This is a genomic window from Corynebacterium sp. Z-1 (assembly GCF_031844665.1).
Lineage (GTDB): Bacteria > Actinomycetota > Actinomycetes > Mycobacteriales > Mycobacteriaceae > Corynebacterium > Corynebacterium sanguinis.
Map to the genome: position 1 here is coordinate 1,531,143 of NZ_CP134621.1, position 115,343 is coordinate 1,646,485.

The window sequence follows — 115,343 nt, forward strand, 5'->3', positions numbered from 1 at the left end:
GCTCCGGCAACATCGACGCCTCGCGCACCAACCCGTCCATGTTCGAGCCGGTCCACGGTTCCGCCCCGGATATCGCGGGCAAGGGCATCGCCGACCCGACGGCGATGATTCTGTCGGTCGCGATGATGCTGCGCTGGCTAGACGACGCGCTTACCGCCGAGCGCATCGAGGCCGCGGTCGCCGCCGACGTCGCAGCGCGCGAGGCCGGCCCCGTGAGCACCACGGAGGTTGGTGACCGCATCGCTGCGGCCCTGAAGTAGGGTAGTGCGCGTTACCGCTCAAAGTTTAAGGACGCTTCTATATGACCACCTCTTTCGCGCGCCCGCGCTTTGCCTTCGCCGCCGTTTTAACCACGTCCGCTCTGCTCGCGGGTGCGTGCAGCAGCGATGGATCCCCCGGTATCGGGGCGCCGAAGGAGCCGCCGCGGTTGGAGACCACCGGGCCCGAGGTGCTTAGCGACGCCGACGGGACCGGCATCGACGTGTCCAAGCGGCTGTTCGAGAGCTCCGATGCGGTGGTGGTGGCGTCGACAAGCCGCGATGATCAGCTCCACGGCGCGGCGGTGGCCGCCCAGCTCGGTGCCCCGCTGCTGGTACGCGCCCTGGGTTCCGAGGCCGCGATCGACGCCGAGATCCAGCGCCTCGGCGCCGAGCGCGTCATCGACGTCCCCGGCCAGGATGAGGCGTTGGCCCAGACCGCGCCGGTGGCCTCCGACGCGGCCGAAGGCGACGTCGCCGCAATCGCCGCGCTTGAGCCCGCGAACCCGGTCAAACTCGTGCTGCCTGACATGCTGGCCACCCCGGAGACCTCCCTGGGTGCGGCCGCGACCGCGCGGGCAGCGGGCGCCAACCTCGACGTGCTCGGGGTCGCTGACCCGCGCTTGACCAGCGAGTCGATGCAAACCGTGACCGCGCAGGACACGCTGGCGCTGGGTCGGCAGTGGGGCACGACCGAGGATTACGCGCACCGCGTCGAGCTCGCCCACAATGGCGAGCTGCCCGGCGGCGGTGGGCTTGTCTTCCCCGGACGGCGCATGATTGCGCTCTACGGCCATAGCTTCGCCCCGGAGCTGGGCGTGATGGGCGAGCAGGACCCGCTGGCCGCCGCCGAGCTTGCCACGCAGTACGCGCAGCAGTACCAGCCGATGGAGGAGCAGCCGGTCATCCCGGCGTTCGAGATCATTGTCACCGTCGCCTCGGAGTTCCCGGGCGAGGACGGCGACTACTCCAACGAGGCGCCGATTGAGACGGTTACGCCGTGGATCGACGCGATCACCGAGGCCGGCGGCTACGCCGTGCTGGACCTGCAGCCGGGCCAGGGCGACTTCCTGCACCAGGCGAAGCTCTACGAGGAGCTGCTCAAGCGCCCGAACGTCGGCCTCGCGCTGGATTCGGAGTGGAAGCTCAACCCGGGCGAGCAGCCCTTGTCGCGCGTCGGTTCCGCCAGCGCCGAGGAGATCAACGTCGTGGCGGACTGGCTCGCCCAGCTCACCCGCGAGAATAACCTGCCGCAAAAGGCTTTCGTGCTGCACCAGTTCCAGCTCGCTATGTTCCCGGACCGCGAGAACATCCAGACCGCCCACCCGGAGCTCGCCTACGTGCTGCACGCCGACGGCCACGGCAGCCCCGGGCAGAAATACGACACCTGGAACGTGCTGCGCGAGGGCCTGGATCCGAACTTCTTCATGGCGTGGAAGAACTTCATCGACGAGGACCAGCCGACGTTTACCCCCGAGCAGACCTACATGGAGGTCGAACCGCGCCCGTGGTTTGTCAGCTACCAGTAAAATAGGGGCATGACAGTCGAACTCGACGAGGTCCGCGCTTTCCTCGCCGACCACGAGCCGCTCGCCCACCTGCCAGCGGAGACGCTGGACGGCTTGCCGCGGCATATGGGCATCACTTACGTGCGCCGCGGCCAGACGGTCATCAACTACGGCGATGTCAACGACACCCTCTACATCATCCGCTCCGGTGCCATCGACGTTGTTGGTCCGGACAACGCGCTGCTCGACCGCAGGGACGCGGGCCGCACCTTCGGCTACTCCACGCTTGTCGACGACCCCCGCTCGCGCTACATGATGGCCGCGGTGGAAGACAGCGTCCTCTACATGCTGCCGCGCACGCCCTTCCGCGCACTCGTCGATGCCTTCCCCGACACGCTGCGCTACTTCGACACCGCCTCCCGCCGCATCAAGGCGGCCGCCGATGAGCTGAAGCAGGACTCCGCGGCGTCCGACGTGCTGCGCACCCCGGTCGGGGAGCTCGTCGCGGGGGCGCGGCTGATCACCGTCGACGGGGCGGCCACCATCGCCGAGGGGGCCCGGCTGATGGACGAGCATGCTATCTCCAGCCTGATTGTCACGGGTGGGTCGGAGCCGGGGATTGTCACGGACCGCGATTTCCGCTCCCGGGTCGTGGCGCGGGGCGTCGATACGCGAGCGGCTCTGCGCGAGGTGATGACGTCGCCGGTGACCACCATCGCGCGCGAGGCGCTGGTGTTCGAGGCGATGCTGGTGATGGGCGAGCTGGGCACCCACCACCTACCGGTGACCGACGGCGGGGAAATTATCGGCGTGGCCACGAGCAGCGACATCATGCGCCAGCTCAAGTCCGATCCGATCTACGTGGCGGCGGACGTGAAGAAGAGCAGCCGCGACGAGCTCGCCGGCGCCTACCAGCGCGGCGCGGTGGTCGCGGCGCGGTTCTTCGAGCGCGGCGCCTCCGCGTTCGAATCCCAGCGCCTGCTGACCGGAGTCGCCGATTCGATCGCGCGCCGGCTGTACGCGCTGGCGGTTGCCGAGCTCGGCGAGCCGCCCGCCCCGTTCGCGTTCGTCGCCGTCGGCTCCCAGGCCCGCGGCGAGATGGGCCCTGCCTCCGACCAGGACAACGCGCTGGTTCTCGACGACTCCTTTGACGCGGCGCTCCACGGCGACTACTTCGCGCGGCTCGGCGAGTACATATGCCACGGCCTCGCCGAGGCCGGCCAAGCGCTGTGCCCCGGGGAGATCATGGCGCTCAACCCCGACTGGCGGATGACGGAGGCGCAGTGGAACGACACCTTCCACGGCTGGGTCACCGCGCCTGAGCCCGACGCCCTGCTGCATGCGCAGGTGTTCTTCGACTTCCGTTGCCTGTTTGCGGCTGGCGGGGGCGAGGAGATGGCGCAGCGCGTGCACGATAACGCGGTGGTCGCCGCGCGCGGGTCAAAGCGCCTGCACACCCACCTCGCCGCCCTGGCCACGTGGCGCGAGCCGCCGATCGGGTTCTTCCGAGGGTTCGTCGTCGAGCGCAGCGGCGAGTACGCCGACACGCTCGACGTGAAAAAGGGCGGCACCGCCGCGGTGGCGCAGATGGCGCGCCTCTACGCCATCACCGCCGGGGTGGGGGAGGTAGACACCCTGGCCCGCATCAAGGCCGCGGCCGGGGCGAGCGTGTCCGCGAAGGGTGCGGACGACCTCATCGGCGCCTACGAGTACCTCACGGATCTGGCGCTGAAACAGCAGGCGAGGCAGCTGCGCCGCGGCGAGCGGCCGACCTACCACATTGACCCGAAGGCGCTGCCGAGCCGCGAGCGCGACGCGCTGCGCGATGCGTTCGGCGTGATCAAGAACCTGCAGTCGGCGCTCGGCAACAAGTACCCGGTCAGGTCGGTGTAGCGTGTTCGGCTTTTCACCCCCTCGCCGCGAGCTTATCGACGCCCACCTGCTCGCCGTCGACGTCGAAACCACGGGCCTTAAGCCCGAGCGCGACCAACTCGTTTCCATCGGCTGGGTCCCCGTCAACGACCGCGTGATCGACCTATCGGGCGCGGCCTACTTCGTCGTCGCCGGGGCGTCGGTAGGCAACTCGGCAACGCTACACGGGGTCACCGACGACGATGTGTTAGCGAGCGGGACGGATATCGCCGAAATTGTGGAGCACTTTGAGCGCGCCATCGCGGGCCGCAAGCTGCTGGCCCACTTCGCCCAGATGGAGTTGGGGTTTATCGGCCACGCATTCAAGCAGGTGAGGGGCACGCGCTGGCGGCTGCGGGAGGACGAGGTGGTGGACACGTTCGCGCTCGAGCGCCGTCACATGGAGCGCATGGCAACCTACCCTCGCGGCGAAGACCTGCGCCTGGCGCGGGTGCGGCAACGCTACGGGCTGCCGGCCTACCGCAACCACAACGCGCTGACCGACGCCGTTGCGTGCGCGGAGCTCTACCTAGCGCTGACGGCTTCGTAGCGTTGCTGTAATCTCGCCAGCATGCGCTTTGGACGAATTGCAACCCCTGAAGGAATGACATTCGCTGTCATCGATGACGAAGGTACCACCGCGAAAGCTATCGCCGGAACCCCCTTCACAGAACCCGAGTACACGGGCAAAGAGTGGCCGCTAGCCGACGTCCGCCTGCTCGCCCCGATGCTGCCTTCCAAGGTGGTTGCGATCGGCCGCAACTACGCCGACCACGTCGCCGAGGTGTTCAAGCAGTCCGCCGAGCATCTTCCGCCGACTCTGTTTCTCAAGCCCCCGACCGCAGTCATCGGCCCCGAGGCCCCGATTAAGATCCCCGAGTTCGCCACCAGGGTGGAGTTCGAGGGGGAGATGGCGCTAGTCATCGGCGCCCCGTGCAAGAGCGTCAAGGCGGAGGACTGGAAGTCGGTGGTGCGCGGTGTCACCATCGTCAACGATGTCTCCTCGCGCGATTTGCAGTTCGCTGACGGCCAGTGGGCGCGGGCGAAGGGTATCGACACCTTCTGCCCGCTCGGGCCGTGGATCGAGACGGACCTGGAGAAGTTCGACTTCACCAACACCCCGATCAAGGCGCACCTGACGCGCGACGGCGTGACCGAGACGAAGCAGGATTCCAACTCGAACCAGATGATCATGAACCTCGGCGAGATCATCGAGTTCATCACCGCGTCCATGACCCTTTTGCCCGGCGACGTGATCTGCACCGGTTCCCCGGCCGGCACCGCCGAGATGTTCCCGGGCGATCGCATCGAGGTGGAAATCCCCGGCATCGGCAGCCTGGCCAACCCGGTCGAGCGCGCCTAGTTAGCTAAAGGGACAGTCCGAGCGCGCGCATGATGGTGCGCAGCTTGGCTGTCGTCTCATCCAGCTCCGCCTGCGGGTCGGAGTCCGCCACCAGCCCGCCGCCGGCCCAGGCGCGGGCCGTGGTGCCGTCGCCGCTGACCTCGGCGCAGCGAATCGCGACCATGTACTCGCCATCGCCGTTCGCCTCGGTGTAACCCACCGCGCCGGCGTAGAAACTGCGGTCCGTCTCGGCCGTGCAGATCAAGGCCTTCGCCGCCTCCGTCGGTGTGCCGCACACAGCCGGGGTGGGGTAGAGGCGCTCGGCGAGGTCGAGGGCGCTCGGGGCGGGGTCTTTCAGCACTCCCGTGATCGGTGTTGCCAGGTGCCACATCTCGTTCGTCTTGTCCACGATCGGGCGCTCGGGCACCGTGAGCGAGCTGCACAGGGGGCCAAGCACGCTGCGGATGTGGTCGACCACGAAGGCGTGCTCCACAAGGTCTTTTGTCGATTCAAAGAGGTTTCTAGCGGCCGCGCGGTCAGCGGAGGCGTCGTCTAGCACGCGCGGCGCAGAGCCGGCCAGCGGGTAGGAACTGACGCGGTTGCCGCGGCGGCGCACGAGCACCTCCGGGGAGGAACCGACGAGCATGTGGCCATGGAAGCCGGCGGGGGTCAGATCCGCGATGAAACCGTCGCGGGTATAGGACAAATCAATCAGCCGCGCGGCCACCAGGCGCGGATCCACGGGCGGATCGAAGGCGATGTCGACGGCGCGGGCGAGCACGACCTTGTCCAGGGCGGAGTTCTGGATCGTCGCTACCGCCGCCTCAATGCGGCGCAGGTGCTCGACGGGCGAGGGATCGAACCCGCACACCCGCGCGCTCAGTTTGGAGCCCTGACCGACGCGGTAGAAGGGGTGCGGCTCGAGCGTGCCAGGCTCGCACACGATGGTGTCCGGCACCGTCAGCGCAGCCTCGGCGTCCTGATCGAACGGCAGTGCACCGACGATCATCTCCACGGCACCGCGGTCGATGGCGTCGATCGCCTCGTCGATGTCGGTAAACGTCCCAGCGCAGCCCTGCGTGCGCACCGAACCGTGGCTACGGGACAGCAGGAAGTCGGGCGCTGTGGCGGGGCGTGCGGATTGCATGAGCGACAAGTGTACTGTGCCGCCCGCGGGCAGCGGAGAGGGGGCTGAGAACGCACGCTACGATTGAACCCATGACTGATTCCTCCACGACGACAGGTGCAAACCCCGACTTGCGCGTCCGTTTCTGCCCCTCGCCGACAGGAACCCCGCACGTGGGCATGGTCCGCACCGCCCTGTTCAACTGGGCGCAGGCCCGCCACAGCGGAGGCACCATGATCTTCCGCATCGAGGACACCGACGCCGCGCGCGACTCGGAGGAGTCGTACCAGGCGATCGTCGATTCGCTCACGTGGCTCGGCCTCGACTGGGACGAGGGCGTGGGCAAGGGAGGCCCGCACGAGCCCTACCGCCAGTCGCAGCGCATGGACATATACAAGGACGTGCTGCGCAAGCTTATCGACGCCGGCGAGGTCTACCCGGCCTACTCCACCAACGAGGAGGTTCAGGAGCGCCACAAGGCGGCCGGGCGCGACCCGCAGCTCGGCTACGACAACTACGACCGGGACCTCACCGAGGAGCAGATCGCGGCGTTTGAGGCCGAGGGCCGCGAGCCGGTGTGGCGCCTGCGCATGCCGGAGAAGGACTGGACGTGGACCGACCTGGTGCGCGGCGAGATGACGTTCAAGGCACACACCCAGCCGGATTACGTCGTCGCCCGCTCCAACGGCGCGCCGCTGTACACGCTGGTCAACCCGCTTGACGACGCCCTGATGGGCGTCACCCACGTCCTGCGCGGCGAGGACCTGCTCTCCTCCACCCCGCGCCAGATCGCCCTGTACGAGGCCCTCATCCGCCTCGGCATCGCCCAGCAGGTGCCGGCGTTCGGCCACCTGCCGTTCGTGATGGGCCAGGGCAACAAGAAGCTGTCCAAGCGCGACCCCGAGTCGAACCTGTTCAACCACCGCGACAACGGCATCATCCCCGAGGGAATGCTCAACTACCTCGCCCTCCTGGGGTGGTCCATGTCCGCCGACCGGGACATCTTCACCGTCGACGAGATGGTCGCCGCCTTCACAGTCGACGACGTCCTGGGCAACCCCGCGCGCTTCGACGAGAAGAAGCTCGAAGCGATCAACGCCGACCACATCCGTCTGCTCGAGCCCGCGGACTTCGCCGCGCGCCTGCGCGACTACCTCACCGAGTACACCGACTTCCCGGCCGATTACCCGGCGGAGAAGTTTGCGATTGCCGCGGACCTCGTGCAGACGCGCATCAAGGTGCTTAGCGACGCCTACGGTCTCCTCAAATTCCTCGTCACCGACGACGCCGACCTCGTGCTGGAGGAAAAGGCCGCGAAGAAAAACCTGAAGGACGACGCCATCGCACCCCTCGACGCGGGCATCGCCGCGCTCGAATCCATCGACGAGTGGACCACCCCAGCTATCGAGGCGGCACTGAACAAGGCGCTCATTGAGGACCTTGAGCTCAAGCCGCGCAAGGCGTTCGGCGCGCTGCGCGTCGGCATCTCGGGCGAGGCGGTGTCGCCGCCGCTGTTCGAATCGATGGAGCTGCTTGGCCGCGTGTCCACCCTGGCGCGCCTGCGCGCCGCCCGCGCCCAGACCCCGTTCGAGGCTTCCGAATAGAACTACATCGGTGTCATTGAGGCGCCGTGAGCTGGCGATTTGTTCGCCACGGAGCCTTCTGGCTATAGTAATCAACGTTGTTCAGAGCGCGCCAGCGCGGTCTGGGAAACGATGGCCTATGGTGTAATTGGCAACACAACGGTTTCTGGTACCGTCATTCTTGGTTCGAGTCCAGGTAGGCCAGCAGCGGATACTATTCCGCGAGTTCTATGCCCCGTTCGTCTAGCGGCCTAGGACGTCGCCCTCTCACGGCGGTAACACGGGTTCAAATCCCGTACGGGGTACCATCGTGTGCTTACACATACGAGTACGAAAGTTATTAGAGAAAGCCAGGTCTTCGGACCTGGCTTTTTCTGTTTCTCGGGATATTTCCACCCCTATAGCCAGGTTCTCGTCCGGTTCGAGTTCTGGTACTGGCTCGGGTTGGTGCTCTAAGCCAATTGCCTGGTTTTCGGCGATGTTGGTGGTGCGGAAGACCAGTGTCCAAGGGACGAGGTGGGCGTGGACGTGGTGGTCTTTGTCCTCAAGGGAGCAGACCAGCACCTTCTCGAAGAAGACCTGGTTCAGAAGGCGCTTCTGAGCCGGGGAGGCTTTGGTGTAGGCGGAGTAGCAGTTCGAGGCGAGACGAAGGGCAGTGTCGAGGAGAGAGTCTTGCTCCACGTCGTCACCCTCGAAGGATTTGAGGCGACGCTCTACCTGAGCCAGGCTCTGCTCCAGTTGTTTCTGTTCTCTGGCCATCAGCTCCATGGGTAGAGCTTGGTCGTAGAAGGCTTCGAGGAGCTTCTCCTGCTTGCGGCGGATAGCTTGCGCCTGAGCCTTGAGCTGTTCGCGCTCTTCGTCTCTGGAAGTGTTATGGAGCTGGAGCTGTTCCTTGAGGCGAGGACGCATCAGGTCGAGGATCTCTGGCGGCACCTGGATGCGACGGTAGAGTTCTTCCATCTGTCCTTCGAGCCATTCCACTGGTACGGCTGGTAGGTGGCAGTTGGTGCGCTTGGAGAGCCTGCCGTTGCAGACGAAGTACTCATACTGCAGACCTTGATGGTTAGTGGGTTTCTGGAGGATCATGCGGGACCCACAGTCGCCACACCAGGCGGTGGATTTGAGGAAGTGGTCGTGCTTGCGCCGGCGTTCGCCTTGGCGGCGGCTATTGAGTGTCTGTTGGACGCGGTCGAAGAGGCCTTGGGATATCAGGGGCTCATGATTTCCGGGGTACTCCACACCGCAGTAGGTCAAGATCCCGAGATAGTACTTGTTCGACAGCATGGCGTGGATGTAGCGCTTGCTGACGGGCTTTGAGGGGTAGAGGCGGGTCGGGACAGTGGTAAGCCCTCTGGCGGCCAGCTCGTCGGTGAGATCGGCGACGGAGATGTTGCCCTCGGCGTAGCGTTCGAAGGCCCATTGGACAAGCGGGGATCGCTCGGGGTCGACCTCGACCGTGCGTGTCTCTACGCCCGTCTCGTAGATCCGGGTGTTGAGGTAGCCCAAGGGAGCTTTGCCGGCGGTGCCGCCGGAGCGTACTTTCTGGTTCATGCCCTTGGTTACTTCGTTGGCCAGGTTCTTGGAGTAGAACTCAGCGATGGAGCTCATGATGCCGTGCATCAGGAGTCCACCGGGTGTCTGGTCGATATTTTCACTAGTGGAAACCAGCCGGACGCCAAACTCATCGAACTTGGCGTTGATGGCGACGTCGTCGGCGCGGTTGCGAGCTAGGCGGTCGATCTTGTGGACGATGATGTAGTCGATATTGCCCTGCTCCTCTTCGAGGTAGCGCAGCATCGCCTTGAGGGCTGGGCGGTTGGTTGAGGTGCCAGACACCCCGCGTTCGACGAACTCTTTGGCCACGACTGCGCCCAGACTCTGGGCCTTCTTCTTGTTGGCGTCGCGCTGAGCTGGGATGGAGAAGCCCTCGGATTGGCCGCCTTTGTTCGCCTGCTCGCTGGTGGAGACGCGAAGGTAGGTCACGGCCCGCTTCGGGGTCAGGCTTTCGGTGAAGGCCGACATCGGGTTGAGGTCGTTCATGATTCTTCCTTTCGTTCTATCTTGGTTGGGCGTTTAAGTTGTCTACACCCATTGACGCTTAATGGCCCCGACAAGTCCAGGGAGGTGTTTACCTCCCTGAACTGCCAGAATGTGATGGATACGTCTTCTCTAGGGGTGGAAGATATGGACCTGATCTCTGCCAGCCGAGATCTCAAAGCCCATACTGTTTTGAGCCCAGTCCAGAAACGCGTCGGTGTCGAGGTGCAGGATGCCCTCGGGAATCGCGGCGGCGTGCTGGACCTGCTCCAGGGCTTCAGACCAGCCCAGAATCTGGAAGGACTCTGCCGCCCAGTCTTCTGGGGTGTCGTAGCTGCCTACGTAGACTGAGTCGAAGTCCTGCTCCAAGTCATCTGGAAGTTCCTCGAAGTAGTAGCGGGCAAGAAACGTCAGGAAGGCATTCGGCTCGCGTGCGAAGATTTGCCCTGCCGCCTCCAGATGCTCAGGGGAAATGACATCCTGCCATTCCTCCCATTCCCTGAGGAGGGCTTTCTCCTTTTCGTGCTGTTGGCTGGTTGCCGTCACCTCAATCTCCGAGGTTGACCCAGCTACGGTTTCGCAGGAGTCCTGGATAACGACGATTTCGGTTGGCCGCGTGACGTCCCAGTCGGGGAGTATCTCGTCCATCGTGCGGTCTGACGAGATGGTGGCTTTTTGCTCCGGTCGAGGGGTCGGAGCCTGGTTGCGGTTATGGTTGGAAGACATGGATCTGCCTGCCTTTCTCGTGGACTTCAAAGAGCTCGAATCGATTGCCGGCGGAGATGAAGTGGTCAAGGTCCCACTCGAGAGCTCCCTCAGGGATGCCCTGTTCGGCAATCACTTCTTCGACGGCGTCTAACCAGCCGAACTCGCGGTACGAATCCAGCATCCAGTCGCGGAGGCTGTCGTAGGAGCCGACGTAGGTTTCGTAGAAATCTTCTTCGATGTCTCCCACGCCATGCTGGAAGTAGTACTTCTCCAGGTAGACGAGGAATCCTGCGCCATGCTTCCTCCTTAGGCGCTTGGCGGCCTTGAGGTGTTCGCCCGGCAACCCCTCCGACCAGCCTTTTGGGGTGAGCGGGCCAGATGAAGTTTCGCGGTTATCTGGGGAGGTGGGCATGTGGTCGCGCTCCATGTCATCAATGTCGCGAGGTAGTGGTCGTTCACTCATGGCTATCTCTCCTCCTCGGGCGGACGGCTGAAGACTGTTACCTGGCCGTCTTGGAAGATGAACTCCATGTCGTTTTTCAGCCGGTCGACCAGGGCCATCTCAGCCAGCGACATATGTTCCTCAAGGTGGCCGAGGGCGTTGAGTAGCGTCTCGATCGCCTCCATCGGTTCCATGTGATAGGCCCAGTTGTCGGTGAACTCGTCGACCGAGTTGTAGGTACCCCAGTAGTCTCCGCCAAAGCGCTCAACCGTCTCCTCGTTGTCGGCCTCGATCTCGCGGCGCTCCCGGTAGAGCCGGTAAGCCGCCAGCTCATCGAAGTCCAGTTCCTCAAGGTGCTTGTTGCGCAGCTTGTCGTAGGTGGCCCTCGCGAGCGGATCTTGGTTGGCCCGCTCGGACAGCTCCGTTAGGGTGTAGCGCTCGAGGTCGCCTTGGTCAGGGTTGTGGTCGTTGTGGTTCGGGCGGGGGCCGAACCGTTCAGGATTCTTGTTCATTGGGAATCCTCCTTTCGTTATTGCATTTACCTATATTTATTGAGTTATATCCACTCATATGTTCGAAATGAGGGAAGTTTTTGGGTGGTGCCGAGCCTCCCGCCTGCCTGGCGGGCAGCAGGGCTACTCGGCACCGGTTCCAGGTACTTAGTCCTACTTCCGGGTGAGAGATTCGCGGCGGAAGACGAACCAGTTATTTAGGCCTTCCACGAAGTAGAAGTCCTTTGGCAACTTCTCCCAGAGCGCAACCACATCGACGGCGGGAGGTTGATCATGAGGGTCTTCCGGATCCAGCCAGATCGGCGCGATCTCGCCTCGGTCGCTCAGCAGCTTCAGCAAGTATTCGATGGCGCGATCCTTGGTCGCCGCCTTAACCAGGTAGGTCTCCAGAAAATCCTTCTCGAGGTTGACTGGGTCCCACATCGGTTGCTGGCGGCAGCTTAGGTACGCCACAAAAGCCTCGCTGTATGTCTGCCGGTAGAGTCGTTCGGCGATCTCATACCAGGCTGGGTCCTGGAAGATCCGCTCTAATAGCAGCCCTACCCGCCGTGTCGAGACGGTTGCCTCGAAGTCGGCGTTTAGTGGATGGTTATTGTTTGTCATGATGTCCTCCTTTCGTTTAGTTGATGGGTCATGACTCCGGCGGGAATTCCTCTTGGTCCCACTGGAGGTGGGGCAAGGCGGGATTCCAGTACCGGGCTTGTGCGAGGTATCCCAGGTGCGCCATCTCTCGAGGGGGAGAGGGGCTGCAGCGACTGGGGCCTCAGGTCTAGTTGGAGACGTCAGCCGGCGGGTGGCTGGTCGTCTTCGGGTGCGCCGAAGAACCGTTCGGGGCCATCGCGCACCAGACTGGGTAGCTCATCGAGCTGGAGCGTGAGCCAGAAGTCGCTCGGCAGGTCGGGCTCTCGGGAGAGGTAGCGGCGGATCTGGGCTTGGCGTTTGGCTGATGGGACGAGCCAGACAAGGGCTGGGAAGGAACCGCTGGCCTTCTGTTCTTCCCCGCTGGCCTGGTAGGCCCCGTAGTTTTTGGTCGTGTTCAGTACTCGGGCTGGATTCTCAGTGGCTCGGTCCACTTCGATGACATAGCGGTCGGTGAACTCCGGGCTGTGGATGGTGACTTCGATGTCTGGGCGAAGGGTTTCCATGATCCCCTGACGGCCTAGGTAGTTTCTCCAGCACCGAGGTTCGCGGAGGATGACAGCGTCGAACCCGGAGTCCTCAGCGGCCTCTGTTTTGAGCTCACGGACAGTTTCTTCGATCCGAAGACAGGTCTCGGTGATGGCGAGGGTGTGGCCGAGGAAGGTGGTGGACACCTCGCGCGGTCTTAACCGCCTATGGCCTCGCTTGAGGTGACGTAGCCCGCTGGTGGTTAGCGCCCAGATCGTCAGCTCCGAGCCTCCTTGCCAGCCACCGACCCGGCGCTCGAGTTCGGTGATGAGCCCGGCCTCAAGGAGCTGGCTGAGGTGACGCTGGGTCTGGCGGATGGCGGATCTGTCCGACCCGTAGCCGACTCGGGTGAAGCGTGCGAGCTGGTCGGTGGTGGCAAACCGGTGGGTGTGGAGCAGCTCGAGAAGCTCGATCTGACGCGGGCTTCTGGCTGGCGTGGGGTCGAAGATGTTCATGAGGATCCTCCTGGCGGGATGTGGTTAACGGGTGTTGCTGGGGGCTGGTCGAAGCCCGTGGGCGTCGAGCGGGCGACCCCCGCCGGGTGACCCTCAAGACTGGGGTCAGTCGCCGGCTGGCGGGCGGGGTTTGGGCGAACGTCCGGCAAGGATGCTGGGTAGTTGGTCGAGGTGAAGCGTCTACCGAAGCGTCTAGGGTTCTGGCCGGTATTCAAGGGGTGGATGGGCGGGTTCATGGCCGTGGCTCCTGGTTCTCGGGTGCTGGGTTGGAGCCGGTTCGAGGGGTTCGCCCGACCTTGACCTGTGGCTCTTCCTCTGGGGTTAGGGCTCTTGGGGTGCGCCCTACAGGGGCTGAAGCCTCCGGGGCCGGTGCTCGCAGTAAGTCGAGGAGCTCGGCCTCTGTCTCGGAGGCGCAGACTCCGTAGCTGGCGTGAGATGAGGCGTAGAGGTCACTGCCGTCTTGGATGGGTCGGGCTGGTGGGAGTGTGGTGGCGGAGAACCAGTCGGTGGCTTTCCCGCTTTGCATGAGGTTGGCGTAGATCTGGTACTTGCCGAGAAGCTGGAAGTCTGCTGGCTCGAGGGGACTCGCGCGCTTGGCAACTGCGGCGGCGTCGTGGCCGCCGAGGCCGAACACAATTTTTGATCGGGTGTTGGCGTCGATGGCGGTTTGCATGGCTGGCGTGAGTTGATCCCGGTACTGGTTGGCGAGGATGAACCCCACCCCGAGCGACCGAGCCTGGGCCAGCGCGTCGGCGAGGTCGTCTGGGATGCCGGCGAGGAAGTCGTGAACCTCGTCGATGTAGACGGTGACCGGCGTCCGCTTTGAGGCTGGCAGACTCTGGCGCTCCAGGATCTTCGTCCACAGGTGGCTGACCACCAGTGCGCCGAGGAGCTTGGCGGCCTCTGATCCCACTCGGCCCTTGTTGAGGCTGAGCAGGACGATCTTGCCTCCAGACAGCAGTTCATCGATCGAGAAGCGGGGTGAGCTCTGACCAAGCATGGCCCGAAGCCCTGGGCGCAGGATGATCTGGCGCAGTTTGTTGAGGACTGGGGCGATCTCCTGGAATTGGCGCTCGGGCTTGAGGGCTTCGTAGCGCTGCCAGAAGTTGTCGACGCCGAGCGGATCGTCACTGTCCTTGAGTACCTTCTTCCTGAACTGCGGATTGGTCAGGAGCGGTTCCAGCCACAGCAGATTGGCGTCCGGGTGCCTAGCCAGAGTCAGCAGCGAGGCGCTGAGCACGTCGGCGGTGCGAATACCCCAGTTCTCCTTGAACAGAGCCTCGAAGGTCGACAGCAGACTGTCCGCAGCCACATGCGCTGTCTCAGGGGTAGTCGCCAGTGGGTTGAAACCCACCGGTGTCGGGCTGGTGGGATCCAGGATGACGACATCAGCGTGCCGATGAGCCGGGATACGCTCCAGGAGGTCGGAGACGAGATCACCCTTCGGGTCGATCACCAGCGTCCCGAGGCCGGCGTTGATATCGGCTAGGATGAGGTTTTCTAGCACTGTGGACTTTCCTGACCCGGTCGGCCCGAGAAGGTGCGTATGGAAGAGCGCGTCCTTGATGGGAATACCCACTCGGTCGTCTCTGCCTGGAGCGTTGGCGACGGCAAAGTTTCGAGGCGTTGAGGCCAGCTTCGGTGGCGGCAGGAGTTTAGGGTGGAGGTTGCCGATCAGGGGGAGTGGTGGCTCGCCGATTGGCCAGCCAGATAGCCCTGGCAGGTCGCAGCTGCGAAACCTCAGCGTCCACCGCCAAGGTAACCCGACCTTGTTCAGCCGAGCCGGGGAATCTTCGCGTAGCGTGATCCGACTACCCGAGGCCTCCATGACCCGAAACAGCCCCAGCATCTGATTGATCAGCTGGTACGAGCGCTTAATCGACGCGGTACCGCTGACCCCAACCCGGAGATGACCCTGCGCGCCGTGCAGATCATCAAGACCGGTCTTCGCGCTGCGGGGCGTACTCTGGCGCGAACTCTTCGGAGGCGGCGCTCCGACAGCGTGCTTGGCAGCCTGGGAGAGAAGCTCGATCCACCCCGCATCAGTGGCTCGGGGATGGACTGGCGGCAGAATCCGGCGACCGATTAAGAGCTGGAGACAGATCTCCTCGCCATCTGCCAGCTGACCCGCCGCGGAGAACATGGAGCGGATAACCGCATGAGTCCGTGCTGGGTCGGTGGAAGGTGGACTACCTCTGAGCTGGAAGCGGCTGGCCATCTCGACTGGGCGGCGAGGGGCTTTCGGTGCTGCCAGGTGGACATCGAGCTGGGATCTCAGGATCTGCTTGGTCTCGGCGATCTTGCCCTGTCGAGCGCCAATGAGCCATCGCACACCGGTGTTAGTGGCTCTCGCCTCAAACACGATGGTGCCGAGCATCCCGTTGGCGCAGAGCTGCTCGAAGACGCCACTGGCCGCAGCGAGGTCGGTCATGTTGTTGAAGTAGATCTCCCGCCAGCGAACCGCTGAGGTCTTCTTCCGAGTACTCACCGGCGGCTCGTGGCCTTGAGTGCTGGTGGTGATATCTGGGAGGTTCATGGCTGTTCTCCTTTCTTGCCTGTGGGCTGAGATTTCTTGGGTGTCTTCTTGCGCCTGCGTCGGCGCTTGGCCGATTGCTGAGCTTCGAGGGCGATAAGTACCAATGCCTTGGCGAGCTGATCGAGGTCGATGCCCTCCTGGACGATGGGGTCAATCCGGTGTGGCGACGGGTGGGGATCGTGGCTCATGGCTCGCCCCTCCTCACCAGTCGGCTCGACGCCTGAGCCACCAGATGGCTAGCCAGAGACCTGCGCCCAGGACCGCCAGTCCCAGAAGCCACGGCCAGATGCAGCGCAGCAGATCGACGGCAAGGTTGAGGAGCAGAGCACTGGCGAAGAGCAACAGACAGAAACGGAAGACTTGCTCGATGAACGACTTCGGACTGGACGTGGGCAGCATGGCAAGCTCCTAGGATTCGGGTGGTCATGACGGCTCTCCCGCCCGGTTTGGAGCGAAGCCCTGCGGGTTGGTGTCACTGGGAACCTCATACCCCCACGGGGCAAGCGAGATGGTCGAGGCGACTTCGTTGCCCCACACGTCCCAGTGGCTGGCAGTCGGGGAAGGGCGCCTGGCGAAGAGCTCCAGGTAGTGGCCGGGACCTGCCACCCGCTCGATCATCTGGTGGATCTCCTCGGGCTTACGGGAGTGCTCCTGGAGCGGATACATCCCCCAGTTGGGCTGAGAGCGGAACTGGAACTTCGTACCCTTACCCTTGACCCCGAGAAGCAGCAGCTCAGCCGCGTTACGGAAATAACCGCCGAGGGTGAACCGGGGCTTGATCCAGGAGTAGAAGGACTTGTAGGCAAAGCCCCAGTCATCCAGGATCTGAGCTCCGTAGGGCAAGGTGGCGGTGGTGACCCACATGAAGCAGAAGCTCTGCTCAGCGGCCAAAAATTTGATCGCCTCGCCCATCTCGCTGATGCGCCCGCGGGTCATAAGTTCGTAGTGCTCACCCGCCCCATGCTTGGACTTCTGGAAGACGTCCCAGGGCGGGTCAGCCAGCACGACCTTGTACCGGCCTCGCTTCGGTGGCGGGACCAGCATGGAACCGGGGGCTGCCGGCACGACGAGACCGTCGCTGGTGGTAGTCCATCGGGGCTGGAATGCCTGCTCAATGGCCGGTCGGCCAGGCTGGTGCGGGGTGTGGTCAGTGAGGTGAGACATGGTGAACTCTCCTTGAAATAGCGTCGATTAAGACGCGGGGTTAGTGGTTGGTGTGGGGTGAAACGTGGTGGGAGCGGAGGTGGTCTCGACGCTTCGGTGGGGCGTTTCTTGGAGGCCATTACGGGGCAAGATCCCCGAAATGTAAAGACCTCAAAACGCACTGCTTAGTTTCGGCGCGACAGGGGTTGACAGATGTAGCGGATTGTTTTGTGGCTACCGAAAGTGATCGCCGTATTTTTCACTACACCCCGGAAGGAACGGGTCTTTCGAGGATGAGTGAGGTCAGGTCCGCAGTAGTTGAGAGTCGCCTGGTTACCGGTGTCGAGCACGCCAAGCAGCGTTGTCGAGGTCGTATCGAGCTTGGAGGTAGTCGAGGGTTAGATCGAGGCTGGGATCTCGGGCCGGCTCACTGGGGTGGTCGAGCTGGTAGTCACTAGTCAGCGCCAGGGTGATCATGGAAATGATGATGGCGAGAGCAAGAGTCACAAGTACCCAGGGAGTCGTCGAGAAGAGCAGAAGCAGCAGGGTGACTGTCATGAGGCCGATCGAGACAAGGCCGAGAAACTGGATCACTGGAACCGCCTCCCGGCGACTCGGTTGGCTGCGTTGGCGGCATAGTTCCTGATGATGGGTTCCAGGTAGGAGGCTGCTTCGGGGCAGTCCTGGAGGTGCTGCTTGGCTCGGTTGACTAGTGCTGTCGTGTGCTCCATGGCCTGGTCTGCCAGGCGGGCTTCGGTGAGGTCCCGGAAGTGCTGGAGATCGGCATCGGCCTTGATCTGGGCGGCCTCGAAGCGGGTGTGGCGGTCGAGGGAATCGAACTCGTCGGTTCGGGCGACCTGGCGGCGGTTGCCGCCGAATGGCATGAGGTTAGACATGGTCTTATGTCCTTTCCTGAAGACCCCGTTACGAAGGGACCGGTCACAGCGGTTGCGACTGGATTCAGGTTAAAACGACCATCTAGCTGCAAGAAAGCATAAGCATGATAACAACCTCTAGGCTCTAGGTCATGGAGGAGCAGTTGCCTTACCCCGACCACGAGATGATGTTCGCGGAGCCGCTTCCGGAAGAGTGGCAAGAATTCGTCGATCTACGCGAAGACCTGCTTTTGAACTACCGCTACAACACTGCTCGCGCCTACTGGAACGACCTGACGGAATGGTTCTTCTGGGCGATCGAACGAGACAAGGACGTCTTGGAGCTGAGCGACAAGGATAAAAAGCAGTACGTCGCCCTCCTCAGACGACGGAAATATAGCGAGAATACGATCCGACGCAGATTAGTAACTTTGGGCTTGCTCTATAGGCTGAGGGAAGAGCGGCGCGCCGATAAGGGGAATGAATGAGGCATTGGAATTCCAGTCTCGGTCGAAGACGATCCAGTCAACGTAGCCGTCCAGGCTTGGGTTGCGGCTCTCGGAGGCGCTCATGAGCACGACGCTACGAAGCATTACCCGGCAGGGTCGCCCCCTGGAGTGGACGAAGTTCCACCGCTTGCGTGTTCGAACATGGCGACCTCTCCGAGAGGTGTGTGGACTCGTGGACATAGTTAACAAAACCCCAGTTCGGAGGTATAATCAAAACATTGACGACCAACCCAGGGGTGAAGCTACAGTCCGCCACTTCACACCTGACGAGGGCAGTTCCCGGCAACCATGTCGGTGGCGATCAGTAGAGTCAACTAGCTAACAAGATTTAGACCACCCAGCGTGGAGGAGAAAACCGCAAGATGAGCCTGAGAGTCCAACAAGCATCAATTAACGCCGAGTCGTCGAAGGTGGTGACGTGGTAGTGGCTCTCAAGAAGTCTGATCTTTACAGCTCCCTCTGGAAGAGTGCCGATGAGCTGCGCGGCGGCATGGATGCCAGCCAGTACAAGGACTACGTCCTGACGCTCCTGTTCGTGAAGTATGTCTCGGATAAGGCCAAAAGCGACCCCTACAGTCTGATCGAGGTTCCCGAAGGTGGATCTTTCGATGACCTGGTAGCACTCAAGGGTGCTCCCGATATCGGCGAGAAGATGAACATCGCCATCCGTCGCTTGGCTGAGGAAAACGACCTGCAGGGTGTGATCAACAACGCCGACTTCGATGACCCGAACAAATTGGGCGAAGGCAAGGCGATGCAGGATCGCCTGACCAACCTGGTTAGCATCTTCCAGGACATCGATTTCACCGGTTCCCGCGCTGAAGGTGACGACCTGCTCGGGGATGCGTATGAGTACCTGATGCGGCATTTTGCGACGGAGTCCGGCAAGAGCAAGGGGCAGTTCTACACCCCGGCTGAGGTTTCCAGGATTATGGCCCAAGTGCTGGAGATCCCGAAGGATGCTCCCCGCTCTACCACCGTTTATGACCCGACTTGTGGGTCTGGATCACTCTTGATCAAGGTGGCTGACTCTGCTCCCAACGGCTTGTCGATCTATGGCCAGGAGAAGGACAACGCCACCTGGGCACTATCTCGGATGAATATGATCCTGCACGGCAACGAGACGCACGACATTCGCCAGGGAGATACGCTCTCTGATCCGAAGTTTCTCAAGGGCGAGCAGTTGCAGACCTTTGACTACTTCGTGGCCAACCCACCGTTCTCCGTGAAGACTTGGAAGAACGGCTTCGACAAGGAATACGACCGGTTCGAGGGTTTCGCTGAGCCGCCGGAGAAGAACGGCGATTATGCCTTCCTGCTTCACATGGTGAAGTCGCTCAAGTCTGATGGTCGGGGAGCGGTGATTCTTCCCCACGGAGTGCTCTTCCGTGGCAACACTGAAGCCGCGATCCGTGAAGAGCTGATCCGGCGCGGCCTGATCAAGGCGATCATCGGACTGCCAGCCAACCTCTTCTACGGTACGGGAATTCCGGCCTGCATCATCGTCATCGACAAGAAGGACGCGGCAAACAGGACGGGCATCTTCATGATCGATGCCTCCAAAGGCTTTGAGAAGGACGGGCCGAAGAACCGTCTGCGTCCTCGGGATATGCGCAAGGTAATCGACACCTACCTCGCTGGCGAGGAAATTGAGCGCTACGCCCGAATGGTGCCGCTCTCTGAGATCTCTGATGCGAAGAACAACTACAACCTCAACATCCCGCGCTATATCGACACCTCTGAACCTGAAGACATCCAGGATCTGGAAGCCCACCTTAAGGGTGGTATTCCGAACCGAGATCTCGATGCCTTAGACGAATACTGGGATGCTTTCCCGAACCTGCGTAATGAGCTGTTCCGGCCTCTCCGCGAGGGATATTCAGAGCTCACAGTGGAGCCCGAGCAGGTAGCCAAGGTGATTGAGGAATCGGAGGACGTCGAAGCTTTTACCTCGACTGTCTCCAAGGCTGTTGAGGAATGGTGGAACTCTCACCGAGGCCAACTGGAGGCGATTGACTCCCAGACCAGGCCTCAGCAGTTGATTGAGGATCTTGGCGATGACCTGCTGGAGAAATTCCGGGGTCGCCCGTTGATCAGTGAGTACAGCGTGTACGAGCAGCTGATGAGCTACTGGAATGACACCATGCACGATGACGTCACACTCATCGTCGGGTCCGGCTGGGTTGATGCTGCTCAACCGCGTGAAGCTCGGATCACTGGCTATGACAATAAAAAGAAGCCGAAGTACGAGAGCGCAGATCTGGTCTTTGGAACTGGAGTCAAGGCACAGCGCTGGGTAACTGACCTAATCCCGCCGGCGCTGATCATCGACCGGTACTTCGCCGACGAGAAGGCCGAGCTTGATCGCCTCACTGCGGAGCAAGAACGCATCAGCCAGGAGCTTCAAGAGTATATCGAGGAGCACGCCGTAGAGGAAGGGCTGCTGTGGGAGGCCGTCAACGACGATGGCGGAGTCAAGGTTGGTGATGCGAGCAAGCGGCTGAAGGAAGCCAAATCTGAGGGCGCAGAGGCTGAGGAGATCGAGACGCTCAACCATGTCATAAGCCTTTTTAAAACCGAAACAACTGCGAAAAAGGCTGTGAAGGATGCCAATCTAGACCTCAACTTGAAGACTTTGGCAACCTACTCGAAGTTGAAAAAGTCAACTATTTGCGATCTGATTATCGAGAGAAAGTGGGAAGTCACCGTACATACGAAGATCCGACTGGTTGGATTCCTTGCCACTCAACAGCTGACTAATCGACTGGAGACACTGGGGCAGCGATACAGCTCGACACTGGACGAACTTCAGGAAGAATCACAGCGACTTCAGTCAAGAGTCAATGAGAGTCTCGCGAAGATGGGATTCTGGAAATGACCGGAGACTGGGTAGATACCACGATCGGCGAACTGGCAGTTGTCACACGAGGCGCATCTCCTCGTCCGATCTCTTCGGACCGCTGGTTTGATGACGCTGGAAAAGTCGGGTGGATTCGAATTGCAGACGTAAACAGGTCAAACGGTCGGGAGCTCAAGGTGACTTCTCAACGACTTTCCGAAGATGGGATACTGCGAAGCCGTTTTCTAGACTCGGGAACTCTGATTTTGAGCATTGCTGCATCTGTCGGAATCCCAGTTATAACACAAATTCCAGCGTGTATTCATGACGGTTTTGTTGCGTTGACTTCAGTTAAAGCCGATCAGAAATTTATGCTCTATCTTCTTAAGGCCGCTGAGGGTCGTTTGAGGGAAGCTGGACAGTCGGGTTCCCAAATGAACATTAACTCAGACATTGTGAGGGGATTGCCTGTCAAAATACCGGCAGATTTCGCCGAGCAAAAGGCGATCTCAAGTGCCCTTTGGGAGAAAGACGATCTCATCTCCTCCCTCGAGCGCCTCATCTCAAAGAAGCGGGCAATCAAGCAGGGCATGATGCAGGAGTTGCTGACCGGGCGGACGAGACTGCCAGGATTTCAGGAGTCTTGGGTACAAACGAAGATTGGCAAGTTGGCCTCCGTTTTCGGAGGAGGCACTCCATCTACAAAGACACCTTCCTACTGGAATGGGGACATTCCCTGGTTTACTCCGGGGGAAATATCGAAGAATGGTTCGGGTTTAATTAAGAGCTCGGAACGCTCAATAACTAGTGAAGGGCTGCAAAGATCGGGAGCTAAGTTACTACCCGCCGACTCAATTCTAGTTACGTCCAGAGCGTCCCTGGGACACTGTGCAGTGGCCGAAGTTCCAGTTGCAACCAATCAGGGGTTTACTTCGCTAGTTCCAAAGGATTCCCGGTCTTCTTGGTTTCTCTACTACTGGATGCAGCATAACCGGCATGAACTGCAGACTCGAGCTGCGGGTAGTACCTTCCTGGAGATCAGTTCTTCGAAAGTTGAATCAATACCCATCACCATTCCAACTATCCGAGAACAAGAAGCTGTCGCCGGGGTCTTGCGAGATGCAGATAACGAAATTGATGCCCTCGATCGTCGTCTCGAATCCACTCGCAGCATCAAGCAGGGCATGATGCAGGAGCTTCTAACCGGACGCACGAGGTTGGCTTCGGAGGGAGTCCGATGAATATTGAGTGGGCTATTGAGCAGTTGGACAAGTTCATCACCATGACTGTGATGACGAACGATAGCCATAGCGGCCGCGGGTATGTTTCTATCTCTACGCACTCCAGTACTTCCGCTTCGGACGTTGAGGTCACTAAGCAAGCCCAGGTGGTTGAGAAGATATTAGACCGAGTTATCCCCCGATGGCGCACAGAGATCGAGCTATCCAAGACCAATCGATGGACCCGCCATCGTGAGGCAGCAATCCGTAGTCGTGAAGAACTGGTGCGTCAGCAGGAGGTCGAGCAGAACCTAGGGGAGAATGCTCCGGAACTTTCTGCTGCGGAGCTGCACACTTGGATCTGGGATGGAGCACAATCTCTCTGGCAGTCAGGTCATTACCGTGAAGCCATCGGTGGTGCGATTCGAAAGCTCAATGCTGAGGCTCAAAACAAGGTTGGACGTCGAGATCTTAGCGAAACTAAGCTCTTTCAAGAATCGTTTTCGGATAAGCCTGCTACAGCTGGAAAAGCACGCCTCCGACGTATGAATCCAGACGATAGTGATACATACAAGTCGGTTCAGAGAGGTGCGATGGCTTTCGCTGAAGGTATCTTCGCCGGTATTCGAAACCCTCTTAGTCATGAAGCTGGTCAAGAGCTTACAGAGCTAGAAGCTCTTGAATATCTCGCTGCCCTCAGCGTTTTGGCACGCTGGGTGGACGAATCCACGGTGGAGGTCTCGTCATGAGTTCTGTTGGGCAGCGTGAGCGCCTCACGCAAGATCGGGTCGTAGATGTACTTTCAAGCCAGCTGGGCTATGAGTATGCCGGAGACTGGAAAGATCGCGGCAATTCCAACGTGGAGGAGGAGCTGCTTCGCCAGAACCTTCTTGCTCGTGGCTATGAAGAGGACCTGGTTCGACGTGCGGTCCAGCAGTTCGTTACCACTGCGTCCCTCCCTGCGGGCGGATCACTCTACGATGCCAACCGCCGGGTGTATGGCTTGCTCCGTTACGGGGTGAAGGTCAAGCGCAGTGTCTCGGAGAACTTCGAAACGGTGTGGCTTGTCGACTGGAAGAACCCGGAAGCTAACCATTTTGTGGTGGCCGAAGAGGTCTCAATCAAGGGTAAGAACACCAAACGTCCTGACGTCGTGCTCTACGTCAACGGCATCGCTCTCGGGGTCATTGAGCTCAAGCGCTCTAAGGTCAGCGTGGGCGACGGTATCCGTCAGCATCTCGGCAACCAGAAGGCGGACTTCGTTCGTCCTTTCTTCACCACGGTCCAGCTACTGTTCGTTGGTAATGACGTCGAGGGGCTTCGCTATGGCGTGATCGAGACGCCGGAGAAGTACTGGCTGGAGTGGAAAGAACCCAGCGAGGTTGAGAACCATCTCGACCGTGGCCTGCTTCAGATGGCGAACAAGCATCGCTTTCTCGAACTCATCCATGACTTCATCGTCTTCGATTCCGGGGTGAAGAAGACCGCTCGACACAATCAATACTTTGGGGTTAAGGCTGCTCAGGAGCGTATCGCTCGCCGCGAAGGCGGCATCATTTGGCACACCCAGGGGTCAGGTAAGAGCTTGACGATGGTGTGGTTGGCGAAGTGGATCCGGGAGAACCAGCGCGAGGCCCGTGTCTTAGTGATCACCGACCGCACCGAACTCGATGAACAGATCGAGAAGGTCTTCGCCGGCGTCGATGAGACCATCGAACGGTCGACGTCTGGAGCCGGCATGATCGGCATGCTCAACCGGAACCAGCCCTGGCTGATGTGCTCACTGGTGCATAAGTTCCGGGGTGATGACGAGAAGGATCAGGGCGAGACCGAAGACTTCGTTCGTCAGCTCAAGAAGCCCCTGCTTGAGGGGTTTAGCCCGAAGGGTAATCTCTTTGTCTTTGTCGATGAGGCTCACCGCACCCAGAGCGGCAAGCTTCACAGTGCGATGAAGGAACTGCTGCCGAACGCGATGTTCATCGGCTTCACCGGCACACCTCTTCTCAAGAAGGACAAGGCCTCCAGTATTGAGACTTTCGGCTCCTACATCCACACCTACAAATTCGATGAAGCTGTTGAAGATGGCGTGGTTCTGGACCTTCGCTACGAGGCTCGAGACATCGAGCAGAAACTCACGAGCCCAGAGCGGGTCGATGAGTGGTTCCAAATCCACACCCAGGGCATGACCGATCTGACAAAGCACCAACTGAAGAAGCGCTGGGCAACGATCAAGGAAGTCGAGTCCGCTGAGCCGCGTGCCCGGCAGATCGCGGCAGACATCCTGATGGATATGGCCAGGATGCCTCGCCTAATGGATGGCCGAGGCAACGCCATGCTGGTGTGTTCGAGTGTCTACCAAGCCTGCAAGTTCTACGACATCTTCAGCCGCAGCGAACTCGCCGGCAAGATCGCCATCGTCACGAGCTATGAGCCGAACGCATCCAAGATCTCCAAGGAAGACTCCGGGGCCGGTAAGAACGAGGAGATCGTCAAGTACGACATCTACCGTCGGATGCTCGCCGACTACTTCCAGACCAACCCCGATGATGCTGTCAAGCGGATTGACGAGTTTGAAAAGAGTGTCAAGGAGACGTTCATCAAGCATCCCGGCCAGATGCGGCTACTTATCGTGGTCGATAAACTCCTGACCGGCTTTGATGCACCGAGTGCGACCTATCTTTACATCGATAAAAACATGCAGGATCACGGCCTCTTCCAGGCAATTTGTCGCGTGAACCGGCTCGATGGTGACGATAAAGAGTACGGCTATATCGTCGACTACCGAGATCTGTTCAAGTCCCTGGAGGATGCGGTTTCTGACTACACCTCTGAAGCCTTCGCAGACTACGACGAAGAAGATGTAGAAGGCCTGCTCAAGGATCGTATTGAGCAGGAGCGCCAAGACCTGGATGAAGCTCTGGAGATGGTGCGAGCACTGTGCGAGCCAGTGTCTCCGCCGAAGGGCACGCTGCAGTACCAGCACTATTTCTGTGCGATGGAGAGCGGCAACGCTGAGCAGCTCAAGGCCAACGAACCTAAGCGTGTCGACCTATACAAGGGTGTGGCGAGCCTGGTTCGCGCCTACGCCAACTTGGCCAACCGAATGACTGATGCCGGGTACTCGCCGAGCGAAGCGGAATCTATCAAGCAGCAGGTCAAGCACTTCGTCGATGTCCGCGACGAGGTGAAGCTCGGCGCTGGCGAGAACGTTGACCTCAAGCAGTTCGAAGCCGGCATGCGCGCGTTGCTCGATACCTACATCCAGGCGGACGCCTCACGAAACCTCGCGACCTTTGACCAGGGCCTCGTCCACCTCATCGTCGAGCACGGGGTCGGAGCCATCGAGAAACTCCCCGAGAGCATCCGCAAGGATCCAGAAGCGGCTGCCGAGACCATTGTCAACAACGTCCGTAAGACGATTGTTGATGAGCAGGCGATGAATCCGAAGTACTACGAGTCAATGTCGACGCTCCTGGACGCCTTGATCGAGCAGCGCCGTGAGGCCGTCATCGACTACCAGGAGTACCTCCTTAAATTGGTCGAGTTTACTCAGCGACTGGCCAAGGGAGAGTCGGAGCAGAAGTACCCGAAGTGGGCAGATAGTTCTGCCCGCCGCGCCCTGATCGACTTCGCGTGGCCGGAGGGCATCGAAGTCGATGTCGAGCGGGTCTACCGCACGATCCAGCGCAACAAAGAACATGGTTGGGCTGGAGATAAGACCAAGCATAAGTCTTTGATGCGTACTCTCGCGCTCAACTTCCCTGGGCTACTGCAACCCAACGAAATGAAGAAGCTGCTCGAGCTATTGGCGATGCATGATGAATTCCGCTAGTGCCTACCTCACCGTTTCCGGGCTTGATGTAGAGCTGGTCTACAAGGACATCAAGAACATGCACTTGTCGGTGTATCCGCCGATGGGTCGAGTACGGGTGGCAGCGCCGGCTCGCCTAGACGAGGACACGATTCGTCGGGCGATCATCCAGCGACTGCCGTGGATCCGGCGGGAGCGGGAGCGGTTGCAGAATGCGAACCGTCAGTCGGAGCGGCAGATGGTTTCCGGAGAGAGTCACTACGTGTGGGGCAAGCGCTACCGCCTCGATGTCTCAAAGCACAGCGGCAACCCGAAGGTACTCGTGGCCGGAGACACCCTCTGGCTTTACTCGCCGGAGGGATCGACCCGTGATGATCGGTTCGGCATCCTTGACCGTTGGTACCGGCGAGAACTCAAGGCAGCACTTCCGCCTCTGGTTGAGAAGTGGGAGACAGCCATGGGAGTAAAAGCTAACCAGGTCACGGTCAAGCGGATGAAGACTAAGTGGGGTTCATGCAACCCTGATAGCCGTAATATCTGGTTTAACCCGGAGCTGGCGAAGAAGAATCCTCGGAGTCTGGAGTACCTAGTGGTTCATGAGCTGGCGCACTTGCTCGAGCGGAGTCATAACGAGAAGTTCGTAGCCATCATGGATCGGTACCTACCGGACTGGACTGCTCGGCGAGATGAACTGAATGAAGCGCCATTAGCGGCGGAAGACTGGAATGAAACTAGCTGTGATTAAGGAACGAAAATAATGACCAATTTGGAATTGAAATTGGCGGAGTGGACCGGTCCATCCAGTCCGACTGAACAAGAAAAGCAAGATCGCACCGAGAGGATGATTCGGGAGGCCATTGAAGCTCATCCAGCCTTTGATGGAATGTCCTGTAAGATTTATGCGAAGGGATCTTATGCAAATAATACAAATGTAAAAGCCGACAGCGACGTTGATATCGCGGTCGAATGCCAAGATCTCTTCTACTGGGATGAACACACTTCGGGGGCTCATCCAGCAAGTAACGGTATCTACGAAGGAATTTGGACGCCCGAAAAGCTCCGTCACGAACTGACAATTGCGTTGAGAGCTAGGTTCAGCACCTCAGTGGATACAAGCGGATCAACCGCCATTCAAATTAATTCCAATTCTGCCCGCGTTGAGGCGGACGTCGTGCCTTGTTTTTCTTATCGATATTATTTTTCGCCGACTTCCTACCGCGAGGGCGCCAAAATATTTAAAACTGATGGTAATTCAATTGTAAACTACTCAGCTTTGCAGCTGGAAAACGGACGAAATAAAAACAACAGGACCAATTACAGATTCAAAAAATCAGTCCGCATTATCAAGCGTCTAGAAAACGCAATGGCCGAGGAAGGGTATCATCAGGAGGTTCCGTCATTCTTTATCGAATGTCTTGTCTACAACTGTCCGGATACGGTGTTTCAGCGCCTAACCTGGATCGAGACTGTAAAAGGCATTCTCGCGCATATTTATACATCCCTCGAAGGTGCGGAACCCACCGATTCAGAGAATCGCTGGTTGGAGGTTAATGGTGCGAAGTATCTCTTTCATGGATCGCAAAAATGGAGTCGCGAGGATGGACGAAATTTTGCCTACGCGGGGTGGAACTACCTTGGTCTGGGAGGGGCTTAAATGGCGCGGCCAATTGGTTTAGTTCGAGCCGTCGTTATCATTGTCTCCAGTGCGTATGCCGTTCTGATTTTCGTCTTGGGATTCGACCTACCACCGTGGTGGAGGGTCTTGGTATCCATGTTTCCGATCTTGGCTGCGGGATTTGTAATGGCCTGGGATCTATGGATTTGGCGTTGGCCAGGGATAATAAGGCTCTTTCGACGACCTGATCTCCGTGGGTTATGGAGAGTTACGCTCACTCCTCATGAGGATTCTGCGATTCCAGAAGGCGGCAACTGGGGCCCAGTGGTGGCCTATTTAGAGGTCAGGCAAACTTTCTGGTCTATTCACCTTAAGCTGTATACATTGCAGAGCTCCAGTAGAAGTACTGCATTCAGCTGGATAAACACACCCGAGAATGAGGTCGATTGCCTGAGCTACATTTATGATGGCATGCCAAAAATCTCTGAGACGTCTTTCATTACGAGGAACATTGGCGTCGGTACGCTAGCGCCGACATCACTTAAGCCAACTCAAATTGAAGGGCGATACTTTACTGATAGGCCAACGAAGGGAGATCTGGTTATGGAATTTGTGGACCGTACGAGCGGCTATCCGTCCTTCAACGCAGCGGACCGTTACGCAGACTCAATCCGTGCCAGTCAGGGAGCCGTACAAGAATCAACGAGCAGTCATTGATTTCTCAAATCCAGATTGAGAATTGTCGTCGACGGCTCAATCTGACACTAAGTTTAAGCAGGATCTGAATGCTCTCGTTGGAGACGATGAGGCTGAAAAGGTACTCTACCAGGTAAGATTGCGCTGGCCATCACTTAGAGTGTATCGAGAGAGCTGGAGACTACTCCCGAAATTGCCGCGAGTAACAGGGAAAGTTTCGACACTAGCCAGAAACTCCGGATGAACTAACAGAGCCAATGGAGTACCCATTCGTAAGCGGATTTAGGCGATGGGTTGATCGGCAAACTCAGCTCATTAAACAAAGTACTATAAGTTATACTTATTTTAAGAGTAAAACTATTTAGGAGCCTAGATGGCAAAGAAAAAGCAGGAGCAACGATCGATCGTTAAAGTAGTCTATTTTGACCAGGATACAGCGTCTGACTACTTAGATATCGTTGCAGGAGGCAGTCTCGAATCAACCAAAGAGAACATTGGCACGAGGACTGTCGAAACCCATGCCAGCGTAGAAGCTAAACTCAGCGCAAAGCTTAGTTGGCTTCCCTTTATCGGCGGTGCAGGCGAACTGGGAGCCGGGGCTGAAGCCTCTCTAGCCGGCGGAAGTATTTTAAGCAAGACGCTGTCAAACACGATCTTGACTGACTACCTGGAATCTTCTAGTGGCGATCTAAGAATTTCAAAACTGAATGGGTTTCGGGTTTATGCCGCCGAGAATTCCATGGCTTTCATGAAGATGTTTACGCCATACATGATCGCAGCTCGCGCAGAAGACGCTGACTTCAATATGGCATTGATGGATGAAGCGCTGGAGAAGGCGAAGGGTTATTACGAGCTAATCGGCGAAGATGCGACTCAACGCAAGATTGTCTTACGCTTCAACATCCGCGCCTTCCGGAACAGTTACGGACTCTCGGATCTATCACGAATGAACTTAGTTTTTCATGGCATTGAAGTCGGTCATACTACGGAACTGAGTTTGAATATTGAGTCAGAACTAGCTCAAAACTCTTCCCAAGATCTTAAACTTGCTAGCTTCATCGAAGAATCTCACTCTGATTCATCCGGAGCCTCTGGCGATAACAAGCTGCCGGTTTACGACATCATCCTGGCCGGTGTAGAGAGCGGTGCGTAATGGCGACCCATGACATGAAGGCCTATATTTACTATGGACCTTCATCCTGGTTTAAAGCAGAGACAGCAGGGCTGGAGGCGGAATCGTTACTAGATATCGTTTACGAGCGCGACAACCTCAATAGACAGTTCAGCATCGTGGATAAACGCGCCTCCAGCCCTTCGGAGGCAGAGCCCGAAAATGTCGAGGAAGGCCCGGAGCATGTTTTGGCAGAATCTGGAGACTACGCCAGTCTGACAGAAGCAACGATCTCAAATTTTGCAGGGTTAGTGCGGTCAATTGGTCCGAAGAATATCTATTTGAATAATCCTCCTGAGCTCGTTAGATCGCACCTTGAACGAGTGGCCGAGGTTGAGGAAGTTTCTTACGAGCTAGGCAGTTTTGATGCGCAAGTGCTGCAAGAGTTCAACGCTGATTTCCAAGACCACCTCGTAGGCCAAGACTCGGTTAAGAGCGAACTTCTTGCGGCGATGTATCAGTTGACGCGTCAGAATGTGACGGGCGTTTCTTTTCGGTACCGGTAGGGCGGTATCGGGTACCGGGGTGTTGGTGGTTGCCGGTACCCGGTTTTTACCCCCGGTTACGACTTTCGGGGTTGACGTAGCCGTGTGGGTGTCGTAGGGGCCATCCTTTCTTGTTTGATGTCGTCGCGGGTTCGCATGTCTTCTCCTGTCAGGGTGAGTTTCGAGCCGTGGTTGGCGAGTCTGGACATGACTGCGTCTGCCAGTGCTGCTTCTGAGAAGACGTCGTACCAGTAATCGGGTTCGTGTTGGCTGGCGATCACGGTAGAGGCATGTTCACGCCCGACGAGCAGGTTGAATACCTGGTTCAACGCGTGCGCTGAGACATCGGTGGCGAGAAAATCATCGATGACGACAAGTGCCGGGGCTTGCAGGTCAGCGAGGAGTTGTTTGCGGGCCTGGGGATGCTCAGCCGCAGCGTCGAAATCGTTGGCCAGGTCGTTGAGCCGGAAGTAACGGGCGGTGAGCTTTTTGCGGCACGCCGCGACGGCCAGGGCTTGAGCGAGAAAACTTTTACCGGTGCCGGTAGCTCCCACGATGATGAGGTCTTTGCCGTAGTCGATCCATTCGCAGGTGGCGAGCCGGTCGATGCGGTCTTGGGTTACACCGCGGCCGGGATAGGCATCGAAGCGCTCGAGTGCGGCGGTTGAGCCAAGGAGTTTCGCTTCACGCAACCTTGTCTGGATGACCTTGTTGTCGCGGGCGGTGAGTTGGGCTTCGAGGGCTTCTTTGATCTTGTCTTCGAAGGAATCGTTATCGCGCGTGGGGTCGTTGACGATCTCTTGGATCGTCGCGGCGAACACGCGCATCCCGCGCAGCGAGCCGAGCTTGTCGAAATCTTCATCGGTTAACGCCATGATGCTTCTACGCCTCCTCACCGAATTCAAGCTCACCGAATTCAAGCTCACCGAATTCAAGCTCACTGAACTCGAACGCTGCTTTGCCCCGTACGTGCGACGCCTGGGCTGGTGGTGCGGGACGAGTCACCGGCCTAGTTGACGCGGCAGATGATGTAGGTGATTGCGCACCACCTGTGGCGGTGGCGGTGGTGCGGGTTGCGAGGTCTTTGATGGTGTCGTGGACTTTGCGCACCGACGGGACCATGTGGGAGTCGAGGACGTCTTGGCAGGCTTGTTCAAGCAGGCTGCGGGAGTACTTCTTCGACAGGCTCAGCACGCCAAGGGCGCTATTGTAGGCTTGGGCTTCAACTTGGTGGGCGTGAAACATCTGGCGGATGAGTTCGTAGGTTGCGGCCCCAATACTTTGAGCCCATGACTCAATCCGGCCCTGATCCCACTTCGTGGCCAAGTCCTGGTGCTTTGCCGGCACATGCTCTTTATCTGTGGAGTACTGCATGTTGCCAGGCTTTTTACGGTGGGAAGCGATATGCTCACCCGCGCTGAAGATGTCGACGACATCGTCGAAGATCTGCACGTCGACACTTTTGCCGGCGAAGCTCCACGGCACAGAGTAGAAATGCTTCTCCACTTGGACGTGGTAGTTCACCCCGGCCTTGGCTTTACGCCACGTGGAATACGACCAGCGCTGTTGAGGCAGCGGGCGCAATGCTTCTGCTTCGCTTTCAACAAACAACTGCCTGCGGCTTGCGTTGCGGCCCCGGAATCCTTCCCGGTCGTTGATCCAGTCGACCTGTGCTGCAATAGCGGCGTTGAGAGCGTCGAACGTGGAGAACTCTTGGCCCGATAACGCTTCTGCGACCCAGGTCTGGACGATATCGACCGCCTTTTCCACATGGGCCTTATCCCTGGGTTTACCCGGCCTAGCCGGGGTAATCCCGCAACCGTAGAACTCGGCGAACTGCTGGTAGCGCTCGTTGACTTCACGCACCGTCGCACCACGTGTGATCTGGTTGGTTGCTGTCGAGGCGTTATCGGGCACGATGCGCACCGGCACGCCACCGATATAGTCCAACGCGTCGCGGTGGGCACACAGCCACGACCGCATCCGCATATCCGGCCACGCACTGGCATGGATAAGCCCCGAATGCGGCAGCGACGCCACAAACACATACGCCTGCACAGACACCCCGGTCAACGGGTCAACAACTGCCATGGTTTCCCCGGACCAATCAACGCACAGCTCCTCACCAGGGGCATGGGTCAAAAGCGCAGTCAGGTCGTTGACATCGACGTAGTTTTCAAACAGCGCGCAGAACTGCCGGTAGGAATAATGCTGCTGGCCAGAAGTAGCCTGACGGCGGGTGTATTTATGGTGTTCCACCTTTAACGTCACCCGCTCACCGCGTCGGCGCCGGGCGGCGATGCCTGCGAAATCCGGTTCCACAAACGCATCTGAATCCCGCCGGCGATTATCCGGAAACAACTCCGAAAGCTCCTGCGGCGACAACGCGGTAATCGTGTCCTCGTCCATCCCAGTCGAGCGCAACACCCGACTGGCCTTATCAATACTGCTGCGCGAGCACCCCAAATCCGACGTGATCTGCGACCACGAGCGGCCTTGCACAAGCGCCAGCATGATCAACCTGTAATTGGTGACCACACCAAACTCCTTCCATGGTTACGCGGCCCGCGCGTACACACTGCGCAGGGCCGTCAACCACAGACTGCCAACCCAACTACCCCCGGTACCCGATACACGCACACCCAGTACCCGATACCCGCCCGACCGGTACTAAAAACCGAACCCGGTCAAGAATGTAGATGGACCCGTTGTCGTGATGTTTTATGGGCCATCAGGGGTAGGTAAAACCGAGACTGCGAAGTTTATCAGTCGCCTCACGGGAGGATGGGCCCGACCCCTGGAAAGTGGACACGGGGATTTAATCAAGATGCGATAGTAAGTGTAGCTGATTCGGCGGCTTCAAAGGCGTTCGGCGAGCGGTAGCCACACCACGAGTGCAACCGTTGGGTGTTGTACCGGATGCACCACTGGAACACGTCCCGGCGACACACCAGCTGACTGGCGAAAACAGGCTCGTCCTTCAGGACTTCCCGCTTCAACGAGGCGTTGAACGACTCCGCCAACGAGTTGTCCGCACTCGTCCCGATCGTACCCATCGACTGGGTGACACCGAACCGCTCACATAACCTCCGGTACTGCTCAGAGGTATAGACACTGCCGTGATCCGAGTGAAAAATCGCCCCGTCAAGGCTACCTCGGACCCCGTGAGCCATCGTGAGGGCTTCTTCGACCAACTCGGTGCGCATGTGGTCGGCGATCGCGAAACCGGTCAACTGCCGCGAATAGCAGTCGATGACCGTGGCCAGGTACATATTCGACCCGTCCGCGATCGGCAGGTACGTGATATCGCCGACGTAGACCTTGTTCGGTTTCTCCGCGGTGAACCGGCGTTTCAGAAGGTCAGGGAATTTAGGCGCACGTTTCGCGGACACGGTGGTCTTCACCCGGCGTTTCCTGGTGTAGCCGAAAAGGCCCATCTGCCGCATCAGCCGGGCGGTGCGCTTGTGATTGAGACGGCCGCCCTTGCCCCGGTCGTTGGCGGGATCGGCGTTGATCGCCGCAGTTACACGTTTCGCCCCGTAACAGCCGTTCTCGGCCTTGAACACGGCCTTGATCCTCGCTCCCAGCGCCGCGTCAGCGACGAGGCGTCGCCGGCGGGCAGGAGCAGCAGATTTCCATTTGTAATACGAGGACCGGTTGACCTTCAGGACCTCACATAACCGCTTGACCTCGTAGAAGTCTCGGTGGTCATCAACGAACTGAAAGCGGTTCACCAGTTCGTCTCTTCCGCGAAATATTTGGCCGCCTTGCGCAGGATCTCTCGTTCCTCCCGGAGCTTGACGTTCTCGCGTTCCAACACGCGGATCCGCTCGGCATCGGAGAGTCCTTCAACCGGGGAGCGTTCGCTGTTGGCTGCGGCGATCGGGCTGGCGACTTTTTCACCGTTGGCGTTAGTTTTGGTGCCGGTGCCGAAGGCGTCGAGCCAGGTGCGCAGGGAGTTGCGGTTGACCCCGAGATCGGAGGCGATCGCGTTGATCGTGGCTCCGGGGGTCGACTCGTACAACGACACTGCGTCACGCTTGAACTGCTCGGTGTAGGTCTTGCGTGGCATGGTGGAAAGGTACCTCACTTTCCCAGCGAGATGCTGGTTTCAGCGTGTCCACCGCCAAGGGGTCAGGTCCGATTGCTTTTCCGAAAGCAATTTTCAATGCTACACAGCGAAAAATTTGCCTCTTATGTTTTCGGAGGAAGTCACCAAGAACCCTCGCTCGCACTGGACCTGATGGAGAGAGAATCAAGTGTAATTCTCTTCGATGAGTTTGATAAAGCAAGTTCAGTTTTCCATAGCGCCTTCTATGAGCTGTTTGACGAGGGTGTGTTGGAAGACAAGAACTATAGAGTCGAGGTTGGCAGGCCGCTAATTATTTGTACGTCGAATTACGGTTCAGAGAGTGCAGTGAAAAAGGCGCTAGGCGAAGCGCTTTACTCAAGGTTCGATGCCTTTATCGAGTTCCATCCGTTAAGCGGTTTCGAGGTGGAGAAAATTATCGACCGGTTGGTCGATGTGAAGTTTAAAGAGCTGACTCATAAAGAGGCATCCATCCTCAATGCTGATGAACTCAAAATAAATCTTAAGAGCCACTCGAAGCAGCTCGGTAATATTCGAAAACTGAGTAGCGTGATTGATCAGATTATTGGTCATAAATTAGCAATGGCTCTTCTGGAGACAGCGGAAAGTATGGATCCTTAGTCGCCGTAGCTCTGGGCATTCTTGTTACGCCCATTTAACCTAGAACCGCCTCATTGCGTCCGCCAGTTGTGACTTAAAGGGCCCGGCGCTGGCCAATATTCAAGCATGACGGTATCAGGAACTTTACAGAGGTAGGCTGCCCTCCTGGAGCATCTCGCGTCCGCTTGACAACACCTCGTATATGTTGCGTGATGCTTGGCGTACACAGAAAAAGGTAGTCGGTTGCACCGGCTGCCTTTTTTAATTTCCGAACACGGTGTCGAACACGTAACGATCACTGTCGCGCACCGGCGCTAGCGTTCGGGGCATGACTGCTACTCCTGACACCTCCGGCCCACAAACCACGCTGGCCGACGTGAACTCCTTGCGCGCCCGGCGCGTGACGCTGCACTCCAACAGTGACTTGGACGATTTCTCCGCGTCAGCACGGCGCATCGCGGAGGACATTGCCGACCACCCGGGATCGCCCGGACGATCCATTATCGGCGCGGTGGCTCTGGCGGCGTTGGTCATCATCGCCGCAGGCGTTGTGGCGGGCCTGTTGTTTGATGCCGGGGCCGCGCTCATGGAAAGTCTTGGCAATGGATCGTAAGGGAGGCGGGTGCGCGCTTCTAGTCGGCGTCGCCTTCCTCATTGGGCTGGTGATGTGGGCTCTCGCGATTGCTCTCGTCATCCTCGCCGGGGTTGTCGCACTCGGCGGGATCATCGTGGGAGGGGGCATCGTCGCACATGCGGTCAGCGAGGTAAAAAGAACGCGCGAGGTCGATGGGATCGGGGAGACGGTAGCCCAGATGAGCGTTGAATCTGAACGCGACCTGCTGGCGACACTCGTTGACCTGGACGAGCTGATCCGCACCCGTGGTGTGGGCACGTCCTTGGAAGGCACGCTCTACACCAACCCCGCGGCTTTGCGAACCGAACGCAGGAGGCTAGAGACCATGCTCACGCGCCTGTCCGTCGCTCCGGACACACCCAGCAGGCTCGCCGCCGTTGTAAGTGCTGAGACCCTGCGCGTCAAGGTCAACGCGGTACTGGACGGGGACTCATAAACGCGATGCGGGATTCGGCCACTAGACTCGCACCCGTGCTGCGAACCATGCTGAAGTCCAAGATTCACCGAGCGACCGTTACACAGGCCGACCTCCACTACGTCGGCTCATGCACCATCGACGCTGACCTCATGGAGGCCGCGGACATCTACGAGGGCGAGCAGATCGACGTGGTGGACATCAACAACGGCAACCGACTGACCACCTACGCCATCACGGGCGACCGGGGGACGGGTGTCATCGGCATCAACGGCGCCGCCGCCCGGTTGATCAGCCCTGGCGACCTCGTCATCATCATCGGGTATGCGCATTACGAAGAGCAGGAGCTTAAGGACTACAGCCCGCGGGTCATCTTCGTCGATGAGAACAACAAGCAGGTTGAGCTCGGCGAGGACCCAGCCCACGCGCCGGCGGGTTCCGGCCTGATCAACCCGCGCCACCCGGATTAAGCTCGCGAACCCGGCAGCACGCCGCGAAATGTGAGACGCTATCTCACGATGTCTACACAGCAGGTTAAAGGTAACGTCGCCGAAGTCTTCTCCGTCTTCCTCCGCCTCGGGCTGACCTCCTTCGGAGGGCCGACGGCGCACCTCGGCTACTTCCGCGACGAGTTCGTGTCCAGGCGCAAGTGGATGAGCGAGAAGACCTACGCCGACTTGGTCGCCCTGTGCCAATTTCTGCCCGGGCCCGCCTCAAGCCAGGTAGGCATGGCGGTCGGGCTACAACGCGCCGGCTACCTCGGCATGTTCGCGGCGTGGTTCGCGTTCACCATGCCGTCGGTTATCGCGCTTGGACTCTTCGCCCTTGGGGTCGCGGTCATGGGGGACATCTCCGACGCCGGGTGGCTGGCGGGCCTGAAAGCCGCGGCGGTCGCCGTCGTTGCGCACGCGGTTCTCGGCATGACAAAGTCGCTGATCACCGACAAGATCCGCGCGGGTATCGCCCTGGCGGCATTCATCCTTGTGCTTTTAATCCCTAACCCGTTCGTCCAGGTCGGCGCGATCGTCGTTGGTATGGTCGCGGGGCTCGCAGCGCTCCGGGTGACTCCCGATGCAGACGATGGCGTTGGGTTTAGCTCGCGGGTGCCGAAGAGCGTGGCGTTCGCGTCGCTCGCGGTTTTCGCAGCCCTGCTCGTGCTTCTGCCTGTGCTCGCGGCCGCGGCCAGCAGCACAACAGCCTTTATCGCTGACACCTTCTACCGCGCCGGTGCGCTCGTCTTCGGCGGCGGCCACGTTGTCCTACCGCTGCTGGAGAGCGCGACCGTGCCCACCGGGCTGGTTGACCACGACACCTTCCTCGCCGGGTACGGCGCCGCGCAGGCGGTGCCGGGTCCGCTGTTCACCTTCGCCTCCTTCCTCGGCGCATCCGCCCAAGGGGTGCACTGGGCGATCGGGGCCGTGGTGGCGACGATCGCGATTTTCCTCCCCGCCGCCCTCCTCGTCCTCGGGGCGTTGCCGCTGTGGGAGGGCTTGCGCAAGCACGCGGCCGCGGCGCGCGCAATCGCTGGTGCGAACGCGGCCGTGGTGGGCATCCTCGCCGCCGCGCTGTACGACCCTGTCTTCATCGCCGGTGTGACCTCCGCAGCCACGATGGCTGTGGCTGCAGCATCGTTTACCGCGCTGCAGGCGTGGAAACTGCCGGCGTGGGCGGTCGTGATTGCCGCCGCCGTCATCGGTTTGATTGCGCTGTAGCTCAATAGAGCAACCTGGCACTTTCCCGTAATCGGTGAATTCTTGGACACGTGCAATGAACATTTTTAGTATAACAACGAAAGTGTCATGACTGACATTAAGAACGTTTCCGTCATCGGTGCAGGCGTCCTGGGCGCCCAGATCGCATTCGTCGTCGTCCAAGCCGGGTTTAAGGTCACCGCATGGGACATCAACGACGACGCGGTTGAGGCCGCCAAGGGACGTTTTAACTCCATTGGCAAGTCCATGATCGCCGACCTCGACACTGCTAGCGAGGAAAGCGTTGCCAAGGCTCACGAGAACCTCTCGCTGACCACGGACATGGAAGCAGCCGTCGCTGAGGCGGACATTATTATTGAGGCAGTTCCGGAGAAGCTCGACCTGAAGCGCTCCACCTGGGAGAAGCTGGGCAAGGCAGCACCGTCGCACACCATCTTATGCACCAACACCTCGTCGCTGCTCGGCAGCGAGATTGCGGACGCCTCCGGAGACCCGAAGCGCTTCATCAACACCCACTTCGCCAACCGCGTATGGGTCAAGAACATCGTTGAGATCATGCCGAACCCGGAAACGGACCTGAAGTACCGCGACATTGTCGAGGAGTTCGCCCACGAGGCTGACCTCGCACCCGTCGTGCTGAAGAAGGAGCAGCGCGCCTACCTCCTCAACACGATGATGGTTCCGTTCCTGCAGGCAGCGCAGTACCTCTACGTCAACGATGTCGCTGACGTCGACCAGATTGACAAGGACTGGCGCATCTCCATGAGCACCGATATGGGCCCGTTCGAGATCATGGACATGATCGGCATGCGCTCCATCGTTAACGTTGCTGAGGGTTCCGGCGAGGACCAGCCGGAGTGGAAGAAGAAGTTCATCGACTTCGCCAAGCAGATGATCGAGGAAGGTCGCTCCGGCCAGGGCGACGGCGAGGGCTTCTACAGGTACGACGACAACGGCAACAAGATCGAGAAGTAACCCGCCCGCGGTAGGGGTGCCGACATGCTGATTTGTCGGATAGCGGGGGCGTGTTCTATCTTTTAGGAGTCGCAAACGACAGAAAGAACGCGCCCCGTTCGTCTAGCGGCCTAGGACGTCGCCCTCTCACGGCGGTAACACGGGTTCAAATCCCGTACGGGGTACAGATTGTGCGAGGCAGGTGGTTTTTACCAGCTGCCTCGCTTTTTATCGACTGTGTTCGAGGGTTAAGGGTCAAAAAGTGTGTCTGGCTCGGCGTGTCGCATGGGGGTTAGATTTGGCCTTTCTGGATGCCGATTGAGTGGGTGTAGTCGGTGTCGATAGCGTTGTCGTAGAGGGCTGGTCGTCCTGTTTCGTGGTCGGCTTGGTTCTCGTTTCGGGTCAGGGTGGATACTTTGGCGAGTTGGCCCTGGCCCCAGTCGGACTGCCTGGCGATTCGTACTGGATCGTCAGGCAGTTCCGTTTTGAGGTAGAGCCACCAATCCAGCATGCGGCGTTGTCGTTCACCGGATCTGCCCCGGTGGGTTCTGGCGAGCAGTTTGAGCTGGGCGTTGATGCCGCCCTCCAGGCTGTTGGTGGTGGATTTAATGCGGTGTTTCTCCAGCACACCTTCTGGTGGGGTGAGGTAGACAAACAGCATCTCGGACCGGAAGAGGTGGTTGAGGCTGTTGTAGGCCTTGCGCACGTTGGGGTGGGTCCACACGCGGGTCCATGCACCGGTTTTGGGGTCTTTGATCAGGGTTTTCTCGTCCATCCATGACCGGTAGATCGTGGAGAATTCGTGCAGTTGCGCACCCCATTGCGCTGCCTCGTCCAGGGTGGTGATCCGGGTTAGCTTCAGCGCAAGTCGATAGATGGTGCGTCCGGCATCGGTGCGTGGGTTGGTGGTGGTGTAGCGGCGTACAACGCGTTGTTTGGGACGTGCTTCCAGTAGCAGCGTTCTGACGATCCGATAGCACCCGGATGAGCACCGGATAGCGGTGCTTGGTCCGGGTGCCGGCGGGGCTATTGCGCGTCGGCGAGGTGTCGGCGCATGTTCGGCCCGTCGAGTGGGAGGATCTCGGCGCCTGCCACAATCCGGTTGAGGATCGATTCGGCGATCACCGCGTCATGCAGGGATTTGTACCAGTCCTGCGGCTCGAACTGGGAGGTGACCAGGGTCGAGCCACGGCCGTCCCGGGCCGCGAGGATGTTGAGCAGCTCCGCGGCGGTGTGCTGGTTGATGGGCGTGGTCAGGAAGTCATCGATGACCAGCAGGTCGCAGTTGTGCAGGTCGGTGAGGAAGTCCAGCCGTTTCTGCGACGCGGGGTCCATGACCGCGAGCTGGTTGGCCAGATCATCGAGTCTGAAGAACCGGGCGGTGTAGAACTTCCGGCAGGCGGCGTTGAGCAGCGCCAACGCGAGGTAGGTCTTGCCGACACTGGATTTCCCCAGGATGACCAGGTTGTGGGTCTGATCGATCCATTGACAGCTGGACAGCCGTGCAATTAGCTCACGATTGAGGTTGCGGTCGGGAAGGTAGCGGATTTCTTCTACGCAGGCATCAGGGTTTGGCGATCTGGATGCCTTGAGTAGTTTCTGGGTCCGACGTTGCTCCCTGGCCGTGATCTCCTTATCCAGGGCGTGGAAGATCTTCTGCGAGAACGTCCACTCATCGCAGGCGGGGTCGTTGGCCAGGTCGATGACGGTTTTCCCGAAGGCGGTCATCCGCAGCTGGGTGAACAACGTCATGTCGGCGTCGGTGAGGTGTCGATCCATCACGCCTGACCTCCTTCATCGTGGGCAGGATCCGTCTTTCCCAGTAGAGCGTCGAGGCTGAAGTGCTCAGGGCCAGCCAGGTGCGCACCGCGGGTGTCCCGTGAGCCCGGGGCCGGGTCGATGCGTGGGGCCGGCGGCGGCGGAGCATCTGTGGTGGTGGGCCGGGCGTGGACCTGGGCCCGCAAGGCCGCCAGGCGTTGCTTGACCGCGGTGTAGCTGACCGCCCGCGGGGAATCAGCGTCAACCAGTTGCCGGCAGGCCTGTTCCAGCAGTGCCTTGTTGTCGCCCTTGCCCAGGGCGAGGATGTTCAGGCAGGTGCGATACCCCTGGGCTTCGATCGGGCGGGCATCGAGCACGCTGGTGATCGCGGCGACGGTGTGGGGACCGACCTTGTGGGCCTGACGCAGGAAATACGCCCTGGACCACAGGTCCGAGGACTGCTGATGCTGATCGGGGACATGATCGGGGTCGGTGACGTAGACATGCTGGCGCGGGGAGACGGTATGGGTGGCGATGATGTCCCCGTCGCACATGACCGTCAGACGGTCGCCGGTGATCTTCACATCAACGTGGCGTCCGGCGAAGGTGTGGGGCACCGAGTACTTCACCGTGGCGATTTCGATGTGGTAATCACGGTTGACCTTGGATTTCCGCCAGGTCACCGGCTGCCAGCGGGACTCCGGCAGCCCAAGCAGTTCCGGCCGCTCATACTCATCGAACAGATCCTTGCGGCTGATCTGCTGTCCGCGGAACGGTGTTCTGGTGTTGATCGCGGTGACCTGGTCGGCCACAGCAGTATTGAGGTCATCCAGGCTGGCGAATCGCTGGCCCGCGAGCCGGCCGATCACCCAGTTGGTCACGACCTTGACCCCGGCTTCGACATTGCCTTTGTCCTGTGGTTTTACGGGACGGGTCGGTACCGCAGCGGTGCGGTGGTGCTCGAGGAAATCCCGGTAGGCGCGGTTGACGTCCCGGGCCCGGTCCCCACGAGCGATCTGGTTGGATGCGGTGGAGGCGTTGTCCGGGATGACGACCTGCGGGATACCGCCGAAGAACTCGAAGGCCTGCTGGTGGGCGTCCAACCAGTTCGGGGACTTCTCATCGAGATAACCGCGGGCGAAGACCATCCCGGAGTACGGCAACGAGGCCACGAATACCGACACCTTGGTCTTGCGCCCGGTGATGGGGTCAAAGACGGCCATCTTCGTGCCCGCCCAGTCGACCTGCATCGTGTGACCGGGAACGTGGGTGATCCGCATGGTCAGGTCGTTGACATCGACGTACTCGCCGATGATCTGGCAGAACCGCTGATAGCTGTAGTGCCGCTGGCCAGGGACGCCGTCCGTGTCGAGGTAGCCGGCCCACAACACGCGCAGCGGGAGCTTCTTCTTGCCCGAGCGTTTGGTGACCATCGCGGCCACGTCGAAGGCGACGAACTCATCCGAGGGCGCCTTGCGCCCGTCGGTGAACAAGGCGTCGAGTTCTTCCGCGGTGAGGTCTTCCACCTGGGAGGTGGAGGTAAAGCCCTGGTCCCGGCAGATTCTCTTCGCTTTGGCGATGGTGGTGTGTGAGCATCCCGCCAGGGCTTCGATCTGTCGGTAGGACAGATTCTGGATCAATAGTGACATCACCAATCGGTAGTCAGTCACGGTGTCTCCTCTTCGAGGTCCACACGCAGCCGAATTACTGCGTGTAGACCTGAGATCACCACAGACCACCAGATGCTGCTATCCGAAGCTCATACCCGCGCTATCCGATCGTCAGAACCGCGCTACTAAAAGCACGTCCCTAACACGCGTTGGGCGTGGACGAGGCAGCGTTGAATTTTCGTAGTCGGCCAGCACTTCTTGATTGCGCTGTAGGCTCCCTGGCCGCCATCGATAACGGCGATAAGTGGGGCTTCGATGCGCTCGAGAAGTCGTTGGTAGTCGCGCGTGGTTTCGTGTTTACACCAGTGCCAGGCAATCACGTGGTCGATCGTCGCCGCGACGATCAGACAGCCGCCGGCGGTGTAGGTGCCGTCGAGGAAGATCTGGTCGTAGATCCTCTTGTCGTGGCCGGCGGTGGGGTCAGGCACATCAGCGAGCCAGCACCACTTGAAGCGCCGCTTCATTGTGGCGCGGCTGACGCCGTTTCGTTTGGCTAGGTCGTCCAGTGAGATTGCGGTGGTGCAATGCTCGATGAACTGGGTGAACACTGCCGCGTTGGTGATGTCGTTTCGACGTTTGACGCTGGAGGCGCCGCATTGTTTGCAGCGCCACCTGGTGGTGCCTTTGCTGGTGGTGCCGTTGCGTTTCATCACTGCGCCGCAGTGGCAGCGTGGTTGGTTCTTTGACATTGCGACACCACACCACGTCGCGCATAGCACATCACGGCTGCCACACCGTGGATGTCCCGGCCTGAGGCCGGATATATGCTTCCGGAGCATATACTTTCCTGAAACCTACAGGTCAACCACCGAAAATCGGCGATTCCGGACACACTTTTTGACCCTTAACCCGTGTTCGACGCGAAGCCAGCTCGGCGGCCATTTACGAGCCCGTGGTCGCGTTCCGGTCGAACACAGCCGATCGCATGCTCTCCGAAAAGCAGCCCACCATACGACGATTTGAAGGGGCGGCGAGCACGCGGGTGCCTAGGCCATCATCACCTTGGTCTGCGCGACCGCCTTGTCCATGCGGCTGATCGCGTGGCTCAGCCGGTGGCGCAGCCAGAGGCCGAGGGCAAGGAAGGGCAGCGAGAAAAGTACGAGGATGCCGAGGGCACGCCAGAAATCCCAGCCATAGGTGCCGAAGATGGCGGCGCGCATCGCTCGGATTGAGTAGGTCGCGGGAAGCCACGGGCTAATCCCCTGCACCCAGCCCGGCAGCAGCTGCAGCGGATAGGCGCCGCCCGCCGCCGACACCTGAAGCACGAGAATGAGCACACCGATGGCCTTGCCGGAATTGCTCAGAGAAACCACCAATGTATAGCAGATGAGGTGGAACACCAGGCTCGAGACCCATCCCGCCACCAAGAGGAGGAACGGGTGCGCGGGCTCGATCCCGACATACAGGATGAGCCCCGCCATCAGAAGGGTGGACTGGGCTAGCCCGGTGGTGACGAAGGTGAGGTAGCGGCCGAGGTACTTTTGGGCCGCTGTGAGTTGGCTGGGGGCGACCACGTTCTGCTCGATGGAGCTGTCGTCGGTGCGCACGGCCAACGACGTCAGCAGGGCGCCCACCCACAGGGCGAGCACAGTGTAGAGCGGGGCCATGCCGGCGCCGAAGCTGACGCGTGGGAAAACACTCTTACGCTCCACCTTGACAGGGTCGACAAGGGCGTCGGCCAGCTGCTCCGGGTGCCGGGAGACGAGGTCGGCCAACTGTGTCAGGTCGCCGTCGGAGCGCGCCTTGGCAATTGACTGCTGCGCCTCCTGCATCGTCGCCGCGTTGGAGCGCAACGAGTCGGCGGTGTCCCGCAGGTTGTCGCCTGAGGCCGCCAGGGTGTCGCGCAGCGAACCTGGTCGGTTGGCCAGGGCGGAGGAGACGTTGTCCATGTCCGAGCGGACCTTGTCGACGTCTGCGCGGACGTCGTCCAGCGAACTCGACAGCGCCTCGAGGCGGGGGCGGAGCCCCGTGTCGTAGGACGCCCGGGCCGAGTCCATCGCCTCGCGGGCCTGAGCGATGGAGTCCTTGATTGCCTGGCGCTCGGCATTGTCCCTGCCGCGTCCACCCTGCCCGGCGGCAAGGCGCGCGGCTGCGTCGTTGAGCCGGTCGCGCACGGCCGTCTGACGGGCGATGGCGTCGTCCAGGTCACTGATCACCGCGCGCGCCCCCGGCTGGGCGTGGGGGGGAAGCGCCGGGGCGACTTGGCCGTTGATGGTGTCGCGCAGGGCCGTGTACTGCTTCACCTGGACATCGACGCGCGCGGCGATGTCCGTCAGGCTCGCGGCGGTGGCCTGGGAGGTGGCGGAAGAGTCCGCCATCAGCTGGTCGACGCGGTCGCTTACGGCGGCAAAGCTTTCCGACGTCGCCGCCAGCGCCGCCGCAAGCGCCGCGCCGTCGCCGTTGAGGCCCGCCCCGGTGGCCCCGAGGTCGGCGGGGCGCACTTGGTCGAGGGAGTCGCCCAGCGCCGCGGAAATCCGCTCAGCGCTGTCGACGAGCGGCACGCTCGACTCGGTGAGGGAGGCGAGAGCATCGACGGTGTCGGCGATGGAGAGGAGCTGGTCGCGGGCGCTGGCGGTGCGCTTCTCGATGGAGTCGAGCGCCTGCTGGGTCTCCGCCTCGTTGAAGAAGTCCGAGGCTGTTTCGATTAGCCCGAAGGACACCTCGCTCAGCGCCCTGGTAAACGACGCGCTAATTTGGGCGCTGACGCCCTGCGCCCCGCTCGAGACGAGCAGCGGGGAAATGGGGTTCTTTTTCTCGTTGACGTAGAGGTCGATCCGGCTGGGCTCGGAGTTGCCGGCGTAGAAGGTGAACATGTCGTCGCTCAATGTGGGCGGAAGGACGATCGCGGCGTAGTACTCGCCTGACTTCGCACCCTCAATGGCGTCGTCGGCGTCGGTGATCACCCAGTCCATCGATTTATCGCGGTAAAGCTGGGAGAGCACCATGTCGCCAACGTTGACGGACAGCGGGGTGAGGTCGCTCGTGTGTCCTTCGTCGGTGTTGGCCACCGCCACCTGGAGGCGCTCCGTATCGTGGAAGGGGTCCCACGTAGCCAGCACGTTGAACCACGCGAAGAGACAGGGAATGGCGATGAGGCCGACCATGACGATGCCCGCCATGACGTTGGTGTAGAGACGGCGCAGGTCGTTGTAGGCGATGGAGAAGACGGTTCTCATTGGGTGGCCTCGCTTTCCCCGCCGGTGGGCCGGATGGTGACGCTCGTGCCGGCGGAGTCGTGGCGGTGGATCACGGCGTCGCGCAGCTCGGCCTCACCGAGAAGGGAGACCTGTTCGACGTCGACGAGGCTCTGGGTGAAGTACTCAACCGCGCCGAGGTACAGGATGACCAGCAGGGACCAGCCCACCACGATGGCGAGCATGATGGTCTTGTCGGTAGGAAGAAGCATTGTCAGCAGGGTGATGATCGCGATGCCGAGAACGCCCGCGCCGATTCCGCCGAAGATGAGGGTGCGGTAGTTTTCCCTGAGCATCCGCGCCCGCTTCTCGACACCCCCACGGAACTCTTCGCGATCAGACAGTGCGGCCATGATGTCGGACGCGCGGTAGGGCGAGCCCATGACCTCGACCTTCTCGTTGGTAATCAAATTGGTGCGCGCGAGCTGGCGGTTGAACAAGAGGTTTGCGTGTGAGGATGTGAGGCGGAACAACCATCCCAAGGCGAAGGCCACGGCGGACATGGCGAGAAGCGTCGCCATGAAACGGAAGTAGTGGTATCCGTAAAATCCGGCGATGGTTTCGCGCATTGCGTCGATGCCGTAGCGGAAGGGGAGGAACGGGTAGATTCGGCGGAAAAAGCCGGGCATCAGCTCGATGGGGTAGAGCCCGGATGCACCCGGAATCTGGATGACGACGAGGAACACGGCGATGCCGCGGCCGATGTGGCCGAGCGCGGAGACGATGGAGTAGATGATTCCTGTGTACGCCACGCCAGTAACGATCGCGGTGGCGAGGAAGGCGGTAAAAGACTGCATCTGCACTCCGAAGGCTGCGTTGCCGAGCGTCACCACGACGGCCTGGAGCACCGAGAGCGTAGCGAAGAGCAGAAATCGGCCGAGGTAGGCCTGGCCGACGGTGAGGCGGCGGAAGCCCTCGGTGTCGACCTCGACGCGGAAGATGATCGTCAGCATGAACGCGCCGATCCACAGGGCCAGGTTCGTGAAGAAGGACGCCATGGAGCTGCCGTAGTTCTCGGTGGGGAAGACGGCCTGCTGCTCGACGGTGACGGGCGAGGAGATGTACTCGCCGATCTTCGCCGAGTTGAGGCTGGTGACGGTGTCGAGGATTTCCGAGTCTGACGTGGCCAGAAGCGCGTTAATGTCGGTCTCGGCAGAGCGCGCGCCGTCGGCGAGCGTGCTGAGATTGCCCGAGACGTCGTCGAGGATGCCAAGGCTGGCCGCGAGCTGATTGTCCACCCCTGCAAGCAGCGATATCGTCTCATCACGCAAGGCGCGCTGGCTGTTCAGCGCGCCGCGCGCGGAGGCAACGCTGCCGGACGCCTGGGCGAGCGAAGCGTTGAGCGCGGGCACGGACTCCCCAATCTGCTGGCTCGCAGCGCGTGCAGCGGCGTTGGCCTCTGAGGTTGCGTCCTCAAGGGAGGTGCCGAGCTCGCTAATCGACGCCAGCACCGCACCCGTACTGCGGTCTACCTCGTTCAGGCCGTCGAGGACCGTACGGGAGGCGGTAGTGCGCTCTTCCAACGCGCTGGCCGCGGAATCGAGCTGGGCGCGGATCTCGGGTGACAGGGCCGCGCTGCCTGATAGGGCGCGCAGTTGAGCGGTGGCGGACTCGCCCTGTTCGACCACCCCGTCTACCTCGCTGATGGCCGAGCGGACGCGCCCCTGAGCGGTGCCGAGCTGATCCGTAGCGCCCGCGATGGTGGAGTTGGCGGAGGCGGCGCCGAGGCTGAGCGCGTTGGTGGATTCAACAAGCGCAGTGGAGGTGTCCGCGGTGAACCCGGCGGCGGAGCTCTGCAGCTCGGCGATGATCCCCTCGGCCTCGCCGAGGGACGAGTCGACCGACCCGAGGGTGTCGTCGACGGATTCGACGAGGGCGCTCAGCTCGCCAACGACTGGCCGAGCGCCTGAGACGCTCTGCTTCATCGTGCTGATTCGTAGCTGCGCGGCGTCGAGGGCGGCAGCGATGTCAGCGAAGCTTCCGGCGGCCCTTCCGCGTACCTCGTCTGCGTTGTCGCGCAGCGTGAGGCCCGTTTCGCGGAGCTCGGTCGCCGCGGCCTCTCCGACCTTCTGCTTGAACGCCGAGGACACCGCGGCGTCGACGGCCGAGGCGCCGGCGTCGGTGATGGAGGGGGCGACGCCGTTGCTCTTCTCGTTAACGTAATATTCCAGCACGGGCTGGGTGTAGGTCCCGCTGACCAGGCTCAGCAAGTCCTCGCTGAACTCGGGCGGGATGAGGAACATGGCGTAGTAGTCGCCCCGCATCAGACCGTCACGGGCCTCGTCCTCGGGGAGGAACACCCAACCTATTTTGTCGTTGTCGCGGAGTTGCTCGGCGATTTGTTCGCCGACGTCGACCTCGCCGACGAGATCAGTTGAGGCACCGCGGTCGTTGTTGACCACCGCGATGCGGATGTTCTGGGTGTGGTCGTAGGGCTCCCAGAAGGCGTTGATGTTGAACCACGCGTAAAGTGCGGGGGTGATGAGCACGCCGACGATGATGATGAAGGCTCGGGGAACGCGCAACAGGCGACGTAGGTCTCGTTCAAGGATCTGCCCGCTTTTTCTCACGGGGCGAGCATACTCCGGAGCGGGGAATTAGGGAAACGCACCGCACCGTCGCCTCCATGTGTGGGCGGCGCAAGCGTGCAGGGAGAAAGCGTGTGCTCGGATCGGTCCAAATCGTGGCCGAGTGAAGCTCTGGATACCTGGGCCGCGCCGGCAGGATCGAGCTTGACGATGACGGCGAGACGCTCTGGGTCGGCGGTGCCGTGCGCGTCAGGGTGCGCGGCGTGCTGGGCGTGGATTAACTCTTGGGACCGAGCTCGGCGTCGAGCACCTCCTGGGCCACTTTCATGGCGGACAGCGCGGCGGGCGCCCCGCAGTAGCCGCTGGCCTGGATGATCGCCTCGGTGATTTCTTCGCGGGTCAGGCCGTTGGTGAGAGCGCCGCGCACATGGCCGCTCAGCTCCTCGTTGGCGCGCAGGGCAACGAGCATCCCGATGTTGAGCAGGCTGCGGTCGCGGCGGCTGAGCCCCTCGCGCGTCCACACCGAGCCCCACACGGTGGCGGTGACGTGGTTCTGCAGCGCCTCACTGTCGGTGCCGGTCGTGCTGGCGATGGCGTTGTCGACGTACGCGTCGCTCATCACTGCGCGGCGCACCTCCATGCCGTTGTCGAATCGGTTGTCAGAAGTGTTTTCCATGCCTTAGAATTGTAGGCGTTAATCGCGGGGACAATAGGAAACGCATAAGATACTTCTCATGGAAAAGAGCGACAATCTAGGCCTGCTCTCCGCGGTCGGAAGCACACCCCTCATCCGTCTCCCCAATGCAGGCGCAACTGTGTGGGGCAAGCTGGAGTCCTTCAACCCCGGCGGCAGCGCGAAGGACCGCACCGCAAGGGCGCTTGTGAGCGACGCGATGGAGCGCGGGGTCATCGGTCCCGGCAGTGTGGTCGTGGAGTCGAGCTCGGGCAACCTCGGCGTGGCGCTTGCGCGCGAGGCCGTCATTGGGGGGTGGCGGTTCCACTGTGTCGTCGACACGCGCACGAACGCCGCGACCCTGGCACACATGCGCGCGCTCGGGGCCACAATCCATGAGGTCGAGCGGCCGGACCCCGAAACAGGGGACTGGCTCACGGCGCGCCGCGCGCGGGTGGCGGAGATTGTCACCGAGCTCGGCGCCGTCAACCTGGACCAGTACTCGAACCGGGCGGCGTTCACCGCCCACAGCGAGGGCACGATGCGTGAAATAGCGGAGCAGCTCGGGCACGCGCCGGACATCCTCGCGGTGGCGGTCAGCACGACCGGCACCGTTGGCGGGTGCCTGGCCCACATCCGGGAGCACAACCTGCCCACCCGCGTCGTGGCGGTCGACGCCGAGGGCTCCGTCCTGTTCAATGGCGCGCGTGGCGACCGCGTCCTGCCCGGCTACGGCGCCGGGATGGTCACCGAGCTATCCACCCAGGTCGTCCCCGACGAGGTGATCCGGGTGAGCGCGCGCGACGCGGTCGCGGCCGCGCGGGCAACGGCGCTGACCACCGGTTTCATGCCGGGGGCCTCCGGCGGCGCGGTGGCGTGGGGCGTCGATAAGCTGGTGGCAAAGAACCCGGGCGCGGAGATCGTGGCCGTCTTCCACGACGACGGCCGCGCGTACCTGGACACGGTCTACAACGACGAATGGGTCGAAAGGAACATCGGGTGAAGGTAGCAATCATCGGGGCCGGGCCGCGCGGCCTGTGGGCGGCGGAGGAACTCTTCGAGCGCGCCCGCCAGCGCGGGACACGCATCGACCTGACGGTGTTCAACGACGGGCCGCTGGGCAGCGCGAGCGCCACGGGCGCGTTCCAGCCCGCCGGGCCGGGGCAGTGGCTGCTCAACGTGCCCGCCACGGCGATCGAGTCCCGCCTCGGCTCCTTCAACGCGTGGCGCGGCGCGAACGACTCCTTCCCGCCGCGCCGCGAGGTCGGTGAGTTCCTGGCCGCGTCCTGGCGAGCGCTGGAAAACAACACACCGCGGGGCTGCGCGGTGACATTCCGCGAAGTCGAGGTGCGCGACCTAGACGCGCACGGGGCCGGTTTCGAGGTCGACGGCACGGTGTTCGACGAGGTGCTGGTGTGCACCGGGCACGCCCCCGCGGCCCCGGTCGACGGCGCGATCCCCGCCTACCCCCACCACAAGCTGGATGCGATCTCGCCCGCGGACACCGTGCTCGTGCGCGGCGCGGCGCTGACGTTCATCGACGTCACCCGCTACGCCCCGGCGAAGGCGTTCTACCCCGTCTCCCGCTCCGGGCGGTTCATGGAGGTCAAGGCGTACCCGGCCGACGAGAAGGCGCTCGAGCCCGCTTTACGAGGCGTCGCCGACGCCATCCTTTCCTCCGGCTCCTACGAGGAGTTCGTGGGGGCCGTCGCCGAGGCGTCGTTAAGCGTGCTCGAGGCCCAGGGCGGGGACGGCGGCCTCGAGGAGGTCAACGCAGTTCTCACAGGCACGGATTTCACCGGGCACGCGGTCGCGGAGCTGCACGCCTCCCTCGCGGCCGCTGAGGGGTCGCGGCCGTGGACGGCGGCGCTTGCGGTGGGCTACACGTTCCGCACCCTTTACCCGCAGGTGATCGAGCGCGCGTCCTTCGGCGGGCGGGAGAGCCTGGGCGGGGAGCGGTTCTACCGGCTCACCCGCATCCTCGAGCGGGTTGGGTTCGGCCCGCCGCCCGAGACGGCCCGCGACCTCGTCCGCGCGATCGACGAGGGCCGGGTGCGTACCGACCTGCTGGGCCGCGGCGGCGACAGTCTCAGTGACCTCGCCCGCGAGGTGGGGGCGGACGTGGTCGTCGACGCCGTCAACGCGCCCCCCGGCGTCGTCGACGGCACCCTAGTCGGTGCGCTCGTGCGCAAGGGCCTGGCGCAGACCGACGCGACGGGCGGCCCCGCGGCGGTGAAGGCCGAGCGCGACGGCACGCTCGTCGGGCAGTCGCACATCGCCGCGGCGGGGCGGATGAGCGAGGGTTGGATCCTCGGCCACGACACGCTGCGGCGCGGCTCCCACGAGGTGATCCCTGCGTGGGCGGCGCGCGTGAGCGCCGCCGCGATGGCGCACCCCGAGCGCGTCCACGGAGCGCCGCCGCTTACCGCGCGCACAGAGGCGTGGGCCGACGACCTGCTTGCCGATGCCGACGCCTGCCAGTCGCTGCTTGAGACCTATTCCAACCCCGTCAACGTGCTCAACGCCGCCCCGATGGAATCCCACATCGACGAGCTCGTCGCCGCCGGCGCGAGCCGAGGTGTGGACGTGCGCGTGTTTTTCGCCCGCAAGGCGAACAAGGGCCTGACTTTTGTGGACGCCGTGCGCGACGCCGGCCACGGCGTGGACGTGGCCAGCTTCAACGAGTTGCGGCAGGTCATCGACCGCGGCGTGCCGGGGGAGCGGATCATCGTCTCCGCAGCCATCAAGACCGATGAGCTGCTGCGGCTGGCCATTGACCACGGCGCGGTGATCTCCGCCGACAACGTCGACGAGTACGAGCGGATCGCGCGGCTCGCCGATCTCGCGGGAGGGCGGGCCGCGCGCGTCGCCCCCCGCCTCGCCCCGGACCCCGACACGATGCCGCCGACCCGCTTCGGCGAGCGGCTGCGCACGTGGGTTGAGCACCTGACCGCCCCGGGCCAGCCGGCGCGGGCCGTACACGTCGTCGGCGTGCACGCCCACCTCCACGGCTACGCCGCCGCGGACCGCTCGGCCGCGCTGCGCGAGTGCATGGAGCTCGCCGATACACTGACCGCCGCAGGCCACACCCCGGAGTTCATCGACATCGGCGGCGGGGTGCCCATGAGCTACCTCGACGACGCCGAGCAGTGGGCCGACTACCAGGCCGCCATCGCCGCCCAGCGGGCCGGTTACGCCGCCCCGTTCACGTGGAGATCCGACCCGCTTGCCACCACCTACCCGTACTACCAGCGGCCCACACGCGGGCCGTGGCTGGACGAGGTGCTCTCCGGCGGGGTCGCCGAAGCGCTCACCGCGCGCGGCTTGCGGCTCCACCTTGAGCCGGGCCGCTCGCTTCTCGACGGCTGCGGAGTGATCCTCGCCCAAGTCGCCTTCGTGAAGACGCGTAGCGACGGCCTCCCGCTCGTCTGCCTGCACATGAACCGGACCCAGTGCCGCACCACCTCGGACGACTACCTCGTCGACCCGATCCTGGTCAAGCGCACGCCGCCGTCCGCGGCTGTCGAGGCCTTCCTCGTCGGCGCCTACTGCATCGAGGACGAGGTGATTCTGCGCCGCAGGATCCGCTTCCCCCAGGGGGTCTCAGCCGGCGACATCATCGCCATCCCCAACACCGCCGGGTACTTCATGCACATCCTGGAGTCGGCCTCGCACCAGATCCCGCTGGCGAAGAACGTGGTGTGGCCGTCCGGCGAGCTTGACCCGATCGACCAGCCCGGCTAGTTCTCGTGGGCTACGACGATCACGGTGCGTTGCGGTTTCGGCCCGGGCAGCGGCGAGTTGAGCAGCATGTGCATTAGATCGGCTGAGTCGTCGGGGGTCAGGTGCGCTGTGGGTTCGTCGAGAAGCAGCACGTCGGCGTCGCTGCACAGCGCGCGGGCGAGCAGCAGGCGGCGGCGCTGCCCGGCCGAGAGCGAGTCGGCGCCGTTGTCGAGGACAAAGTCCAAGTCGAAGGGGAAGCCGACGGCGGAGAGGACGCGCGTGGCGAGGGTGTCGTCAAGCTCGGGCGTGCCCACGCGCAGGTTCTCGCGCACCGAGGTTGAAAACACCCACGCGTCCTCCGCGTAGAACCTGGTGCTTGCCGGGGCGGTCGCTTCGCCCGAGGCGGCGGGCACCAACCCCGCGAGCGTTTCCAGCATCGTGGTCTTGCCTGAGCCCGAGGGCCCGCGCACGAGCAGGCGCTCGCCGGGCTCCACGCGGAGATTCCACACCGTATCGCCGTAGATGGTGCGCAGGTCGCGCGCCTCGACGGTGTCGGACACCGCGGGTCCAGCGACATCGGCGCGTTGCGTGTTCAGCAGGTTGCTCAGGCGCGATGCGGCGCGCGCGGCGTCGTCGGCGTGGCGCGCGGCGGCAGGCAGGGGACCGTGGGACTCGAACGCCGCCAGCGACAGCATCAGCAACATGCCCAACCAGGTCGGATTCCCGCTGTAGGTAGCCACCGCGATCGCCGCCACGCCGAGCGCCGCAGCGCCCGTGGCCACGGTCTGGATCGCCTCGGCCGCAACGGTTGAGCGCTGCGCGGCGAGCTTCTCGCGCGTGACGCGTTGCGACGCTTCCGCGACCTCGCCGATCAAAGCCTCGGCCCGACCGGCCGCGGCGAACTCCACGCGGTGCTGCAGCACCTGATCGAGGCCGACGGCGAACTCGGTGGACTCCTCCACCTCGCGGGCGCGGCGATTCGAGCGTGCGGCGATGCGCGGCACCACGAAACCGGTCACGGCGAGAGCTGCCGCCATCACCAACGCGGCCGGCGGGCTCAGCCACGCCGCAAGCCCCAGCGCGGCGAGGGAGACCACCACCGCAACGAGGCGGGGGATGTGGCTGCGCACCAGAAAGTCCGTGACCCGCTCGGTGTCGTCGACCACATAGACGTGGCCCTGTCCGCGCGATGTCGCAGCGGACGAGGCCAGCGCGTCGTAGACTTTCGCGCGCAGCTCGCTCAGCGCACCGAGCGCCAGCTGGTGAGCGACGATCCGGTCGATGTAGCGAAACACTGCGCGAGAGATGCCCAAACCCCGCACCGCGGTGATCGCCACGGACAGGTGCAGCACTGGGGGCATCTGCCACGCCCGGGTGATCAGCCAACCGGACAGCACCGTCAGGCTCAGCGCGGACAGCAGCGTCACCGCTGCGGCGGCGACCGCCAGCGCAACGGCCCCGGGTTTGACCCCCGCGACCCGCAGCAAGGATATGGCGTTTCTCACAGGTCCACCACCTTGTCGGAGGCCTCGGCGACGCGCATGTCGTGGCTGGCGACCAGTACCGTGCGCCCGCGCTCGGCCGCGTCGCGGATCGCGTCGAGCACCTCGGCGACGCGCTCGGGGGACAGATGCGCGGTGGGTTCGTCGAGAAGCACAATCGGCGCGGGCGAGGCGAGGGTGCGGGTCAAGCCGATCAGTTGCAGCTCGCCCGCGGAGACGCCGCGCGAGGCAGGGTCGATGAAGCGCTCGGGTTCGACCGTCGGGGCCAGCGGGGTGGGAGTGACGGGCGCGCCGAAGAGCTCGAGGTTCTCGCGCACGGTGCCGGGCACCGTCGCGGGCCGCGCCGCGAGGAAGGCCACCTCGCCGCCCACGGCGATGCGCCCGCTGACGTCGGTATCGGGCAGCGCGCCAAGTATGGCGAGGAAGGTCGTGGACTTGCCCGTCCCGTTCGGCCCGCGCAGCACGGTGACCTCGCCGGGGTGGGCACGGAACGACAGGTTGTGGGGCAGCGTGCCGTCGCGCCCGGTAACGCTCAGGCTGTCCACCTCCACGCCGGACCGAGCAGGCGTGAGGTAGGAGCCAGCGGTGGCGGTGGGGGCGTCGATAAGCGATAGCACCTTATCCACCGCCTCGAGCCCGTCGGCGGCGGCGTGGTAGTTCGCGCCGACCTTGCGCACGGGGTTGAACACCTCGGGCACCACGATGAGCACGACTAGGCCGGCGAGCAGGCTGATGTCGCCGTAGACCAGGCGCAGGCCGATACTCACCGCGACCAGCGCGACGGAGAGCGTGGCCAGGAACTCGAGCGCGAACGACGACAGGAACGCCAGGCGCAAAACGCCCATCGTGGAGGCCGCGTGCCGCGCACCGGCGTCGCGGATGTGCTCGCCCGGGCGTGTCGACGCCTGCATCGCGCGCAGCGTCGGCGCTCCACGCAGCAAGTCCGCAATCTGGTGGCCGAGCGCGGTGGAAACACGCAGGCGCTGCTCCGTGCGCGCGGCGGTGAGCGTGCCGATGAGCACCATAAACGCCGGGATCAGCGGCAGGGTGACCAGCGCGAAGACGCCGGCGACGACGTCGAAGGAGAACACCGCGATCAGCGCGATCGGCGTCGCGATCACCACCGCGACGAGCGAGGGCAGAAAATCGGTGAGGTAGGGGCGAAAGTCGTCCAGGCCGCGGGTGAGCACGTGGCGCCACAGGGCGGAGTCGCGTTCGACGGCGCGTGGGTCCTGGCGCGCCAGCGCGGCCAGCGCCTTGCTGCGCAACACGTCGATGGTGGCGCCGGCGGCGTGGAGCGAGGCGCGCTGCGCCGCCGCGGCCGCGGCGCTGTGGGCGAGGATCACCGCGGTGAGCGCTGCGAACAGCAATACGTAGTTCACGTCGCGCCCCTCGATGGCGGACGCCGCGATCACGCCAATCAGAACACCTCGCGCGACGACTAACGCGGTGGTGACCCCCTGCGCGATTCCCGTGCGGAGGATGAACCGGCGCACGGGGGGCGCAAACCGCACGAGGCGGGGGTCGACAGGGGAGGCCACGGTGCTTCTTACACCTTCACCCTCTGCCTGAAGGACCAGAAGGACCACGCCTGGGCCACGATCACGGCCGGCAGGATGATGATCCCGGCCCAGCTCATAATCCGCAGCGTGTATGGGTTCGAGGCCGCGGAGTAGATGTCCCAGCCCGGGTGCGCGCTGGTCGAGGGGATAACGTCCGGGAACAGCGAGCCGAAGAGCACCACGCACACCGCGGCGATGGCGACGGTCGTGGCGGCGAAGGCGAACCCGTCGCGGTTGGCGACTGTCGCGGCGATCGCCACGGCGATGCTCACCGCCGCCACGGCCACGGCAGCCCAAGTCCACTGCGCCCCGGCGGAGGTCTGCAGCCAGATGACGTAGAGCAGGGAGACGATTACCGTCGGCGCGGCGAGCCAGCGCAGCGCCAGCGTGCGGGCGCGCCCGCGCAGCGGCTCGTGCGCCTTAAACGCGACGAAGTTCGCGCCGTGCAGCGCGAACAGCAGCACGAACGTGAGCCCGCCAACAAGCCCCAGCGGGTTGAACAGCCCGATGAAGCCGTCGGTAATGGAGCTGATGCGGCCGTTGTCGTTAAGCGGCACACCCGCAACGAGGTTCGTAAAAATCACTCCCCACAGAAACGCCGGGAGGTAGGAGCCAAAGGTGGTACCGATGTCGCAGCGGCGACGCCACTCGGCCGTCTTGCCCTTCACGCGCCACTCAAGCGAGACACCGCGGACGATCAGGCCGACGAGAATGAGCACGAAGAGGAAGAAGAACCCCGAAAACAGCGTGGCGTACCACTCGGGGAAGGCGGCGAAAATCGCCGCGGCGGCGGTGATCAGCCACACCTCGTTGCCGTCCCAGAGCGGCCCGATGGTGCTCACCTGCGCGGTGCGCCGGCGGTCGTTGTCCTCGGGCGTCTCGCCGCCCACGAACGGCAGGAGCATGCCCACGCCGAAGTCGAAGCCCTCCAGCACGAAGTAGCCCGCGAAGAGGAACGCGATTCCGAGAAACCAGATCGTATTGAGGTCCATCAGCTATTCTCCTTTTCCTTCGCGCATGCTTGTCGACGCCCCATCGCCGCGCCCCGGTGACGTCGTCACGCCAAAGCTCAGCGGCTCGAGCTCCGCGTCGTCGGCCGGGCCGTAAGAAGCCGCCGCCGGGTTGGCCGCGTCGCCGGCGGACATGCCCGGCTGGTCGAGGCCGTAGAGGGTGTAGCGGCGCATCAGCGCGAACCAGATCACGGCGAGGATGCCGTAGAGGGCGGTGAACACCCCGAGGCTTAACAACACCTGCCATGGTTGGTGGTCGGAGACGCCGAAGTCGACGATCATATGGATGTTCTGTTCCCCGTTGGGTCCGTTGACTCCCTGGAACGATGGGTTGGGGTGGACCACCCACGGCTGGCGGCCCATCTCGGTGAAGATCCAGCCGGAGAAGTTGGAAATCCACGGCGCGGGCAGCGCGGCCAGGCAGGCGATCTGGATCCAGTTCTCGGAGGGGACGCGCTTTTTACGGGTCTTCCACAGGGCAACGACCGCCATGATGGCGGGCACGGCCATGAAACCGATCATCAGGCGGAAGGACCAGTAGGTGACAAAGAGGTTCGGGATGTAGTTACCCGGCCCGTAAAGCTCCTGGTACTGCGTGTTGAGGTCCATCGCGCCCTGCAGGGTCACGCCGCTAAAGCGACCCTCGGCGAGGAACGGCAGCACGAACGGGACGTCGATTAAGTGAATCGCCGTTTCGCAGTTGTTCATGGTCGACACCGACAGAATCGAGAAGTACGGATCGGTCTCGGTGTGGCACAGCGCTTCCGCCGAGGCCATCTTCATCGGCTGCTGGACAAACATGAGCTTGGCCAGTGCGTCCCCGGTCAAGGCAACTCCGATTGAGGAGACGAGGATGATCCACGCCCCGAAGCGCGTGCAGGTGCGCCAGATCGTCGCCGCGGTGTTGTCGGGGTCGCCCTGGCGCGCCTCACGCACCATCCACCAGCCGGCGATGCCGCAGACGAAGGTGCCGGCGAGCATCCAGGCGGCGAAAATGGCGTGGGGCACGGCCTGAACTGCCGTGGGGTTGGTCAGCAGCGCCGCGAAGTCGATGAGCTCGGCGCGGTCAGTCTCGGGGTTGTAGCGCGCGCCGACGGGGTGCTGCATAAACGAGTTGGCCACGATGATGAAGTAGGCCGAGACGTTCACGGCCACGGCAACGATCCAGATTGAGACCAGGTGCGCCCAGCGGGGGACGCGTCCCCAGCCGAAGATCCACACGCCGAGGAAGACGGACTCGAAGAAGAACGCCGCGAGGCCCTCGAAGGCGAGGGGAGCGCCGAAGACGTCGCCGACGAAGCTGGCGTATTCGGACCAGTTCATACCGAATTGGAACTCTTGGACCAACCCGGTGACCACACCCATGGCGAAGTTGATCAGAAACAGGTTTCCGAAGAATCGCGTGGCGCGGTACCAGGGTTCTTTGCCCGTTACCTGCCAGAGCGTCTGCATGATGGCAACCACCGGGGCGAGCCCGATGGTGAGCGGAACGAAGATGTAGTGGTAGACGGTGGTGATGCCGAACTGCCACCGGGAGAGATCGACGAGATCAAGCTCCATGGTGCTGGCTCCTAGCTGGTTTAACTATCAGAGGCGGACAAGGTTGACTGATACACACAAAAGCCGCGGTTCGTAAAGAAGGCTTTATAGGTAGTCGGATGTGGCGGCGCGAAAGTTCCTAACGCTTCCGAGCAGTATCGCACTGGGGGGATGTATTTCCTACAGTGCGCTGCTCAGGCGCCCGGCCGCGGCGCTGACGACGCTGCCCCACGTCTCGCACGGCCGCGGGCCGAGGCGCTCGACCGGGCCCGATACCGAAAGCACCGCCAGCACGTGACCCGCGGAGTCCATGATGGGGGCGGACACGCTGGCCAGGCCGATCTCGCGCTCAGCGACGGACTCGGCCAGGTGCTCGCTGCGCACCCGGTCGAGCTCGGGCTCGGGAAACGGGTGGTCCGCAATCAGGTCGAAGGCGGCGAAGACGCGCGCCGCGGAGCCCGCGGTCAGAGGAAGCTGCGAGCCCACCGGCACGGTGTAGGTCAGTCCGCTGGGCGGCTCCTCGGCGGCGATGCAGGTGCGCGTGTTGCCGGTGAGTACGTAGAGCTGCACGGATTCTCCGGTCGTGGTGACCAGCTCGCGCATGATCGGCTCGGCCGCAGAGAGCAGGCGCGGTGACGCCTTGGCCGAAAAACCGGCGAGTGCGGGGCCGATGGTCCATTCGCCGGAGGGGGTGCGTGTGAGCACGCGGTGTACCTCGAGCGCGGTGGCGATGCGGTGTGTCGTGGCTCGGGGCAGGCAAGTATCCTCGCTTAGGTTCGCCAACGACTTGTCGCCCATGGCGACGGAGCGGACGATGGCGATGGCGCGGTCGAGCACTTTAATGCCGGAGTCTTCGCTATACTGTCTCACACGATGGATACTAGCATTCCGCATAATGGGAATGTTCGTGACTACCAGAGGAGGAAAGCGATGGCAGACAAGCCTTTGACACTCGCCGAGAAAGTGTGGCGGGACCACGTGGTGACAAAGGGGGCAGACGGCGACCCTGACCTGATCTACATCGACTTTCAACTCCTCCACGAAGTCACTAGCCCGCAAGCTTTTGACGGGCTGCGTATGTCGGGACGGACAATCCGACGCCCCGCCCAGCACCTGGCGACCGAGGACCACAACGTGCCCACCCTGGGTATCAAAACTGGCAACCTGCTCGAAATTCAGGAGCCAACCTCACGCATCCAGGTGGAAACACTGCGCAAGAACTGTGAGGAGTTCGGCGTGCGCCTGCACTCCATGGGCGACGTGAAGCAGGGCATCGTCCACACCGTCGGTCCGCAGCTCGGTATCACCCAGCCCGGCATGACCATCGTGTGCGGTGACTCGCACACCTCCACCCACGGCGCGTTCGGCTCCATCGCCATGGGCATCGGCACCTCCGAGGTCGAGCACGTCATGGCCACCCAGACGCTCTCTCTCAAGCCGTTTAAGACCATGGCCATCGAGGTCTCCGGCGAGCTCGCCGAGGGTGTGACCGCCAAGGACCTGATCCTGGCGATCATCGCCAAGATCGGCACCAACGGGGGCCAGGGCCACATCATCGAGTACCGCGGCGAGGCCGTGCGCAAGCTGTCCATGGAAGCGCGCATGACCATCTGCAACATGTCCATCGAGGCCGGTGCCCGCGCCGGCATGGTCGCCCCCGACGAGAAGACTTTCGAGTACGTCAAGGGCCGCGAGTACGCCCCCGCCGGCGCCGATTGGGACGCCGCGGTGGAGTACTGGAAGACCCTGCCTACCGACGACGGCGCCACCTTCGACACCGTCGTCGAGATCGACGGCTCCGCGCTCACCCCGTTTGTCACCTGGGGCACCAACCCGGGCCAAGGCCTGCCGCTGTCGGAGAACGTGCCCGATCCGGAGTCCTTCGACGATGACACCGCGAAGCGCGCCGCGGAAAAGGCTCTCAAGTACATGGACTTGACGCCGGGCACTCCGCTGCGCGACATCAAGATCGACACCGTGTTCTTGGGATCGTGCACCAACGCCCGCATCGAGGACCTGCGCGCCGCCGCGGAGATTCTCAAGGGCCGCCGCATCGCAGACGGCACCCGCATGATGGTCGTGCCCTCGTCCACCATGGTTAAACAGCAGGCCGAGGAGGAGGGCCTGGACAAGGTGTTTACCGAGTTCGGTGCAGAGTGGCGCACCGCCGGCTGCTCCATGTGCCTGGGCATGAACCCGGATCAGCTCAAGCCAGGGGAGCGCTCTGCCTCGACCTCGAACCGCAACTTCGAGGGCCGCCAGGGACCCGGCGGGCGCACGCACCTGGTGTCCCCGCTGGTCGCGGCGGCAACCGCTGTCACCGGCCACCTGTCCAGCCCCGCTGATCTGTAAGAAGGAGCACACGAGAATGGAAAAGTTCACCACTCACACCGGTGTTGGCGTCCCGCTGACGCGCTCGAACGTGGACACCGACCAGATCATTCCGGCGCGCTACCTCAAGCGCGTCACCCGCAGTGGGTTCGAGGACGGCCTGTTTTCCAACTGGCGCGACAATGAACCGGACTTCGTGCTGAACCAGGATGAGTACAAGGACGGCTCGGTGCTGTTCGCCGGAACGGATTTCGGCACGGGATCCTCGCGCGAGCACGCTGTCTGGGCCTTGGGCGACTACGGGTTCCGCGCCGTGTTCTCCCCGCGCTTTGCTGACATCTTCCGGGGTAACGCCGGCAAGGCCGGGCTCTTGGCGGGCGTGATGAGCGAGTCCGACATCGAGCTGATCTGGAAGCAGCTCGAGCAGAACCCGGGCATGGAGGTCACCGTCAGCCTCGCGGACCGCACCGTCACCGTCGGGGAGAACACCTACACCTTCGACATCGACGACTACACCCGCTGGCGGCTCATCGAGGGCCTCGACGACATTGGCCTGACGCTTCGCGACGAGCCCGCGATCGACGCCTTCGAGTCGCAGCGGCCGGCGTTCAAACCCAGCGTGTAGCGCCGCTAGCGCACCGGCAGGGCGGAGGGCATGTAGTCGGCACCGGTGAGGTCGTCACCGTTGAAGGACAGCACCCAGACCCCGCCCTTTTTCACGGAGATGGGGCCGTCAATGGGCAGCCTTCCGGTGTCGGAGAGCCAGGCGATGATGTCCGGCATGATCCCGCCTTGGGAGCAGATGACGCTCACCCCGCCGAGCGCGACGACGTCCGCGAAGGCCTGCTTGCAGGCCACCTGATTATCCACCCAGGCGCGCTCGCCGAAAAGCTCGTTGACTTCGACGTCGAGCGTGAGCTCGTCGGCAAGCGGGGCGACGGTGGTTCGGCAACGGTCGGGCTCGGCGGAGAAGATGCGCTGCGGGTTAAACGGGGCGAGCATCGGCACGAGCATCTCGGACTGGCGGCGGCCCTTCTTGTCTAGCGGGCGCAGGTTGTCGTCGCCGCTCCACTTCTCGCGCTCGTGGGCGCGGCCGTGGCGCACGTAGAGGATCCGCGAGGTGGCGGGCAGGCGGAAGCGCTTCTCCGCCTTGTGAAGTACCTGGCGGTCCAGGTCGTAGGTGAGCAGCTCCTTGGCCTCATCGAGGGGCAGCCAGCGGATCTCATCGACCTCGCTGTTGGGCGTGAACTCGCCGCCGGTGACCTGACCCGTCCAGTAATAGACCACCTTGGTGGTGTTTTTCACCGGGTAGATGGTCTTGCCCAAAAGCTTGCCCAGGCGGATGTCGTAGCCGGTCTCTTCTTTGATCTCGCGCACGGCGGTTGCGACGAGGGACTCGCCGGGGTCGACTTTTCCCTTGGCCAGGGACCAGTCGTCGTAGTGCGGGCGGTGGATGCAGGCGACCTCGATTTCTTCGACAGCCTCCAGGTCGCCGCGCCACAGCACGGCACCGGCCGCGAGCGTGGTCTTGTTGAATTCGCGCTCGGGGTGGCGCGGGATTTCCTGGTGGCGGCCCGTGAGGAACATCTCTCCGCGGTCGTCTTTGTCTTTTTCGTGCATTGTCGCCCTAGATGCCATGGAGACATTGTGGCGCACACTCCGCGGTAGTGCGAACTCACCCGCCCGCGTGTCGCGCACCGCATCCGGCTAATCTTGGACGGTACATGCCCCCGGGGGTGCTGTCGAAGACTTCAAGGAAAGCGAGCGTGCGATGGTCAACGTAGCGGTGATGGGTGCAGGGTCGTGGGGTACGGCGTTGGCGAAAGTGTTTGCAGACGCCGGCAACGCGGTCACCCTGTGGGCGAGGCGTGCGGAGCTTGCGCGGTCGATTACCGCCGAGCACGTCAACGCCGACTACCTGCCCGACATCACCCTCCCGCAGGCGTTGGTAGCCACCGCCGATCCCGGGGAAGCGCTGGATGGCGCGGATATCGTGATCTTTGCGGTCCCGAGCCAGACGATGCGCGAGAACCTTTCGGTCTGGCAACCGCTGCTGCCTGCCGACGCCACCCTAGTGTCCATCTCCAAGGGCATTGAGTACGGCACCCATTTGCGCATGTCCCAGATCATCGCGGAGATCACCGGGGCGAACGAGGAGCGTATCGCCGTGCTCACCGGGCCCAACCTGGCCCGCGAAGTGGCCGAGGAGCAGCCGGCGGCCACGGTGATCGCGTGCACGAACCTCAACCGCGCGAAGCTGGTCCAGGCGGCGTGTTCGACGCGCTACATGCGCCCGTACACGAACACCGACGTCGTCGGCGCGGAGTTCGGCGGGGCCTGCAAGAACGTCATCGCACTCGCCTGCGGCATGGCGGCGGGGTTGAACTTGGGAAGCAACACGCAGGCGACGCTGATTACGCGCGGATTGGCGGAAATTGCGCGCCTCGGCATTGAGCTCGGCGCCGATCCGCGCACCTTTTCCGGCCTAGCGGGAATGGGCGACCTGGTGGCCACGTGCACGTCCACGCTGTCGCGCAACCGCACCTTCGGCGCGGCGCTGAGCGCGGGGGCGAGCCTGGAGGAGGCCAAGGCGGCGACCAGGGGGCAGGTCGCTGAGGGTGTAATTTCTTCGCAGTCGATCTACCAGCTGGCCACGGAGGCGGGCGTGGACATGCCGATTACCACCGCGGTGCGCGCGGTGTGCCACGAGGGAGCAGGGGTCTCAGACGTCATCGTGGCGCTGATGGGTCGCTCGAAAAAGTCCGAGTAACGCCTTGTAGGCTTCGACACGTGATTCGTGTAGCAGTAATTTACGGTGGCCGCTCCACCGAGCACTCCATCTCCTGCATCTCCGCCGGGGCCATTATGGCGCAGCTGCCGAAGGAGACCTACGAGATCGTCCCCATCGGCATCACCCGTGAGGGCGCGTGGGTCACCGGCAGTATCGACCCTGTCGGCGGCGCGACGCTGCCCGAGGTCGCGCCTGGGCGCGAGGTGGCGCTGACGGCGACACCGCAGCGCCGCGGCACGATTTCGGACGTCGCAACCGGCGAGGTCCTCGAGGTCGTCGACGTCGCCTTCCCCGTGCTGCACGGCATGTACGGCGAAGACGGCACGATCCAAGGCTTCTTCGAGCTCTCGGGCCTGCCCTACGTCGGTCCGGGCGTGCTCGCCTCCGCGTGCGCGATGGACAAGGAATACACCAAGCGGCTCGTCTCCTCTGCGGGTATCGCGGTGACCGACGAGGTCATCGTGCGTCGCGGCGAGTCGCTTGACGATGCCACCAAGCAGCGCCTCGGCCTGCCCGTATTCGTCAAACCCGCCCGGGGTGGTTCCTCAATCGGTGTGTCCAAGGTCAGCGACTGGGCTGAGCTGGACGACGCGATCGCCGTCGCGCTGCAGTCTGACTCCAAGGCGATTGTCGAAGCGGAGCTTGTCGGCGACGAGGTGGAGGTCGGCGTGCTCGAGTACCCGGACGGCCGCGTCGAGGCTTCCGTGCCCGCCACGCTCAACGGCACCGAGGACGGCGAGGAAGGCTTCTACGGCTTTGAAACGAAGTACCTCGACGAGGGCGTGACAGCCACCATCCCCGCGCCCTACAGCGAGGAAGTCACGCAGCAGATTCGCTCGCTCGCCATCACAGCGTTTCGCGCCCTCGGCTGCCGCGGGCTGTCACGGGTGGACTTCTTTCTCACCGAGCGCGGGCCGGTTCTCAACGAGATCAACACCATGCCGGGTTTCACCGCGATCTCGATGTACCCGCAGGTGTGGAAGGCCTCGGGAGTGAGCTACCCCGAGCTGTTGCACACCCTTATTCAGACCGCGCTGGCACGGTCGCCTCGATAGCTTCCGACAGCGCGGTCACCGCGGCGTTGCCTTCGCCCTGGGGAAGGTGCACGGCTATCACGGCGTCGCGGCCGAGCGCGAACCAGGTCGACGCCCCGGGGTTGCCCGCGAGCTCGGTGTCTTCAAACCAGGTCACCCCGTTAATCTGGTAGAGCTGCAGGCCGGGTTCGTAGTTCTCCGGTGGAGCGACATTGCAGCGCAGAACAATCGGCTCCTTGCCCTCTGCCTGCCAGGCCACGGTGCGTTCCTGCTCGACGTCGAGGCGCGTGTACCCCTCGGCGGGAGACTGCGGCAGGGCGGATAGCAGTGCGTCGCAGGTACCCGCTTCGGTGGCGGGGCTATCGGTTAGCTGCGAAAGCGGGGCGGGGGCGGGAGGATGGGTCGCCTCCGGCAACGCAGCGGCGTTAACGTCGGCAAGCGCGCGTGCGGGGTCGCCGGTATCGCCGTTCGCCGTGACGGCGACGACGGGGGAGCGGTCGGTGGTGTACCACGTGGTCAGGTTTGAGCCGGCGATGGGATCGTCGATGCGCATCCACTGCGCCCCGCCGGCCTCGAACGTCGGGGTGTACTCGGTGTACTGCAGTGGCATGTCCACCCCGCAGCGCAGCGTGACACGTTCAGTGGATGACGACTGCCACGCGGCGGCACCCGCGGGTGCCGGCTCGGCGAGCTCGGCGCGCTTGTGGCCCATCAGCGTGTTGGGCAGGGCGTCGAGAAGCGAGGCGCACTCCGGCGAATCGGCCAGCGGCGAGGGCAGTTCGGGCATGGACACCGGCGTTAGCGCAACGCGGTTGAAGTAGACTTTGGCTCCGGCGAGGACTCCGACGATCAGCGCCACCGCGAGGACCAGGCTGATAACGATGAATGGCTTGGGAATCGGGGTAGCGGAATCCTTGCTCATGATTAGGCAGTCTAACGAAAGGCGCACGCACCCGTGATTGAGACAGGCTTTCCCACCACCGGCCCGACGCTGGGAGAGGTGGGCGAGCACGAGGTCATCCGCGCGATCCTCGGCGAGGCGCCGTCGCCCTTCAACGGTGACGACGCCGCCGTGCTGACCCCGCCGGTGCCGAACTCCCGCGTCGTGGTCACAACAGACATGCTGGTTCAGGGCCGCCACTTCGCGCCCGAGCTGACCACGCCGTTCGCGGTGGGGCGCAAGGCCGTGGTGCAGAACTTCGCCGACATCGAGGCGATGGGTGCGCGGCCGATCGCGGCGGTGCTGGCGTTTTCCGCCCCGCCCGAGCTGCCGCTTGAGGTGGTGCGTCAATTCGCCGCCGGGATCCAGTCGAAGGTGGGCGAGTACACCTCCGAGCTCGTCGGCGGGGACGTCACCAGCGGCGCCTCGCTCGTGCTGTCGATCAGTGCGGTGGGTTCTCTCGGCGGCAGCCTGCCTCCCCTTGAGCTGGGCCGGGCGCGTGCGGGCCAGCGCGTTGTCGCCCACGGCAAGATCGGCTACTCCGCCGCCGGGCTCGCCCTGCTGCAATCCGGTGCGGACATTCCCGAGCACCTGCACCCGCTGGTGCATGCCTACCAGGCGCCGGAGCTGACGCCAGGCCGCGGCATGATCGCGCGGGCCGCCGGGGCGACCGCGATGACGGATAACTCCGATGGGCTGGTGCGTGATGTCGGCGTGCTGGCGGAGCGCTCCAAGGTGCTCATCGACCTCGATTCCGCGGCACTCGCCCCGGATGAGCTGCAGGTCGCCGCGGGCGAGCTGCTCGGCATCGACCCGTGGCAGTGGGTCTTAAGCGGCGGCGAAGACCACACGCTGCTCGGGACGATCGACGGCTCCGCCCCGGTCGGCTTTCGCACCATCGGCGAGGTCCGCAAGGGTGCGGGCGTGCTTGTCGACGCCTCCACCCCGGCATACAGCCAAGGATGGGAGAGTTTTTCATGACGCACGCGTCACGGTTACCAGTCCACGACTCGTGGCAGGAGCCGCTCGCCCCGGTGGCCGATCAGATCCACGCGATGGGCGACTTTCTGCGCGCCGAGCGCGAGTACCTGCCGCGCGGAAACGACATCCTGCGCGCGTTCGCCGACCCCTTCGACGAGGTGCGCGTGCTCATCCTCGGGCAGGATCCGTACCCCACGCCCGGGCACCCGATGGGGTTGAGCTTTTCCACCCAGCCCGGGGTCGCCCCGCCGCGCTCGCTGGTCAACATCTACAAAGAGCTCCACGACGACCTCGGGATCGCCCCGCGCGCGGACGGCGACTTGAGCAGCTGGGCCTCCCAGGGCATCCTGCTGCTCAACAGGGTGCTCACCGTGCGCCCCGGTGCCCCGGCGTCGCACCGCGGCAAGGGGTGGGAGGCGGTGACTGAGGCGGCGATTCGGGCGCTGGGTGCGCGCCGCAGCCCGATGGTGGCCATCTTGTGGGGCCGCGACGCGCAAAGCGCCGCGCGTTTTTTGGGTGAGACCCCGAGGATCGAGTCGGCGCACCCCTCGCCGCTGTCGGCCAGCCGCGGGTTCTTCGGCTCCCGGCCGTTTTCCCGCGCGAACGAGCTGCTGGTCAGCCAGGGTGCGGACCCGGTTGACTGGTCGTTGTGAGAGTGCCTCGCGCGGTTAATCGGCGCCGGGGTAAACTCGGGTGCCATGGCTAACCCACCCGCGCTCGAGCCAGTGTTCGACGTCGCCCACCTCCTGTCGTGGGCGCAGCGCTCGGCATCTGAACTCGATCGCCGTCGCGTGGAGATCAACCAGCTCAACGTCTTCCCTGTCCCGGACGCGGACACCGGCTCGAACATGGCGCACACGATGGCCGAGGCCGTGCGCGAGGCCGCGAAGCTCGATGAGTCGGCCTCGTTGGTCGAGGTGGCTGAGGCGCTGGCGGTCGGCAGCATGCGCGGCGCGCGCGGCAACTCCGGCGTGGTGTTGTCCCAGGTAATCAGGGGCGTGGCCCAGTCCGTCGGCGGAGGGGAGGTGACGGGCGAGGTCGTGGCCGAGGCGCTGAGTTCGGGCGTGGACTTCGTCGAGCGCGCGATCGTCGATCCGGTTGAGGGCACGGTGGTCACCGTGCTGCTCGCCGCCGCGGACGCCGCCCGCGACGCCGTGGGCAAACCGCTGGACAAGGTGGTTGAGGCGGCGGCGGTGGCCGCGCGCGAGGCGCTTGAGCGCACGCCGTCGCAACTCGCGGCGCTGCGCCATGCCGGTGTCGTGGACGCCGGCGGCACCGGGCTGGTGATCCTGCTCGACGAGCTGCTCGCCGAGGTCACGGGTGAGGAAGCCCGCGAAGCTCCCGCGCCGGTCGCCGAGGAGGGCCACGGCGCCCCCGCGTATCTCGAGATCATGTTCATGTTCTCCGGACCCGTCGACGAGCTTGAGCGCACGCTTGTCGACGCCGGGGGTGACAGCCTCATCATCGCCCGCGCGAGCGACACCGAGGCAAAAGTCCACGTCCACTCCGTCAACGCCGGGGCCTTGATCGAGGCGAGCTTCGCCCTTGGCGAGGTATCCGACCTGCGCCTTGAGGTCCTGCCCGAAATCGAAAATCCCGCGCCGACCGATCGCCTCATCGTGGCGATCACCCCGCCGGGCTCGCTCGCCCAGCTGTACTCCGAGGCCGGGGCCACGACCATCGCCCCAGAAGGAGACGAGGCCGCCACCGTCGAGGCTGCCCTCGCGGCGGTTGCCGAGGCCCGCCCGCGCGAGGTCATCTTCCTGCCCAACGGGCTGATGAGCGACGTGGGTGTGGCGAGCGTTAAGGCGGCGAGCGAAACCGTCGAACACTTCACGGCGCTGCCGACCGTGCGCCTGGTCACGGGCATCGCGGCGCTTGCAGTACACGACGCCGCCCTCGACATGGATGTCGCGGCGGAGACGATGGCGGAGGCGGCCGAGGAGATGCGCACGGCCGTGGTCGAGCACGCCAGCGGCGCGCCCGAGGACGCGGTCGCCGAGGCCTGCGCGCACCTGCTCGAGGGCGGCGGGGAACTGATCTCCGTGCTCTACGACCCGGTGGAGATCCCCTCGCTCGACCACGACCTGCTGTCCACCACGCTGGGCGCGGAGGTGCGCATTTACCCGGCCGATAGCTTGGGTGCGATAGCGGAGATCGGGGTGGAGTAGCGCAGTGTTGGGGACCATCGATCCGCGGCCGCTTAACTTGGTCATTCCCTTAAAACAGGCCCGCGCCCTGCACAAGCACCTCGGCATCGAATCCTGCGGCGACCTGCTGCGCCACTACCCGCGCAAGTACCTGCACTACGGCGCGGGCAGCGAGCTCGAAGGCACGCGCGAGGGCGACACGATCAGCATCATCGGCCGCGTCATTGATACCCATTTCATCCCGCGCGAGGGCAAGCCGATCTACAAAATCACCGTCGACGACGGCCGCTACCGCATCGGCGCGACCTTTTTCGGCTCCCGCTTCGCCATGCGCGCGCTGACCGAAGGCAAGCGAGTCATGCTCACCGGCAAGCTCAGCTTCTTCCGCTCGGCGCCCCAGCTCCAGCACCCGGACTTCGTGCTTCTCGACGGCCCCACCCAGGCAACCGGGGCACTCAAGCAGCTGTCCCACTTTGGCGACTTGGAGGAGATCCTCTCCGGCCGCGAGTGGCTGCCACTGTACCCGGCGACGTCGAAGGTGAGCACGTGGACCATCATGGGCGCGGTGCACGCGGTGCTCAAAACGCTGCCGAAGGTCGAGGAGCCGCTGGGTTTTACCCCGATCGGTTACTCGTCGCTGAACAAGGCGATCCGGGAGATCCACGAGCCCGGCCCGGCCGGCCCTGATGCGGCGCGGCGGCGCCTGAAGTACGAGGAGGCCAGCGGCATCGCGCTGGTGATGGCGGTACGCCGCGCGGATCGCCTGCTCGAGGACGCGACCGCGCTGCCCCCGGTGCGCGGCGGGCAGTTCGACCAGCTGCTGGGCAACCTGCCGTTTCCCCTGACCGACGGGCAAAAACAGGTACTGGCCGACATCACCGCGGACATGTCGCGGCCGCGCCCGATGAGCCGGCTGCTCCAGGGCGAGGTCGGCTCCGGCAAAACCATCGTCAGCCTGCTGGCGATGCTCCAGGCGGTGGATAACGGCTCCCAGTGCGCCCTGCTCGCGCCCACGGAGGTGCTGACCATGCAGCACGCCCGCTCGCTACAGGAAACCGCGCTGCGCGCCGGCCTGACCACGAGCGTTGTGGCGCTGACGGGGTCGATGACCGCCGCGCAGCGCCAGGAAGCGATGCTCAACATCGTCTCCGGCCAGGCCGACATCGTGGTGGGCACCCACGCGCTGATCCAGGAGGGCGTGGAGTTTTTCCGCCTCGGCCTCGTGGTGGTTGACGAGCAGCACCGTTTCGGCGTCGAGCAGCGAGACGCGCTGCGGGCCAAGGGCGGGGAGCACCCGCCGCACGTGCTGGTGATGACGGCCACCCCGATCCCGCGCACCATGGCGATCACCGTTTTCGGTGACTTGGAAATCTCCACCCTGCGCGAGTTGCCCGGCGGGCGCAAACCGATCCAGTCCTCCGTCGTCCCGCAGTTCAAGTCCGCGTGGGTAGAGCGCGGCTGGGAAAAGATCCGTGAGGAGGCCCAGGCCGGGCGCCAAGCCTATATTGTCTGCCCGCGTATCGACGGCGACGGCGGCGTGCTCATCACTGCCGCGATGCTCTCAGCCACCGAGTTCGCCGACCTCGAGGTCGGCGTTCTCCACGGCAGGATGAAGGGCGAGGACAAGGACGCGGTGATGAAGGATTTCGCCGCCGGGGCGATCGACGTGCTGGTGTCCACCACGGTAATCGAGGTGGGCGTGGACGTGCCCAACGCGACCGTGATGATGGTGCGCGAGTCGGAGCACTTCGGTGTGAGCCAGCTCCACCAGCTGCGCGGGCGTGTTGGCCGCGGCGGCAATCAGTCGCTGTGTTTGTTCCACACGCTTGCCGACGAGGAGTCCCCGGCGTTCGAGCGCGTCTGCCAGGTCGCTGCCACCACCGACGGCTTCGCTCTCGCGGAGCTCGACCTGCGCACCCGACAGGAGGGCGACATCCTGGGCGTGAACCAGTCCGGCAGCCACCGCACGCTGCGGCTGATCAACCTGGTGGACGACTACGACATCGTGCAGCGCGCCTACGACGACGCCGAGCGCTTCGTCGAGCAGCACCCGCAGCTGGCGCGCGCAGCGATGGAGGCGCTGATGTCCACGGTGCCGGAGGAGTGGGAATATCTGGACAAAAGCTGACACCGGTTAAGGTGGGGTGCATGAACCGCATCATTTCCGGCGAGGCGCGCGGGCGCAAAATTAAGGTACCGCCTGAGGGGACGCGCCCGACCTCCGATCGCGCGCGCGAGGGTCTGTTCTCCTCCCTGCAGGTGCGCTTTGGTTTGATCGACCAGACGGTGCTTGACCTGTTCGCCGGCTCGGGCGCGCTGGGTCTCGAGGCCGCCTCGCGCGGTGCGGCGGAGGTCGTGCTCGTCGAGAACGACCCGCGCGCGGTCAAGGTCATCGAGTTCAACGCCTCCGTCGTCGGCCACCCGAACGTGCACGTCGAGCCGGTCAAGGCGTCCACCTACTTGGCCCGGGCGCCGCGCAACCACTTCTCCATGGTGCTTGCCGACCCGCCCTATGACCTCGCAGACGAGTCCGTCGCCGAGATGCTCGCAGCCCTTGAGCCCGCGCTTGTCGACGGCGCCGTGGTCGTCGTCGAGCGCCACCGCGACAGTCCCGAAACCGCCTGGCCCGACGCGTTCACCCCGACGACGCAGAAGCTGAAGAAACGGCTCTACGGCATCGCCCGCATGGACATGGCCGTCTACGAAAGGAATGTGACATGACCACCGCAGTATGCCCCGGATCCTTCGACCCGGTCACCAACGGCCACCTCGATATTTTCGCCCGCGCCGCGAAACACTTCGACGAAGTCGTCGTTCTCGTCACCGGCAACCCGACCAAGACCTCGGGGTTGTTTACCGTGCACGAGCGCGTGGAGCTCATCGAGCAGGTGCTTGCCGACGTCCCCAACATCCGCGTCGATTTCTGGGGCGGGCTGCTGGTCGACTACACCACCGCCCACCACATCACCGCCCTGGTTAAGGGCCTGCGCTCCTCGTTGGACTACGAGTACGAGCTGCCGATGGCGCAGATGAACCGCAGGCTCTCCGGGGTGGACACGTACTTCCTGCTCACCGACGAGAAGTTCGGCTACACCTCCTCTTCGCTGTGCAAGGAGGTTGTCAAGTACGGCGGCGATGTGACTGGCCTCGTGCCCGACCTCGTCCTGGAAGCCATGAAGGAAAAATACAGGTGACCGCCGCGGCGATCGGCCTGTTCCTGGCGATCCTCGTCGGTTCCTGCCTGCAGCGGATCTCGGGCATGGGAGTGGGGCTCATTGCGGCCCCGATTTTGTCGTTGCTGATCGGCCCGGTGGAGGGTGTGCTCGTGGTCAACGTGTTGGCCACCGCGAATGCGGCTCTGACAACGCTTACCGTGCGCGATCGCGTTGACTGGAGCAAGTTCGCGTCCATCGCCCCTTACCTAGTCCTGGGGGCAGTGCCCGGGGCGTTCCTCATCCGCGCCGTATCGACGGATGTGCTCCTCGTCATCGTCGGCGTGATCCTCCTCATCGCGTTGAGCGTGGTCACGCTGGGCAAGCGCTTTGTCCCGGTCGTCGAGGGCCGCGTGCCCGCGGCCGTATCCGGTGTGATCGGCGGCTTCATGAACACCCTGGCCGGTGTCGCAGGACCCGCTATCACCGTGTACTCGCAGGCGGCGCGCTGGGATCAGCGGACCTACGCCGCCACTCTGCAGCCGATTTTCATGGTGGGCGGTGCCGTGTCTTTCGCCATGAAGGAGCTGACCGGCGCCGCTGACCTCGCCGCGGTCGACCCTGTCCTGTGGGTCTCCGGCGGCATCGCCATGGCGGGCGGGATCTTCCTCGGTGTGAGAATCTCCCCCCACGTGCCCAGCGGCAAAGCCCACGCTATCGCGCTGACCCTAGCCGTGCTCGGGGGAGTGACGGCGCTTGTGCGCGGCGCCGCCGGTATGCTCTAACCACCCGGGACAGGATCTCCGGGGCGCTCTCGCACCTTAAAACAGGGTCGAGAGGAACGACTGAGTACGCTCCTGCTGCGGGTTGTCCAAAACCTGGGCGGGGGTGCCGTACTCGACGATGCGGCCGTCGGCCATGAACGCGACCTTGTCGGCCACCTCGCGGGCGAAGTTCATCTCGTGGGTGACAACGAGCATGGTCATCCCGTCTTCGGCGAGGCGCTTCATCACGCCGAGGACCTCGCCGACGAGCTCGGGGTCGAGCGCGGAGGTGGGCTCGTCGAAAAGCATGAGCTTGGGCTCCATGGCCACCGCCCGCGCGATGGCGACGCGCTGCTGCTGGCCACCGGAAAGCTGGATCGGGTACGCGGTTGCTTTGGACTCGAGGCCCACCATCGCGAGCAGCTCGAGCGCGCGCTCCTTCGCCTTGGCGGCGGGCACGCCCTTGACGTGGATCGGCGCCTCCATGATGTTGTCGAGCACGGTGCGGTGGCCAAACAGGTTGAACTGCTGGAACACCATGCCGATCTCGCGGCGCTGCTTCGCGGCGTCGCGCTCGGACATTTCGTACAGGGTGCCGCCGCGCTCGCGGTAGCCGATGAGCTCGCCGTCGACGTAGAGGCGACCCGCGGTGACCTTTTCTAGGTGGTTGACGCAGCGCAAGAACGTCGACTTGCCGGAGCCGGAGGGGCCAATCAGACAGGTTACGGAGCCGGGTTCGACGGTGAGGTCGATGCCTTTGAGCACGTCAAGGCTGCCGAAGGACTTCCAGACGTTCTCGGCCTGAATCATGGGAGTAGTCATAAGTTAGCGTCCTTTGGGCTCGGGGGCGTCGACAAGCTGAACGTTGGCCGGGATGGTGCCCTCGGCGTCGGCAAGCGTGGCCAGCTGGCGGGCGGTGAGCTGGCGTTTCGCGCCGCGGTCGAAGTACTTCTCAAGGTAGTGCTGGCCGACCATGAGGACCGAGGTAATCGCCAGGTACCAGGTCGCGGCGACGAGCAACATGGGCACCGGCTCGAACAGCGCGGCGGCGATGTCCATGGAGCGACCGTAGAGCTCCAAAGAATAGGGCACCGCGACGACGAGCGAAGACGTTTTCAGCAGCGAGATGAACTCGTTGCCCGTCGGCGGGATGATGATGCGCATTGCCTGCGGCAGAACCGTGCGCGTCATCGTCTGCGACCAGCTCATGCCCAGCGCCTTGGAGGCCTCGATCTGCCCCTCGGGCACCGAGGAGACGCCAGAGCGGACGATCTCGGCCATGTAGGCGGCCTCGTTGAGCGCCAGGCCGACGACGGCGAGCAAGAACGCCGAAGAAGTAAACGGCTCCAGCGGAATCTCGGCGACGCCGAGGTTGATGGTGTCATAGATCGAGCCGATCAACCCCCAGAAGATGAGCTGGACGTAGACCGGGGTGCCGCGGAAGATCCAGAGGAACACCCAGGACACCGTTTTGAACACCGGGTTGGGGGACATCCGCATGACCGCGAGGATGACGCCGCCGATCACGCCGAGCACCATCGCGAAAATCGTGATCGCCAGGGTGTGCAGCGCGGCGACGGCGATGCGGGTGTCAAACAGGTAGCGGAAGTAGGTGTCCCAGCCGTAGGCGTCGTTGCGGGCCGCGCCGATGAGGAACCACACCGCTAACGCGATGATGATGGCCGCCAAAATCCAGCGCCCGGGGTGGCGCAGGGGCTTGGCCTCGATGCGCTCGGGTCGTGTAGTTGTCATTGTGCTGCTCCTTGCTGGGGCTGTTCGTTAATCAGCGCTTCGTCGAGTAGGCCTGAGTCGATGTTCCATTGCCCGAGGATGCGGGCATACTCCCCGGTGTCGATGAGGTGCTGCATCGCGGCGGCCAGCGCGGGGCCGAGCTCGGAGCCCTTGTTCACCGCGATGCCGTAGGGGGCCGCGTCGAACATGTCGCCCACCAGCTCCAGATCGCCGTCGGAACGCTCGACGGCCCAGGCGGTGACGGGGGAGTCGGCGCTGAATGCGTCGGCGCGGCCTGTCAGCGCGGCGAGCGCGGCGTTGTCGGAGGTGTCGAAGGACAAAACGGTGATCGGGTCGTCTCCTTCTGTGACGCAGGCGTCGCTCTTCGGGCGGACGTCGTCAGTTTCGGAAACAGTGGTGCGCTGAACGGCGACGGTCAGCCCGCACGGGTTCGCCGGGTCGACGTCGTTGCCCGGCTGCTGCGCCCACTGGATCCCGGCGTAAAGGAAGTTGACAAAGTCGTAGGACTCGCGGCGTTCCTCGGTATCGGTGAACCCTGACATGCCGGCGTCCAGGCTGCCGGCTTGGACCGCGGGCAGGATCATGGAGAAATCCATTTCCTGCGGGTCGAACTCGAGGCCCATGACCTGCGCTAACGCCTGGCCGAGGTCGAGCTCGACGCCAATGAGGTTGCCTGTGGAGTCTTTGAACTCGAAGGGGGCAAACGGTGGGTTCGTGCCCACCGACAGCTTGCCGTCCGCCGCGACGCTCTCGGGCACCATCGCGGCGATCTCTGGCACCGCTTCCACCTCGACGGGCTCCCAGCCTTCGGGGTTTCCGCCCTCGGTGTTGGTCACGCACGAGGTCAGCAGCAGGGCGCTGCCGACGACCGCGGCGAAACTGTAGGACTTACGCATTGCTGCATAATAACCAGCGCTGCTGGGCTTTGCCCAATTGGTTCTAGGTGGGCTGGCCTGCCTGAACGACGATGATCCAGATCGCCACCAGGTGCAGGGCCGCCGCGACGATCGTCAGCGTATGGAAGTGCTCGTGGTAGCCGTAGTAGCGGGCTTCGCGGCCTGGCCATTTCAGCCCGTAGACCACCGCGCCCACCGTGTATGCGACGCCGCCAAAAAACAGCAAAAGGATAACGGCCATGTCCGCTTCGGTGCGCAGCACGGGCAGGATGGGCAGGACCAGCCAGCCGAGCGTGATGTACACCAGCACGTCGAGCCATCGGGGGTGGTTGATCCACACCATATTCAACACGACGCCCAGCACCGCGCCCGCCCAGGCGATGACCAGCATCCACGTCGAGTAGGGCGGCTCGAGCAGGATGATGCACAGCGGCGTGTACGTCGAGGCGATGAAGATGGCGATGGTGGAGTGGTCGGCGCGCCGCCACCACTGGACTGTTGCAGCAGACTTCCACGGGCCGCGGTGGTAAAGCCCCGACACCGCGAACAGCAGGATCAGCCCCGCGCAGTACACGCTCACACTCAGCGCCTCGACGGGCCGCAGAGTCAGCCACGCGAAAGTGATGAGCACCGCGGAGCTTATCGACGCCACAAACGCGGCAATCAGGTGGGCCCAGCCGCGCGTCGATGGGCGGGGTCCGCGGTCAAAAACGCGAGACGTTCGCTCGATAGTGGTCACCTCTGCAAGGCTACGCATTAGTAACTTATTACGCTAGATGCGTATCGACGCCCCTCGCCCCGGGGGATTTCCTCCAGCACTCGCAGCTGCGCTAAGCTTTATTCTCGCGCCCCAGTAGCCCAATTGGCAGAGGCAACGGATTCAAAACCCGTCCAGTGTGAGTTCGAGTCTCACCTGGGGCACTTGTGAGTTGAAGCGGCCATTTTCCGCGGGTTGGCTGGATTTGTTCGACCGCCGTCGCGCTTGAGAGCTAGGAATCGTGCTAGTCGTCACCGAGCCGCTGAAGGTTTCGAAGGCTAGAGCAGCCAAGATGAGGGCCATGATCGCTATGAGTGCGAACTTTCGAGGCCACTCTACGCCGATGGGGATGAAGCCTCTTTTGCTTATGACGACCCAATTGCGGAGTAACCGCTTAGCACACGTGTGTCACTATAGTGTGCACACATCCACGCCCGAACCATTGCACACGAATGCCTGTGCGATTATAATGGCAGGTGTTGAAAGGGGGGCGCACATGGATGCGACGCACACGGGGGATGACCATTTCTTCCGCACACAACGACCAAACGACACGTTGGCACGCCTGGGCCAACACAAACGCGACATCGAATACGAGATCTTCTCCACCTGGGCCGAGACGGCACATGTGGTCGACGACTTCGAAGTAGAGATCACCCACATCCAACACGCGATCGGGGAGAGCAAAGCAGCAGTCGAAAAAGCCATCTTCGCCTACCGACGCCTGATCGACCTGCCCGGGCTGCGCCAGATTCAACACACCACACGACTGTTAGACATCAAACGCCTTGCCAGCATTGATACCGCCATTGCGGAACTTGGCCCCGGCGTCGACACCGAGGTCTACGCCCACATTGACGCGTACCTAGTGGAGGTGTTTACCGCCACGAAACCCAACCAACCGTTGCTGACACCGAAAGCAATCGTGCACCGGCTTAGACGGCTCATCGCCCAGCTCGACAACACCGTGGGTTACGACGCGGCTAAACGCAAACGCCGCACCCGCCCTCAAGACGCGTTCGTCATCTACGACTATGAGCTCGGTGCACGCTCCGGCACCACAATTGAGTGCGACAACACCACCCACGCCCTGATCCGGCAATACCGCACACACGTGGCACAAGAGAACAACATCACCGAAGACGAAGCAGCACGCCTGATCCTCACCGGTGAACTCACCGCACAACCCACGGTGACTATTTTCGGGTTCGCACCCCTGGGCCCCGATGGTGACATCGTCGACGGTGCATCAGTGTTTTTCCCCGGTACGGGGTGGACCGATGCTGAGGGCAGTGCTGTGGCCGAACAGTACGCCTCGCGCATCGTGGACCTTGGTGATGTTGCCGGCCACGAGATCGACGGCTATGTTCCCTCGGCCCGGATGAAAGCGTTCGCTATTGCCCGCGACGGCACCTGCGTCTGGCCGGGCTGTACCCGCGATGCACAGCATTGCCAGCTTGATCACCGCGTCCCCTACGCCGACGGGGGAAGCACAACCCCAGCGAATTTGTTCTCGTTGTGTCAGCGTCACCACAACGTGAAAACGGATCGTCGTGCCTACTACATTCCCGACCCCACCACCGGCGACATCGTGTGGCTATTCCCCGACGGCACCTACGCCTTAACCGAGCCCGATGGGTTTATCACCACCCAGCTTGGGGCGGACAACCCCCGGTGGAACCACAGCCTCGACCAGCGACGTGTCCTGCGTGACCGGGTCGCGACGTTTCTGGCGAAAGGGCACACAATCCTCGACGCCTACGACACCACCGGCAACTACGACACCTGCATCGAAGCACTGACACGCCTCGAGCAGGAATACCGCATGACCTTCCCCCACAAACCCACCACCAACCCAGACGCTAACTCTGGTTAAGAATGTTTACAGCACCTCGATGCTGTAAGCCGTGTGCTCGCCAACCCGAGGTGCGCCCAACGGAAGGCTCGCATCCGATGGGAAATACATCGTCGTGGGATCAACTTTTAGGCGTACGCGCTTGCCAACGTAATCGAGCCACGGGCCGGTTTCGTCGCTAGTGCCGTACGGAGTAATCTCCTTGTCCCCGAGAGCGAGTAACGCTTTCTGCTCTGTGTCGCTTTCCCCGCCGAGCCGTTGTGCCGTCACGTCCCGGGGCGAATCAAACAAGAGCACAATGTACTCGTTGTTCGGATTGTCGTTATTGGGCGCGGGTCTCCCGTCTAGGACTTCAGCAGTACTCATGCTGACAACATTGCCCTCGTACACGTCTAACCCGCTCGCTTCGGCAGGTGGGTCTTCACCCGCGCGAAGGACGACCTTTGCGTTGTTGCCGCCGGTACACGTGATTTCGGTTCCAGAAGACTGACAGCTCATCGAGTAGGACGCCTTGGTTATCGGGCTGCGAGCCTCAACCGCGAAGCTCGGTCCTCCGTGGCTCTGAATCACGGCCCTAGCCACCTCAATGGCGAACTCGCACGACGTTTCCGTGGTGCCGGTGTAAACGCTTTGGCCGGGGACGGCCCCGCAGCGCTTGACCACGACAGAGGCCTCCGGCGTAGGCGAAGAAGTCGGCGGAGCCCATGTGCCACTTTCCAGCGCATCGAGGACGCTGCGGTCCGTGCTCGGGGTCCAGGTGATCTCCGCCCGGTCGTCGGCGTAGACGTCGCCGCTCGCCACGGCCGTTTTCGCGCCTGCCGAAACCAGACTTTGGTCCTCGACGGCAAAGCGCTCGACATCAACAGATTGCGCAACTGACTGCCACGTGAGCTGGTAAAGTCCGCGGACCTGACCCCTTGGCGGTGGACACGCTGAAACCAGCATCTCGCTGGGAAAGTGAGGTACCTTTCCACCATGCCACGCAAGACCTACACCGAGCAGTTCAAGCGTGACGCAGTGTCGTTGTACGAGTCGACCCCCGGAGCCACGATCAACGCGATCGCCTCCGATCTCGGGGTCAACCGCAACTCCCTGCGCACCTGGCTCGACGCCTTCGGCACCGGCACCAAAACTAACGCCAACGGTGAAAAAGTCGCCAGCCCGATCGCCGCAGCCAACAGCGAACGCTCCCCGGTTGAAGGACTCTCCGATGCCGAGCGGATCCGCGTGTTGGAACGCGAGAACGTCAAGCTCCGGGAGGAACGAGAGATCCTGCGCAAGGCGGCCAAATATTTCGCGGAAGAGACGAACTGGTGAACCGCTTTCAGTTCGTTGATGACCACCGAGACTTCTACGAGGTCAAGCGGTTATGTGAGGTCCTGAAGGTCAACCGGTCCTCGTATTACAAATGGAAATCTGCTGCTCCTGCCCGCCGGCGACGCCTCGTCGCTGACGCGGCGCTGGGAGCGAGGATCAAGGCCGTGTTCAAGGCCGAGAACGGCTGTTACGGGGCGAAACGTGTAACTGCGGCGATCAACGCCGATCCCGCCAACGACCGGGGCAAGGGCGGCCGTCTCAATCACAAGCGCACCGCCCGGCTGATGCGGCAGATGGGCCTTTTCGGCTACACCAGGAAACGCCGGGTGAAGACCACCGTGTCCGCGAAACGTGCGCCTAAATTCCCTGACCTTCTGAAACGCCGGTTCACCGCGGAGAAACCGAACAAGGTCTACGTCGGCGATATCACGTACCTGCCGATCGCGGACGGGTCGAATATGTACCTGGCCACGGTCATCGACTGCTATTCGCGGCAGTTGACCGGTTTCGCGATCGCCGACCACATGCGCACCGAGTTGGTCGAAGAAGCCCTCACGATGGCTCACGGGGTCCGAGGTAGCCTTGACGGGGCGATTTTTCACTCGGATCACGGCAGTGTCTATACCTCTGAGCAGTACCGGAGGTTATGTGAGCGGTTCGGTGTCACCCAGTCGATGGGTACGATCGGGACGAGTGCGGACAACTCGTTGGCGGAGTCGTTCAACGCCTCGTTGAAGCGGGAAGTCCTGAAGGACGAGCCTGTTTTCGCCAGTCAGCTGGTGTGTCGCCGGGACGTGTTCCAGTGGTGCATCCGGTACAACACCCAACGGTTGCACTCGTGGTGTGGCTACCGCTCGCCGAACGCCTTTGAAGCCGCCGAATCAGCTACACTTACTATCGCATCTTGATTAAATCCCCGTGTCCACTTTCCAGGGGTCGGGCCCCGCTGCCCGAGCGTGACGACGCAACAGCCGCGCGGCCCCCGCCCGCGGATCCGGCTCCGGAAATCAGCACTTCTTGGGTATTAAAAAGCGCCCCGCTTTCGGGCATGCTGAACACAGTGACAGGCGCCCAGTAGTCGCTCGCGTCCGCCTGCAGCAGCAGCTCCGGGGAATCATCGCCCGTCACCTCGGCAAGGGCGTAGGAGTAGGTCCCCGCAGGCTCGAAGCCCGAGGTCAAGTTGTAGTCGTACGCATCGGGATTATCGAGGACGTTGGAATAGGCGTCGGCAAGCGAGGGCGAAGTTTCTGAAGTTTCTGAAGTTTCTGGGGGCGCCGGTGCCGTGCACGAAGCCAAGGACAGGGCGCACAACGCGGCGGCGGCAGCGCGGACGAGGCGGGGATTCATTGGCGGACTCCTACGCGTAGGCAATGGATGCACTCATTGTGCACCTCAATTGAGTGAGATGCTCAGCGCTTCCCAACATGACCGAAAACCTGTACACTACTGATCGTTCTCTACGCGGCCCCATCAGCGATGCGCAAGGCCGCCCATCTACAGAAGAGGTTAATACTCCGAATGGAGCCCCCTGAACGGCCCACCTGTTGTAAACGCACCGCACGCGCGGGGGAGGTGGGCTCGTGCTAGCGGCAGTCGGTGCTCTGGTTATTGGCCTTCTCGTTATCGGCGTGATCATTGTGGCCAACGGCTACTTCGTCGCCCAGGAATTCGCCTACATGTCCGTCGACCGCACCCAGCTGCGGGCCCGTGCCGAGGGCGGGGACGCCAAGGCCGCCAAAGCGCTGAAGATCACCGACCGGACGTCGTTCATGCTCTCCGGCGCCCAGCTCGGCATCACGGTCACCGGCCTGCTCGTCGGTTTCGTCGCGGAACCGCTTGTCGGTGAGGCGCTGGGCACGCTGCTCGGGGGAGTGGGCTTTCCGCCGGCGGTCTCCATCGGCGTCGCCACGGTGCTCGCCCTGGCCTTGTCGACGATCGTGCAAATGATCTTCGGCGAGCTCTTTCCCAAGAACTACACCATCGCCGCGCCGATGAAGTCATCGCTCGCGCTCGCGCCATCGACCGCGCTGTACCTCAAGCTCACCGGCTGGCTGATCACATTTTTCAACGTCTCATCCAACGCCTTCCTGAAGCTACTGCGCATCGAGCCGGTCGAAGACATTGACTCATCCGCCACCGCCGAGGACCTCGACCACATCCTCAGCCAATCGCGCGAGAGCGGCGACCTCGACGACCGCACCTTCATGATCCTCGATCGCTTGCTCGACTTCCCCGACCGCAACGTCGGCCACGCCATGATCCCGCGCTCGCGTGCCGACGTCCTCGCGCCCGACGACACCATTGGCCACGCGCGCGAGCTGATGGCAAGCGCCCACACGCGCTACCCGATCATCGACAAAGAGCACGTGCCCGTCGGTGTGCTGCACCTCCTCGACGTGCTGGGCACCGAGCTTCCCGACGCCACCCCCGTCAGCGCCCTGATGCGCCCGGCGGTCGTCGTCCCAGAGCTGATGAGCCTGCCCGACGCCGTGACCCAGCTGCGCAGCGAAGGCGAACGGCTCGCCAGCGTCATCGACGAGTACGGCGGGTTCATCGGCATCATCACCCAGGAGGACATGGCCGAGGAAATCCTCGGCGATGTCGCCGACGAGCACGACCTGCCGGTATCCGAGGACATCGCGATCGCGGGGGAGAACCAGTGGATCGTCGGGGGAGACACGCCCCTTGACGAGGTCGAACGCACCATCGGCCACGACCTGCCCGCCGGCGACTTCGAGACCATCTCCGGACTCGTGCTGGCGGAGGCAGGCGGGCTCGTCGATTCCGGCGAGACACACGACATCGAACTCGCCGCGGAGCCCGAGGACTACCTCGACGGGGACGAAGCCCCGGTGCGCATTTTGAGGGCTGAGGTTGAAAGTGTGGAAAGGCACGTGCCGGGCGTCGTCAAGCTCACGCTCATTGAGGAAGAAGGGGACGAACAGTGACCGAGTGGTACATAGCCCTGCCCGCGACAATTGTGCTGATTGCGCTGTCGGCGTTCTTCGTCATCATCGAGTTCGCGCTGCTCGCGGCGAGGCGCCACCGCCTCGAAGAGACCGCGGAAACCTCGGCGGCCTCACGCGCCGCGCTGCGCAGCCTCAATGAGCTAACGCTCATGCTCGCCGGCGCGCAGCTCGGCATCACTGTCTGCACCTTCGCGCTCGGCGCGATCACGAAACCCTGGGTCCACGACGCGATGATGCCGATGTTTACGGCACTTGGCCTGCCGTACACGGCGGCGGATGTGGTGTCGTTCGTGCTCGCTCTGTTTGTGGTCACGTTCATCCACCTCGTCATCGGCGAGATGGCGCCGAAGTCCTGGGCGATCACGCACCCGGACACGGCGCTGCGCTTCATCGCGATCCCCGCCCGCGGGTTCATCGCGATCTTCCGGCCGCTGCTGACGTGGATCAACCGGGTGGCGAACCGCCTGGTGGTCAAGGCGGGGGAGGAGCCCGTGGATCGCGCGGCGGCGCGCGGCTACGACTACGAAACCCTGAATCTCCTGGTCCAGCACTCGCGAGAGACGGGCGCGCTGGATAGCGCTTCCGCCGCGCAGATTACCGGCGTCATCGAGCTCGAGCGCGAGACCGTTGGCGCGGTGGTTACTGCACCGCGGACGCTGCCCCGCGACGCCACCGTGGCCGTCGTACAGCGCGCTGCGCTGAAAAGCGGCGACTTGCGCGTGCTTCTCGACGCCGGCCCCAGCGTGGTCCACGTCCGAGACACGCTACGCGCCGCCCCCGAGGCGCCGGCCGCTCAGTTCTCCCGCCCGGCGCTCACGCTGCCGGCGCAGACGTCTATTTCGGACGCGTTGGAGCAGATGCGGATGCGCAACGAACAGGTCGTGGTGGTCACCGACGACGCCGACAGCTCAGTGGTGCGCGGGGTCCTGACCTGGGACCACGTTCTCAACCAGCTGTGGCCGAGCATCGCCGCCGAGCTGGACCGCGTACAGGCGGAAAGGGAATAACATTCACCCAAGACTACCCCCGGCTCAAGCGGGCCGCTAGACTGGCGGCGGTTTGACAATAGGTGTCAACAAAAGTGGCGACAGAATGGAGTCCCAAGGTGGCAACTGGCTTCACTATGCGGCGTACGATCGCGGCGGCACTCGCCGCGGCATGCGTGGCGACGCTCGCTCCGGCAAACGCGCAGGCGGCGGGCTTGAACGACTTGGCCACGGGCCTGAAGGCCTCGCCGCTCGGTGTGGCCGCGGCCCACGCCGTGCTCTTCGACTCCCGCGTCCCCATCGTCGTGTTGGGAGCGCGCCTGAACCCTGATTGCTCGGCCCCGGCGGTCCTCGATGACCGCCTCGCCACCGCCCGTGGCGTCGCGCTGCTGCACCCCGCCAACCCGATCGTGGTCACCGGCGGGCACACCCAGCCCGGCTGCCAGACGGAGGCGGAGTACATGCGCGACTTTTTAGTGAGGACCTTGGTGGACCCCGCCCGCATCCACGTTGACACCACCGCCTACTCGACGGTAGGCAACGCCCAGGCCACCGCGGACAGTGCCGGAAGCTCCGGCAACGTCATGCCGGTCGGCGTGCTCGTGACCTCTCCGAATCACATTCCACGCGCGATCGACACGTACACCAACGCCTCCGGTAACGCGCTGTGGCTCGCGGTCCCGTCGACGGTGAACTAGGCGCTGACTTTTTCCCAGGCTGAGCGGTTAATGATCTGCTCGCGCTTGGCGACGATCGTGGCAACGAGCGATTGCCCGGTGACGTTGACGGCGGTGCGCCCCATGTCCACAATCGGCTCGATGGCGAGCAGCAGGCCAACGCCCGCGAGCGGCAGGCCCAGCGTGGACAGCGTCAGCGTGAGCATCACGGTGGCGCCGGTCGTGCCGGCCGTCGCCGCGGAGCCGAGCACCGCGGTGAGCACGATGAGGAAGTAGTCCGCGATACCCAGCGGGATGCCGTAGAACTGGCTGACGAAGATCGCCGCTACCGCCGGGTAGATCGAGGCGCAGCCGTCCATCTTGGAGGTGGCGGCCAAGGGCATGACGAAGGACGCGTACTCGCTGGGCACACCCATGGATTTCTCGACCGTGCGCTGGTTGACGGGAAGCACGCCGAGGGACGAACGGGTGACGAAGCCGAGCGTCGTCACGGGCCACACGCGCTTGAAGAAGACCGCGACGGGCAGGCCGTTGAGCGCGAGCAGGGCGGGGTAGAAGCCGAAGATCACCAGCGCAAGGCCGACGTAGATGGCCAGCACGAACATGCCGAGCGAGCCGAGCGCCTCCCAGCCGTAGGTGGCCACGGCGTTGCCGATCAGCGCGGCGCTGCCGATCGGGGCGAGGCGGATGACCCACCACAGCGCGACCTGGATGATCTCGAGCAGGGATTCGGAAAACGCGATGAACGGCTACGCCTTCGCACCGGCTTTGACAGCAGCGATGCCGATCGCCAGCGAGATGACGAGGATCTGCAGGACGTTGAACCCGATGGAGCGCTCGCCGTCGTTAGCCACATCAGCGCTAATGCCGAGGAAGTTCTCGGGCACCACCGAGTTAATGAAGGCGAGCCAGGAGCCCGACGACGAGGGCTCGACCGCGGCGGAAGGATCCACCGTGGAGTTCGCGCCCGGTCGGATGACCAGCGCGACCGCGATGCCGATGAGCACCGAGACGAACCCGGTGATGGCGAACCAGATCAGGGTCTGCCCGCGAGCCGCGCGGCGTTGGTCACCTTGCGCAGGTTGGCCACGGAGGTCACCACCGCGGTGAACACGAGCGGCGGAATCAGAAGCTTCAACAGCTGCACGTACGTGGAGCCGGTCCAGTTCAAGATCCCACCGAGCCACTCGACATCCCCGGCACGGGCGATGAACCCGAGGATGAGGCCGACTACAAGGCCGGTGAGCACCTGCGCACCGAAGCCGAACTACTTCACCGGCTTTCCTTCCACGATGATGAGATACAAGCGAACCAAGCGGTCTACTGGAAACTGACGAATAAACTGTTTCACCACTTCGCAACGATTCAGAAGCCCAACATATTTCCCGGCCACAAAACGTACAAATCGGTCTATGCACCTAAATTGAACGATACTAGTCGGTATCCCTTTCACGGGCAGGGCAAAACGCAGTGATGCACTAGGCCGATGAGCAATCAATCAGCAACGCGGCCACGCGACGGCTAGCGCCAGTTCCTCGGCCACCCGTGGGGCCTGGCTAATCTCGCCGGCGTGGAGATGTGGGAGCGCTTCAGCTTTTATGGCCTGCAGGCGCTTCTCGCTTTCTACCTCTACTACTCCGTGTCGGACGGCGGGCTCGGGCTCAGCCAGGAAGCGGCGCTGTCCATCGTCGGTGCGTACGGCGGCTTGGTGTATCTGACCAGCGTCGCCGGGGCGTGGGTCGCCGACCGCATCCTGTCGGCGGAGCGGACCCTGTTTTACTCCGCCATCCTGATCATGTTCGGCCACATCTCGCTGGCGGTGATCCCCGGCTTCAGCGGCGTCGGCATCGGGCTGGTGAGCATCGCGGTCGGCTCGGGTGCGCTGAAAACCACCTCCCAGGTACTGCTCGGCGACCTGTACAGCCGTGAGGACAAGCGTCGCGATGGCGGCTTTTCCATCTACTACATGGGCGTCAACATCGGCGGGCTCCTCGGCCCACTGATCACCAACGCGTTCTGGGGGTGGAAGGGCTTCCACTGGGGCTTCGGCACCGCCGCCGTGCTCATGGCGATCGGCCTGGCGCAGTACGTGCTGATGCGCCGCCACACCGTGGAAACCGCTGGCCATGAGGTGGCCAACCCACTGCCGCGCTCCCGTTACGTGCCGGTCGCGCTCGGTGTAGTCGCGGCCGTCGCGCTCGTGGCCGTGCTCATCGCCACCGGGGTAGTCAAGCTCTCGCACCTGTCCACCATCGTGGTGGTCTTAACCCTAGTGACGGCGGTGACGCTGTGGGTGCAGATGCACCGCTCGGATCTGGTGACCGGAGAGGAGCGTTCGCGGCTGATCGGCTTCATTCCGATGTTCGCCGCCTCCGTGGCGTTTTGGTCGGTGTTCCAGCAGCAGTTCACGGTCGTCGCCCTGTACTCGGACGAGCGCCTGAACCGCACGTTCTTCGGCTACGAGCTGCCGCCCGGCGTGGTGTAGTCGCTGAACCCCCTCTTTGTGATCCCGTTCGCCGGCGTCTTCGGCGTCGTCTGGACCAAACTGGGCTCGCGCCAGCCGTCGTACGCCACGAAGTTCTCGCTGGCGCTTTTCATCATCGGCCTGGCCACGCTCGTGTTCCTCCCGTTCGTCGGCGGCGGGCCGAACTCGACGCCGTTCTGGGCGATCGTTGTCATCCTTTTCCTGTTTACCATGGCCGAGCTCATGCTCAGCCCCGTCGGCAACTCGATGGCCACGCTGGTCGCCCCGCAAGTGTTTCCCACTCGCGCGTTCGCGCTCTGGCTGCTCTCGGTCGCATTGGGCACCGCCATGTCGGGCACGCTGGCGGGCTTCTACGACCCGTCGAGCGCGGCGTCGGAACGCACGTACTTCCTCACCACCGCCGCGGTCATGCTCGCCGTCGGCGTCGCGATCTTCGCCTCCCGCAGGTGGATCACCGCGAAGCTGGGGTAGGCGCGCCTGGCTAGACTGGGCAGCGTGACTCAACGCCTTTTGCTTATCGACGGCCACTCCATGGCATTCCGGGCCTTCTTCGCGCTTCCGGCGGAGAACTTCTCCACCTCGGGCGGCCAGCACACCAACGCGGTGTACGGCTTCCTCTCGATGTTCGCCAACATCATCGCCGAGGAGAAGCCGACCCACGCCGCGGTCGCCTTCGACGTGGGGCGCAAAACGTTTCGCACGGAGCGCTTCCCCGAGTACAAGGCGCAGCGCGAGGCTTCGCCGCCGGAGTTCAAGGGCCAGGTGCCGATCATCGAGGAAGTCCTGGGCGAGCTCGGTATCGTGACGCTGTCGAAGGAGAACTACGAGGCGGACGACATCGTCGCCACGCTCGTGACCGAGGCGCGCGCCGGGGGCGACTTCGAGATCGTGCTCGTCTCGGGCGATCGCGACTACATTCAGCTTGTCGACGCCTCCACCACGCTGCTCTACCCCATGCGGGGCGTGTCCAACATGACGCGGTTTACCCCGGAGTCCGTGGAGGAGAAGTACGGCCTGACCCCGGCGCAGTACCCCGACTTCGCGGCCCTGCGTGGCGACCCGTCGGACAACCTGCCCTCGGTGCCCAAGGTGGGGGAGAAGACCGCGACCAAGTGGATCACCGAGTACGGCGATCTCGAAGGGCTCATCGAGCACGCGGACGAGATCAAGGGCGTGGCGGGCAATAACTTCCGCGAGCGCATCGACCAGGTGCGGCTCAACCGCGAGCTGACGCAGATGGTCACGGACGTTGAGCTGCCGGTCGGCCCGGAGGACCTGGAGATGAAGCCGGCCGACGTCAACGCGGTTGCCAGCTCGTTCGACGACCTGGAGTTCGGCGTCAACCTGCGCGAGCGCGTGCTCGCGGCCGTGCCCACGACGGGAGAGGCACCCGCGCCGGAGACGGCCGAGCTCGCCGACGTAGAGATCGACGACGCGCCGCTGGATACGTGGCTCACAGAGCGCGACGGCCAGGGCCTCGCGGTGGTGGTGACCGGCAACGGCGCTCCCGGGCGGGGAGATGCGTCGGCGCTGGCGGTCGTCGATAAGCAGCGCCGCGGAGTCCATAAGGAGCTCGCCGAGCTTACTCCCGCGGAGGATTCCGCTTTGAAGGCCTGGGCCGAGTCGGAGGATCCGAAGTACCTGCACGACGCGAAGACCGTGTTCCACATGCTCAAGGGCCGCGGCATCACCCTGCGTGGCATCGCGCACGACACAGCGATCGCGGCCTACCTGCTGCGGCCTGGCCAGCGCACCTACGAGCTCAGCGACGTGTACCAGCGCCACCTGCAGCGCCAGCTCAACCTCGGCGGCGACCAGCTCAGCCTGCTCGGCGATACCTCGCTGGTGGACGCGGCCGCGGCGGTGCTCGAGCTCGCCGAGGAGCTCAGCACGCAGCTGCGCGGCATCGACTCCTACGACTTGTACGCCGACCTCGAGCTGCCGCTGGTATCGATCCTCGCGGAGATGGAGCACGCCGGCATCGCCGTGGACGTCGACGTGCTGGAGGGCCAGCTCAAGGACTTCGCGGCCAAGGTCACCCAGGTCGAGGAGGAGGCCCGCCAGCTTGTCGACGAGCCCTCGCTGAACCTGTCGAGCCCCAAGCAGCTCTCAGTGGTCCTGTTTGACAAGTTGGGGCTGCCGAAGACGAAGAAGACCAAGACTGGGTATTCCACCGCGGCTGGCGAGATCGAGGCCCTGGCGGAGAAGAACCCCCACCCGTTTTTGGACAAGCTGCTGGCACACCGCGAGTACCAGAAGATGAAGTCCACCATCGAGGGCCTGATCAAGGCGGTCGCCGACGACGGGCGCATCCACACCACCTTCAAGCAGACCGTCGCGTCCACGGGCCGGCTGTCCTCGGTGGACCCGAACCTGCAGAACATCCCGGTGCGCACCGAAGCTGGTCGGCGCATCCGCTCCGCGTTTACCGTGGGCTCCGACTACGAATGCCTGCTTACCGCCGATTACTCGCAGATTGAGATGCGCGTGATGGCGCACCTGTCGCAGGACTCAGGCCTGATCGAGGCCTACCGCGAGGGCGAGGACCTGCACAACTTCGTCGGCTCGCGCGTCTTCGATGTGCCCATCGACCAGGTCACCCCGGAGCTGCGCCGCCGCGTCAAGGCCATGTCCTACGGCCTCGTCTACGGCCTGTCGGCGTACGGGTTGTCCAACCAGCTCTCCATCTCCGCGGGCGAGGCGAAGAGCATCATGGAGAGCTACTTTGAGCGCTTCGGCGGGGTCAAGCGCTACCTGGACAACGTGGTGGAGCAGGCGCGCCGCGATGGCTACACCTCCACGGTCTTCGGCCGGCGCCGCTACCTGCCGGAGCTGATCAGCGACAACCGCGTCGCCCGCGAAAACGCCGAGCGCGCCGCACTGAACGCGCCGATCCAGGGCTCGGCCGCGGACATTATCAAGGTGGCGATGATCCGCGTCGACCGCGCGCTGGAGCCGTTTGCATCGCGGGTGCTGCTGCAGGTCCACGACGAGCTCGTCGTGGAGGTCGCGCCCGGGGAGCTGACGGGGGTACGCGAGATCGTCGAGCGCGAAATGGACTCCGCCATTACCTTGCGCGTGCCGCTGGAGGTCTCCGCCGGGACGGGTGAAAACTGGGATGAAGCAGCGCACTAGGGCCAGGGCGCGTCTGCTTTCCCAGCGGCTCGTGGGCCACGGGTGGCCCAGCGCCGTGGACGCGGTGCGCGCGTTCGGGCTGATGCAGGGCCAGGAAACGACGGTCTTTTCCTCGATCGCGCTGCGCAATGCCGGCGGCATCGACTCGGTCGCTGCCGCACTCGATGGCCACGAGATCGTGCGAGCCTACCCGATGCGCGGCACCGTCTTCGTTGCCTTGGCAGCGGACATGCGCTGGTTGACCGAACTGTTGGCCAAGCCCGGCGTCGCTGGCGCGCTTCGCAATGCCGATGCCGCGGGGGTGAGCCCCGCGCGTATCGACGCGATCCGCGACGCCGTCCTCGAACACGGGCCCGTTGACAACGCCCAGTACAAGGCAATCGTCGCCCGAGTGCTGGACAGTCCGGAGCCCGTCAATGCGATGGTGTATCGCTCCCGCTACGTCTTGCTTGTCGACGGCTCCTGCGCCTACCTCGGACGCAACCAGCTACTCGGCCCGGCGCCCGCAGCACCCGGGATCGCGGAGCGGTTCAACGGGCAGCGCCAAGATGCGGTCGACGAGCTGGTGCGCCGCTACGTCGCCACGCACGGGCCCGTCACCAGCGAAGACGTGACCTGGTGGTCTAAGCTCGGCGTACGTGAGGTGCGCACCGCGCTTGAGCATCTAGGCGACGACTTCACTCGCGACGGCGAGGACTACTTCCACGCGTCACTGCCCGAGGTGCTTGATGCAACCCCAGCCTCGGCGTTTCGCGAGCCGCACCTGCTGCCCGCGTTTGACGAGTACATCCTCGGTTACAAGGACCGCCTGTTCGCGATGACCGAGGAGGTCCACACCCACCTTGCCCCGCGCAACATGGGAATCTTCCGCAAGTCCATCGTGGTCGACGGTGTTGTCCGAGGGACGTGGAAAGGTGCCGGCGGCACACTCGTCATCGACGACGTGGGAGGGGTGCCCAAGTACGCCCATGCCGGTGTGCGGCGTAAGTTCGCTGCCTACCCAGCGCTCGGGGCCGTCGAGATGTAACCGTGATAGGCAAGGGAGGCCGTGTTGCCCTTGAGAGCGCGAAAGACTAGCATGTCAAGGGCGTATCTGCGTTTCGGGGCGGTTTTAAGCTTTGTAGGAGGGCTTGAACCGTGCCCAAAATGAGATCACTGCACGTGAGAGATGCGCCACTGTCCACTTTCGATCTCCTATTTCTTCGGAGCACTTAACAAATATGCCCACTTCCAACGCACCCCAGGTTGCCATCAACGACATCGGCAGCGCTGAGGACTTTCTCGCCGCAGTAGACGCGACCATCAAGTACTTCAATGATGGCGACATCGTCACCGGCACCGTCGTCAAGGTCGACCACGACGAGGTTCTCCTCGACATCGGGTACAAGACCGAAGGCGTCATCCCGACCCGCGAGCTCTCCATCAAGCACGACATCGACCCGGATGAGGTCGTCGAGGTCGGCGACGAGGTCGACGCTCTCGTCCTGACCAAGGAGGACAAGGAAGGTCGGCTCATCCTGTCCAAGAAGCGCGCGCAGTACGAGCGCGCCTGGGGCACGATCGAGGAGCTGCAGAACAACGACCAGCCCGTCACCGGTACGGTCATCGAGGTTGTCAAGGGCGGCCTCATCCTCGACATCGGCCTGCGCGGCTTCCTGCCGGCGTCCCTCGTCGAAATGCGCCGCGTCCGCGACCTGGACCCCTACATCGGCCAGGAACTCGAGGCAAAGATCATCGAGCTGGACAAGCACCGCAACAACGTGGTCTTGTCCCGTCGCGCCTACCTGGAGGAGACCCAGTCCGCGGTCCGCTCCGACTTCCTGCACCAGCTGCAGAAGGGCCAGGTGCGCAAGGGTGTCGTTTCCTCCATCGTCAACTTCGGCGCCTTCGTCGATCTCGGCGGTGTTGACGGCCTGGTGCACGTCTCCGAGCTGTCCTGGAAGCACATCGACCACCCGTCCGAGGTTGTCACCGTCGGCGACGAGGTCACCGTCGAGGTTCTCGACGTCGATCTCGACCGCGAGCGCGTTTCCCTGTCGCTGAAGGCGACCCAGGAGGATCCGTGGCGCGTCTTCGCCCGCACCCACGCTGTGGGTCAGATCGTTCCGGGCAAGGTCACCAAGCTGGTGCCGTTCGGTGCGTTCGTCCGCGTCCAGGAGGGCATCGAGGGCCTCGTCCATATCTCCGAGCTGGCGCAGCGCCACGTCGAGGTTCCGGACCAGGTTGTCGGCGTCGGCGAAGAGGTCATGGTCAAGGTCATCGACATCGACCTTGAGCGTCGCCGCATCTCCCTGTCGCTCAAGCAGGCTGACGAGGACTACACCGAGGAGTTCGATCCGTCCCGCTACGGCATGGCCGACTCCTACGACGAGCAGGGTAACTACATCTTCCCGGAGGGCTTCGACCCGGAGACCAACGAGTGGATGGAGGGCTTCGACGAGGCCCGCCAGGAGTGGGAGGCACGCTACGCCGAGGCAGAGCGTCGCCACCAGGCTCACACTGCCCAGATCGAGCGCCACCGCGCGGCTGCTGCAGAGGCAGCCGAGCAGGGTGCGGACCAGTCGAACTACTCCTCCGAGTCCGCGGACGCTGCAGCTCCGGCAGCCTCCGACTCGGAAGAGTCCATCGGCGGTTCGCTGGCGTCTGATGAGCAGCTCGCTGCACTGCGCGACAAGCTCGCTGGTAACTAAACCGGCAGGTAGTCTGCGCGTGTGAAAAGGCCCCTTCGGGGGCCTTTTTCGTTGTCTAGGATGGGTCCATGCTAAAAATCGGGCTCACTGGAGGAATCGGAAGCGGTAAGTCGACCGTCGCTAAGCTTTTGCGCGAAGCTGGCTACCCGGTCGTCGACGCGGACCAGGTCGCGCGCGACAACATGGAGCCAGGCTCGCCGGTCCTGGCCGAAGTCGCCAAAGCGTTTGGCGATGACATTGTGCTTGATGACGGCAGCCTCGACCGCGCGGAACTCGCCCGCAGGGCGTTTTCGGACGAGGAGCGTACGCGCACTCTCAACGCGATTACCCACCCGGCGATCCGCGCGGAATCGGACCGGCGCTTTAACGTGCTGGAGGCGCAGGGCGCGGCCGCGGCCGTTTACGACATGCCCCTGCTCGTGGAGCTCGGCCTCGACGAGGAGATGGACCTGACCATCGTGGTGGATGTCGACCCGGAAGAGCGCGTGAGCCGGCTCGTCAGCAGCAGGGGCCTCGACGAGCAGGACGCGCGCAACCGCATCAGCAGGCAGATCTCGGATGCGCAGCGCAGGGAAAAGGCGGATGTTGTGATCGACAACAACGGGTCGCTCGAGGAGCTTAAACAGCGGGTGAACGAAGTCGTCGTGCGCATTGGTAAGATGTTATGAACCGTTAAACTATTGGCAAAGTCCCATTAAGAAGACTGGCCTAATGTGTTTCCTCATGGGTACGTGGAATTGGGGCCCCTTCGACAACGACGTCGCAACGGAGACCGTTCAGCAGCTGGCGGACGGTACTTTTCGCATGGACCAATTCCGTTTCGATTGCGAGACCACACCACTCGACAGCGAGCAGGGCCAGGCCCTCGTCGTCCTCGCCGCGGTGATGAACGGCTTCGTGCCGGACCAGCGCTTCGAGTCCGCCCGCGCGTACAAGTTCGCGTTCAAGGACCGGCGCTGGGTCGAGTCGAAGGTCAAAGAGGTGATCCAGCCCCGCGGCTCCGAGCTGTACGAAATGTGGGCGGACGCTGGCGAGCTGCAGCAATGGCTCGACGCCACAGCGCGCGTCGTGCGCTAGCGGCACCTGGCTAGACTAGGGTGCATGGCATTTGCGGCAGAGCACCCGGTTATCGCGCACTCAGAGTTTCGCCCCGTCGGCGAGATCGAGCGGCGCGAAAAGCCCTTCGAGGTTATCTCCGACTATCAGCCGTCCGGTGACCAGCCCGCGGCGATCAAGGAGCTCGACGAGCGTCTCAACCGCGGTGAGAAGGACGTCGTCCTGCTCGGCGCGACGGGTACGGGTAAGTCTGCGACGGCGGCCTGGTTGATCGAAAAGCAGCAGCGTCCGACCCTCGTGATGGCGCCGAACAAGACGCTGGCGGCGCAGCTTGCCAACGAGTTGCGCCAGCTCCTGCCGAACAACGCGGTGGAGTACTTCGTCTCGTACTACGACTACTACCAGCCGGAGGCGTACATCGCGCAGACCGATACCTACATCGAGAAGGACTCGTCGATCAACGACGACGTTGAGCGCTTGCGGCACTCGGCGACCTCGGCGCTGCTGTCGCGCCGCGACGTGGTCGTGGTCGCCTCCGTGTCGTGTATTTACGGCCTCGGCACCCCGCAGTCCTACCTCGATCGCTCCATCGTGCTGCGCCAGGGCGAGGAGATCGAGCGCGATCGCTTCCTTCGCCTGCTTGTCGACGTCCAGTACGAACGCAACGACATCGACTTCAAGCGCGGCACGTTCCGCGTCAAGGGAGACACCGTCGACATCATCCCCGCGTACGAGGAAGTGGCGGTGCGCGTGGAGTTCTTCGGCGACGAGGTCGACGAGCTGTACTACATCCACCCGCTGACCGGCGAGGTGCTCAGTAGGGAAGAGGAGGTCCGCATCTTCCCCGCGACGCACTACGTCGCCACCGACGAACGCATGGAAAAGGCGATCGAGGCGATCAAGCTCGAGCTGGCGGGCCGGCTGGAGGACCTGGAGAACCGCGGCAAGCTGCTCGAGGCGCAGCGCCTGCGCATGCGCACGGAGTACGACCTGGAGATGATCCAGCAGGTCGGGTTCTGCTCCGGCATCGAGAACTACTCGCGCCACATGGACGGGCGCCCGCCAGGTTCTGCGCCGGCGACGCTGATCGATTACTTCCCCGAGGACTTCCTCACCATCATCGACGAATCCCACGTCACCGTCCCGCAGATCGGCGGCATGTTCGAGGGCGACATGTCGCGGAAGCGCAACCTGGTGGAGTTCGGTTTCCGCCTGCCGAGTGCGGTGGATAACCGCCCGCTGAAGTTCGACGAGTTCGAGGCGCGGATGGGCCAGGTGGTCTACATGTCGGCCACGCCCGGGGACTACGAGCTCGAGGCCACCGGCGGCGAGTTCGTCGAGCAGGTGATCCGCCCGACCGGCCTGGTGGACCCGCAGGTGCACGTGCGCCCGACGAAGGGCCAGATCGACGACCTGATCGAGGAGATCCGCCAACGCGTCAGCCGCGACGAGCGCGTGCTCGTGACCACCTTGACCAAGCGCATGGCGGAAGACCTCACGGACTACCTGCTCGACAACGGCATCAAGGTGCGCTACCTGCACTCGGATATTGATACCCTGCAGCGCGTGGAGCTGCTGCGCCAGCTGCGCCTCGGCGAGTACGACGTGCTCGTCGGCATCAACCTCCTGCGCGAGGGCCTCGACCTGCCGGAGGTGTCGCTGGTGGCCATCCTGGATGCAGACAAGGAGGGCTTCCTGCGCTCGACGAAGTCCCTGATCCAGACCATCGGCCGCGCGGCCCGCAACGTCTCCGGCGCCGTGATCATGTACGCCGACAAAGTCACCGACTCGATGCGCGACGCGATCGAGGAGACGGAGCGGCGCCGAGAGAAGCAGCTCGCCTACAACGCGGAGCACGGGATCGATCCGCAGCCGCTGCGCAAGAAGATCGCGGACATCCTCGACCAGGTCTACGAGAATGCCGATAGCGATCAGGCGTCTGGCGGCGAAGCCGCGGTCGTCGAAAAGCCCGATGTGAGTTCGATGACGTCCAAGGACGTGCAGAAGCTTATCGACGACCTGACCGCGCAAATGGGAGCCGCCGCGCGCGAGCTGAAGTTCGAGCTGGCCGGCCGGCTGCGCGACGAGATCGCGGAATTGCGCAAGGAACTGCGTGGTATGAAAGAAGTCGGAGTTTAGGAAAGGATTTATTGCAGATATGCACACGTATTCTTCTATCGCCGTCGGCACGGACGGCTCGGCGACATCGCTCGTGGCGGTGCGCGCGGCCGCGAGCATGGCGCGAGTGTACGACGCCGACTTGACCGTCATCTGCGCGCACTACAGCGCGAACACCTCGCTGCTGAACTCCAGCAACGCCGAGCAGTCGAAGGTGCATATCGTCACCGATGACGACGCCGCTCGCATCCTCGGCATGGCCGAGGACATTGCTCGCGAGGAGCAGGCGCCGCGGATCAACTTGATGGCCAAGCCCGGAATGCCCGCAAACGTGCTTCTCGACGCAGTGCAGGAAACCGGCGCGGACCTGCTCGTCGTGGGCAACAAGGGGATGCGCACCCTGGCGGGCCGGATCTTTGGCAACATCCCCGGTGATGTGGCGAAGAAGGCTCCGGTCGACGTCGTGCTGGTGGACACACGCGCGGAAGGCCACGACTAACCATGGAATCGATCAGCGCTCGCGACTACACAACCGTTGTCGTCGGAAGCGACGGCTCGAAATCCTCCCTGCTCGCGGTCGAGCGGGCGGCGCGCATCGCCGCTGCCTTCGACGCGGATCTCATCATCGCCACGGCCTACTACGCCTCTGATGAGGAGGCGGCCCGCACCCCGCGGATGGATTCGGTGACCATCCTGGGTGATGAGCAGGCCCGCGCAAACCTCGAAGAGGCCGAGGCCCATGCGCGCTCCGCCGGCGCGCAGCGGGTCCAGATCGCCACCCGCGCCGGCACCCCGGTGGAGGCACTCATGGGAGTCGTCAACGACTTTGACGCGGATCTGCTCATTGTGGGCAACAGGGGGATCAACACGCTGACCGGGAGGCTATTGGGCTCGGTGCCCGCCGACGTCGCCCGGCAGTCCGACTGTGACGTCATGATCGTCCACACCGTGAAGTAGCCCGCCCTCGACGTCGCCGATTACGGTCAGCGTCTGGGTCGCGCGGGTGACGGCAACGTACAGGTCCTGCCAGCCCTGCGGTGAGGCGTCGATAAGCTCCTGCGGCTCCACGACCGTCACGTGGTCGAACTCGAGGCCCTTGATCTCGGCGACGTTGTCGGCGGTGATCACGGCACTCGTGCGCCCGTCGCTTGGCGACGGGGGTTGTACCCCCGAAGGCAGCACACGCACCGGGTGACCGGTGGAGCGAATCGCGGTGGCCGGCTGCGCCTCCGGGTCGATCTCAGCCAGGATGCGGTCGGCGAGCACCATGATCTCCGCCGGGGTGCGGTAGTTCACGCTCAGCTCGTGGACCTTGAAGCGCGTGCCCACGAATGGCTCCAAGGTGGCCGCCCAGTCGTCGGTGCCGGAGGGAGCCGAGGTTTGGGCGGTGTCGCCGACCAAGGTCATCCAGCGCGACGGCGAGCGCCGAAACACCATCCGCCACTCCATGGGGGAGAGCTCCTGGGCCTCGTCGACGATCACGTGGCCGTACGCCCAGGTGTGGTCCTCGCGGGCGCGCTCGGCGGTGGAGCGCACGTCGGTGACGCGCTGGCGGCGCGCGAGGGTCTCGGCGTCGATGATGTCGTGCGCGGAGAGGATCTCGGCCTCGAACTGGTCGTCGTCGTTGTCCGTCGACGCCGAGGAGGACAGGATGTCGAGCGCGTCCTCCGCCTCGGCGACCTGGCGGCGCCACTCGTCCTCCTCCGCGCGGCGCGCCTCCTCCGGGTCGGGCACACCGATCAGCTCCGCCAGCTCGTCCACCAGGGCGGTATCGGCGGGCGTGGTGGGGGAGCCGGGCGGGCGGTAGAGCGCCTCGCGGGTGTAGTCATCGTAGTCCGAGGCCACCTCTGCGATCGCCTCCCGGCTGGTCAGCAGCCCCTCGAGCACGGAGGTGGGCTCCAGGGCGGGGAAGTGGGCGTCGATAAGCGACTGCACCTGCGGTTCCTCGGCGAGGTCGTCGTGAAGCTGGTCGACGTCCGCGGCGCTGAGCAGGTTCACGCCGCCGAGCGGGTCCTCGCCGATGCGGTGGGCGAGCGCCTCCGCCAGAAGCTGCGTCAGGTGCTCAGCGAAGACGGGGCGTGCCGCGTTGTGGGGCTTGCGCGAGCGGCGCGCCCGGGTGCGGGCCGCCTTGACCATTGCGGGCGTGGCCTCGATGGTGACCGAGCCGATCCGCAGGGCCACCGGCTCGTCCGGCACCGTTTCCAGCCGCTGTACGGCGCGCTTGAGCACCGTCACCATCTCCGCCGAGCCCTTCACCTCCCGCGCGGCCGTGGACTCCCGGTGTGACTCGGAAGTGAAACCGGGCACGAGCGTATCGACGGTCGACAGGACCACGCCGGTCTCGCCGAGCTCGGGCAGCACCCGGGAAATGTAGTCCAAAAACGTCGCGTTCGGGCCGACAATGAGCACGCCCGCGCGCGAGAGCTGCTCGCGCCACGTGTACAGCAGGTACGCCACGCGGTGAAGCGCCACGGCGGTCTTGCCCGTGCCCGGGCCGCCCTGGACGACGAGCACGCCGCGCGTGGCATCCCGGATGATCTCATCCTGCTCACGCTGGATCGTCTCGACGATCGAGCGCATCCTGCCGGTGCGCGCGGCGTTCATCGCGGCGCGCAGGGCGGCCTCGGAGCCGACGTCGGAAAGCCTGTCTGAGGCGCCCTCGCCGGAGAGCCCCTCGTCGTCCACGGCGGTCACGGTGCGCCCCCGCATGCGGATTGTGCGCCGCGTCTCCACTCCTTCCGGGTGCGCCGTGGTGGCCAGGTAGTACGGCCGGGCCATCGGGGCGCGCCAGTCCAGCAGGAGGGTGCGGTAGTTGTCGGCGCGGTCCTCCATACCGATGCGCCCGATGTAGCGGCGGTCCAGCTCGGGCCTGCCCTCGACGGGGTTGTCGGCGTCGGAGTCTGCTATGTCGAGGCGGCCGAAGACGAGGCCCACCTCGGCCACGTTGAGGGTATCCAGCTTGGCGTTGAGCGCGTGGTACTGCGTTTCGCGCCGCACCAGCGCGTCGGAGTCGGGGTTGTCCGGGTCGACGTCGGCCTGCACCTTATCGAGCTGGGCGCGCGCGGCGGCCACCTCGGCGTCGAGACGCGAAAAGAGCATGTCCGCGTAGGCCTGCTCCCGGTCAATCTCCGGCGATCCACTCAACCGCGGGCCTCCTTTGTGGGTCATAACGTCAATACAGAAAGCGCCATTCTACCAACGGCGAAACCCCGCCACCGGTGTGGTGACGGGGTGAGCGCTTGCGCTGACGGAAAGACTAGCCGAGCTTCTTCTGAGCCTGCTTCACGGCCTTCTCGGCGCGCTTCTGCAGCTGTTTGACGTTCTTCTCAGCCTTGCGCTTCTGGCGACGCGAGGGTGCCAGATCCAGATCGGAGAACGCGTCCTGCAGGTTGGACACGGCGTCCTGGGCGCGGTTCTGCACCTTGGAGGCCTTGCGCTTTGCCTTGACCTTGTCCAGAGCGGACGGGGAGAGGTCATCCAGGGTGGACTGCAGGGTGTCAGCGATGTTGTTTGCGGTGGACTTGACCTTGCGCTTCGCTACAAACTGCTCCAGCTTGTTCGGCTTCGCGTCCTGGTAGGCCTCCTGCGCCTGGGTGGTCGCGTCGTCGATGAAGCTCGACGCGGAGGACAGGAAGTTCGAGGTCTGCTTCTTTGCGTCTTCCGCGAGGTTGGACGCGGTCTTTGCCCAGTCGTCCTTGTTGTCGTCGACGTAGGAGGTGACCTGGTCGGTGGTCTCGGAGATCCAGTCGCCAGCCTTGCTCAGAGCCTTCTCGGACTCGGATTGGGTCGGCAGCGCCTGCTGGACGTTCTTCTTGGCCACGCGAGCGGCCTGCTTGGCGCGCCACTGCAGGCCCGGGTTACCGGCGGTGTCGACGGTGGCGAGGAGTATGCCGCCGAGCAGGGCGGCGTCGGAGATGGCACCGCTACGGCGACGTGCCTTCTCATCCTCGTCGGTAGCCTCCCAGAACGCGTGGCGGCCCACGAGGGAAGGGATGGCGGTCACGGCGAGCAGGGTCGCCGCGGTGCGCGGTGCCTTGCCCAGCGCAAACAGGGAGCCAGCGCCAGCCTTGACGCCACCCACGATCTGCGCTGCGGTCTCCGGGGAAGACGGCAGGTACGCACGGTACGGGGCGGGGACGACGGAGCGGAGCTTGGTCAGCACGGACTCTGCGCTCTCGCGGTGAGCGGAGGGGTTAATGACGGTTTCGACGCCATCAATCACGTACACGGACGCGAGCATAGGGCGTGCAAGCTTGCGGATCATATAGACAAACCTTCTTCGTATTCGAATCTGTTTCTTGCTTGTCCCTTTATCTTAACGAAAAACAATTACCACCGTCGCCGCCACCACTCGTCAAGCGAGGCGCGCTCTTTGCCCAGGGTCGTCGGTTCACCGTGGCCAGGCCGGACGATGGTGGCGTCGGGGTAGACGTCGAAAAGCTTGGTGGTCACTTCCTTAAACAGGCGCACGAACTCGCCCTCGCCCGCGGTCTTGCCCAAACCGCCCGGGAACAGGGAATCTCCGACGAAGGCGTTCGGGGTGCCGTCGATATCGACGACCACCGCCGCGCCGCCGGGGGTGTGGCCGCGCAGAATCATCGTGTTCAGGCGCTGGCCGGCGAACTCGATGGCGTCGTCGTCGCCCAGCTCCACGTCCACCGGCGCGGGCAGCGCGGGCGCGTCGAGGAACGACGCCCAGTGGCGCGCCCCGGTGCGCTCCAGGACCTCCGGCAGCGCGCGGGTGTGGTCCTCGTGGCGGTGGGTCGTCAGGACGTCAGTGATCTCCACGCCGGCCTCCTCGGCCAACCGGAAGATGGCGGGGGCGTCGGCGGCGGCGTCGATAAGCAAGCCCTTGCCCTCGCTGGCGATGAGGTAGACGTTGTTGTCCATGTCGGACACGGAAATCTGGTGAAGAGTAAACGTGGTGCTCATGTGGGCCAGCCTAGCTACTCGCTTAGCGGTTGGGGTGCAATCGCTGGTATGTTCGGGGGCTGTTGCTTACCCACTTGAACAGCGGAGGAATACACAAGGTGGCTGACCGTCTCACCGTGCGCGGCGCGCGCGAGCACAACCTCAAAGGCGTCGACCTTGACCTGCCGCGCGACAAGATGGTCGTGTTCACCGGGCTGTCGGGTTCGGGGAAGTCCTCGCTGGCTTTTGACACGATCTTTGCGGAGGGCCAGCGCCGTTACGTTGAATCGCTGTCCTCGTACGCGCGAATGTTCCTCGGTCAGATGGACAAGCCCGACGTCGACTACATCGATGGGCTCTCGCCGGCGGTGTCCATCGACCAGAAGTCCACGAACCGCAACCCGCGCTCCACCGTGGGCACCATCACCGAAATCTACGACTACCTGCGCCTGCTTTACGCGCGCGCCGGCACCCCGCATTGCCCCGTGTGCGATGCCGAGATCAGCCGCCAGACCCCGCAGCAGATCGTCGACCAGATTCTCGAGCACGAGGAACGCACCAAGTTCCAGGTCCTCGCACCCATCGTACGCAAGCGCAAGGGCGAGTTCGTGGACCTGTTCGCGGACCTCGCCGCTCAGGGCTACGCACGCGTCACCGTCGACGGGGAGACGCATCAGCTCTCTGACCCGCCGAAGCTGGAGAAGCAGATCAAGCACACCATCGACGTCGTCGTCGACCGCCTGCAGGTCAAGGAGAGCCAGAAGCAGCGGCTGACCGACTCCGTGGAGACCGCGCTCAAGCTTGCCGACGGCCTCGTCTCTGTCGAGTTCGTCGACCTCGACGAATCCGACCCCGAGCGCTACCGCATCTTCTCGGAGAAGATGGCCTGCCCGAACGGCCACAGCCTCGACGTCGAGGAGTACGAACCCCGCGCGTTTTCGTTCAACGCCCCCTTCGGTGCCTGCCCGGCGTGCGACGGCCTGGGCACCCGCAAGGAAATCGACATCGACCTCGTCGTCCCCGACCCGGACGCCCCGGCCGTCGACGCGTTCCAGCCCTGGAACTCGTCGCCGAACAAGGGCTACTTTGTCAAGCTCATCGAGGCGTTGGCGGGCGAGGAGGGGTTCGACGCGCACGCCCCGTTCTCCTCGCTGACGGCGACGCAGAAGAAGCACCTGATCCACGGCTCGTCGACAAAGGTCAGCGTCAAGTACAAGAACCGCTACGGCCGCCAGCGCGGGTTCACCGCCGCCTACGAGGGCGTGATCGGCTACCTCGAACGCAAGCTGGAGCAGGCCGAGTCGGAGCACCAGAAGGACCGGCTGCTCGCCTACACCCGCGAGATTCCCTGCCCAACCTGTAAGGGCGCGCGCCTGAAGCCGGAGATCCTGGCGGTTCGCCTTGCTTCGACCACCCACGGCGAGCTCTCCATCGCCGGCCTGACCGAGCTGTCCATTGAGGAGGCCTCCGAGTATCTGGATCACCTCGTGCTCGGCTACCGCGAGGAAATGATCGCCGGCGCGGTGCTGCGAGAGATCCAGGCGCGCCTGCGCTTCCTGCTCGACGTGGGCCTAAGCTACCTCACCCTGTCGCGCTCCGCCGGCACCCTGTCGGGCGGCGAAGCCCAGCGCATCCGCCTGGCAACCCAGATCGGCTCGGGGCTCGCGGGCGTGCTCTACGTCCTTGACGAGCCGTCGATTGGCCTGCACCAGCGCGACAACCTGCGCTTGATCCGCACGCTAAAGAAGCTGCGCGACCTGGGCAACACGCTGATCGTGGTCGAGCACGATGAGGACACCATCAACGAGGCCGACTGGCTTGTCGACGTCGGACCGCGCGCCGGTGAGTACGGCGGCGAGATTGTCTACCAGGGCGAGCCCGCCGGGATCCTGAAGGCGAAGAACTCCATCACCGGCGACTACCTGTCCAAGCGCAAGGAGATCGCGGTGCCGGCCGAGCGACGCCCGATTGATAAGTCGCGCATGCTCAAGGTCGTCGGCGCGCGCGAGAACAACCTGGACAGCGTCAGCGTCAGCATTCCGCTGGGTGTCCTCGTCGCGGTGACCGGGGTGTCCGGATCGGGCAAGTCGACCCTGGTTAACCAGATCCTGGCGAAGACTCTGCAGAACCAGCTCAACGGCGCCCGCCAGGTGCCGGGTCGGGTAAAGAAGATTGAGGGCATCGACCACCTGGACAAGCTGGTGCAGGTCGACCAGAGCCCGATTGGCCGCACCCCGCGCTCGAACCCGGCGACCTACACTGGTGTCTTCGACAAGATCCGCAACCTCTTCGCCGAAACCCAAGAGGCGAAGGTCCGCGGCTACAAGGCGGGCCGGTTCTCCTTCAACGTCAAGGGCGGGCGCTGCGAGGCGTGCCACGGCGACGGAACGATCAAGATCGAGATGAACTTCCTGCCGGACGTCTACGTCCCTTGTGAGGTGTGCGAGGGCGCGCGCTACAACCGTGAAACGCTCGAGGTGCGCTACAAGGGCAAGAACATCGCAGAGGTGCTCGACATGCCCATCTCTGAGGGCGCCGAGTTCTTCGAGCCGATCACGTCCATCCACCGCTACTTGAGCACGCTTGTCGACGTCGGCCTGGGCTACGTCCGCCTCGGCCAAGCCGCCACCACGCTCTCCGGCGGTGAGGCGCAGCGCGTCAAGCTGGCCGCGGAGCTTCAGAAGCGTTCCAATGGCCGCACGATCTACATCCTCGACGAGCCCACCACTGGCCTGCACTTTGAGGACATCCGCAAACTCATGATGGTGCTGGGTGGCCTGGTGGACAAGGGCAACACGGTGCTTGTTATTGAGCACAACTTGGATGTGATCAAGTCCGCCGACTGGATTATCGACATGGGCCCGGAGGGCGGCTCGGGCGGCGGCAACGTCGTAGCCGAGGGCACCCCGGAGGACGTCGCGGCCGTCGAAGAATCCTTTACCGGCCAGTTCCTAGCGAACATTCTGGGCTCGTAGGGCGGCCACCCCCAAAGGGTGGAGACGAAAGTAGACGCCGCGTAACAAAGCTCCACGTTGCGCGGCTTTGGCCCGATCTATTTTCGTCCCAAGGTTCCTCTCAGTGCTTCCGCGGCAAGCCTCTTATTCGTACTCTTTGAAAAGTCCTATTCCTGCAACCAAAGGGCACTATGAATATCAAGGCAGCCATTATCGCGGTGCTCACCGCGGCCTCGGCCACAATCGCGCTCGGGCCCGTCCCCGCATCCGCCGCTGATATCCCCCCGATGCCGCAGGGCTACCCGATTCACAAGCTCTACCAGACCTGCACCCAGACCGACGCCCACGCACAGGGCTACCCGCAGTGGCACTACGGCGAGACCGCCCGTCGTTACCTGAGCGATGGTGTGCTTGAGTTTAAAAACACGACGAGCCAATCAGTGGATTACACGGCCGAGGTGGAGAGCGGAACCAACCACGTGATCTCGGCGAACTCTCGCGCGGAGCTGCCGTCGGGGTGGAGCACGACCGCCCGCTCCGACATCGGCTTGACCACCGACAATGGCTGGGTGCAGGGGGAGACGTTTGGCCCGATCAAACTCGCCCCGGGTGAAACCTTCCGCGTCGAGTTCGGTGTGCTGGAAAAAGACTTTATCTCGATGATGGTCACCTGCCAGGGCGGGTTCTACCAGAACATGGCTGGCACCGATGTGGTCCGAGGCACCGGTCCCGCAGAGCGCTACGCGTTTGCGCACATCATCCGCGCTGACGGCACCGTCGATCAGCAGGCACTGCAGGTTCCTGCCCGCGCACAGGGCGCCAACAGCAAGCCCATCGACAAGCCGTACAACACGATTACGGGGCCGAGCCTGGAGAAGGTCGCCGACCCGCGCAACGACCGGGTGGTTAACCCCGTGACCACTCCGCAGCGTGACGCAAGCTGGCCCGCCTTCGGCTCGTGTTGCGACGCGGCGATTCCGCTGTGGTACCCGCACGAGTTGTCGGGGATCGCGCCGACGTTCCGTAAGCCCGGCTACTCCCAGGACTTCTTGAACTGGTCCGACGGCGAGCAGACGTACACCCCGATCGTGGATCACGTCGTCGGCGCCAAGTTCAACGGAGAGATGAACTACCGCGGCAACGGCGGCCGCCTGCCCGCCGGTTGGCTCGAGTCAGTCGGCGCCGTCCAGCGCGCGTACATGCCCGTCGGCACCGCCTTGAACCAGGTAGTCCTCCAGCCCGGCGAACGCGTGCGCGTTGAGTACGGCACCACGATGATGCGCGTGCAGTACTCGGAGTACTCGTGCGGGACCTCGGGAGCGAACCGCAAGTACGACCGGGTCGCTCAGAAGCCGGTGGCGACCGCGCCCGCTGGATTCTGGGCCGAGGCGACGATCACCTCACCCGACGGCAGCGTCCGCACTCAAGATGTCACCCCAAGCGAGTGGGCGCACCTGCCTGTTCCTACCCAAACCCTCTACTAACCAGTCACACCCTCTTAAGGAGCCCCCACACATGTCTATTTTCGCACGCGCCGCAGCGTCGGCAGTCGTCCTGGCGACAGCCGCTGGCATCACCGCTTCTCCCGCCAACGCCCTTCCTGTCCGCGACATGGGCACGGCCAACCCGACGACGATCGGCGCGGTCTGCGCGAACCCCGGCGACCGCGGCCAAACTATCCGCATCGACCGCACCTACTTCGATGCCTTCGCCGGTACGTGGACTGTATCCAACTACAACTCCACGCCGTTCCCGCTGACACGCACGATCACGGAGAAGAAGTCCAACGAGTGGAAGGTTTCCGCAGGCATCGACTTCCCGATTCTCGACCTGATCAAGATCTCGTTCTCCACCAGCTACTCCAAGTCCTCGTCCTACGAGGTCGGTGAGGTTGTCGGCCCGTACGACATCGCACCGGGCACCACCGCCGTCATGCGCGCCGGCTGGGTCGTCTCTGATTTCTCGGGAGAGAAGACTGTCTGCGGCCAGGACCGCACCTGGCACGGCACGGGCCAGACCTTCACGGCGACCCTGCCGGCTGAGCGCCACGTCGAGATCAGCACCCGCGACAACATCCGGTTCAGCTAATGCGCCGCCGTCTCGCTTCCGCCATCACCGCGCTCACGGTCGCGCTAGCCGCCGCACCCGCCGCGCACGCGGAGACCTCCGCGCCGGCGGAGTACATCCTGCCGCAGCGATGGAACGATGATTACAAGCCCGGAACTAGGTGCGCGACCCCAGGCCAGGGCGGGATCTACGTCACCGCGCAGCGGCGCTGGTTCGACCAGACCGACGCGGCGAGCGTGGCAAACCGCAACACCATCCCCGTGCCCGTCACGCACAAGGTCACCGAGGCGCGCACGTCCACCCTGGAGATTTCAGCGACGATCACCCCGAAAGGCGAGATCGAGCGCTACTTAGCGACGGCCTACGGGCTGAACTACGTGCGGGTTCAGCACTGGTCGGTCGGCCAGACTGTCGGCCCCTACGTGCTCGGTCCCGGCCGCCAGGGCAAGCTGGTCTGGGGTTTCATGATGCTCGATACTAACGCGCAAAACGTCCGTTGTTCGGAAGACCAGCAGTGGGTGGCTGAAGGCAAGCCGTACTCGGCGACCATCCCGGAGTCGCGCTACTCCGAGCTGCGCGAGGACGAAGCACCCGTCTTCGGCTAAGCGAAAGCAAAGGGGGCGCTCCGGCACCATGCCGGAGCGCCCCCTTTCATTTGTGCAGTGGAAAACTAGTACTCGGCGTTGAGCACCTTGACAACGAGATTGAGCCTCGAGGTCGCACCGAACTGGTCCATGATGTTGGAGACGTACTTTTTGATTGTGGATTCCGAGTACGCGAGATCCTGGGCGATCTCCGAGTTGGACATGCCCTGGCACAGCAGGACGAGCACCTTGCGCTCCGACTTGCTCAGGGACTGCAGCTTCATCGCCTCGCTGATCGGGTCAACGTAGGTGTCGGTGTTCTGATCGTCTTTCAGGTGCGTCGCCAGCCTGGTCATCGCCTGCGGCGAGACCACCATGCCGCCGTCGGTGGCAGCGCGGACGGCGTCGATAAGCACCTGCGGCTTTTCGCTCTTGAGCACGTAGCCGGCACCGCCGAGACGGATGATGCGCATCATCGTCCGGTCCGAATCGAACGCCGTCACGGCTATGAAGATGGGGCGGCTGTCGAGCTTGTTGATGTTTTCAAGCAGCGTCGGGCCGTCCATAGTTGGCATGTGAATATCTGCCAAAATTACGTCAACGTCGTGCTCGCGAAGGCGGGCGAGGGCTTCCTCGCCGTTCGATGCCTCTGCGACCACGACGATGTCGTCAGTGCTGTTGAAGTAGTGACGAAACGAGCTCAGGACGAGCGGGTTGTCATCTACGAGCAGGACGTGGATTGGCTCAGTCATGCTGTGAGAGCATAAACGCTTAGCACCACGGGCGGGTCGGGTAGTACTTGCAGGAAAAGATGTCAGTAATCGCGGAGTATGTGGTGTAGGTGGACCCGCCCGCAGTAACTGCTTGAGCAGCGGGAGTTGCGACGATACCGGTCAGAGCCGTGATCGAGAGTGCGGTGGCGGCGAGGGAGGCTGCGAAACGACGCTTCATAGCGGTTCCTTTCAATCGGTGATGAACACATTGTATCTTGGCCCATCTTCAGTACTTTCGGGGGTCCCCGACGCAAATTGGGTACTAAAGTACCCACCCTTTCGGGTTTAGCGTCGCAAGGAATGCTCGGGCACCGTGAACTCCGCGACCCATTGGTCGCCAACTCGGCTCGCTTTGAAAGTCCCGTTGTGGCGGGCGACGAGTGCGCGCGACTCTCGTAGGCCGAGACGAGACGACATGTGAGATGGGCCCCTGCCGGGACGCATGGAATTCGCCATGCTGCAGCTCAGGGTCGTCTCAGTCTTGCGGATCTTCAGCTCGATGACGGAGCCCGGTTCGGCGTATTTAATGGCGTTCGTGGAAAGCTCAGTGAATACCTGCTCGAAGCCAGGGGGGAAAGACCATCGGCACGCCTTCGCCGCCTCGGCTCCTTCGACTTTGAAGCCGTGGCTTTCCAGCAGGCGGGTTGTCACGGAGACCTGCTCGCCGATAGTGCGGTTCAACGGTGCGGGGGAGACACCATCGTCCTCCTTCATGAAGTGCAGCAGGTGGCGTACTTCCTGCATCGCCTGGCGGGTTTCATCGGCGATGTTTTCCGCGGTTTCACGGGCATCGTCGTTGCCCGAGGAGGTCAGCGCGAGCGTCTCAGCGCGCATCACCACAGACGTCAGAGTCGTCGCCACCGAGTCGTGGAGCGCTTGGGCGAGGCGTTCGCGGCGCTCCTCCATGTCGTCACGGAGACGCTGTTGGTTCGCGGCGTGCTGTAGGCGTAATCGGCGAAGATAGATTCCGCCCCACCAGCCCGCTGCTAGAGCGACGAAAAATATCGCCACACCAGTGAAGTCATTGGGCACCCACCGGCCGGTGAAGGGGCTGGTTGCGCTAATGTACCCAATCGCAATCGCAAACGCCGCAGCCGCTCTAGGCCTGCCGACCATGGCAACTAGAGATACCAAGAACGGGGCCGAAAGGATCATGGTAAGACTGCGAACCTCTTCAGCTGCGGAAATAAAGATGAAGAGGCCGATCATGATAATTCCCGAAGCGATAGGCCAACGCTGAGCGGAAGCCAGGAGGGCTACCGCAGTGAGGTTCACCGCCAGCTGCTGCCACGTCATAGGGGTAACGGCCAGGGTGAGAACAATCGCGAGGACGCCGAGGGCGGCGATTTTCCAGTTCACGTTCTTGGAGCTCGAGACAGGAGAATCTTGCACTCGCAGTAGCGTAGCCGTTAGCCGTGCAATAGTCAGATTTGGTTGATTGCACCCACGGGTGATAAGGTGGCGTGCACTACCGCTTGGGGTCACATTTATGTGGTTCCCGAGCCGCAAGTGGAGTCACTCCCACCCCAGGCCGCCGGTCAACCGGTTGGTAAAGGGTAAAGCGTAGCGCAGTGATCTATCACTGTGCTGTGTGGAAGAGCTCCCGCACCACCTCATCTAGGTGGCGCGGGTTTTTTCGTGTGGGGGAGACGCATGCCACTGGTGGTTCGGTAGCGATCAACATTGTTTCTAGGACTTAGGAGTTCTCATCAGCGCTGACACTCGTATCAATGAACGCATCCGCGTTCCCGAAGTTCGCCTCGTCGGTCCCTCCGGCGAGCAGGTTGGCATTGTCCGTACGGACGACGCCCGCAAGCTGGCTTACGAAGCAGACCTCGATCTTGTCGAAGTGGCTCCCAACGCGAAGCCGCCGGTGTGCAAGATCATGGACTACGGCAAGTTTAAGTACGAGCAGGATCAAAAGGCCCGCGAGGCCCGCAAGAACCAGCAGCAGACGGTGGTCAAGGAGCAGAAGTTCCGACCGAAGATCGATGAGCACGACTACCTGACTAAGAAGGCCAATGTTGAGCGCTTCCTGGAGAAGGGCAACAAGGTCAAGGTCACCATCATGTTCCGCGGCCGCGAGCAGTCGCGACCGGAGCTCGGCTACCGCCTCCTCGAGCGTCTCGCAGACGACATCGGCGAGCTCGGTGTAGTGGAGTCCCGTCCGAAGCAGGACGGCCGCAACATGACGATGGTCTTCGGGCCCTCCCGCAAGGCTAAGAAGTAGATAATTCGTTTTCGACTCGAAGGGCTTTCACAATGAAGCAGAAGACCCACAAGGGCACCGCCAAGCGCATCAAGATCTCCGGTTCCGGCAAGCTGCGCCGCGAGCAGGCCGGTAAGCGCCACCTTAACGAGGGCCTGTCCTCGAAGCGCCGCCGCAAGCTGTCCGGCACCACCGACGTCGCCCCGGCTGACGTCAAGCGCATGAAGCGCCTCCTCGGCAAGGCGTAAGTCACCTGCCACTCACGTAGAACCAGAACTTTTTCACAGATAAGACAAGGAAGTATTGATTCATGGCACGTGTCAAGCGTTCAGTTAACGCCAAGAAGAAGCGCCGCGCGATTCTCAAGTCGGCCAAGGGCTACCGCGGCCAGCGCTCCCGCCTGTACCGCAAGGCGAAGGAGCAGTGGCTGCACTCCCAGACCTACGCTTACCGCGACCGCCGCAAGCGCAAGAGCGAGTTCCGCAAGCTGTGGATCCAGCGCATCAACGCTGCAGCCCGCATGAACGACATCACCTACAACCGCCTCATCCACGGTCTGAAGCTGGCTGAGGTTGAGGTCGACCGCAAGATCCTCGCCGATCTCGCCGTCAACGACTTCGCTACCTTCTCCGCCATCTGCGAGGTCGCGAAGAACGCCCTCCCGGAGGACGTTAACGCTCCGGTCAACGCCGCGTAAGAGCATTTCGCTTAAACGACGCCCGCCCGGCGCCTTCCCTTCAACAGGAACGCGCCGCGGCGGGTTTCGTGCTGTGTCGGCTTCTGTACTGTTAATGCCCATGGCACTCGACTTCACTCAGGCTTTTACGGAACGCACCCCGCGCGTCGTCAACGCGGCGAAGCTGCACCGCGCGGCGGCGCGCAAGAAGGCGGGGCGCTTCATCGTCGAGGGAGCGAACTCGGTGGAGGCGGCCGTGGCCACGGGCGCAGCGACGGACGTGTTTGTCACCGAGTCCGCGGCCGTGGAGTTCGCGGAGATCCTCACCACAGCGGAGTACATGGACGTTTACGCGCACGCGATTACCGACGCGGCTGCCCGCCACCTGGCGGACACCGTCAGCACGACGGGTATCTTCGCGGTGTGCACGCCGGTGCTGTGGTCCGTCGGCAAGGCTCTGCGCGGCGGCCCGCGGCTGGTCGCGGTGTGCGTGGAAACCAACGACCCGGGAAACGCCGGGACGCTGATCCGCATTGCGGACGTGTGCGGCGCGGACGCAGTGATCTTCGCCGGCGATACCGTCGACCCCGAGTCAAGCAAGGCGGTTCGCGCCTCGGCTGGGTCGATTTTCCACTTGCCTGTCGCGCGCGAGCGCAACGTCTCGGACGTCATCGGCCAGCTGCGCGCGGCCGGTCTGAGTCTCGCGGCGACAACAATGGGCGGTGAGGTCAGCCTCGACGACGCCCAGGAGGTTGTGGCGCAACCGACGGCCTGGCTGTTCGGCAACGAGGCCCACGGCTTGCCGCAGGAGCTTATCGACGCCGCCGACCACCGCGTCTCCATCCCCATCCGCGGCCACGCCGAGTCGCTGAACCTCGCGACCGCCGCGGCGATGTGCATGTGGGAGTCCTCGAAGGCGTTGTCGGGACCGCAGGTAAGCTAAACAACGGTTTTAGCCGTCGACCTAAGAAGGGACGAGTGTGTCCGCCAATCCTGAGTCTGTAGACCTGTCCGAGAACTCGCTGAACGCCGCCGCCGACGCTGCGATCGCCGCCTTTGAGCAGGCGAGCGACCTCGCGACGCTGGAGGAGGCGCACCGCGCGCACCTAGGTGAGCAGGCGTTTATTCCGCAGGCCCGCCGCGCGCTAGGGCAGCTGCCGAAGGACCAGCGCAAAGACACGGGCCGGCTGGTCAACATGGCTCGTGGGCGCGTCGAAAAGGCGTATGCGCAGGTGCGTGAGGTGCGCGAGGCGGAGTACCGCGAGCAGCGCCTGAAGGACGAGAAGGTCGATGTCACGGTGTCCACGACGCGCCACCAGACCGGCGCGATGCACCCGATCACCGCCCTGTCCGAGCACATCGCCGACATCTTCCTCGGGATGGGCTGGGAGGTTGCCGAGGGCCCGGAGGTCGAGGCGGAGTACTTTAACTTCGACGCGCTGAACTTCATCCCGGACCACCCCGCGCGCACGCTGCAGGACACCTTCTACATCGGCACTGAGGGCTCGCGCCAGGTGCTGCGCACCCACACCTCGCCAGTACAGGTCCGCACCCTTTTGGAGCGCGACGTTCCCGTCTACATCGCGTGCCCGGGCCGGGTGTTCCGCACCGACGAGCTCGACGCGACCCACACCCCGGTCTTCCACCAGGTCGAGGGCCTCGCCGTGGACAAGGGCCTGACCATGGCCCACCTGCGCGGCACCCTCGACCACCTGGCGAAGGTGCTCTTCGGCCCGGAAGCGAAGACGCGCATGCGCACGAACTACTTCCCGTTCACCGAGCCCTCGGCCGAGGTGGACGTCTGGTTCGCCAACAAGAAGGGCGGTGCCGGATGGATCGAGTGGGGCGGTTGCGGCATGGTCAACCCGAACGTGCTGCGCGCAGTCGGCATCGACCCGCAGGAGTATTCCGGTTTCGCGTTCGGCATGGGGCTGGAGCGCACGCTGCAGTTCCGCAACGGGCTCTCGGACATGCGCGACATGGTCGAGGGCGATGTCCGTTTCACCCTGCCGTTCGGCGTGCAGGCGTAGAAGGTAATCGAAGACAGCGAAGAAAAGACGAACGAGGAGCAGACAATGCTGATTTCCCAACAGTGGATTACCACGCTTCTGCGCGCCGCCGGAAACGACAACTGGTCGGTGTCGCCCGAGGAACTCGACGCCGGCTTCGTGCGGGTCGGGTTTGAAACGGAGGGCTTCGAGCCGCTGCCGGAGACGACCGGGCCGCTCGTCATTGGCCGCGTTCTGGAGATCGAGGAGCTCGAGGGCTTCAAGAAGCCGATCCGCTACTGCCAGGTCGACGTCGGTGAGGCGAACGGCACCGGCGAGCCGCAGGGCATCGTCTGCGGCGCGCGCAACTTTAGCGAGGGCGACCTCGTTGTGGTGTCGCTGCCGGGAGCCGTCCTGCCGGGAGGGTTCGCGATTGCCGCGCGCGAGACCTACGGCAAGATCTCCAATGGCATGATGGCCTCGGAAGCCGAGCTCGGGTTCACGGCGAAGAGCGACGGCATCATCGTGCTGGAAGAGGGCGCGGCGCGCCCGGGCGAGGACGCGCGCGATGTCCTTGGCGGGCCCGATACCGTCTTCGAGGTCAATATCACCCCGGACCGCGGTTACGCCCTGTCCGCGCGCGGCCTGACCCGCGAGGTGGCGGCCGCGTTCGACCTGGCCTACCGCGATATCGCCACCGACCCGGCGGTTGCGGGGATCGATCTCTCACGCGTTCCCGCCCCCACCGGCGCGCTGATCGACATCACGCTCGAGGAGTCAACCAAGGCCCAGCGGTTCGGCCTGCGCAAGGTTGAGGGCATTGACCCGAAGGCTCAGGCGCCGTTCTGGCTCAAGCGCATCCTCATGCTGTCCGGCGTGCGTTCCGTTAACGCCGCGACGGATGTAACCAACTACGTCATGCTGCTGCTCGGCCAGCCGATGCACGCGTTCGACGCCGACAAGGTCGCCGGCAACCTCCGCGTGCACAACGCGAGCGGCGGCGAGACCTTCGAGACTCTCGACCACGCGAAGCGCACCCTGACCCCGAACGACGTGGTCATCTCCGACGACAACGGCATCCAGTCGCTCGCCGCGATCATGGGCGGCACGACCTCCGAGATCTCGGATAGGACCACTAACGTCTACTTCGAGGCCGCCACGTGGGACGCGCTGACGGTCGCGCGCTCGGCACGCCACCACAAGTTGAGCTCGGAAGCTTCTCGACGCTTCGAGCGCGGCGTCGACCCCGCCCTGGTCGAGGTCGCCCTCGATGTGGCGTGCGCTCTCTTGGTGGAGTTTGCTGGTGGTGAGGTCGTCGACAAGCGAACGCTCGTGGGCGATGTGCAGGAGCGCCCGACGATTGAGATGGAGGTCTCGCGCCCGGGTGCGATCATCGGCGTTGACTACTCGCGCGCCACGGTCGTGCGCCGCCTCGAGGAGGTCGGCTGCCGCGTCGAGGGCGACGGCGAGACGCTGACCGTGTACCCGCCGACGTGGCGCACCGACTTGAGCGTGCCGGTGGATTTGATTGAGGAGATCGTCAGGCTCGAAGGGCTTGACGAGATCCCGCTGATCCTTCCCGCCCCGCGCGGTGGCCGCGGGTTGTCACCGCTGCAGCGCCGCCGCCGCGCCGTCACGCACGCCCTGGCGTATTCGGGCTACGTGGAGGTCATCCCGACGCCGTTCATTGCCAACGACACGTTCGACGTGTGGGGGCTGGCGGCTGATGATGAGCGTCGCAAAGCGGTGCGCGTGCAAAACCCGTTGGATAAGGACTATGGGCTCATCGGCACGACGGTGTTGCCGTCGATGCTGGAGGCGGTCGGGCGCAACGTCGCGCGCGGCCGGCGCGACCTGGCGCTGTACTCGGTGGCGCAGGTCGCGGTAGAGCGAGCGGAGTCCTCGCCGATGCCGAGCGTGTTGGCGCGGCCGAGCGAGGAGACGATTCGCGAGCTCGTCGACTCTCTGCCGAAGCAGCACCTGCACGCCGCGACGGTGGCGGCGGGGCAGTGGGAGCACGCGGGTCCCTTGGGCGCTGGCCGCGACTACACGTGGGCCGACGCCATTGAGTCCGCCCGCGTCGTGGCCCGCGCCGCCGGTGTCGATCTGCGCGTGGAGGCCGCGGCCGAGCTGCCGTGGCACCCGGGCCGCTGCGCTGCGCTGAAGGTTGGGGACGTCACCGTCGGCTTTGCCGGTGAGCTGCACCCGGAGATCCTCGAGGCGCTCGAGCTGCCGGCGCGGACGTGCGCGATGGAGATTGACCTGGCAGCCCTGCCGCTCGATGAGGTGCTGCCGGCACCCGTGCTGTCGTCTTTCCCGGCGTTGAACCAGGACATCGCGCTCGTCGTAGATGATGGCGTGGCGGCCGAGGATGTGCGCCGCGCGGTCGAAGAGGGTGCGGGCGAGCTTGTGGAAAGCGTGAAGCTTTTCGACGTCTACCGCTCGGAGCACCTCGGCGAGGGCAAGAAGTCGCTCGCGTTCGGTTTGGTGTTCCGCGCCCCTGATCGCACGTTGACCGAAGATGAGGCCTCGCAGGCGCGGCTCGCGGCGGCGGGTGTCGCGCAGCAGAGGTTCGGCGCGCAGATGCGTGTATAATTTGCTGCCGAGCGCATATTTTGCTATTCTGCTTCTATGACACTCAGAGTAGCAGTGGCAGGTGCCACGGGATACGCCGGAGGGGAAATCCTCCGGCTTCTTCTCAACCATCCCGCCTACCACAACGGTGAACTCGAGATTGGCGCGCTGACCGCCAATAGTAACTCGGGTCAGAAGGTCTCGGCGCTCATGCCCAACCTGCCCTCCTTGGCGGATCGCATGATCATGAAGACCACGCCGGACAACCTCGAAGGCCATGACGTTGTCTTCCTCGCCCTGCCGCACGGCTACTCCGCCGAAATTGCAACGCAGTTGCCGGAGGACACGCTCGTGCTCGACTGCGCGGCTGACTTCCGGCTGACCAACGAAGCCGATTGGGTGAAGTACTACGGCAACGACCACGCCGGGAACTGGCCCTACGGCATCCCGGAGATCCCGGGCCGTCGCGAGCTTCTCGCAGGTACGCGCCGCGTCGCAGTGCCCGGCTGCTTTCCCACGGGGGCTACGCTGGGCGCCCTTCCCGCGATCGCCCGCGGGTTGGTTGAACCGGACTTAAGCATCGTGTCCATCACCGGTGTGTCCGGTGCGGGCAAGAAGGCCGCGGTGTCCCTGCTGGGCTCTGAAACCATGGGCTCGCTCAAGGCGTACAACACCGCGGGTCGGCACCGCCACACCCCGGAGATCGCCCAGAACATCCGGGAGGTCACGGGTGAAGACGTGCGGGTGAGCTTCACCCCGGTGCTCGCACCGCTGCCGCGCGGAATCCTCACCACTATTACGGCGCCGCTGCGCGAGGGCGTGACCACGGAGTCCGCCCACGAGGCGGTTACGGAGTTCTACGCCGACGAGCAGTTCATCTGGGTTCTGCCGGCCGGGATCCAGCCGCAGACCCAGAACGTCGTAGGCACCAACATGTGTCACATCCAAGTTGAGGTGGACGAGGCAGCCGGCAAGCTGCTGATCACCTCGGCGATCGACAACCTGACCAAGGGCACTGCTGGCGCCGCCGTGCAGTGCATGAACATCGCGCTGGGGTGGGACGAGGCAGCCGGGCTGCCAACCGCTGCTGTCGCGCCCTAACGAAAGAAACGACCCCCACCATGACAACTACGGGAATAACCACCCCGCGCGGTTTTCGCGCCACGGCCACCACGGCCGGCATCAAGGCGTCGGGCAAGCCCGACATGGCACTGGTGATCAACGAGGGCCCCGAGTTCGGCGCTGCAGCCGTGTTCACGCGCAACCGCGTCGTCGCCTCGCCTGTGAAGGTCTCGCGCGAGGCCGTGGCCGACGGCATGCTCAAGGCCGTTGTGTTCAACTCCGGCAACGCTAACGCGTGCAACGGGCCGCAGGGCGACCGTGACGCCAGGGAAGAGGCCGAGCTGGTGGGCCGTGCGCTCGGCATCGACGCGGCCGACGTCGCGGTGTGCTCCACCGGACTGATCGGCGACCTTCTCCCGATGGACAAGATTCGCGCCGGCATCGAGCAGCTCGCCGCGCACGCGGAGACCGGTGGCCTCGACGGGGGACCGGCCGCCGCCGAGGCGATCATGACCACGGATACGGTTTCGAAGCAGGCCGTCGCTGAGCGCGACGGGTGGTCCGTCGGGGCGATGGGCAAAGGGGTGGGCATGATGGCCCCCTCGCTCGCCACGATGCTGGTGTGCGTGACCACGGACGCGTCGGCAAGCTCGCAGGCCCTCGCCGACTCCTTGAAGAAGGCCTCCAAGGTCACCTTCGACACCCTCGATATCGACGGGTCGACCTCCACCAACGACACCGTGATCGTGCTCGCCTCAGGCGCCAGCGGGATCACCCCCAGCCAGGAGGAGCTCGACGCCGCGGTGCTCGAAGTATGCGAGTCCATCGCCGCGCAGATGCAGGCCGACGCCGAGGGCGTGACCAAGCGAGTCACCATCACGGTCGAGGGCACCACCAGCGACGAGCAGGCGCTCAACGCCGCGCGCACGCTGGGCCGGGACAACCTGTTCAAGTGCGCCATGTTCGGCTCCGACCCGAACTGGGGCCGCGTCCTCGCCGCCGTGGGAATGGCGGAGGCCGATATGGATCCGGAGCGCATCTCCGTCTACTTCAACTCGCAGGCGGTGTGCGTCGACTCCACGGGTGCGCAAGGGGCGCGCGAGGTGGATCTTTCCGGCCCTGACGTCGACGTGCGCGTTGACCTGGGCACCGGCGGGCCCGGCACCGCGACCGTGCGCACGACGGACCTGTCGCACG

At 63.6% G+C, this 115,343-nt stretch carries 102 protein-coding genes, 4 tRNA genes and 5 pseudogenes (2 of these 111 cut by a window edge); 68 read left to right on the top strand and 43 right to left on the bottom strand.

The annotated features are described in order from the left end of the window. The 5 genes in view from RIU96_RS07480 to RIU96_RS07500 are tightly spaced (at most 41 nt apart) and all read left to right on the top strand, a layout consistent with a single transcriptional unit that may run on beyond the window. Window positions 1-260: the final stretch of a 3-isopropylmalate dehydrogenase gene (locus tag RIU96_RS07480; protein ID WP_144741943.1), read on the top strand. 757 nt of this gene lie to the left of the window's left edge; the window shows 260 of its 1,017 coding nt (coding positions 758-1,017); its start codon lies beyond the left edge, outside the window; it ends in the stop codon at window positions 258-260. Window positions 261-301: 41 nt separating this feature from the next. Further along, window positions 302-1,786 carry a cell wall-binding repeat-containing protein gene (locus tag RIU96_RS07485; RefSeq protein ID WP_144741941.1) on the top strand — a complete coding sequence of 495 codons (1,485 nt, stop codon included), beginning with the start codon at window positions 302-304 and terminating at the stop codon, window positions 1,784-1,786. A gap of 9 nt (window positions 1,787-1,795) precedes the next feature. Further along, window positions 1,796-3,658, top strand: coding sequence for a DUF294 nucleotidyltransferase-like domain-containing protein (locus RIU96_RS07490; RefSeq protein ID WP_311204826.1), 1,863 nt, complete (start codon window positions 1,796-1,798; stop codon window positions 3,656-3,658). Window position 3,659: 1 nt separating this feature from the next. After that, window positions 3,660-4,226, top strand: coding sequence for a 3'-5' exonuclease (locus RIU96_RS07495; RefSeq protein WP_311204827.1), 567 nt, complete (start codon window positions 3,660-3,662; stop codon window positions 4,224-4,226). 21 nt (window positions 4,227-4,247) lie between these two features. Continuing rightward, on the top strand, window positions 4,248-5,039 hold the full coding sequence (locus tag RIU96_RS07500; RefSeq protein ID WP_144690058.1) for a fumarylacetoacetate hydrolase family protein: 792 nt from the start codon (window positions 4,248-4,250) through the stop codon (window positions 5,037-5,039). Between the two features lie 4 nt (window positions 5,040-5,043). Here the strand turns inward: RIU96_RS07500 and RIU96_RS07505 are convergent, their stop codons facing one another. Further along, window positions 5,044-6,165, bottom strand: coding sequence for an isochorismate synthase (locus tag RIU96_RS07505; protein ID WP_144690060.1), 1,122 nt, complete (start codon window positions 6,163-6,165; stop codon window positions 5,044-5,046). Between the two features lie 71 nt (window positions 6,166-6,236). Here RIU96_RS07505 and gltX point away from each other — a divergent pair, with 71 nt between their 5' ends. From gltX to RIU96_RS07530, 5 genes are all read left to right on the top strand, one after another. Next, window positions 6,237-7,748: a glutamate--tRNA ligase gene (gene gltX / locus RIU96_RS07510; protein WP_144690062.1), complete on the top strand. Its 1,512-nt coding sequence runs from the start codon at window positions 6,237-6,239 to the stop codon at window positions 7,746-7,748. Window positions 7,749-7,860: 112 nt separating this feature from the next. Beyond that, window positions 7,861-7,932, top strand: a tRNA-Gln gene (locus RIU96_RS07515). 27 nt (window positions 7,933-7,959) lie between these two features. Beyond that, window positions 7,960-8,035 (top strand) — tRNA-Glu (locus RIU96_RS07520). A gap of 214 nt (window positions 8,036-8,249) precedes the next feature. Continuing rightward, window positions 8,250-8,501, top strand: a complete 252-nt coding sequence (locus RIU96_RS07525) for a hypothetical protein (RefSeq protein WP_311204828.1) — start codon at window positions 8,250-8,252, stop codon at window positions 8,499-8,501. A 3-nt stretch (window positions 8,502-8,504) separates the two neighbouring features. Next, on the top strand, window positions 8,505-8,723 hold the full coding sequence (locus RIU96_RS07530) for a hypothetical protein (RefSeq protein ID WP_311204829.1): 219 nt from the start codon (window positions 8,505-8,507) through the stop codon (window positions 8,721-8,723). Between the two features lie 15 nt (window positions 8,724-8,738). Here RIU96_RS07530 and RIU96_RS11995 read toward each other — a convergent pair. From RIU96_RS11995 to RIU96_RS07590, 12 genes and pseudogenes are all read right to left on the bottom strand, one after another. After that, window positions 8,739-9,767: pseudogene (locus RIU96_RS11995) on the bottom strand (recombinase family protein); the annotation flags it as partial. Window positions 9,768-9,896: 129 nt separating this feature from the next. Beyond that, window positions 9,897-10,490 (bottom strand): hypothetical protein, encoded by a 594-nt coding sequence (locus RIU96_RS07540; RefSeq protein ID WP_311204831.1) that lies wholly within the window; start codon window positions 10,488-10,490, stop codon window positions 9,897-9,899. Beyond that, on the bottom strand, window positions 10,474-10,935 hold the full coding sequence (locus RIU96_RS07545) for a hypothetical protein (RefSeq protein ID WP_311204832.1): 462 nt from the start codon (window positions 10,933-10,935) through the stop codon (window positions 10,474-10,476). The genes RIU96_RS07540 and RIU96_RS07545 overlap by 17 nt, the downstream gene beginning before the upstream one ends. A gap of 2 nt (window positions 10,936-10,937) precedes the next feature. Then, complete coding sequence (locus RIU96_RS07550) at window positions 10,938-11,426, bottom strand: hypothetical protein (protein ID WP_311204833.1); 489 nt, start codon at window positions 11,424-11,426, stop codon at window positions 10,938-10,940. Between the two features lie 153 nt (window positions 11,427-11,579). Next, window positions 11,580-12,029 carry a hypothetical protein gene (locus tag RIU96_RS07555; protein ID WP_311204834.1) on the bottom strand — a complete coding sequence of 150 codons (450 nt, stop codon included), beginning with the start codon at window positions 12,027-12,029 and terminating at the stop codon, window positions 11,580-11,582. 179 nt (window positions 12,030-12,208) lie between these two features. Continuing rightward, window positions 12,209-13,048, bottom strand: a complete 840-nt coding sequence (locus RIU96_RS07560) for a replication-relaxation family protein (RefSeq protein ID WP_311204835.1) — start codon at window positions 13,046-13,048, stop codon at window positions 12,209-12,211. A gap of 232 nt (window positions 13,049-13,280) precedes the next feature. Then, window positions 13,281-15,584, bottom strand: coding sequence for a type IV secretory system conjugative DNA transfer family protein (locus tag RIU96_RS07565; protein ID WP_311204836.1), 2,304 nt, complete (start codon window positions 15,582-15,584; stop codon window positions 13,281-13,283). Next, window positions 15,581-15,772, bottom strand: coding sequence for a hypothetical protein (locus tag RIU96_RS07570; RefSeq protein WP_311204837.1), 192 nt, complete (start codon window positions 15,770-15,772; stop codon window positions 15,581-15,583). Before RIU96_RS07570 ends, RIU96_RS07565 begins: the two co-directional genes overlap by 4 nt. A 13-nt stretch (window positions 15,773-15,785) precedes the next feature. Then, window positions 15,786-15,983 carry a hypothetical protein gene (locus tag RIU96_RS07575; protein WP_311204838.1) on the bottom strand — a complete coding sequence of 66 codons (198 nt, stop codon included), beginning with the start codon at window positions 15,981-15,983 and terminating at the stop codon, window positions 15,786-15,788. Window positions 15,984-16,007: 24 nt separating this feature from the next. Beyond that, on the bottom strand, window positions 16,008-16,748 hold the full coding sequence (locus tag RIU96_RS07580) for an MT-A70 family methyltransferase (RefSeq protein WP_311204839.1): 741 nt from the start codon (window positions 16,746-16,748) through the stop codon (window positions 16,008-16,010). A gap of 312 nt (window positions 16,749-17,060) precedes the next feature. Beyond that, window positions 17,061-17,321, bottom strand: coding sequence for a hypothetical protein (locus tag RIU96_RS07585; RefSeq protein WP_295646525.1), 261 nt, complete (start codon window positions 17,319-17,321; stop codon window positions 17,061-17,063). Then, window positions 17,318-17,623, bottom strand: coding sequence for a hypothetical protein (locus RIU96_RS07590; RefSeq protein ID WP_311204840.1), 306 nt, complete (start codon window positions 17,621-17,623; stop codon window positions 17,318-17,320). The genes RIU96_RS07585 and RIU96_RS07590 overlap by 4 nt, the downstream gene beginning before the upstream one ends. A 131-nt stretch (window positions 17,624-17,754) precedes the next feature. On the opposite strand from RIU96_RS07590, the gene RIU96_RS07595 reads away from it, so the two are divergent. The 10 genes from RIU96_RS07595 (at window position 17,755) to RIU96_RS07635 (ending at window position 29,969) form a co-directional block, all read left to right on the top strand. Further along, window positions 17,755-18,090 carry a site-specific integrase gene (locus RIU96_RS07595; protein ID WP_311204841.1) on the top strand — a complete coding sequence of 112 codons (336 nt, stop codon included), beginning with the start codon at window positions 17,755-17,757 and terminating at the stop codon, window positions 18,088-18,090. 445 nt (window positions 18,091-18,535) lie between these two features. After that, a complete protein-coding gene (locus RIU96_RS07600; RefSeq protein WP_311204842.1) occupies window positions 18,536-20,989 on the top strand; it encodes a type I restriction-modification system subunit M in 2,454 nt (817 codons plus the stop codon). Further along, the gene (locus RIU96_RS07605) at window positions 20,986-22,191 is read left to right on the top strand and encodes a restriction endonuclease subunit S (protein WP_311204843.1); all 1,206 of its coding nucleotides are present in this window, start codon (window positions 20,986-20,988) and stop codon (window positions 22,189-22,191) included. Before RIU96_RS07600 ends, RIU96_RS07605 begins: the two co-directional genes overlap by 4 nt. Further along, window positions 22,188-22,919 (top strand): TIGR02391 family protein, encoded by a 732-nt coding sequence (locus tag RIU96_RS07610; RefSeq protein WP_311204844.1) that lies wholly within the window; start codon window positions 22,188-22,190, stop codon window positions 22,917-22,919. Before RIU96_RS07605 ends, RIU96_RS07610 begins: the two co-directional genes overlap by 4 nt. Further along, window positions 22,916-26,002 carry a type I restriction endonuclease subunit R gene (locus tag RIU96_RS07615; RefSeq protein WP_311204845.1) on the top strand — a complete coding sequence of 1,029 codons (3,087 nt, stop codon included), beginning with the start codon at window positions 22,916-22,918 and terminating at the stop codon, window positions 26,000-26,002. Before RIU96_RS07610 ends, RIU96_RS07615 begins: the two co-directional genes overlap by 4 nt. Then, window positions 25,986-26,726: a M48 family metallopeptidase gene (locus tag RIU96_RS07620; RefSeq protein WP_311204846.1), complete on the top strand. Its 741-nt coding sequence runs from the start codon at window positions 25,986-25,988 to the stop codon at window positions 26,724-26,726. The genes RIU96_RS07615 and RIU96_RS07620 overlap by 17 nt, the downstream gene beginning before the upstream one ends. 12 nt (window positions 26,727-26,738) lie before the next feature. Then, on the top strand, window positions 26,739-27,635 hold the full coding sequence (locus tag RIU96_RS07625) for a nucleotidyltransferase domain-containing protein (protein ID WP_311204847.1): 897 nt from the start codon (window positions 26,739-26,741) through the stop codon (window positions 27,633-27,635). Further along, complete coding sequence (locus tag RIU96_RS12000; RefSeq protein ID WP_396136754.1) at window positions 27,636-28,313, top strand: Cap15 family cyclic dinucleotide receptor domain-containing protein; 678 nt, start codon at window positions 27,636-27,638, stop codon at window positions 28,311-28,313. 352 nt (window positions 28,314-28,665) lie between these two features. After that, window positions 28,666-29,445 carry a DUF6414 family protein gene (locus RIU96_RS07630; protein ID WP_049191911.1) on the top strand — a complete coding sequence of 260 codons (780 nt, stop codon included), beginning with the start codon at window positions 28,666-28,668 and terminating at the stop codon, window positions 29,443-29,445. Continuing rightward, the gene (locus RIU96_RS07635; RefSeq protein WP_311204848.1) at window positions 29,445-29,969 is read left to right on the top strand and encodes a hypothetical protein; all 525 of its coding nucleotides are present in this window, start codon (window positions 29,445-29,447) and stop codon (window positions 29,967-29,969) included. The genes RIU96_RS07630 and RIU96_RS07635 overlap by 1 nt, the downstream gene beginning before the upstream one ends. 56 nt (window positions 29,970-30,025) lie before the next feature. On the opposite strand, the gene RIU96_RS07640 is transcribed toward RIU96_RS07635, so the two are convergent. The 3 genes from RIU96_RS07640 to RIU96_RS07650 all read right to left on the bottom strand — a co-directional run bounded on the left by RIU96_RS07640 (window position 30,026) and on the right by RIU96_RS07650 (window position 34,020). Continuing rightward, window positions 30,026-30,823, bottom strand: coding sequence for an ATP-binding protein (locus tag RIU96_RS07640; RefSeq protein ID WP_006839082.1), 798 nt, complete (start codon window positions 30,821-30,823; stop codon window positions 30,026-30,028). 7 nt (window positions 30,824-30,830) lie between these two features. Continuing rightward, window positions 30,831-32,486 (bottom strand): IS21 family transposase, encoded by a 1,656-nt coding sequence (gene istA / locus RIU96_RS07645; RefSeq protein WP_259788011.1) that lies wholly within the window; start codon window positions 32,484-32,486, stop codon window positions 30,831-30,833. Window positions 32,487-32,770: 284 nt separating this feature from the next. Then, a protein-coding gene (locus RIU96_RS07650) for an IS3 family transposase (protein WP_144779779.1) occupies window positions 32,771-34,020 on the bottom strand; the annotation gives its coding sequence in 2 pieces (ribosomal slippage) (window positions 32,771-33,693 and window positions 33,693-34,020; 1,251 coding nt in all). 96 nt (window positions 34,021-34,116) lie between these two features. Between RIU96_RS07650 and RIU96_RS07655 the strand changes: the two genes are divergently transcribed. The 7 genes from RIU96_RS07655 (at window position 34,117) to RIU96_RS07685 (ending at window position 38,538) form a co-directional block, all read left to right on the top strand. Further along, the gene (locus RIU96_RS07655; protein ID WP_311204849.1) at window positions 34,117-34,659 is read left to right on the top strand and encodes an AAA family ATPase; all 543 of its coding nucleotides are present in this window, start codon (window positions 34,117-34,119) and stop codon (window positions 34,657-34,659) included. A gap of 307 nt (window positions 34,660-34,966) precedes the next feature. Then, the gene (locus RIU96_RS07660; RefSeq protein WP_144690064.1) at window positions 34,967-35,251 is read left to right on the top strand and encodes a hypothetical protein; all 285 of its coding nucleotides are present in this window, start codon (window positions 34,967-34,969) and stop codon (window positions 35,249-35,251) included. After that, a complete protein-coding gene (locus tag RIU96_RS07665; protein WP_144690066.1) occupies window positions 35,241-35,708 on the top strand; it encodes a hypothetical protein in 468 nt (155 codons plus the stop codon). Before RIU96_RS07660 ends, RIU96_RS07665 begins: the two co-directional genes overlap by 11 nt. 35 nt (window positions 35,709-35,743) lie before the next feature. After that, window positions 35,744-36,157, top strand: a complete 414-nt coding sequence (gene panD / locus RIU96_RS07670) for an aspartate 1-decarboxylase (RefSeq protein WP_136649419.1) — start codon at window positions 35,744-35,746, stop codon at window positions 36,155-36,157. A 48-nt stretch (window positions 36,158-36,205) separates the two neighbouring features. Next, the gene (chrA, locus tag RIU96_RS07675) at window positions 36,206-37,399 is read left to right on the top strand and encodes a chromate efflux transporter (RefSeq protein ID WP_144690068.1); all 1,194 of its coding nucleotides are present in this window, start codon (window positions 36,206-36,208) and stop codon (window positions 37,397-37,399) included. An 87-nt stretch (window positions 37,400-37,486) separates the two neighbouring features. Next, a complete protein-coding gene (locus RIU96_RS07680; RefSeq protein ID WP_144690070.1) occupies window positions 37,487-38,374 on the top strand; it encodes a 3-hydroxyacyl-CoA dehydrogenase in 888 nt (295 codons plus the stop codon). Between the two features lie 91 nt (window positions 38,375-38,465). Then, window positions 38,466-38,538 (top strand) — tRNA-Glu (locus RIU96_RS07685). Between the two features lie 107 nt (window positions 38,539-38,645). Here the strand turns inward: RIU96_RS07685 and RIU96_RS07690 are convergent. The 7 genes and pseudogenes from RIU96_RS07690 to RIU96_RS07720 all read right to left on the bottom strand — a co-directional run. Next, window positions 38,646-39,290: pseudogene (locus RIU96_RS07690) on the bottom strand (IS256 family transposase); the annotation flags it as partial. Window positions 39,291-39,379: 89 nt separating this feature from the next. Further along, window positions 39,380-40,132: an ATP-binding protein gene (locus RIU96_RS07695; RefSeq protein ID WP_201740600.1), complete on the bottom strand. Its 753-nt coding sequence runs from the start codon at window positions 40,130-40,132 to the stop codon at window positions 39,380-39,382. Next, window positions 40,132-41,781, bottom strand: a complete 1,650-nt coding sequence (gene istA, locus RIU96_RS07700) for an IS21 family transposase (RefSeq protein WP_201740601.1) — start codon at window positions 41,779-41,781, stop codon at window positions 40,132-40,134. The genes RIU96_RS07695 and istA (RIU96_RS07700) overlap by 1 nt, the downstream gene beginning before the upstream one ends. A gap of 140 nt (window positions 41,782-41,921) precedes the next feature. After that, window positions 41,922-42,470, bottom strand: a pseudogene (locus RIU96_RS07705) (IS256 family transposase); the annotation flags it as partial. 297 nt (window positions 42,471-42,767) lie between these two features. Further along, on the bottom strand, window positions 42,768-44,957 hold the full coding sequence (locus RIU96_RS07710; RefSeq protein WP_259787523.1) for a YhgE/Pip domain-containing protein: 2,190 nt from the start codon (window positions 44,955-44,957) through the stop codon (window positions 42,768-42,770). Further along, entirely contained in the window at window positions 44,954-47,545 is a 2,592-nt protein-coding gene (locus RIU96_RS07715; protein WP_311204850.1) for a YhgE/Pip family protein, read from the bottom strand. Before RIU96_RS07715 ends, RIU96_RS07710 begins: the two co-directional genes overlap by 4 nt. A 235-nt stretch (window positions 47,546-47,780) precedes the next feature. Further along, window positions 47,781-48,179: a carboxymuconolactone decarboxylase family protein gene (locus RIU96_RS07720; protein ID WP_136652737.1), complete on the bottom strand. Its 399-nt coding sequence runs from the start codon at window positions 48,177-48,179 to the stop codon at window positions 47,781-47,783. A gap of 58 nt (window positions 48,180-48,237) precedes the next feature. Here RIU96_RS07720 and RIU96_RS07725 point away from each other — a divergent pair, with 58 nt between their 5' ends. Both RIU96_RS07725 and RIU96_RS07730 read left to right on the top strand, forming a co-directional pair. Beyond that, complete coding sequence (locus RIU96_RS07725; RefSeq protein WP_259813811.1) at window positions 48,238-49,179, top strand: pyridoxal-phosphate dependent enzyme; 942 nt, start codon at window positions 48,238-48,240, stop codon at window positions 49,177-49,179. Further along, on the top strand, window positions 49,155-51,920 hold the full coding sequence (locus tag RIU96_RS07730) for an FAD/NAD(P)-binding protein (protein WP_396136755.1): 2,766 nt from the start codon (window positions 49,155-49,157) through the stop codon (window positions 51,918-51,920). The genes RIU96_RS07725 and RIU96_RS07730 overlap by 25 nt, the downstream gene beginning before the upstream one ends. On the opposite strand, the gene cydC is transcribed toward RIU96_RS07730, so the two are convergent. From cydC to RIU96_RS07755, 5 genes are all read right to left on the bottom strand, one after another. After that, window positions 51,917-53,404: a thiol reductant ABC exporter subunit CydC gene (gene cydC, locus RIU96_RS07735; RefSeq protein ID WP_136652740.1), complete on the bottom strand. Its 1,488-nt coding sequence runs from the start codon at window positions 53,402-53,404 to the stop codon at window positions 51,917-51,919. The genes RIU96_RS07730 and cydC overlap by 4 nt on opposite strands. Further along, the gene (locus tag RIU96_RS07740) at window positions 53,401-54,942 is read right to left on the bottom strand and encodes an ABC transporter ATP-binding protein/permease (RefSeq protein ID WP_311204852.1); all 1,542 of its coding nucleotides are present in this window, start codon (window positions 54,940-54,942) and stop codon (window positions 53,401-53,403) included. The genes cydC and RIU96_RS07740 overlap by 4 nt, the downstream gene beginning before the upstream one ends. An 8-nt stretch (window positions 54,943-54,950) precedes the next feature. Continuing rightward, window positions 54,951-55,955, bottom strand: coding sequence for a cytochrome d ubiquinol oxidase subunit II (gene cydB / locus RIU96_RS07745; RefSeq protein ID WP_311204853.1), 1,005 nt, complete (start codon window positions 55,953-55,955; stop codon window positions 54,951-54,953). Window positions 55,956-55,958: 3 nt separating this feature from the next. Next, complete coding sequence (locus RIU96_RS07750; RefSeq protein ID WP_311204854.1) at window positions 55,959-57,533, bottom strand: cytochrome ubiquinol oxidase subunit I; 1,575 nt, start codon at window positions 57,531-57,533, stop codon at window positions 55,959-55,961. 159 nt (window positions 57,534-57,692) lie between these two features. Then, window positions 57,693-58,406: an IclR family transcriptional regulator gene (locus RIU96_RS07755; RefSeq protein WP_259813819.1), complete on the bottom strand. Its 714-nt coding sequence runs from the start codon at window positions 58,404-58,406 to the stop codon at window positions 57,693-57,695. Window positions 58,407-58,442: 36 nt separating this feature from the next. On the opposite strand from RIU96_RS07755, the gene leuC reads away from it, so the two are divergent. After that, complete coding sequence (leuC, locus tag RIU96_RS07760; protein ID WP_259810282.1) at window positions 58,443-59,864, top strand: 3-isopropylmalate dehydratase large subunit; 1,422 nt, start codon at window positions 58,443-58,445, stop codon at window positions 59,862-59,864. 16 nt (window positions 59,865-59,880) lie between these two features. Further along, the gene (leuD, locus tag RIU96_RS07765) at window positions 59,881-60,468 is read left to right on the top strand and encodes a 3-isopropylmalate dehydratase small subunit (RefSeq protein ID WP_259787516.1); all 588 of its coding nucleotides are present in this window, start codon (window positions 59,881-59,883) and stop codon (window positions 60,466-60,468) included. Between the two features lie 5 nt (window positions 60,469-60,473). Here the strand turns inward: leuD and RIU96_RS07770 are convergent, their stop codons facing one another. After that, window positions 60,474-61,481: an NUDIX hydrolase gene (locus tag RIU96_RS07770; RefSeq protein WP_311204855.1), complete on the bottom strand. Its 1,008-nt coding sequence runs from the start codon at window positions 61,479-61,481 to the stop codon at window positions 60,474-60,476. A gap of 133 nt (window positions 61,482-61,614) precedes the next feature. Here RIU96_RS07770 and RIU96_RS07775 point away from each other — a divergent pair, with 133 nt between their 5' ends. Further along, the gene (locus tag RIU96_RS07775) at window positions 61,615-62,613 is read left to right on the top strand and encodes an NAD(P)H-dependent glycerol-3-phosphate dehydrogenase (protein WP_144779846.1); all 999 of its coding nucleotides are present in this window, start codon (window positions 61,615-61,617) and stop codon (window positions 62,611-62,613) included. Between the two features lie 20 nt (window positions 62,614-62,633). Continuing rightward, the gene (locus tag RIU96_RS07780; protein ID WP_311204856.1) at window positions 62,634-63,689 is read left to right on the top strand and encodes a D-alanine--D-alanine ligase family protein; all 1,056 of its coding nucleotides are present in this window, start codon (window positions 62,634-62,636) and stop codon (window positions 63,687-63,689) included. On the opposite strand, the gene RIU96_RS07785 is transcribed toward RIU96_RS07780, so the two are convergent. Beyond that, complete coding sequence (locus RIU96_RS07785) at window positions 63,655-64,590, bottom strand: DUF3515 domain-containing protein (RefSeq protein WP_259787515.1); 936 nt, start codon at window positions 64,588-64,590, stop codon at window positions 63,655-63,657. The two genes, RIU96_RS07780 and RIU96_RS07785, sit on opposite strands and share 35 nt — an antisense overlap. A 33-nt stretch (window positions 64,591-64,623) precedes the next feature. Here RIU96_RS07785 and RIU96_RS07790 point away from each other — a divergent pair, with 33 nt between their 5' ends. The 7 genes from RIU96_RS07790 to RIU96_RS07820 are packed head-to-tail and all read left to right on the top strand — an operon-like array spanning window position 64,624 to window position 71,676. After that, window positions 64,624-65,589, top strand: a complete 966-nt coding sequence (locus tag RIU96_RS07790; RefSeq protein WP_144690096.1) for a thiamine-phosphate kinase — start codon at window positions 64,624-64,626, stop codon at window positions 65,587-65,589. Next, window positions 65,586-66,242, top strand: coding sequence for a uracil-DNA glycosylase (locus RIU96_RS07795; RefSeq protein WP_311204857.1), 657 nt, complete (start codon window positions 65,586-65,588; stop codon window positions 66,240-66,242). The genes RIU96_RS07790 and RIU96_RS07795 overlap by 4 nt, the downstream gene beginning before the upstream one ends. 45 nt (window positions 66,243-66,287) lie before the next feature. Beyond that, a complete protein-coding gene (locus RIU96_RS07800) occupies window positions 66,288-67,760 on the top strand; it encodes a DAK2 domain-containing protein (RefSeq protein WP_311204858.1) in 1,473 nt (490 codons plus the stop codon). 4 nt (window positions 67,761-67,764) lie between these two features. Then, on the top strand, window positions 67,765-69,867 hold the full coding sequence (locus tag RIU96_RS07805) for an ATP-dependent DNA helicase RecG (RefSeq protein ID WP_311204859.1): 2,103 nt from the start codon (window positions 67,765-67,767) through the stop codon (window positions 69,865-69,867). Between the two features lie 20 nt (window positions 69,868-69,887). Further along, window positions 69,888-70,460, top strand: a complete 573-nt coding sequence (locus RIU96_RS07810; protein ID WP_311204860.1) for an RsmD family RNA methyltransferase — start codon at window positions 69,888-69,890, stop codon at window positions 70,458-70,460. Further along, window positions 70,457-70,933: a pantetheine-phosphate adenylyltransferase gene (gene coaD, locus RIU96_RS07815; RefSeq protein WP_259801908.1), complete on the top strand. Its 477-nt coding sequence runs from the start codon at window positions 70,457-70,459 to the stop codon at window positions 70,931-70,933. Before RIU96_RS07810 ends, coaD begins: the two co-directional genes overlap by 4 nt. Beyond that, window positions 70,930-71,676 (top strand): sulfite exporter TauE/SafE family protein, encoded by a 747-nt coding sequence (locus RIU96_RS07820; RefSeq protein ID WP_259822808.1) that lies wholly within the window; start codon window positions 70,930-70,932, stop codon window positions 71,674-71,676. Before coaD ends, RIU96_RS07820 begins: the two co-directional genes overlap by 4 nt. A 36-nt stretch (window positions 71,677-71,712) precedes the next feature. On the opposite strand, the gene RIU96_RS07825 is transcribed toward RIU96_RS07820, so the two are convergent. The 4 genes from RIU96_RS07825 to RIU96_RS07840 are packed head-to-tail and all read right to left on the bottom strand — an operon-like array spanning window position 71,713 to window position 75,060. Continuing rightward, a complete protein-coding gene (locus RIU96_RS07825) occupies window positions 71,713-72,477 on the bottom strand; it encodes an amino acid ABC transporter ATP-binding protein (protein WP_311204861.1) in 765 nt (254 codons plus the stop codon). 3 nt (window positions 72,478-72,480) lie between these two features. Next, the gene (locus RIU96_RS07830; protein WP_136652761.1) at window positions 72,481-73,407 is read right to left on the bottom strand and encodes an amino acid ABC transporter permease; all 927 of its coding nucleotides are present in this window, start codon (window positions 73,405-73,407) and stop codon (window positions 72,481-72,483) included. Then, window positions 73,404-74,303 carry an ABC transporter substrate-binding protein gene (locus tag RIU96_RS07835; protein ID WP_311204862.1) on the bottom strand — a complete coding sequence of 300 codons (900 nt, stop codon included), beginning with the start codon at window positions 74,301-74,303 and terminating at the stop codon, window positions 73,404-73,406. Before RIU96_RS07835 ends, RIU96_RS07830 begins: the two co-directional genes overlap by 4 nt. A gap of 43 nt (window positions 74,304-74,346) precedes the next feature. Continuing rightward, window positions 74,347-75,060 (bottom strand): PAQR family membrane homeostasis protein TrhA, encoded by a 714-nt coding sequence (locus tag RIU96_RS07840; RefSeq protein WP_144318330.1) that lies wholly within the window; start codon window positions 75,058-75,060, stop codon window positions 74,347-74,349. A gap of 90 nt (window positions 75,061-75,150) precedes the next feature. Here RIU96_RS07840 and RIU96_RS07845 point away from each other — a divergent pair. After that, window positions 75,151-75,224: transfer RNA gene (locus RIU96_RS07845), tRNA-Leu, on the top strand. Window positions 75,225-75,556: 332 nt separating this feature from the next. Then, a complete protein-coding gene (locus tag RIU96_RS07850) occupies window positions 75,557-76,936 on the top strand; it encodes an HNH endonuclease signature motif containing protein (protein ID WP_311204863.1) in 1,380 nt (459 codons plus the stop codon). 6 nt (window positions 76,937-76,942) lie between these two features. On the opposite strand, the gene RIU96_RS07855 is transcribed toward RIU96_RS07850, so the two are convergent. Further along, a complete protein-coding gene (locus tag RIU96_RS07855) occupies window positions 76,943-77,716 on the bottom strand; it encodes a hypothetical protein (protein ID WP_311204864.1) in 774 nt (257 codons plus the stop codon). Window positions 77,717-77,890: 174 nt separating this feature from the next. Here RIU96_RS07855 and RIU96_RS07860 point away from each other — a divergent pair. Next, window positions 77,891-79,140 (top strand): IS3 family transposase gene (locus tag RIU96_RS07860; RefSeq protein WP_144779779.1). Its coding sequence is split into 2 segments (ribosomal slippage): window positions 77,891-78,218 and window positions 78,218-79,140, totalling 1,251 coding nucleotides; the frame shifts between segments, so codons are not numbered across the junction. On the opposite strand, the gene RIU96_RS07865 is transcribed toward RIU96_RS07860, so the two are convergent. Beyond that, window positions 79,127-79,579, bottom strand: coding sequence for a hypothetical protein (locus RIU96_RS07865; RefSeq protein WP_311204865.1), 453 nt, complete (start codon window positions 79,577-79,579; stop codon window positions 79,127-79,129). The genes RIU96_RS07860 and RIU96_RS07865 overlap by 14 nt on opposite strands. A gap of 233 nt (window positions 79,580-79,812) precedes the next feature. On the opposite strand from RIU96_RS07865, the gene RIU96_RS07870 reads away from it, so the two are divergent. The 3 genes from RIU96_RS07870 to RIU96_RS07880 all read left to right on the top strand — a co-directional run bounded on the left by RIU96_RS07870 (window position 79,813) and on the right by RIU96_RS07880 (window position 82,885). After that, a complete protein-coding gene (locus RIU96_RS07870) occupies window positions 79,813-81,180 on the top strand; it encodes a hemolysin family protein (protein ID WP_144690612.1) in 1,368 nt (455 codons plus the stop codon). Further along, on the top strand, window positions 81,177-82,208 hold the full coding sequence (locus RIU96_RS07875; protein ID WP_136651285.1) for a CNNM domain-containing protein: 1,032 nt from the start codon (window positions 81,177-81,179) through the stop codon (window positions 82,206-82,208). Before RIU96_RS07870 ends, RIU96_RS07875 begins: the two co-directional genes overlap by 4 nt. 98 nt (window positions 82,209-82,306) lie before the next feature. Continuing rightward, window positions 82,307-82,885, top strand: a complete 579-nt coding sequence (locus RIU96_RS07880) for a YdcF family protein (protein WP_311204866.1) — start codon at window positions 82,307-82,309, stop codon at window positions 82,883-82,885. Here RIU96_RS07880 and RIU96_RS07885 read toward each other — a convergent pair. Further along, window positions 82,882-84,113: pseudogene (locus tag RIU96_RS07885) on the bottom strand (dicarboxylate/amino acid:cation symporter). The gene RIU96_RS07880 and the pseudogene RIU96_RS07885 overlap by 4 nt on opposite strands. Window positions 84,114-84,404: 291 nt before the next feature. Between RIU96_RS07885 and RIU96_RS12005 the strand changes: the two are divergent. The 10 genes and pseudogenes from RIU96_RS12005 to RIU96_RS07930 all read left to right on the top strand — a co-directional run. Then, window positions 84,405-85,349, top strand: a pseudogene (locus tag RIU96_RS12005) (peptide MFS transporter); the annotation flags it as partial. An 18-nt stretch (window positions 85,350-85,367) separates the two neighbouring features. Continuing rightward, window positions 85,368-85,820: an MFS transporter gene (locus RIU96_RS12010; protein ID WP_396136756.1), complete on the top strand. Its 453-nt coding sequence runs from the start codon at window positions 85,368-85,370 to the stop codon at window positions 85,818-85,820. Between the two features lie 24 nt (window positions 85,821-85,844). Continuing rightward, the gene (gene polA / locus RIU96_RS07895; RefSeq protein WP_375545184.1) at window positions 85,845-88,484 is read left to right on the top strand and encodes a DNA polymerase I; all 2,640 of its coding nucleotides are present in this window, start codon (window positions 85,845-85,847) and stop codon (window positions 88,482-88,484) included. After that, complete coding sequence (locus tag RIU96_RS07900; protein ID WP_136651282.1) at window positions 88,468-89,511, top strand: winged helix DNA-binding domain-containing protein; 1,044 nt, start codon at window positions 88,468-88,470, stop codon at window positions 89,509-89,511. Before polA ends, RIU96_RS07900 begins: the two co-directional genes overlap by 17 nt. 193 nt (window positions 89,512-89,704) lie before the next feature. Beyond that, window positions 89,705-91,174: a 30S ribosomal protein S1 gene (gene rpsA, locus RIU96_RS07905; RefSeq protein ID WP_136651281.1), complete on the top strand. Its 1,470-nt coding sequence runs from the start codon at window positions 89,705-89,707 to the stop codon at window positions 91,172-91,174. Window positions 91,175-91,242: 68 nt separating this feature from the next. Beyond that, on the top strand, window positions 91,243-91,842 hold the full coding sequence (gene coaE / locus RIU96_RS07910; RefSeq protein WP_136651280.1) for a dephospho-CoA kinase: 600 nt from the start codon (window positions 91,243-91,245) through the stop codon (window positions 91,840-91,842). Between the two features lie 55 nt (window positions 91,843-91,897). After that, complete coding sequence (locus tag RIU96_RS07915; protein ID WP_136651279.1) at window positions 91,898-92,251, top strand: DUF4259 domain-containing protein; 354 nt, start codon at window positions 91,898-91,900, stop codon at window positions 92,249-92,251. Window positions 92,252-92,275: 24 nt separating this feature from the next. After that, window positions 92,276-94,369 carry an excinuclease ABC subunit UvrB gene (gene uvrB / locus RIU96_RS07920; RefSeq protein WP_136651278.1) on the top strand — a complete coding sequence of 698 codons (2,094 nt, stop codon included), beginning with the start codon at window positions 92,276-92,278 and terminating at the stop codon, window positions 94,367-94,369. A 19-nt stretch (window positions 94,370-94,388) separates the two neighbouring features. Continuing rightward, window positions 94,389-94,847, top strand: coding sequence for a universal stress protein (locus tag RIU96_RS07925; protein ID WP_259810402.1), 459 nt, complete (start codon window positions 94,389-94,391; stop codon window positions 94,845-94,847). A gap of 2 nt (window positions 94,848-94,849) precedes the next feature. After that, window positions 94,850-95,305: a universal stress protein gene (locus RIU96_RS07930; RefSeq protein WP_144318322.1), complete on the top strand. Its 456-nt coding sequence runs from the start codon at window positions 94,850-94,852 to the stop codon at window positions 95,303-95,305. On the opposite strand, the gene RIU96_RS07935 is transcribed toward RIU96_RS07930, so the two are convergent. The 3 genes from RIU96_RS07935 to RIU96_RS07945 all read right to left on the bottom strand — a co-directional run bounded on the left by RIU96_RS07935 (window position 95,231) and on the right by RIU96_RS07945 (window position 99,280). Next, complete coding sequence (locus RIU96_RS07935; RefSeq protein WP_311204867.1) at window positions 95,231-97,516, bottom strand: HelD family protein; 2,286 nt, start codon at window positions 97,514-97,516, stop codon at window positions 95,231-95,233. The genes RIU96_RS07930 and RIU96_RS07935 overlap by 75 nt on opposite strands. 88 nt (window positions 97,517-97,604) lie before the next feature. Continuing rightward, window positions 97,605-98,576 (bottom strand): DoxX family protein, encoded by a 972-nt coding sequence (locus RIU96_RS07940; protein ID WP_246062676.1) that lies wholly within the window; start codon window positions 98,574-98,576, stop codon window positions 97,605-97,607. A 101-nt stretch (window positions 98,577-98,677) separates the two neighbouring features. After that, the gene (locus RIU96_RS07945) at window positions 98,678-99,280 is read right to left on the bottom strand and encodes an MBL fold metallo-hydrolase (RefSeq protein ID WP_259808066.1); all 603 of its coding nucleotides are present in this window, start codon (window positions 99,278-99,280) and stop codon (window positions 98,678-98,680) included. A gap of 98 nt (window positions 99,281-99,378) precedes the next feature. Here RIU96_RS07945 and uvrA point away from each other — a divergent pair, with 98 nt between their 5' ends. The 4 genes from uvrA (at window position 99,379) to RIU96_RS07965 (ending at window position 104,885) form a co-directional block, all read left to right on the top strand. Beyond that, window positions 99,379-102,234, top strand: a complete 2,856-nt coding sequence (gene uvrA / locus RIU96_RS07950) for an excinuclease ABC subunit UvrA (RefSeq protein ID WP_311204868.1) — start codon at window positions 99,379-99,381, stop codon at window positions 102,232-102,234. A 170-nt stretch (window positions 102,235-102,404) separates the two neighbouring features. Continuing rightward, window positions 102,405-103,697, top strand: coding sequence for a hypothetical protein (locus RIU96_RS07955; RefSeq protein WP_311204869.1), 1,293 nt, complete (start codon window positions 102,405-102,407; stop codon window positions 103,695-103,697). Window positions 103,698-103,728: 31 nt separating this feature from the next. Then, on the top strand, window positions 103,729-104,301 hold the full coding sequence (locus tag RIU96_RS07960) for a hypothetical protein (protein WP_311204870.1): 573 nt from the start codon (window positions 103,729-103,731) through the stop codon (window positions 104,299-104,301). Beyond that, the gene (locus tag RIU96_RS07965; protein ID WP_259818412.1) at window positions 104,301-104,885 is read left to right on the top strand and encodes a hypothetical protein; all 585 of its coding nucleotides are present in this window, start codon (window positions 104,301-104,303) and stop codon (window positions 104,883-104,885) included. The genes RIU96_RS07960 and RIU96_RS07965 overlap by 1 nt, the downstream gene beginning before the upstream one ends. A 65-nt stretch (window positions 104,886-104,950) precedes the next feature. Here the strand turns inward: RIU96_RS07965 and RIU96_RS07970 are convergent, their stop codons facing one another. From RIU96_RS07970 to RIU96_RS07980, 3 genes are all read right to left on the bottom strand, one after another. Continuing rightward, window positions 104,951-105,616: a response regulator gene (locus RIU96_RS07970; protein ID WP_259795068.1), complete on the bottom strand. Its 666-nt coding sequence runs from the start codon at window positions 105,614-105,616 to the stop codon at window positions 104,951-104,953. A gap of 19 nt (window positions 105,617-105,635) precedes the next feature. Next, window positions 105,636-105,815 carry a hypothetical protein gene (locus RIU96_RS07975; RefSeq protein ID WP_144741997.1) on the bottom strand — a complete coding sequence of 60 codons (180 nt, stop codon included), beginning with the start codon at window positions 105,813-105,815 and terminating at the stop codon, window positions 105,636-105,638. Between the two features lie 107 nt (window positions 105,816-105,922). Continuing rightward, entirely contained in the window at window positions 105,923-107,029 is a 1,107-nt protein-coding gene (locus RIU96_RS07980) for a sensor histidine kinase (protein WP_259896850.1), read from the bottom strand. 316 nt (window positions 107,030-107,345) lie between these two features. On the opposite strand from RIU96_RS07980, the gene infC reads away from it, so the two are divergent. From infC to argJ, 8 genes are all read left to right on the top strand, one after another. Next, window positions 107,346-107,867 carry a translation initiation factor IF-3 gene (infC, locus tag RIU96_RS07985; RefSeq protein WP_136651817.1) on the top strand — a complete coding sequence of 174 codons (522 nt, stop codon included), beginning with the start codon at window positions 107,346-107,348 and terminating at the stop codon, window positions 107,865-107,867. Window positions 107,868-107,899: 32 nt separating this feature from the next. Next, the gene (gene rpmI, locus RIU96_RS07990) at window positions 107,900-108,094 is read left to right on the top strand and encodes a 50S ribosomal protein L35 (RefSeq protein ID WP_006840931.1); all 195 of its coding nucleotides are present in this window, start codon (window positions 107,900-107,902) and stop codon (window positions 108,092-108,094) included. 62 nt (window positions 108,095-108,156) lie between these two features. Continuing rightward, window positions 108,157-108,543 carry a 50S ribosomal protein L20 gene (rplT, locus tag RIU96_RS07995; protein WP_136651818.1) on the top strand — a complete coding sequence of 129 codons (387 nt, stop codon included), beginning with the start codon at window positions 108,157-108,159 and terminating at the stop codon, window positions 108,541-108,543. Window positions 108,544-108,643: 100 nt separating this feature from the next. Next, a complete protein-coding gene (locus RIU96_RS08000; RefSeq protein WP_144741996.1) occupies window positions 108,644-109,465 on the top strand; it encodes a TrmH family RNA methyltransferase in 822 nt (273 codons plus the stop codon). A 37-nt stretch (window positions 109,466-109,502) separates the two neighbouring features. Then, window positions 109,503-110,552, top strand: coding sequence for a phenylalanine--tRNA ligase subunit alpha (gene pheS / locus RIU96_RS08005; protein ID WP_311204871.1), 1,050 nt, complete (start codon window positions 109,503-109,505; stop codon window positions 110,550-110,552). 45 nt (window positions 110,553-110,597) lie between these two features. Further along, window positions 110,598-113,105 (top strand): phenylalanine--tRNA ligase subunit beta, encoded by a 2,508-nt coding sequence (pheT, locus tag RIU96_RS08010; protein ID WP_311204872.1) that lies wholly within the window; start codon window positions 110,598-110,600, stop codon window positions 113,103-113,105. A 36-nt stretch (window positions 113,106-113,141) separates the two neighbouring features. After that, window positions 113,142-114,185 (top strand): N-acetyl-gamma-glutamyl-phosphate reductase, encoded by a 1,044-nt coding sequence (gene argC / locus RIU96_RS08015; protein WP_311204873.1) that lies wholly within the window; start codon window positions 113,142-113,144, stop codon window positions 114,183-114,185. 20 nt (window positions 114,186-114,205) lie between these two features. Beyond that, on the top strand, window positions 114,206-115,343 hold the 5' portion of the coding sequence (gene argJ, locus RIU96_RS08020) for a bifunctional glutamate N-acetyltransferase/amino-acid acetyltransferase ArgJ (protein ID WP_144318313.1). 35 nt of this gene lie beyond the right edge of the window; only the first 1,138 of its 1,173 coding nucleotides appear in the window; the start codon lies at window positions 114,206-114,208; the stop codon falls past the right edge of the window.

Bases quoted from the DNA above. Each gene is read 5' to 3' on its own strand.
- RIU96_RS07485 (WP_144741941.1), top strand. From the start codon at position 302: ATGACCACCTCTTTCGCGCGCCCGCGCTTTGCCTTCGCCGCCGTTTTA.
- RIU96_RS07490 (WP_311204826.1), top strand. From the start codon at position 1,796: ATGACAGTCGAACTCGACGAGGTCCGCGCTTTCCTCGCCGACCACGAG.
- RIU96_RS07500 (WP_144690058.1), top strand. From the start codon at position 4,248: ATGCGCTTTGGACGAATTGCAACCCCTGAAGGAATGACATTCGCTGTC.
- RIU96_RS07505 (WP_144690060.1), bottom strand. From the start codon at position 6,165: ATGCAATCCGCACGCCCCGCCACAGCGCCCGACTTCCTGCTGTCCCGT.
- gltX (WP_144690062.1), top strand. From the start codon at position 6,237: ATGACTGATTCCTCCACGACGACAGGTGCAAACCCCGACTTGCGCGTC.
- RIU96_RS07540 (WP_311204831.1), bottom strand. From the start codon at position 10,490: ATGTCTTCCAACCATAACCGCAACCAGGCTCCGACCCCTCGACCGGAG.
- RIU96_RS07545 (WP_311204832.1), bottom strand. From the start codon at position 10,935: ATGAGTGAACGACCACTACCTCGCGACATTGATGACATGGAGCGCGAC.
- RIU96_RS07550 (WP_311204833.1), bottom strand. From the start codon at position 11,426: ATGAACAAGAATCCTGAACGGTTCGGCCCCCGCCCGAACCACAACGAC.
- RIU96_RS07555 (WP_311204834.1), bottom strand. From the start codon at position 12,029: ATGACAAACAATAACCATCCACTAAACGCCGACTTCGAGGCAACCGTC.
- RIU96_RS07560 (WP_311204835.1), bottom strand. From the start codon at position 13,048: ATGAACATCTTCGACCCCACGCCAGCCAGAAGCCCGCGTCAGATCGAG.
- RIU96_RS07565 (WP_311204836.1), bottom strand. From the start codon at position 15,584: ATGAACCTCCCAGATATCACCACCAGCACTCAAGGCCACGAGCCGCCG.
- RIU96_RS07570 (WP_311204837.1), bottom strand. From the start codon at position 15,772: ATGAGCCACGATCCCCACCCGTCGCCACACCGGATTGACCCCATCGTC.
- RIU96_RS07575 (WP_311204838.1), bottom strand. From the start codon at position 15,983: ATGCTGCCCACGTCCAGTCCGAAGTCGTTCATCGAGCAAGTCTTCCGT.
- RIU96_RS07580 (WP_311204839.1), bottom strand. From the start codon at position 16,748: ATGTCTCACCTCACTGACCACACCCCGCACCAGCCTGGCCGACCGGCC.
- RIU96_RS07590 (WP_311204840.1), bottom strand. From the start codon at position 17,623: ATGTCTAACCTCATGCCATTCGGCGGCAACCGCCGCCAGGTCGCCCGA.
- RIU96_RS07595 (WP_311204841.1), top strand. From the start codon at position 17,755: ATGGAGGAGCAGTTGCCTTACCCCGACCACGAGATGATGTTCGCGGAG.
- RIU96_RS07605 (WP_311204843.1), top strand. From the start codon at position 20,986: ATGACCGGAGACTGGGTAGATACCACGATCGGCGAACTGGCAGTTGTC.
- RIU96_RS07610 (WP_311204844.1), top strand. From the start codon at position 22,188: ATGAATATTGAGTGGGCTATTGAGCAGTTGGACAAGTTCATCACCATG.
- RIU96_RS07615 (WP_311204845.1), top strand. From the start codon at position 22,916: ATGAGTTCTGTTGGGCAGCGTGAGCGCCTCACGCAAGATCGGGTCGTA.
- RIU96_RS07620 (WP_311204846.1), top strand. From the start codon at position 25,986: ATGATGAATTCCGCTAGTGCCTACCTCACCGTTTCCGGGCTTGATGTA.
- RIU96_RS07625 (WP_311204847.1), top strand. From the start codon at position 26,739: ATGACCAATTTGGAATTGAAATTGGCGGAGTGGACCGGTCCATCCAGT.
- RIU96_RS12000 (WP_396136754.1), top strand. From the start codon at position 27,636: ATGGCGCGGCCAATTGGTTTAGTTCGAGCCGTCGTTATCATTGTCTCC.
- RIU96_RS07630 (WP_049191911.1), top strand. From the start codon at position 28,666: ATGGCAAAGAAAAAGCAGGAGCAACGATCGATCGTTAAAGTAGTCTAT.
- RIU96_RS07635 (WP_311204848.1), top strand. From the start codon at position 29,445: ATGGCGACCCATGACATGAAGGCCTATATTTACTATGGACCTTCATCC.
- RIU96_RS07640 (WP_006839082.1), bottom strand. From the start codon at position 30,823: ATGGCGTTAACCGATGAAGATTTCGACAAGCTCGGCTCGCTGCGCGGG.
- RIU96_RS07655 (WP_311204849.1), top strand. From the start codon at position 34,117: ATGCTACACAGCGAAAAATTTGCCTCTTATGTTTTCGGAGGAAGTCAC.
- RIU96_RS07660 (WP_144690064.1), top strand. From the start codon at position 34,967: ATGACTGCTACTCCTGACACCTCCGGCCCACAAACCACGCTGGCCGAC.
- RIU96_RS07665 (WP_144690066.1), top strand. From the start codon at position 35,241: ATGGATCGTAAGGGAGGCGGGTGCGCGCTTCTAGTCGGCGTCGCCTTC.
- chrA (WP_144690068.1), top strand. From the start codon at position 36,206: ATGTCTACACAGCAGGTTAAAGGTAACGTCGCCGAAGTCTTCTCCGTC.
- RIU96_RS07680 (WP_144690070.1), top strand. From the start codon at position 37,487: ATGACTGACATTAAGAACGTTTCCGTCATCGGTGCAGGCGTCCTGGGC.
- RIU96_RS07695 (WP_201740600.1), bottom strand. From the start codon at position 40,132: ATGGATCGACACCTCACCGACGCCGACATGACGTTGTTCACCCAGCTG.
- RIU96_RS07710 (WP_259787523.1), bottom strand. From the start codon at position 44,957: ATGAGAACCGTCTTCTCCATCGCCTACAACGACCTGCGCCGTCTCTAC.
- RIU96_RS07720 (WP_136652737.1), bottom strand. From the start codon at position 48,179: ATGGAAAACACTTCTGACAACCGATTCGACAACGGCATGGAGGTGCGC.
- RIU96_RS07725 (WP_259813811.1), top strand. From the start codon at position 48,238: ATGGAAAAGAGCGACAATCTAGGCCTGCTCTCCGCGGTCGGAAGCACA.
- RIU96_RS07730 (WP_396136755.1), top strand. From the start codon at position 49,155: ATGGGTCGAAAGGAACATCGGGTGAAGGTAGCAATCATCGGGGCCGGG.
- cydB (WP_311204853.1), bottom strand. From the start codon at position 55,955: ATGGACCTCAATACGATCTGGTTTCTCGGAATCGCGTTCCTCTTCGCG.
- RIU96_RS07750 (WP_311204854.1), bottom strand. From the start codon at position 57,533: ATGGAGCTTGATCTCGTCGATCTCTCCCGGTGGCAGTTCGGCATCACC.
- RIU96_RS07755 (WP_259813819.1), bottom strand. From the start codon at position 58,406: ATGCGGAATGCTAGTATCCATCGTGTGAGACAGTATAGCGAAGACTCC.
- leuC (WP_259810282.1), top strand. From the start codon at position 58,443: ATGGCAGACAAGCCTTTGACACTCGCCGAGAAAGTGTGGCGGGACCAC.
- leuD (WP_259787516.1), top strand. From the start codon at position 59,881: ATGGAAAAGTTCACCACTCACACCGGTGTTGGCGTCCCGCTGACGCGC.
- RIU96_RS07770 (WP_311204855.1), bottom strand. From the start codon at position 61,481: ATGGCATCTAGGGCGACAATGCACGAAAAAGACAAAGACGACCGCGGA.
- RIU96_RS07775 (WP_144779846.1), top strand. From the start codon at position 61,615: ATGGTCAACGTAGCGGTGATGGGTGCAGGGTCGTGGGGTACGGCGTTG.
- RIU96_RS07785 (WP_259787515.1), bottom strand. From the start codon at position 64,590: ATGAGCAAGGATTCCGCTACCCCGATTCCCAAGCCATTCATCGTTATC.
- RIU96_RS07795 (WP_311204857.1), top strand. From the start codon at position 65,586: ATGACGCACGCGTCACGGTTACCAGTCCACGACTCGTGGCAGGAGCCG.
- RIU96_RS07800 (WP_311204858.1), top strand. From the start codon at position 66,288: ATGGCTAACCCACCCGCGCTCGAGCCAGTGTTCGACGTCGCCCACCTC.
- RIU96_RS07810 (WP_311204860.1), top strand. From the start codon at position 69,888: ATGAACCGCATCATTTCCGGCGAGGCGCGCGGGCGCAAAATTAAGGTA.
- coaD (WP_259801908.1), top strand. From the start codon at position 70,457: ATGACCACCGCAGTATGCCCCGGATCCTTCGACCCGGTCACCAACGGC.
- RIU96_RS07825 (WP_311204861.1), bottom strand. From the start codon at position 72,477: ATGACTACTCCCATGATTCAGGCCGAGAACGTCTGGAAGTCCTTCGGC.
- RIU96_RS07830 (WP_136652761.1), bottom strand. From the start codon at position 73,407: ATGACAACTACACGACCCGAGCGCATCGAGGCCAAGCCCCTGCGCCAC.
- RIU96_RS07835 (WP_311204862.1), bottom strand. From the start codon at position 74,303: ATGCGTAAGTCCTACAGTTTCGCCGCGGTCGTCGGCAGCGCCCTGCTG.
- RIU96_RS07840 (WP_144318330.1), bottom strand. From the start codon at position 75,060: ATGCGTAGCCTTGCAGAGGTGACCACTATCGAGCGAACGTCTCGCGTT.
- RIU96_RS07850 (WP_311204863.1), top strand. From the start codon at position 75,557: ATGGATGCGACGCACACGGGGGATGACCATTTCTTCCGCACACAACGA.
- RIU96_RS07865 (WP_311204865.1), bottom strand. From the start codon at position 79,579: ATGAATCCCCGCCTCGTCCGCGCTGCCGCCGCCGCGTTGTGCGCCCTG.
- RIU96_RS07900 (WP_136651282.1), top strand. From the start codon at position 88,468: ATGAAGCAGCGCACTAGGGCCAGGGCGCGTCTGCTTTCCCAGCGGCTC.
- rpsA (WP_136651281.1), top strand. From the start codon at position 89,705: ATGCCCACTTCCAACGCACCCCAGGTTGCCATCAACGACATCGGCAGC.
- coaE (WP_136651280.1), top strand. From the start codon at position 91,243: ATGCTAAAAATCGGGCTCACTGGAGGAATCGGAAGCGGTAAGTCGACC.
- RIU96_RS07915 (WP_136651279.1), top strand. From the start codon at position 91,898: ATGGGTACGTGGAATTGGGGCCCCTTCGACAACGACGTCGCAACGGAG.
- uvrB (WP_136651278.1), top strand. From the start codon at position 92,276: ATGGCATTTGCGGCAGAGCACCCGGTTATCGCGCACTCAGAGTTTCGC.
- RIU96_RS07925 (WP_259810402.1), top strand. From the start codon at position 94,389: ATGCACACGTATTCTTCTATCGCCGTCGGCACGGACGGCTCGGCGACA.
- RIU96_RS07930 (WP_144318322.1), top strand. From the start codon at position 94,850: ATGGAATCGATCAGCGCTCGCGACTACACAACCGTTGTCGTCGGAAGC.
- RIU96_RS07935 (WP_311204867.1), bottom strand. From the start codon at position 97,516: ATGACCCACAAAGGAGGCCCGCGGTTGAGTGGATCGCCGGAGATTGAC.
- RIU96_RS07945 (WP_259808066.1), bottom strand. From the start codon at position 99,280: ATGAGCACCACGTTTACTCTTCACCAGATTTCCGTGTCCGACATGGAC.
- RIU96_RS07955 (WP_311204869.1), top strand. From the start codon at position 102,405: ATGAATATCAAGGCAGCCATTATCGCGGTGCTCACCGCGGCCTCGGCC.
- RIU96_RS07960 (WP_311204870.1), top strand. From the start codon at position 103,729: ATGTCTATTTTCGCACGCGCCGCAGCGTCGGCAGTCGTCCTGGCGACA.
- RIU96_RS07965 (WP_259818412.1), top strand. From the start codon at position 104,301: ATGCGCCGCCGTCTCGCTTCCGCCATCACCGCGCTCACGGTCGCGCTA.
- RIU96_RS07970 (WP_259795068.1), bottom strand. From the start codon at position 105,616: ATGACTGAGCCAATCCACGTCCTGCTCGTAGATGACAACCCGCTCGTC.
- RIU96_RS07975 (WP_144741997.1), bottom strand. From the start codon at position 105,815: ATGAAGCGTCGTTTCGCAGCCTCCCTCGCCGCCACCGCACTCTCGATC.
- rpmI (WP_006840931.1), top strand. From the start codon at position 107,900: ATGAAGCAGAAGACCCACAAGGGCACCGCCAAGCGCATCAAGATCTCC.
- rplT (WP_136651818.1), top strand. From the start codon at position 108,157: ATGGCACGTGTCAAGCGTTCAGTTAACGCCAAGAAGAAGCGCCGCGCG.
- RIU96_RS08000 (WP_144741996.1), top strand. From the start codon at position 108,644: ATGGCACTCGACTTCACTCAGGCTTTTACGGAACGCACCCCGCGCGTC.
- pheT (WP_311204872.1), top strand. From the start codon at position 110,598: ATGCTGATTTCCCAACAGTGGATTACCACGCTTCTGCGCGCCGCCGGA.
- argC (WP_311204873.1), top strand. From the start codon at position 113,142: ATGACACTCAGAGTAGCAGTGGCAGGTGCCACGGGATACGCCGGAGGG.